The organism is Sphingobacterium faecium (genome assembly GCF_003054045.1).
Lineage (GTDB): Bacteria > Bacteroidota > Bacteroidia > Sphingobacteriales > Sphingobacteriaceae > Sphingobacterium > Sphingobacterium faecium.
Map to the genome: position 1 here is coordinate 1 of NZ_QBKH01000010.1, position 115,343 is coordinate 115,343.

Sequence of the window (115,343 nt, forward strand, 5' to 3'; positions counted from 1 at the left end):
AAACCCTTCTTTTTTCAGTGCTTCCCCTTTCGGATCAGCCGTTCCTCCCTTGCGGAGTGGTGCAAAGATAGGAACTTTTATCCTTCACTTCCTAATGTTTTTTTGCTTATTTCTGAATAATAAGGTTAACTAACTGTGACATTGTGTGATTGATTTGTAAGCAGCGTTCCCAGGGTATGCCTTATCCTGCAATATTGGGAAGATAATTGCAGATCAGTGAGGTTTTTGGCAACTGTTGTTTAGGCCTTGTTTACTGTTCATTTTTTTGACTTTACTGTATCTGCCTATTTGGTGCTGCAAAAAAAAAACGGTGTCCGACAGAAATAATAAAGACATCGAACTGTTTTTGAATCTTATCCGTCATCAGCAAGGGATAATCTTTTATTCACATTGGGCGGTAAGCAGGAAGATGCTCCGCGCCTGCTTTCCACTTTCATGATATGCCATCCAGCTGGGCAGACTGAAAATAGCAGCAGGATCAATCTGCTTGTATAAGCAAATCTCCCTATACGGGTCGAGCGTCCTTATTATGGTAGATCTTGGACTTCGACTGATTCATCGAAAATCTTTTGGCAGCAAATAGCCAACAATTAGGATCTGATACCACATAGATACCAATACACGGCAATAGAGCAGCAATTGATAACATCCTACATCACAAAAAAAGGGTTGCAGACAAAATCTGCAACCCTTTCAAGTATGATTAAAAAATTATTAATCTTCTTCTTTCGAAGCTAATAATTGATCGTATTCTTCACGTGAACCTACGATAATGTTACCATATTGACGAAGACCTGTACCTGAAGGAATTAAGTGACCCACAATTACATTCTCTTTCAATCCTAATAAATTATCACGTTTACCTGCTATAGCTGCTTCGTTCAAGACTTTTGTAGTCTCTTGGAAAGATGCTGCAGAGATAAATGATTTCGTACCTAATGAAGCTCTAGTGATACCTTGTAATAAAGGACTTGAAGTCGCAGGAATTGCGTCACGGACCTCTACTAATTTTAAATCACGACGTCTTAAGCTTGAGTTTTCTTCACGCAACTTACGTAAAGAAACAATTTGACCTGGACGTAAGTCATTGGAATCACCAGCCTCTACCACAACTTTTTTGTCGTAAAGCGAATCATTTTCTTCCATGAAGTCCCATTTGTTAACAGCCTCTTTCTCTAAGAAACGTGTATCTCCTGGATCTTCAATATTGACTTTTTGCATCATTTGGTGAACAATTGTTTCAAAGTGTTTATCATTGATTTTTACACCTTGAAGACGGTAAACCTCTTGAATACCATTTACGATATAATGCTGTACTGCTGATGGACCTTTGATTGATAAGATATCTGCTGGAGAGATCGAACCATCTGATAAAGGCATACCAGCTTTAATAAAGTCATTGTCCTGTACTAAGATATGTTTCGAAAGTGGAACAAGGTACTTTTTAATTTGGCCATCGCGTGATTCGATAGAAATCTCACGGTTACCACGTTTAACACCACCTAAAGTTACAACACCATCAATTTCAGTTACTACAGCTGGATTAGAAGGGTTACGTGCTTCGAATAATTCCGTTACACGAGGTAGACCCCCCGTAATATCGCGAGTTTTACCTGTAGAACGAGGAATCTTAACTAAGATACCACCTTCTTTTACAGTTACACCATCCGCTACAGAAACGTGAGCTCCTACTGGAATGTTGTACGTACGAATTACTTCACCTTTTTTGTCTAAGATCTTGATCGCAGGGTTTTTCGTTTTATCACGAGTTTCAATGATTACTTTCTCTTTGTGACCAGTTTGCTCATCTGACTCTTCGCGGAAAGTTACACCTTCTACAATCGCATCAAACTCCACTTTACCAGCAAACTCCGAGATAATAACAGCATTATATGGATCCCATGATACTAACTTATCACCTTTAGCAACCTTATTTCCTTCTTCAACGAACAATTGAGAACCGTAAGGGATATTTTGTTGGAATAATACTTTTTTAGTTTCATCCAAAATTTTGATCTCACCAGAACGACCCAATACTACTTGATGCGTACCATCTTCACCTTCTTGAGATACTGTACGTAAGTTTTCAAACTCAACTGTACCGGCATATTTAGAAGAAATCTGGGACTCAGCAGCAATGTTAGAAGCCGTACCACCGACGTGGAACGTACGAAGTGTCAACTGTGTACCTGGCTCACCAATTGATTGTGCTGCAATTACACCTACAGCTTCACCCAATTGAACACGTTTACCAGATGCCAAGTTACGACCGTAACAGCTAGCACATACACCACGTTTACATTCACATGTTAACACGGTACGAATCTCAACACCTTCAATACCAGAAGATTCAATGCGTTCAGCAATATCTTCTTCGATGTCTTGATTAGCCTCTACTAACAACTCACCTGTCTCTGGATCATATACATTGTACAACGATACACGACCTAAAATACGATCGTACAATGGTTCTACAACATCATCATTATCTTTTAATGCCGTTGTATAAATACCTCTTAAACCTCCACAGTCTTGATCAATAACGATCATATCTTGTGCAACGTCATGTAAACGACGAGTTAAGTAACCCGCATCCGCCGTTTTTAATGCCGTATCGGCAAGACCTTTACGTGCACCGTGGGTAGAGATAAAGTATTCTAATACTGAAAGACCTTCTTTAAAGTTTGATAAAATCGGGTTTTCAATAATTTCACCACCTGCTGAACCTGATTTTTGAGGTTTAGCCATCAAACCACGCATACCACACAACTGACGAATTTGCTCTTTCGAACCACGTGCACCAGAATCAAGCATCATATATACAGAGTTGAATCCTTGGTTGTCATTCGATAAGATATCCATTACGTGTGATGTCAACTTATTGTTGATACGTGTCCAAATATCGATGATTTGATTATAACGTTCGTTGTTGGTAATGAAACCCATGTTATAGTTATTCATTACTTCTTCAACTTCGTTTGTCGCTTGTTGAATTAAATCAGCTTTAGCATCAGGAATGTTCAAATCTTGCAAGTTGAACGATAGACCACCTTTAAAAGCTGTCTGGAAACCTAATTCTTTCATATCATCCAAAAACTGTGCAGCACGAGCCATACCCGTAGTTTTCACAATTTCTCCAATGATATTACGTAAAGATTTTTTCGTTAATAATTCGTTGATAAATCCCACTTCATGAGGAACAACTTGGTTGAATATAACACGACCAACTGTTGTATCTAATAAAGTATCAACGATACTACCATCTTTAGTTCTGATTTTAGTTTTTACCTTAATAAAAGCATGCAAATCAATTTTCTTCTCATTCAAAGCGATAATAACCTCTTCTGCAGAATAGAAAATCATATCTTCACCATGAACGATTTGTTCTGGAGTACTTTTTCGGCCTTTCGTGATATAATAAAGACCCAAAACCATATCCTGAGAAGGTACTGTTACAGGAGAACCATTTGCAGGGTTCAAAATATTGTGCGCTGCCAACATTAAAACTTGAGCTTCCAAAACTGCAGCATTACCTAAAGGTAAGTGGACTGCCATCTGGTCACCATCAAAATCGGCGTTGAATGCGGTACACACTAATGGGTGTAATTGAATAGCTTTACCCTCTACTAAAGTAGGTTGGAAAGCCTGAATACCCAATCTGTGTAACGTAGGTGCACGGTTTAATAATACCGGATGACCTTTCAACACGTTTTCTAATATATCCCAAACAACTGGATCTTTACGATCTACAATTTTCTTAGCTGATTTTACAGTTTTCACTATACCACGCTCGATCATCTTACGAATGATAAACGGTTTGTAAAGTTCTGCTGCCATATCCTTAGGTAAACCACACTCATGTAATTTCAAGTGAGGTCCAACGACGATTACCGAACGAGCCGAATAATCCACACGCTTACCTAATAAGTTTTGACGGAAACGACCTTGTTTACCTTTTAAGATATCAGATAATGATTTCAACGCACGGTTACCTTCAGTTTTCACTGCGTTAACTTTACGTGAGTTATCGAATAATGAATCGACAGCCTCTTGTAACATACGTTTTTCATTACGTAAAATTACTTCTGGAGCTTTAATTTCAATTAAACGTTTCAAACGGTTATTACGAATAATAACACGACGATATAAATCATTTAAATCTGAAGTCGCAAAACGACCACCATCTAAAGGAACTAATGGACGTAATTCTGGTGGAATAATAGGAACGATTTTTACGATCATCCATTCAGGACGATTTTCAATACGATCTCTTGAACCACGGAATGCCTCTACAACATGAAGACGTTTTAAAGCCTCATTTTTACGTTGCTGAGAAGTTTCGTTAGCCGCTTGGTGACGTAAATCATAAGATAATTTATCTAAATCAATACGTTTCAATAATTCTTCTAACGCTTCAGCACCCATTTTAGCAACGAACTTTTGAGGATCGTTGTCATCTAAATATTGGTTTTCTTTAGGTAATGTATCTAAAATATCTAAATATTCCTCTTCAGTCAAGAAGTCCATATAGTTGATACCATCATCCTCTTTAATACCAGCTTGAATAACTACATATCTTTCGTAGTAGATAATCATGTCCAGTTTTTTAGTAGGAAGACCTAATAAATAACCAATTTTATTTGGAAGAGAGCGGAAATACCAGATGTGTGCAACAGGAACCACCAATGAAATGTGTCCCATACGCTCACGACGTACTTTTTTCTCCGTAACTTCAACACCACAACGGTCACATACAATACCTTTATAACGGATACGTTTGTATTTACCACAGTGACATTCATAATCCTTTACAGGACCAAAGATACGCTCACAGAATAAACCATCACGTTCTGGTTTGTAGGTACGATAGTTAATCGTTTCCGGTTTTACAACTTCACCACTTGAACGCTCTAAGATTGTTTCTGGAGACGCCAAGCTTACAGTAATTGATGTAAAGTTGCTTTTAATTTTATTATCTTTTTTGTAAGACATACTTATTCAAAAGTTAAAGCTTTATGAAAAAGTTTTAGTGATCATAGCGATCACTAAAACTTCCTTTTTGCTTAATTAATCCAATGTGATATCTAAACCTAAACCACGTAACTCATGTACCAATACGTTAAACGATTCTGGTACCGATGGAGTTGGTAAATTGTTTCCTTTTACGATAGCCTCGTAAGTTTTCGCACGACCAACAACATCATCCGATTTCACAGTCAAGATTTCTTGTAGGATATTAGATGCACCGAATGCCTCTAATGCCCAAACCTCCATCTCACCAAAACGCTGACCACCGAATTGAGCTTTACCACCCAATGGTTGTTGTGTAATCAATGAGTATGGTCCGATAGAACGAGCGTGCATCTTATCATCAACCATGTGACCTAATTTCAACATATAGATCACACCAACTGTAGTTGGTTGGTCAAAACGCTCACCTGTTAAACCATTGTAAAGGTAAGTTCTACCTGAAGCAGGTAAACCAGCTTTAGCAACCCAGTCCTCTACCTCTTCTTTTTCGGCACCATCGAAAATAGGAGTTGCAAATTTAACACCTAATTTTTGACCAGCCCAACCTAAAACAGTTTCGTAAATCTGTCCTAAGTTCATACGAGAAGGTACACCCAGTGGGTTTAACACGATATCTACTGGTGTTCCATCATCTAAGAAAGGCATATCTTCATCACGTACAATACGTGCAACAATACCTTTATTACCGTGACGACCTGCCATCTTATCCCCTACTTTCAATTTACGTTTTTTAGCAACGTAAACTTTAGCCATTTGAACAATACCTGATGGTAACTCATCACCGACAGAAACTGCGAATTTATCACGTTTGAAAGCACCTAACTCTTCATTTAACTTGATGTTATAGAAGTGTAAAGAAGCTTTAATCATTTCATTCTTATCTTCGTCAGTTGTCCAACCTGTAGGGTTGATATTATTATAGTCTAATTCTGCTAAGATTTTTTGTGTAAACTTAGCCCCTTTAGCTACTAACAATTCTTTATAAACATTATAGATCCCTTGAGCAGTTTTACCATTCACAATTGTAAATAATTTTTCTACCAAGCGTTCTTTCAAAATCTTAACAGCTCTTTCATGTGCTGTTTCCAATTTCTCTAATGTTTTACGCTCAACTTCTTTAGACATTTTCTTAGCGCGTGCAAATAACTTCGTATCAATTACAACACCTTTCAATGAAGGAGAAGCTTTTAATGAAGCATCTTTAACGTCACCAGCTTTGTCACCAAAGATTGCACGTAATAATTTCTCTTCTGGAGAAGGATCTGACTCACCTTTAGGAGTGATTTTTCCGATCAAGATATCACCACCATTAACTTCAGCACCGATACGGATAATACCGTTTTCATCTAAGTCTTTGGTCGCTTCTTCCGAAACGTTAGGAATATCTGCCGTTAATTCTTCTTCACCACGTTTTGTATCACGAACTTCCAATTCAAACTCTTCAATATGAAGAGATGTAAACCAGTCTTCTTTTGCTACACGCTCAGAAATAACGATCGCATCCTCAAAGTTATATCCTTGCCAAGGCATGAATGCAACTTTTAAGTTACGACCTAATGCTAATTCACCATTTTCAGTTGCATAACCTTCACATAATACCTGACCCTTAGTCACACGTTGACCTTTACCTACAATAGGTTTTAAGTTCATACACGTATTCTGATTGGTTTTCTTGAATTTGATCAATCTATATGTTTTGACATCATCATCAAATGACACTAAACGGTCATCATCAGTGCGGTCATAACGAATTTTAATTTCATCTGCATCTACATATTCCACGACACCATTACCCTCTGCATTAATTAATGTACGGGAATCTTTCGCAACACGGGCTTCTAAGCCAGTACCCACGATAGGAGCTTGTGGACGTAAAATTGGAACAGCTTGACGCTGCATGTTTGATCCCATCAATGCACGGTTGGCATCATCATGTTCCAAGAAAGGAATTAATGAGGCCGCAATAGATGTAATTTGATTAGGAGCAACGTCCATATAATCCAAACGCGTAGGTTCGATTACCGGGAAGTCACCAAAATATCTTGCTTTTACTTTAGCATCTATAAAATTACCATTATCATCATACTGCGCATTTGCCTGACCGATTGTTTTCTCATCTTCGTCCTCAGCAGATAAATAATGAACAGGTTCTTCAACCACAACACGACCATCTTCTACACGACGGTAAGGAGTTTCGATAAAACCTAAATTATTAATCTTAGCGTGAACTGCTAATGAGGAAATCAAACCAATGTTTGGTCCCTCTGGAGTCTCGATTGTACACAAACGACCGTAGTGCGTATAGTGAACGTCACGAACCTCGAAACCTGCACGCTCACGAGAAAGACCACCTGGACCTAAAGCTGAAAGACGACGCTTGTGCGTGATCTCTGCAAGAGGGTTGGTTTGATCCATGAACTGTGATAACTGATTAGTACCAAAGAATGAATTAATCACAGACGATAACGTACGTGCATTAATTAAGTCAGTAGGTGTGAAAACCTCATTATCACGAATATTCATACGCTCACGAATGGTACGAGCCATACGAGAAAGACCTACTCCAAACTGTGCATATAACTGCTCACCTACTGTACGTACACGACGGTTAGATAAGTGGTCAATATCATCCACCTCAGCTTTAGAGTTGATTAAGTTAATCAAATACTTCACGATTGCGATGATATCTTCACGAGTCAATACCTTCGTTTCATCAGGAGTATTTAATTTCAATTTACGGTTAATGCGGTAGCGACCTACATCACCCAAATCATAACGTTTGTCCGAGAAGAATAAACGATCGATAATACCACGAGCAGTTTCCTCATCAGGTGGTTCAGCGTTACGCAATTGACGATAGATATGTTCTACCGCTTCTTTCTCAGAGTTAGACGTATCTTTTTGTAATGTGTTATATATAATTGAATAGTCAGCATTGTTTGAAGCATCTTCTTTTGCTAAAATAATAGATTTTACTCCAGCATCGATGATCAAATCAATGTGATCTTCTTCTAAAACAGTCTCACGTTCAAGGATAATTTCATTACGATCGATTGATACCACTTCACCAGTATCCTCATCAACGAAATCTTCAATCCATTTTTTCAATACCCTTGCCGCCAAACGACGACCCACGTATTTTTTTAGACCAGACTTACTTACTTTAATTTCATCGGCAAGATCAAATAATTCTAAGATATCCTTATCAGAATCATAACCGATAGCACGTAATAAAGTAGTAACTGGGAATTTTTTCTTACGGTCGATATAAGCATACATGACGTTGTTTACATCAGTTGCAAATTCAATCCAAGATCCTTTAAAAGGAATTACCCTTGCAGAATAAAGTTTAGTACCATTTGTGTGTCTACTTTGACCAAAGAAAACGCCAGGTGAACGGTGTAATTGAGATACGATTACGCGCTCCGCACCATTGATCACGAAAGTACCTTTCGGTGTCATATATGGGATAGTTCCCAAATATACGTCCTGCACAATAGTCTCGAAATCTTCGTGTTCTTCATCATTACATGATAACTTTAACTTTGCCTTTAAAGGAACGCTATAAGTTAACCCACGTTCGATACATTCTTGTATATCATAGCGAGGAGGATCAATGAAATAATCCAAAAACTCGAGAACAAAAATGTTTCTAGAATCAGAAATAGGGAAGTTTTCCGAGAATACCTTGAACAGCCCTTCCTGATGGCGGTTGTCAGAAGTAGTTTCTAGTTGAAAAAACTCCTTGAAAGATTGCAATTGCACATCTAAGAAATCTGGATATTCCAGAACTTTCCTGCTTGTCGCAAAATTTACTCTTTCTTGTTGAATATTATTGTTTGCCAAGGGGATATGAATTTTAGTTTTAAAAAAACTGAGCTTAACTATGCTGTCATTACTACATTTCGACTATGTTCAGCATACACATAGACTAGTAGTGAAATATCATAAATAGGAATAGACTCTAACGAAAATACGTCAGAGTCTAAACCTTTTGAGGGCTTGTTATGTAAGATTATTTAATCTCAACAACAGCTCCAGCTTCTTCTAATTGTTGTTTCAAAGCTTCTGCTTCATCTTTAGAAACACCAGTTTTGATTTCTTTAGGAGCTCCATCAACTAAATCTTTAGCTTCTTTCAAGCCTAGTCCAGCTAAATCTTTTACTAATTTAACTACAGCTAATTTAGCACCACCAGCTTCTTTCAAGATAACATCGAAAGATGTTTTCTCTTCAGCAGCAGCAGCACCTTCAGCTGGAGCAGCAGCAACTGCAACAGCAGCAGCAGCAGGCTCGATACCATACTCGTCTTTTAAGATATCAGCTAATTCTTTAACTTCTTTTACTGTTAAGTTTACTAACTGTTCAGCAAGTTGTTTTAAATCTGCCATTTTATTTTGAATTTTTGAATGTCGTTATGAAAAATTGTTATTAATAATAGAACGAATGTTTTATTTAAAAAGAGTATTCGTTAACCTCTTTGTTCTAAAGCTTTTACTAAACCTGAAATTGTATTTCCACCCGATTGAAGAGCTGAAATAACATTCTTAGCAGGAGATTCCAATGCAGCGATAACGTCAGCGATGAGCTCATTTTTAGATTTAAGACTCACTAATGCTTTCAACTGATTGTCACCTACAAATGCAGTTTCTTGGATATAAGCAGCTTTCAACAAAGGTTTATCACCTTCTTTACGTAAAGCTTGAATTAATTTCGCTGGAGCATTTGCGATCTCAGAGAACATCATTGTAGACGCACCTTTCAATGTACCTACGATCTCATCTGAATCGATACCAGCTTCGATTAATGCTTTTTTGATTAAAGTGTTTTTAACAGCTTTAATTTCAATATCACTTTCGAAACATTTGCGACGAATGCCATTCACTTTTTCTACCGATAAATTAGAAGTGTCAGTAATATAGAAATTACCGTAAGATTTAATCTGCTCGGCCAAAGCTTGAACAATTTCTTGTTTTTCTTCTTTTCTCATGATTAAATACCCGCTACTGATTTAGTTTCAATATGAATACCAGGACTCATAGTTGATGAAATGTGAATGCTTTTAAAGTATGTTCCTTTAGCTGCAGACGGTTTCAAACGAGAGATAGTTTGTAATACCTCTAATGCGTTTTCATAAATTTTGTCTGCATCGAACGACGCTTTACCAACTGAAGTATGGATGATACCAGTTTTATCAACTTTGAAATCAATCTTACCGCCTTTTACATCTGTTACTGCTTTACCTACTTCTGTAGTTACAGTACCAGTTTTAGGATTTGGCATTAAGTTTCTTGGACCTAAAATACGACCCAATTTACCTACTTTAGCCATCACACTAGGCATTGTAATAATGATATCAACGTCAGTCCAACCGCCTTCAATTTTACTGATATACTCATCTAAACCTACGAAATCAGCACCTGCTGCTTTAGCTTCTTCTTCCTTATCAGGAGTACATAAAACTAAAACACGTACAGTTTTACCAGTTCCGTGAGGTAAAGTTGCAATACCACGAACCATTTGATTTGCTTTACGAGGATCTACGCCTAAACGAACGTCGATATCCACAGAAGCATCGAATTTGGTCAATGAAATTTCTTTAACTAAAGCCGAAGCTTCTTTTAAAGAGTATGCTTTACCAGCTTCAATTTTGGATAGTGCCGCTTTTTGATTTTTTGTTAATCTAGCCACTTTTCTTAAATTGATTTCTTAATTAATTGTTCCAAGGAGCATTACCTGATACAGTAATACCCATACTACGTGCTGTCCCAGCTACCATTCTCATAGCAGCATCTAAAGTAAACGCGTTTAAATCTACCATTTTATCTTTAGCAATAACTTCTACTTGTTCCCAAGTAACTGAAGCTACTTTTTTACGGTTAGGCTCACCTGAACCGCTTTTTAAACCAGCAGTTTCTTTCAATTGAATAGCAACTGGTGGAGTTTTAATGATAAAATCAAAAGATTTATCGGCGTAAACTGTAATGACAACAGGCAATACTTTTCCTGGTTTGTCTTGCGTACGAGCATTGAACTGTTTACAGAAATCCATAATGTTCACACCCTTAGCACCTAAAGCAGGTCCTACTGGTGGAGATGGATTCGCAGCTCCGCCCTTAACTTGTAATTTTACTAACGCACTGACTTCTTTTGCCATCTTGTTTTGAATTAAATTATTAAATGTTTGTTAGTAAGTTGGAAGCAAATAACGTAACATTTATTATTTCACTTGGCTATTAACTTGCGTTTAACCACCAAATGAGGTGCAAAGATATGTATAATAAAAACTAAATACAAATATTTTTCAACATAAAAAGAGCAAAGGTTAAACTTTGCTCTTTTTATTATTCTTTTTCTACTTGCATGTAGTTTAATTCTAATGGTGTTTTTCTTCCAAAAACTTTCACCATCACGATTAATTTCTTTTTGTCTTCGTGAACTTCTTCGATCTCACCAGTAAAACCATTAAATGGACCATCATTCACCTTCACTGTTTCACCAACATAGTAAGGCACATTAATGGTCTCACCTTGTTCAGCCATCTCATCTACTTTACCTAAGATACGATTAACTTCTGCTTGACGTAACGGAATAGCATTACCTGCCTTATCTCCTAAAAATCCAATAACACTATTAACCCCCTTTATGATATGCTCCAATTCACCATCCAAAGCAGCCTCTAACAAAACGTATCCAGGATAATAGTTGCGCTCTTTAGCTACCTTTTTTCCATCACGCATCAAATAGTACTTTTCCATAGGAATCAACACTTGAGTAACCAAATGCTCAATCCCTAAACGACTCACTTCGGCATCAATATATTGTTTTACCTTCTTCTCCTTACCACTCACTGCACGAACTACGTACCATTTTAAACTTTGATCTGCCATAAATAATGTTTGATGAAATTAAGAAGCAATACCGTACAACAACTCCAATACGTTGCTTGAAGCTTTATCCATTATAAAAACCAATAATGCTATGATAACAGAAGCAACAAGTACGATCACAGCGGAGTTTTGTAACTGACCCCAAGTAGGCCAAGTGACCTTCTCTGTAATCTCGACATAAGAGTCTTTAAAAAAATCAAGTACTTTTGCCATTTTCAGTTTATTTATTAAGCACGGGAACAAGGATTCGAACCCTGATCAAAGGTTTTGGAGACCTCTATTCTACCGTTGAACTATTCCCGTGTATTTCTTATTTTGATGATGCAAATATAGTGTTTTAAACAATCTCCTGCAAATATTTTTAATCTTTTTTTATTGTTTTTTAATCAATATTTTAGATTGAAAAAATAAGCTAATCAGTATGAACTGATTAGCTTATTATATGGTGATTTTAGAATCTTTTCAGATTATAAAATTTCAGTTACCTGACCAGCACCTACAGTTCTACCACCTTCACGGATAGCGAAACGTAGACCTTTTTCCATAGCGATAGGAGAGATCAATTTAACAGTGATCGTAACGTTATCACCTGGCATTACCATTTCAGTACCTTCAGCTAGTGAAATCTCACCAGTTACATCTGTTGTACGGAAATAGAATTGAGGACGGTATTTGTTAAAGAATGGTGTGTGACGACCACCTTCAGCTTTTGATAAAACGTAAACCTCAGCTTTGAAATAATCGTGAGGAGTTACTGATCCTGGTTTACAGATAACCATACCACGTTTGATATCAGTTTTCTCAATACCACGTAACAATAAACCTACGTTATCACCAGCTTCACCGTAATCTAAAATTTTACGGAACATCTCAACACCAGTTACTGTAGATTTTAAGTTCTCAGCACCCATACCTAAGATTTCAACTGGATCTCCAGAGTTGATTACACCTCTTTCAATACGACCTGTAGCAACAGTACCACGACCTGTGATCGAGAATACATCCTCTACTGGCATTAAGAAAGGTAATTCAGTTAAACGTGGAGGGATTGGAATGTAGCTATCAACAGCATCCATTAATTCCATAATTTTAGCAACCCACTCAGGCTCACCATTAAGAGCGCCTAAAGCAGAACCTTTAATTACTGGAACATCATCTCCTGGATAATCGTAGAATGATAATAATTCACGAACTTCCATTTCAACTAAGTCTAATAATTCTTCATCATCTACTAAGTCAGTTTTGTTTAAGAAAACAACTAAAGCAGGGATACCTACTTGACGACCTAATAAGATGTGCTCACGTGTTTGAGGCATAGGACCATCAGTAGCAGCAACTACGATGATAGCGCCATCCATTTGAGCAGCACCAGTAACCATGTTTTTCACGTAATCGGCGTGACCTGGACAGTCAACGTGTGCATAGTGACGTAAAGCAGTTGAGTACTCAACGTGTGCAGTATTAATAGTGATACCACGCTCTTTTTCTTCAGGAGCAGAGTCAATTGAATCAAATGAACGAGCTTCTGATAAACCTGCGTCTGCTAATACTTTAGTAATAGCTGCAGTTGTAGTAGTTTTACCGTGGTCAACGTGACCGATTGTACCAATGTTTAAGTGTGGTTTACTACGGTCAAATTTCTCTTTTGCCATGTTTATGCGAATTAGTAATTATAAATATTTCTCTATTTGTTATACAATGTTGTACGAGCCAAAGATGGGATTTGAACCCACGACCTCTTCCTTACCAAGGAAGTGCTCTACCCCTGAGCTACTTCGGCTTTTCGAAAATTCCTTCTACAGATTAATGCCTCCACCTTTAGATATAATATTATCAAAGAAGACAGAGACTAAAAATCAATACTTAAAAATTTGAGCGGAAGACGAGGTTCGAACTCGCGACCTATAGCTTGGAAGGCTATCGCTCTACCAACTGAGCTACTTCCGCTTTGTTTGCGATTTTACTTTAGATCTTCATCTACTAACAGCTCGCAAACTGTTTGGTGTGGGGGGAGAAGGATTCGAACCTTCGAAACCGAAGTAACGGATTTACAGTCCGTCCCATTTGACCGCTCTGGAACCCCCCCATAACTATAAAGTTATGTTTGAGCCTCTTATCGGAATCGAACCAATGACCTACTGATTACAAGTCAGTTGCTCTACCAGCTGAGCTAAAGAGGCGTTTCTTTTTAAAAGCATTAATCTCTAAACTTCATTTCTTTTGTTTAGCGAGTGCAAATATCTATTTTAATTTCGATATGTGCAAGCTTTTTTTTTATTTTTTTTCACTCTTAAAAGAACTATCAAACTTTCCGAAGTAGCATCGCTATTTCCCCGTTTGCTGATGCAAAGATATACACTAAACCCACATTACAAAAATATTTTTTTAAAAAAAACATGTCTTTTTCACAACACTACTGATACGCAGATAAATAAATTTCAATGAAAATATGACATTTTATAATGTTCGCTCAAAATTTGATCTATCCAGTATCAAATTAGGATTGCTGATAGGTTCCAGACTGATAACAGTAGCACCATCATGAGTGCATAAAATAGACGACAATGAATAAATTTGTTTCCTATATGACGCAATTAAGATTGTAAATAAAACAAATTTATCTAAGTTTGGCCATGCAAAATCCAGATCAAAATAAAGTGATCAAAATACTAGTGTCGATACTATTCATTGTTTTTATCACAAATACGCACATCTTAAAAGCTCAAAATATACTAGAAAAAGTGACTAAAAAAGTCTTTTCGACCTCCAAAGATTCGACCAGGTCTGGGGTTTTTATGATTTTGCCCGCATTAGGTTATGCCCAAGAGACAGGTGCCGAATATGGAATTGCCAGCAATTATAACTTCTATTTCAATAAAAAAGATAGCAGTATCAGATCATCCAACATTTTATTGATGGGTACTTACACAACCAAAAAGCAATCAAATATCAAATTACAATCCGACATTTGGACGGACAATAATGATTACCATATTATTTCAGAACTTCGTTATCGCAATTGGCCATCTAATTTTTATGGTATAGGCATGGATACTAAAAAGATAGATGAAGACTTAATCAGTCAAAAATTGTTTCGTGCCAAATTAGAAGTAGAAAAAAGAATGACTTCTAATTACTATTCGGGAGTAAATATACAATATGATTATGTCCAGTTTCATGATAGAGAACCTGGTGGTATATTTGATCAAGCGACTGTCATTGGAAAAAATGGAGGCCAGCAGCTACTTTTGGGAATTTCTCAATTGTATGACAATCGGAACCATGTTTCTTACACGACTAAAGGTTATTATGCTAGAGCTAAATTAGCATATGCCCCCAAATTATGGACGAAAGAAGATTTTGAAGGTGCTAATTTTGATGCTGACATACGTGGTTTTTTTCCTATAAACAAAAAAATAACATTAGCAGCGCAGGCGATTTATAGAGCAACATTTGGAAAAACGATTCCTTACTATGCATATCGAGATCTCGGTGGTGACATGATGATGCGTGGCTATTATATTGGTCGTTACAAGGACAAAAACTATCTCGCATCGCAGGCTGAATTGCGGTATCGCTTACATCCCAGATTTGCTGTTGCAGGATTTACAGGAATAGGTTCCGTCTTTTCAAAAGAATATCAGGCGCGTTTTGTTCCTTCCTATGGAGGTGGGCTACGCTACTTCTTCAGTCTGGAGCATAATAGCAATATCCGTCTTGATTATGCTTATGGTGAACAGCGGCCTGGTGAAAAACGACAATCTGGATTTTATTTGTCACTTAGTGAAGCATTTTAAAAAAATATTTCCTGGTGTTTTGATCACCTTTTTTTCAAATAAGGTGATCGATCCTAATTTCACAACTGCCTTTCCTTTTAAAAACGAATGATAAAGTCTTCTTTCCTTTGCCCTTTTCTAAAAAAAACCAATCCAAGATGGAAAAGATCGATAGTCACGACAACCTTTGAATGCTGCTTTAAAAATCTCCAAGACTTTTCTTGATCTTTTGAAAGATGAGGGCTATCAACAATGATTATATCATCTTCTTGCATCTCAAATAGTATTTTTTGATAATCATCGACCGTATTGATATAATAAATTGCTCGCTGGGCCAAGATCGTACAGTTACGTTCAAATAACTTGACCAGATCGGGATCATTTGATTTATCGGATATTTTATAGGTGCCAAATGGAAACGTTCTTAGCAAACGCTCTACAAATAAATAGTTCTTCTCTTCCCTCTTCCCTGCCCTTTTATAGCATAACGGCACAGCATTCACCTCATCAACCGTAGGCTTTCGATAAAGAACTTCATCGACCAATTGATATACAAAAGGTGAATGAGTTCCATGGCGACTATGAGAAACTAAATAATGACGTAAAGATTTTAGATAATACTGCATGTAGAGGACAAATTTACATAGAGTAATACAAATTCCTATTAAATGAATACCAAATTCGGTATTAACATAGATTTAACTATCCTATTGTTTAGGGATAATAGGGGGTTAATAGGGCTTTACCCCTATTAACCCCCTATTAACCCCCTATTACCCCCCTACTATCCCCCTACTATCCCCCTATTATATCTCTGTTAAAGTAGAATTTGACACGAAGTTAGTAGGATCTTGATCAAGAAAATAACTAATGAATTTTTTTGCTTAAGCAGGTAGAATATAAGATACTCATGTATTCCTATTTCACATGGAACATTTTAGGATGGCCGATTAGAAAATGCAGAAGCACAAAGGCTAACCAGTGGAGAACTGTTAGCTATTAAAATAATATATTGTAAGGATGATCTAAAATTGCAAAATAAAGACACTTCCTTTTCCTTCTTCACTATTTACAAAGATCGTCCCTTTATGCAAAAGCATAATTTGCTTACTTAATGTTAATCCAACTCCTGTTCCAGTTTTTTTTGTTGTAAAGAAAGGTGTGAAAATCTGTTCTTGTAAATCCGCAGCTATACCAATACCATTATCCTCTATCCGTATCTGTATTTTACCATCCATCTCTATGGCAGAAAGACTGATATAGGCATCATCTTTTGATTTCACAGCATCGATCGCATTAAGCATCAAATTGATGATAACCTGTTCGATCAAATTAACATCTGCGTGCAACACTAATCTGGTATTCTTAAGTATAATATCAACATCTACATTCTTCTGAATGATGGTCGGTTCCAATAATTGATAGATATGTTCAAAAAGCTGAGCAACAGCAATAGGTGTAAGCAAAGGCTCATCTACCTTATTGATCATCCGATAGCTTTTCGCAAAATGTAACAGCCCTTGACTTCTTCTTTGAATTGTAGAAATACCGACTTTCAAATCTTCAATATCTTCCACACCTCTGAAGTGATTTAGTCTTCCATTTAGCGTTTCAGCGAGTGAACTTATGGGAGCAATCGAGTTCATGATTTCATGTGTCAATACCCTTAAAAGCTTTTGCCATGCTTTTGTTTCAGTTTCATCCATTGCTTCATTGATATTTTGATAAACGACAATTCGAAATACCGCATCTTGTGTTTCGAAGCTAGAACTTTGAATAAGCAACTTTATTTTTCCTTTATTCGATTGAACAGATTCCATCTGTTGCTGCCCAACATCCAAGCGCATCGTTTTTTCATAAAGCTCTTCATGCTTTTTTTTCAGGGCAGAGATATTACCTAAGTGCGGCATATGAAACAATTGCTTAAAAGCATCATTTACCCACATCACCTTACCCGTATCCAATTGATAAAAGATAATGGCAGAATTCAGCATATTAATCACCCGATCCAGATATTGATGCTGGATCTCCTTGTCCATACTAATCTCTTTATACGTATCGTTGATCTGATTAAAAGCGGTAAAAAGCTGTCCTTCTGTTGATTTCGGGCTTTTAACAACAAATCTACGTGTAAAATCATGATATTTTACCGCTTCAGAAAACTCGACCAGTTGCCTTGATAGATAATGTATTTGTTGATAAAAGCGGTAGGCAAAACCAAAAATTAACAAAAAAAGAAATACAGCGTACGTATACCATCCCTTAAATACTAAATAGGATGCTACAGTACATCCAACTAATAAAAAAAGAAGTTTAATTAAATTAATAAATCGATTACCTTTCATAGGTTAGATATCATATTTCTCCAATCTTCTATAAAGAGCTGCTCGAGTCAGTCCCAATTCTTTTGCAGCCTTGCTAATATTTCCATTAAATCGTTCAATAGCTGACTTGATCGCTTTTCGTTCTAGTTCCTCTAAATTTGTACCTGCAATATTTGTTTCAAGAGGACTTTCTTCGACTTGTTGTTCTATGGGCGAAAAAAAGATATCATTACCCCTAATACTTGACTGATCAGCCATAATTACTGCCCGCTCAATGCTATATTGCAATTCACGAACATTACCAGGAAAATGATAAGAAAATAATTTTTTTAAGGCATCGGATTCAAATCCGTCTATCCGTTTATTATATTTTTTAGCATAAACGGCTAAAAAATGCTCTGCCAAGAGTTGAATATCATCTCCCCTATGTCTTAAAGGAGGAACCTGAATTTCCACCGTATTAATACGGTAAATCAAATCTTTTCTAAACCTATTTTCATCGGCAAGCACTTTCAAGGCTACGTTTGTAGCTGTGATCAGACGGATATCAACAGGTATCATCTGATGCGATCCTAGCGGTGTCACATAACGATTCTGAAGTACAGTCAATAACTTGGATTGTTGATGCAAAGAAATATTACCGATTTCGTCCAAAAATAAGGTTCCGCCATTAGCCGTTTCAAACCTGCCCTGACGATCTTCTCTGGCATCAGTAAAAGCTCCTTTTTTATATCCGAACAATTCACTTTCAAATAAGCTTTCTGTCAATGAGCCTACATCAACCTTTACATATACATCATTGCAACGGAGAGAACGCTTTTGGATGGCTTGCGCTATCAGATCCTTTCCAGTACCATTCTCTCCTAAAATGAGAATATTAGCGTCAGTTGGTGCAATTTTTTCCAACTTATATTGCAACTCGTCCATGACGACCGACCGTCCGATCAAGTCAGGAGTACCATCGTTGGTGAGCAAGGAGTTTTTAACCTTTTTATCTCGATTTTTATTTTCTGTCAGTGTATTTTCTATGGTTGCCAATAATTGTTCATTGATCCAAGGCTTTACGACAAAATCTGAGGCTCCTTGTTTAAGTGATTTGACTGCTAAATCAACGGCTCCGTAAGCAGTGATCATGATGACTCGAATTGCTGGATATTTTTCCTTGATCTTGGACAACCAAAATAAACCCTCGTTACCGGTATTAATAGTGCTCTTAAAATTCATGTCCAACAAAACCACATCATAAGACATCTTATCCAAATGACTCATCAGATTTTCTGGATTCGATTCTACTTGCACATGGCTCACCTTTGGTTTGAGTAAAATCCGTGCGGCTGTTAATAAATCATGGTCATCATCGACGACTAAAACTGCGGCTTTTTTCATTAAAATAATTTGTTCTTTATGGGCAATGAGACTATCATGAGCAAATTATGACCATACTTTATTAGAGGAATGCCCATACCAGGTTTCATTTAGACACTAAGATAACTATAAATTTAACGCACCTGCATAATAATCATTGATATATTTTTGCAGCAGCCATTCATATTGTTTAACCAACAGTTGAATCTGACTGCTGTCCAATTTATTTTTGGCTGTTAAAAATAATACCGAATTACTATTCCCTGCTTCAAAGTGTACTTGTGCAATACGAAATGATTCGGAATAGCTCTGCTGTTGCTCTTGCAGCTGCACAATATTATTGCTGACGTTTTTTAAATTAAAAACTGCTTTAGCTGTTTCCTGACGTAAGTCATTTAAAGCTATATCTTTTTGAAATTTGGCCGTTTCCAAATCAAGCCTTGCCAATTTAACCTGATTATAAACTGCCAAATGATTAAAAATTGGAATGTTTAGATTTAAAGAAATTGATTTTCCAAGGTTATTATTAAATTGTTTCAAATATCCAAAATCAGCTGCATTCGAATAATTCGTTGATAAACCTGCATTTAATGAAAGTGATGGCCAATAACTTGCTTTCACTACTTTGATATTACGCTCAGCAGCTTTGATACGCCAATCCAATGCTGGAATGTTAGGCAAATTTTCACTTGCAGTATTAAATAATTGAGCAGCTGTTCGTAGTTCGGCATCCTGTTTAAATTCTAATGGCCTCAACTCACCCAAACTTGTTTCATCCAAATTCAGCAGATTTGCCAACTTTAGCCTGTTGAGATATAAGACCTGTTTATTATTGTCAATGGCGTTAATATCGTTTGCCAATTGACCCTTCAAATCAAAATAGTCTCCAGGATTAATTGCTCCTTCTTTATGTAAAACCTCTGCCCTCCGTACTTGCTCCCTCGTTACATCAGTTTGCAGTTCTGATTGTTTCAGCACATCTTGTGCGGTTAATATTTGGATAAATGCTTCGATTACATCCAATTTAAGAGTATTGATCTGCGAATCAAATTCCAATTTACTCGCGACTTTGGCATCGGCTTTCATCCGAACATCATGCAAAATTCGAAATCCATTAAATACGGGAACACTGACTCCAAGAGATGAACCTCCGGATGAATTATTTGTTGTTGTATATTGATTGATTGTCTTATCAAGATAACGTCCGGTACTAAAGCCATGATTTAAATTTGCGTTTACATCTGGCAATCGATTGGCTTTTGCCTGCTTCAAATTAATATCCGCCCGTTTTACATCTAATTCATTTTGCATTAAAGCAGGATTTGCCTTTACGGCTAGTTGGATACACTCATTCAACGAACGTTGTGGAACTTGTGCATGCACAAAAGTCAAGCTACAAAGAAAACACAAACTGTATATCAAGATTTGTTTCATATATCATATTTTCCAAATCTTTACCCACAGCCCATGCCAAACCAATAACACGCTAATTATCAATGAAATATCAATAAACATGAAGTATATATGTTCATCTTCGTACATTCAGGTGTTCGCTTTCGAACACCTGAATACAGATTTCAATCTCTTCATAAAAATATATTTTTTAACATCATAATTTACAAGTTGTACGTTGACGAACAATTAGTGTTCGATTACGAACACTAGACAAACCGATAAAACGAAATAACAAAATGAATATCAACACATTACATTTATGGCACATCTTTCATAGATAATAAGAAAATTGAAAAGCATTATGGATAGAGCTTTAGAAAAGAAGAAATGGAATAACAAACGCATATTAACCTTAGTTGGAATTACAGGTTTGGTCGGCCTTATCGCTGCAAGCTTTTATTTTACAAGTGGCAAAAGTAAGCTTAATGTAGAAGCAGACCGTATTTCCATCGTTGAGATTAAAAAAGACAACTTTCAGGAATTTATTCCAATTAATGGAACTGTTCTGCCCATCAGCAGCATTTACTTAGACGCATCTGTAGGGGGACGTATGGAAGAAAAATATGTAGAAGATGGTGCAATTTTAAAAAAGGGCGATCCCATTATGCGTCTATCCAATACCGATCAAGAGCTTAATCTGATTCAACAAGAAACTCAGGTTTTAAATTTATTAACACAATCACAAATTGCTCAAACCAATGCACAACAGGTTTCGATCAATAACCGCAATCAAATGGCTGATGTGGAACAAGCTTATAAAGAAGCTGAGCGTGTATATCAATTAAATCAAAAGCTATTAAATGAAAAAGCAATTGGTTCACAAGAATTTGAAAAATCCAAAAATGAATATAACTATCAAAAAGAACGTGTTAATTTAACCAAACAAATCCTAAGACAGGATGAGGTATCGACCAATCAAAAGGCACATCAAGATAAAGAGACTTATCAACGTACACAAAGTGCTTTGGAATTAATGAAGCGAAAAATTGGGGATTTGATTGTACGTTCCCCAGTAGATGGTCAATTAACATCATTTGATGCAGAAATTGGACAGAATAAAAATGCAGGTGAACGTCTGGGACAGATTGACGTACTGACAGGATTTAAAGTTCGTGCTGATATTGACGAACATTACATCAATCGTATATTTCCGGATCTACAAGGCGAGTTCACCATTGGTGATAAAGCATATAAATTAAAGATCAAAAAAGTATATACGCAAGTAACTAATGGTCGTTTTCAAGTCGATATGGAATTTGTCAATGAAGTACCTAAAGGTATTCGTAGAGGGCAGACTTTACAGATCAGATTAGCTTTGAGCGACGAAACCAAAGCGGTATTACTTGCAAAAGGAGGTTTTTATCAGCAGACTGGTGGTAACTGGATCTTCAAATTGGATAAAAATGCAACAACCGCTTACCGTGTTGACATTCAATTGGGAAGGCAAAATCCGGAATACTATGAAGTCATCAAAGGTTTACAACCTGGTGATAAAGTAATCGTTTCCAGCTATGAGACTTATGACAAGGTACAAGAATTGAATATAAAGAAATAGGAAACAGAAGATCGGAGAAACATTAAAAAATCCCTTCACAAATCAAATGATTTAAATTTAATATAAACTAAAGATATGAGCACAAAAAATATGATCAAAATCAGCAATCTCCAAAAGTACTACCGTACAGAAGAAGTTGAAACAGTGGCACTCAACAATTTGAATATCCACGTTAAGGAAGGTGAATTTGTTGCTGTCATGGGACCATCGGGATGTGGTAAATCCACACTGCTCAATATTATTGGGCTTCTGGATGACTTAGACGAAGGTAGCTATCTGTTTAATGACATCGAAGTGGCTAAGTTCAAAGAACGCGGGCGCTCGGATTTGCGCAAGCATAATATTGGTTTTGTATTCCAAAGTTTTAACCTTATTGATGAATTGACCGTATTTGAAAACGTAGAACTGCCTTTAGTATATACCAATGTTCCTGCAGCAGAGCGTAAACGTCGTGTTGAAGAGGTACTGGAGAAAGTACAGATCATGCACCGACGCAACCACTTTCCGCAACAACTCTCTGGAGGGCAACAACAACGTGTTGCTGTAGCTCGTGCTGTAGTTAATAACCCAAAACTGATACTTGCCGATGAGCCTACAGGTAACTTAGATTCCAACAATGGTAACGAGGTCATGCAATTATTAACAGAATTAAATGAAGCAGGAACAACCATCGTTATGGTAACACATAGTGAGCATGATGCCAAATTTTCTGACCGCGTAATCCGTATGCTCGATGGTCAGGTAATCATGGAGACATCTGCACTAAAACAAAATGGATAAAGTTGAAATCGGTTAATCAAGAGGGAAAAATATATATTACGGATCTATAGATAAGGCCGTTGCTACTGTGTAATCTGCATTACTTGATGGCAGGATAAAGTGCAATCACTAACCGTATAGGATAATTTGATTTAAAAACAACAAATAAAACTGCCTAGAGCCTTATGCTCTGGACAAAGTAAACCTAAATGTAATGAACAATTTTAAATTAATTTTTAGACAATTATGGCGTAACCGCCTCTTTACCTTACTTAATATCGTCGGATTATCTATCGGTATCAGTGCATGCTGGGTGATATTCCGTATTGTCAATTATGAATTTAGTTTTGATCAAAAACAACCTGATAAAGAATTAATTTACAAAGTCCATACGAGCTATCTTGAAAATAACAAAACGGATAATTTTGATGGAATTCCAGCCCCATTACCCGCATTTGTAAAGGAAAATTTATCTGATATGGCCTTATCTGTTCCTATTTTCAACCAATATTTTGAACGAGTTAGCCGACCAAATCAAGCTAATAATCCATTAATATTTGAAGATCAAAAAAATATTTTTGGTACTACTTCAGATTATTTCAAGTTAGCTGATTACAGGTGGCTACAGGGAAATAAAGACCATGTGTTTAAGCAACCTAATGAGGTGGTACTGACTGAATCAAGAGCAAAATTATACTTTCCAAAGCAGGAATTAGCAGATATTATGGGTAAAACCTTATCCTACGATAGTACCTTATTTACGGTTACTGGAATCGTGGAAGACTTAACTTACCCAAGTAGTTTTATTGGAAAAGAATTTATTCAAATTCCATCGAAGGATTGGAACAGTACCACTTGGACAAATTCAAATTCGGATTGGCAATTGTTTATTAAGATCAAATCGCACCAGGTGATCACACCGCTATTAAAGTCGATCAATGCTAAAGCCCATGAAATGACCCATGAGGAATTTAAAAAGTATGGTTTCAGCATGTCTGCAAATGTCATTCCGTTATCCGAATTACATTTTACATCATTCGCACAAAAAAGTACTGACAAAAAAACAATGTATGGTATTATTGGTATCGGCATTTTTTTATTGATCCTTGCCTGTATCAACTATATCAATCTAACAACAGCACAAGTCCCTCATCGAGCAAAAGAAATAGGTATCAGAAAAACATTGGGTGAAAGTCAAAAAAGAATAACCTTCATTTTTTTTCTGGAGACATTTATCATCGCCATATTGGCTCTCTTATTATCGTGGCCATTAGTTCAAATTATCCAAACCAGTTTAAGTTCTTACATTCCTAAAGAGATGTACAGTTTTGCTGACAACTTAACGGTACTCTTATTTATAGCTGGAACAACAATTTTGATCACTCTTATATCAAGTTGGTATCCTGCCCTCCTCATTAATAAAGTTAGAATATCAGAAGTCATTAAAATTACGGGGGGTAGTAAAGTAAATATGGGTGGCTTGTCCTTAAGAAAAGCGCTGATCGTATTTCAATTTGTGATTGCTCAGGTATTTGTTGTCTCCACGTTTATTATAGGAATGCAACTTAAACATTCGTTAAATAGTAAACTTGGGTTTAATAAGGACGCAATTATTACCATGCAACTGCCCTACAAAAGTTATCAAAATGCGGGTACGGATCCTTTCACTTATAAACATGCATTGACTGGGCTTTCGGCTATCAAACGTGTTTCATTAGGTCACCTTCCGATGAGTTCTGATCATTGGGGCAATTCAATCGTTGCAAAAAGTGATACCGGAGAAATACGGGTTGACCATCAGTTTAAGTTTATCGATGAAGATTATTTTAAATTATATGATATACGGATTCTAGCTGGTCGAGAGATCAAACTGGCGGATAGTACTTCAGGTATTGCTCTAAATCTAGTTGCTATTGAAAGACTAGGATTCAAATCTGCCTCTGATGCTATTGGTTCTTTTGTTAAGATTGACGACAAGGATAAACAAATCGTTACGGTGATCGATAATTTTCATAGCAAAAATATGCACAGTAAAATTGGTCCTTTAGAACTGAGACCTTCAAACAAAAAAGGTCAATTAAAAACGATTAGTGTCCAATTGCCAGAGCATCAAGAAAAATGGTCATCTGCATTGCAACAGATTGAAAAGGAATGGAAAAAATACTATCCAAATGCTCCGTTTAAATATGAATTTTACGATCAGCAGATCAAAAATCAATACGAAAATGATACGAAGTTTTCAAAAATAATCAATCTTTCTACTTCGATCACCATCTTATTAAGTTGCTTAGGCCTTATTGGATTAGTGACGATTACGACAGCCCAGCGTACAAAGGAAATCGGAATCCGTAAAGTATTGGGTAGCAAAATTTCGGGAATTGTCCAATTACTATCTAAGGAATATCTCAAATTAATCTTCATCTCTATTCTGATAGCTTCACCGATTGCGTGGTGGGCGATGCACCATTGGTTGAATGATTTTGCCTACAAAATTAATCTGAGCTGGTGGATGTTTGCCATTCCAGCAGTCATTACATTACTTATTGCATTTATCACCATGAGTTACCATTCCATCAAAGCAGCAAGAGCTAACCCTGTGGAAAGCTTAAGAGATGAATAAAGGTAAAAAGTGAGCGATTAGTATTAACCTCTTATATTATAACAGCCATGATCAAGAGCTACATCAAAATAGCAGTGCGAAACCTAAAGCGGAATATTGCTATTTCTTTAATTAATATCTGTGGATTAGCCTTAGGCATCGCCACCTGCTTACTGATCAGTCTTTATATTACCGATGAGCTCAGTTATGACCGCTTTAATAACCATGCCGACCGTATCGTACGTGTGGTATTTAAGGGCAAAGTAAAGGGAGGTGATCTCAAAGAAGCTCATGTTATGCCTCCTGTAGCATCTACCATGAAGGCTGAATTATCATCGGATGTAGAAGAAACTGCTCGCCTGCGAATCGGAGGCGCTCCACTCTTTATGGTGGGAGATAAAGTGTTCCACGACGAACATTTGGCCTACGTCGATGCCGCTTTCTTTCGCATATTTACATTACCGCTTTTAAAGGGTGATCATTTAACGGCTCTAACACAACCCAATACTGCCATCATTACTGAAGCAATGGCTAGAAAGTATTTCAATACCATTGATGTGATCGGAAGAGAGCTGCCGATCAAAGGAAATGAATCTATTCTAAAAATAACGGGTGTCATGCAAGATATACCCAAAAATTCTCATTTCAATTTTGATGTTTTCACTTCTATCGAAGCGCTCGAAGATGCAAAATCCACCTCGTGGATGACTTCTGAATATTATACATATGCCTTATTGAAAAAAGATGCTGCGATCAGACAGGTAGAAACCAAACTTGCTACTCTTTTTGATAAGCATGTCGGGCCACAGTTTATGGCGGGTTTCGGAATGAGTTATGAAGACTATAAAAAGACTGGAAATAAAATAGGACTTTACTTACAACCTTTAACCGACATTCATTTACATTCAGATTTCGTCTATGATTTAAGTCCTTCCGGAAATATCAAATATCTTTATATTTTTGGTGTTATTGGACTCTTTATGTTATTGATCGCTACGATCAATTTTATGAATCTATCTACTGCTAGCGGATCCAGAAGATTTAAGGAGGTTGGGGTAAGAAAAGTATTGGGAGCTGGAAAACAAAAACTCTTAGTCCAATTCTTCACGGAAGGTATTTTAATCACGTATATTGCTTTACTTTTAGCTGTTTGTATTGTTGTTGTTGCCCTCCCTTTATTCAATCACTTTTCGGGTAAATCTTTGGGGATAACACAGCTTTCCGCTTTCACCACCATTCCATTTTTAATTGGTTTTGGCCTACTGATTGGATTATTTTCCAGCAGTTACCCTACATTATACTTATCATCTTTCAACCCCTTATCGATATTAAGGAACAAGCTGAACCTTTCTGAAAAAGGATTGAGCTTAAGAAGTGGCTTAGTTGTCTTTCAATTTATGATTTCTGTTGGATTGATTTTCTGTACAGTGGTCGTCAGCCGTCAGTTGGATTACATGCGCCACATCAAATTGGGATACGATAAAGAAAATGTAATTATCGTCCAAAGCTGGCCTTTGGGGGCAAATGAAAAAGCATTTGCTGAGCGGCTTGCTCAAGATAGTCGCATCATGCACATCTCTCATTCCTCGTACCTACCTGCTGGAGCTACTAACAATAACAATTTCTTTATCTATCCGAAGGAAAATCCAAATCAGTGGGTGAAAACACTTCGCTATGACGTCGATGATCAATACATCCCTGCAATGGGCATGAAGATCAAAGAGGGACGTAATTTTTCAAAGGCATATGGCAACGACAGTCTTTCAGTAGTGATTAATGAGACAGCAGCTAAAAATCTGGGTTGGAAAGACAACATTCTAGGAAGGACATTGACCAATAAAGATAATAAGGTGCTGCAGGTTATTGGTGTGGTTGAGGATTTTCATTTCAAACCGTTACATGAAACTATAGCGCCTCTGGTGATGGTATTGAGTGATCAAGCGGGAAATTTGATTATCAAAACAAAAGCGACAAACATGGAAGAATTATTGGCAACAGTAAAAAAACATTACCAAGCATTTCCTTCAGATCTTCCTTTCGATTATTCTTTTCTTGATGAGCGATATAATCAGACGTATCAATCTGAACTTAAAACGGGTCAGCTCTTAACCATTTTTGCAACCCTGACCATTTTTGTGGCTTGTCTTGGATTATTGGGTTTAGCCATATTCACGACACACCAACGTAAAAAGGAAATTGGCATTAGAAAAGTAATTGGTGCCAGTGTTCCTGACATTGCACGCATGCTATCTTTCGAATTTATCCGACTGGTAGTCATCTCGATCATCATTGCCTCTCCTATTGCATGGTGGATGATGAATATGTGGTTGCAGGACTTTGCCTATCGCATTGATATCAAATGGTGGATGTTTGCGATTGCCGGAATTCTGGCTATTGTGATTGCGCTATTGACAGTCAGTTCACAGGCTATACGTGCGGCATTAGCCAACCCTGTTCATAGTTTAAAAGATGAGTAAAACCATTCAAAGTATATGTAGTCTGAAATAAACCACGACTCTAAATTATTAAAAATGATCAAGAACTATATAAAAATCGCTTGGAGAAATCTTTGGAAAAACAAAGGTTATTCTTCCATCAACATCATTGGCCTAGCAATAGGGTTAGCATGTTGCTTATTAATTGTATTATATATTCATGATGAGTTATCTTATGATAAATACCATGTAAACAAAGACCGGATTTATCGTGTGATCAATTCCTGGGAGGAAAAAGAACAAACCACACGCAATGATGTCTGGGGAGTTGCGCCAATAGGACCTGCTTTAAAAGCAGATTTCCCTGAAGTGAAAAATGTGGTTCAATTTTCTGGAGTGACATCCATTTCTTTAAAGAATAAAGAGAAGGTGTTTCAGGAAGAGCGTGTTTTTTTTATGGACTCAACGGCATTTGACGTTTTTAGCTGGAAAGTATTGGCTGGTAATCCAAAAACAGCCTTGACCGTTCCTTATACTGCTGTTCTAACAGCAAGTATGGCTAAAAAATACTTTGGCAATGAAAACCCGATTGGCAAAACATTGGAAGGGGGGCTTGCAGCAGGTCGTGCTAACCCAGGTCTATATAAGGTCACTGCGGTTATTGAAGATGTACCTTCCAATTCTCATTTTACTTTTGATGCTTTATTATCCATGAGTACCTTTAAACAAGCACGTTCAGATATTTTTGACTCTTGGGGGTATGTAGATTTTTATACGTATGTGCTGGTCTCTGATCAATTTAATCTGGCCAATTTCAATAAAAAAATTCCTCAATTTCTTAAAAAGCATGGTGCCTCTAAGGAGGATAAGTTTAACTTCTATCTCGAACCCATGCTAGATGCCTATATGCATTCAGCAGCAGGTAGACAGCCAGGTGTAACTGGCAGTGTACAGAATCTGTACATATTTGCTATCATAGGTCTATTTATACTTTTCATCGCCTGTGTCAATTTCATGAATTTGGCTACTTCCCGATCCATGGAAAGAGCAAAAGAGGTTGGTGTCCGCAAAGCGATTGGTGCTAACCATCGCAATTTGATCCTACAATTTATGTGTGAATCCCTAGCTTTAGTTTTTATCGCTGCACTGCTGGCATTGCTATTGGTTATTATACTTCTGCCGTCCATGGAGGCCTTTGCGGGTAAAAATTTTGCATGGAGCAGTCTATTCAATATGACTACACTTAGTATTTTCCTTGCCATTGTAACGATTACTGGTATTATTGCAGCAAGTTATCCTGCATTTATTTTAGCGCGTTTTAAACCTGTTGAAGTATTAAAGGGTACATTTAAAACTGCTGCTGGAGGACAATTTTTAAGAAAAGGATTAGTGGTTTTCCAATTCGGCTTGTCCATTGTGCTTATTGCCGGAACCTGTATTGTCTTTTCGCAATTGCATAATCTACAGCATACCAATCTGGGGTTTCAACAAGATCAGATGCTTGTCATTGATTACAATTTTGACAATGATGTCAACAAAAATTTAGAAGCGATTAAAAATAAGTTTAAAAGAGATAAGGACGTCATTGCGGTATCATCATCACGTAGTGTTCCAGGAGCATTTTTTCCTAATGCAGGTACAGAAATAGAATCTACTGAAGGAAAAATGACGATATTGAGTCCAGCTCTCTTTGAAGTAGATATCGATTTTATCCCAAATATGGGTATTGAAATGGTTGCAGGAAGAGCATATTCCCGAGATTTTCCTGCTGACAGTGCACACTCCTTAATTATTAATGAGGCTGCTGCTAAGTTATGGGGTTATAGCAATCCACAAGAGATTATCGGAAAACGTTTTACACAATGGGGCAAAGAGGGACAAGTGATTGGAGTTGTAAAAGACTTTAACTACCTCTCTCTACACAACAAAGTTGAAGCTCTTGCTTTACGCTTAGAACCTTGGAGTAGCAAATTTATAACGATCAAATTGCAACAAGGAAATCTTCCGGAAACTATTGCCCGTATCGAGAAAATCTGGACTGGTGTCGCTCCTCAAATTCCATTCAATTATACATTTTTGGATCAGAGTTTTAGACGTCAATATGAAGCGGATTATCGATTCCAAAGAATTTTCACCACCTTTTCAGGATTTGCTCTTTTTATAGCATGTTTGGGCCTATTGGGATTGGTAACGTATACCGCACAACAACGAACTAAAGAAATTGGCATCCGTAAAGTTTTAGGATCTAGTGTTTTTGGCATTATACAATTATTATCTATCGATTTTATTAAACTGGTTATTATAGCCATATGTATTGCGATACCTGTCGCCTATTGGGCGATGAACAAGTGGTTGAACAATTTTGCCTACCACATTGATATGCAATGGTGGATGTTTGCCATAGCGGGTGTGAGTGCCTTGGTCATTGCTTTTGTGACAGTCAGTTACCAAGCTTTAAAAGCGGCAAGAGCTAATCCTGTAAAAAGTTTGAGGGATCAGTAGTATACAGCTTAATATGTACGCATGTGAACGCTAAGTGTTCGGATGCGTACACTTACATAGATGCTAGCAATAACATAAAAACCTATAAATAAGTTTATTAAAATTATGGCTTAAGGATTGGCATTATAAATTTCGAAAACAAAAAACAAAAAATGCAAACTGTCGAAAACTATTATTATGATTTTTAAATATATCAAAGCTGGGTGGCGTAATCTGAAAAAAAGCAAGTTTTATACTGCTATCAATATATTAGGACTTTCGATCAGTATTGCAACTGCAATCCTGATTTTGCTATGGGTACAGGACGAAATTAGTTTTGACAGATTTCACAAAGATTATAAACAAATTTATAATGTTCATAACATTTGGAAAGGTGGTGATAAAGAGCAAATATCCAATAATACTCCGGGGCCAGTTGGATTTTATGCAAAAGATGTTCCTGCCATTGAGTCCTCGGTTAGAATAGCAGGTGAATATTCTGGGGTTATTAGTTTAAAGGATCAAAAAGATGTCTATAGTGGCCTTTCTATTGCCTATGCTGACAGCTCGTTTTTTAGGTTCTTTTCTTTTCCACTAATTCAATCCAGCAAGCCTAATGTATTGACTTATTTGGATGAAGTGACGATTAGCGAAACACTTCAGAAAAAACTTTTTAATGGACAGGATGCAATCGGTAAGACGCTTCTCTTAAGGAAAACTCCTTTCTTAGTAACAGGTGTGTTTCAGGATATGCCACAAAACTCATCTTTAAGATACGATGCTATCTTTCCTATGGCTTATTTGGCTAAGTCATTTACAGAAAATGGAGGTAATGGGGTATGGAAGACGATTGATGAGGACCTTGGAAATTACTACTTTGATACTTATTTAAAGTTACGTCCTGAAACAGATCCGGAACAAGCAATTGCGCAAATCAATAACAGATTTATTCAGGCACGTGATGGCAATACCAATACTACTTTTAAACTTGGATCATTTGCTGACAAACATTTAATTGCTCCTGATGGCAACAAATCGGCCTTACGCATGGTACAGATATTTGCTGTAGTAGCCTTGCTCCTACTTTTTATTGGCGCAATCAACTATGTAAATCTTTCCACTGCCAGAGCGATGGATCGCGCTAAAGAAGTCAGTATCCGAAAGATTGTGGGTGCAAGCCGTCAACAACTGTTTTTTCAATTTATGGCAGAAACTTTTCTGACATTTACCTTAGCCACTTTTGTGGCGGCGATCTGGGTTGGATTATCATTTTCGGCATATAACAGTATTTCTGGTAAATCAATGGTATTTGATATCCATAATTCAGCATTGTGGATTTTAATTGGATCTGCACTGCTGTTGACGGTATTATTGTCGAGCATATATCCTGCCATACAACTGTCATCCTTTAAACCCATATCGGCATTGAAAGGCCGATCGTCTAAACCAAAAAATAGTATTTTCAGAAAAGGTCTGGTTGTATTCCAATATACCACATCAATCATATTAATTATCTGCACCTTAGTTATTCAAAAGCAGATGAAATACATCCGCGAATTTAACCTAGGATATGATACTTCATATATTTTTACAGTGCCGCTTAATGAGGGTTCTATAGAAAATAAATCTACCGTAGAAACTAAACTTGCTGCGGATCCTGCTATTGTTTCTTACTCCATCAACGGTTTATACGACCCGATGAGTTATGGCAATTCTACCGGCGATATCGATTGGCCAAACCGTCCAAAAGATTACGCTCTTATTGTTGGCAGAGCTACTATCGACAAAAATTTTATTCCATTAATGGGTATGAAGTTCGTGGAGGGCGGCAACATCAAAGGTACTCCTGCAGACTCTTCGAGTTATATCATAAATGAAACTCTGGCAAAACAAATGGGGTTAAAAAAACCATATCTGGGCGCTCAAATGTCATTACATGAGGTACCTGGAACGGTAGTAGGTGTGGTCAAGGATTTCAATTTTAACAATCTAAAAACCCCAATCGGCCCAATGGTGTTTTGGACACACCGATTTGCAGGTACTCTATATGTGAAGACAACAGCTTTAAATGCACAAAAAGCAATTGAGAAAGTAAAAGCGATCTATGATAGTTACCCTTCGGAACAACCGTTCGAATACACATTTTTAGATAGCAAATTTGATCAGTTATATAAGTCTGATTTACGTACCGGTCTTCTTTTTAACATATTTGCTTCAATCGCTATTTTTGTTTCTTCTCTTGGACTCCTCGCTTTAGCGACAAATTCAGCACAAACTAAAGTCAAAGAAATTGGTATCCGAAAAGTTCTAGGAGCAAGTATTGCACAAATCGTTAAGCTATTGGGTAGAGAATTTGTGGTATTATTAGGTATTGCCATTCTAATAGCTGGGCCACTCGCATGGTATTTCTCAAACGAATGGTTGGCTAATTTCAGTTTCAAAACAGAATTGAGTCTCTGGATCTTTTTAGTTGGAGCAAGTATCGCTTTATTAATCGCAGGAATCACAATTGGCTATCAGGCTATCCGTGCTGCGAAGGTAAATGTGATCGATAGTTTACGTGATGAGTGATCATCATTTAATTAGTGGTGTTTAGGTGTTAAGTAAAGATCAAGGTCGTCGATTTCAGAAGTCGACGGCTTTGTCTGTTAAGTAAAAAGAATATTGTAGAACGATTGACAATCGAAAAAATTATGATAAAGAATTATATCAAAACAGCTTGGAGAAGTATTAAGAATCATCAATTTTTCAGCATTCTTAATATCATTGGATTAGCAATTGGTATCTGCACTGCCGTTTTATTATTTGCTTATGTTCAACAAGAATTGAGCTATGACTCTATGTTCAAAAAGGGGAAAAACATTTACCGTGTCTATATGCAGACTTCTCCAGAATATAATCAGGAAAAATGGATTGCTTTACCAAATGCCGTAGGTCCTGCTGTAAAAGAGGATTTATCGGGCGTACAACAAATGACACGTTTGGTGAAAAATGATTTTGGCGCCCCTGCTTCTATCCGCGCAGGAGATCATAATTTTATTGAGAAAAATTTATACCTAGCAGATTCTTCTCTTTTCTCCATGTTTGATTTTCAGTTTATTGAGGGAAATCAAGAGACGGTATTTCATCAACCTAAAAGTATTGCGATATCTCAATCTACCAAGGAAAAAATGTTTGGAAGCCAATCTGCTTTAAATCAAATGATTTGTGTAAATCAAAGAGATACATTTCAAGTGAGTGCTGTATATCTAGACTTGCCAAAAAATAGCACAATTGATTGTGAGATGATTTCTAATATCATGGACTCTTGGATGGGTAAAAATGTATATTGGAGTAACGCGAGTTATGAAACCTATATCCACTTGAAAGATGGTACAGATCCTCGTGATATTGCCCAACAGGCTACGAAGTTGATCGATAAGTATGTTGAAAAAGATAACCGTTTTTTTACAGCATTTTTTTTACAGCCCTTATCAAAAGTGCATCTATATTCATCAGATCTAAAAACTGGACCAACTACGCGTACTGGAGATATTCAAACGATCAGAACCCTCTCTGTCCTCGCTTTCTTGATTATTATAATTGCCTGTGTGAATTATATGAATTTAGCAACTGCTAAATCTCAAAAAAACAGTAAGGAAGTGGGCATCAATAAGGTTTTAGGGGCTAGTCGAAAACAAATCATCATTCGATTTTATATTGAAACCGCAACCATCAGCCTAATCGCAATGGCGATCGGAATATTTTTAGCCATTTTATTATTACCACTATTCAATGCCATCAGTCAAAACGATATTGCTATTTCTCAAATACTCAATTGGCAAAATGTAAGCCCTGTGTTTATAGCTTGGTTAAGTATTACCTTGATAGCTGGAAGTTATCCTGCTCTCTATCTTTCCCAAATTAAATCCATTACTTTAATGAAAAAAGGAGATAATAATGGGACAAAAAAAGTATTAACAAGACAGCTATTGGTTCTGTTTCAATTTGCGACATCTATTACCCTCATCATTGGCATCATCATTATGCTTTCGCAAATGAACTTTGTCAAAAATAAAGATTTGGGTTATCAGCCTCAAAGTGTGTTATCGATCCCTATTCGATCCATAAAAGGTTTGGATAAAATCAATGCACTTAGCCATGCGATAGGAAATATTCCTGCGACCAAATCTTCCACTTACGCACAATCCATTCCAGGTTATAATGAAAGTGGTAAGACCGTATATAAATTTCTAACGGACAAACAGGGCTTACCTACACAAACAGCCGTTACATTCGGACCAATTATTGAAACACTAGGCTTGCAGTTATTAGCTGGTTCAGATTTACCGAGTATTATCGGTAAACCAGATTCGACTTGTTACGTGTTGATCAATGAAGTAATTCTTCATTTTTTAGGATATCGAACACCTGAAGAAGCTATTGGGAAACCCATCATCACAGAAATGAGTGCTACAAATTCCATTATCAGAGGAGTTGTAAGAGATTTCAATTATTCAAATTTAAAATCATCAATAGGTGGCTACACCTATTACACGATGAATAAATCACCTGAATCTCCGAGAAATTTACTCATTCGATATCAAGCAGGAGATCTGCAGGCGTATTTGTTGGAACTCAAAAAAGCATATTCTTCTATTGCTCCAGAAGCTGCATTCGATTTCACTTTCTTAGATCAATATATCCAAAGTCAATATGAGCATGAAACACGTTCTTCTAAAGTTATGACCGTATTTTCCATGTTGACATTGTTTATTGCTTGTCTTGGTCTTTTAGGTTTAGCGGCATATACTGCAGAACTCCGGAGTAAGGAAATCGGAATACGGAAAGTACTAGGTGCAAGTACGATAGGAATTTTAAACTTGCTTTCATCAAGCTATCTAAAAATCATTTTATTGGCATTTTTAATTGCTAGTCCTATTGCTTATTATCTTTTTAATAATTGGCTTAATGATTTCATCTATCGTATTGAAATGCCTATATGGGCATTTGTAACCGCTTTATTTACGGTCATAATCATCGCACTGATGACCATTGGCTATCAAACATTAAAAGCTGCTTTTGGAAACCCCATTAAAAGTCTAAGGGACGAATAATTATCAGGTATCAAAAAGATTCCTACAATAAGACAATTGATTAAGAATTATGATAAAGCTATTTTTTAAAACTTCTCTACGCCATATAAAGCGTAATCCATGGAACGCAACAATCAATATCATCGGTCTTGCTCTAGGTTTTACGGTTGCTTTGGTCAGTACCCTCTGGATATTGAAGCAGTTTTCTTTTGATAAAAATTTTCAGAACTACGATACCATTTATCAAGTCATGGTCACCGGTACTTTCAATGACGAAATGTCTACCGGTCCATCGACCTCAATTCCATTGGCAAAATGGATCGAATCTGATTTTAAAGATGAAATGGAAAAAGTCACCTTATCAACAGGATTAGAAAGTACCATGTTCAAAGCAGGGGATAAAAAACTAAGTGCCAATGGATGCTATGCTTTAGGTAAATTTTCGGAGATCTTCAGTTTTCAAACTATTGAAGGTGAGGTCTCCACTCCTACTGACGCCAATACATTCATTATATCGCAATCATTAGCTTCTCGCTTATTTGGAAGCCAAAGTGCAATTGGAAAAATTGTTCAGCTCAATGGAAAGGAGCAATATCTCGTTAAAGGGGTATATGCAGACCTTCCTCATAATAGTACTTTTTACCAATTGGACTATATTTTACCGATTGCAGATTATTTAGTAAAAAACGAAGGGATTGCTGATGGATGGAACAATTGCTACTTTAATACTTATGTGCAGGTTTCTAATAGTAAGCTAATTCCTACTATTGAATCAAAATTGACTACGGTTTTCAAAACAAAACTCACCGATATCAATCCTGAAATACTATTGCATCCTATGGAGAAATGGCATTTGTACGAGTCTTTCAAAAATGGTAAAAATAATGGTGGACAGATTCAATACGTTTGGATGTTTGCTTTAATCAGCTGTTTGATCCTTTCATTGGCGTGTATCAATTTTATCAACCTCAGCACTGCCAGAAGTTTAAAAAGAGGTAAAGAGGTCGGAGTACTCAAATCATTTGGCGTCAATCGAAAACAATTAATTCAAGGTTTTTTAGTAGAATCTGTTTGCTCTGTTGGTATTTCTTTTGTGTTTTCGATTCTGTTCACACTCCTGCTATTACCATGGATTAATAAAGTGACACATGCACAACTCGAACTTCCATTAAGTTCGCCTTTATTTTACGCTATTTCGTTTGCGGGAATCTTTGTCATCGGATTATTAGCAGGCATCTACCCTTCTATATTTTTATCCTCTTTCAATCCGATCCTTGCTCTTAAAGGAAAACTACAACTTAGCAAAGGTAGATTTCAACCACGTAAAGTCATGGTGGTAATTCAATTTGCGATCTCCATTTTTATGATGATTGCCACTTATTTAGTTATACAGCAATTGTACCATGTCAAAGAAAGACCGATCGGCTATAATAATCAAAACCTAATCAATGTGATCAGTAGCAGTCCAGAAATCAGGAAAAATTTTGAAGTTCTCAAAAGAGACTTACAAAATAAAGGACTTATTCAAGATGCAACCCTTTCTTCCAATTTTGTCAATAGACTTGGGCTATCTGGTGGTGGGTTTACATGGGAAGGTAATGATCCTATTGAGGGCTCTATATTGGGAATATGCACAGTTGATGAAAGCTTTGGCAATACGGTAGGCTGGAATTTCTTAAAAGGGCGAAACTTTTCTAAAGATTTCAAAACAGATTCGTCTGGGGTTATTATTAATGAAGCCGCTGCAAAATTTATGGGTTTGACATCGTTGAATAGCAAAACATTAAGTAAACGCGGAAAGACTTATGAGATATTGGGTGTTATTGAAAACACCATTTCGGAATCTCCGTTTAAGTCGATCACGCCTACAGCGTATTTCTTGGATTTTCTTCCGAAGAACAAAATTACCATTCGCTTGAAAGATCATGAGCATCAAAGTCAAACACTTAAAGCTATTGGAGAAAAATTCATGGCAACGGATCCGAACCTTATATTTGAATATACTTTTACAGATCAAGCGTATGCCAAAGAATTTACGCAGATGGAAATGATTCGAAGTCTAACCAGTCTATTTACGGGTCTAGCAATCTTGATCTCATGCCTTGGGCTCTATGCTCTTGTTTCCTTTCTGACCGAACAGCGTGAAAAAGAAATCGGAATTCGCAAAGTATTGGGTGCTTCAGAAATTGGTCTGTGGAGACTCTTATCTACCGAATATATCTGGCTTACATTAATTGGTTTTCTCATAGCTGCACCATTAGCATACTTATTTATGGAGAAGTGGTTGGAAAATTATGTTTATCGTATTTCTATAAACTGGTCTATTTTTATCGTCACTGGGAGCATCGCTTTATTGATAACGCTAGTAACCGTAAGTTTTCAAGCAATCAAAGCTGCCTTGTCCAATCCTATAGATACACTAAGGAATGAATAAGAATATGCTTCACATGTACGCTTACGAACGCTAAGTGTTCGAAAGCGTACACTTACAGAAGACCAATACGCAGATTAAAACGCTGAAAAACAGCAATTTAAAACAATGGCTTAGGTATTGAACTTTAAAAACAAAAATAAGACAACAGCCTAAAGTACAATACCATGATACGGAACAATTTCAAAATCGCTTGGAGAAATCTACTGAAAAGTAAGGGATATGCAACCATTAACATTATCGGATTAGCTATTGGAATGGCAGCTGTTTTGATGATTGCTATTTGGATACAAAATCAATCACAATTTGACAATTTCTATAGTAACAAAGACAACTTATATCGTGTTTGGAATAAGTATGAAGATGTAGGTCAAATCGGCATGAGTAATATCACTTCAGGCCCGGCATCTGTTACTTTAAAAGCTGAATACCCTGAGGTAGAGCATGCGGCACGTGTGTATTGGAATGTGGATAGATTATTATCTTTTGATGAGAATAAAATTAAGTCTAAAGGCACGGAGGTTGATCCTTCTTTTATGGAGATGTTTGATTTTAAACTTTTAAAGGGTAATCGCAGTCAAGTTCTCTCTGGTCCACAAAACATCATCTTAACAGAAAGTCTCTCCAAGAAAATATTTGGCGATACGGATCCTTTAAATAAAACCCTTATACTGGACAATAAGGAACCTTATCAAGTATCTGGTATCATTGCAGATTTACCGAGTAATACCGATTTTGATTTTAACTATTTGATTCCCCTAACTAAGGCGGATAATTACTCTCCAAACTGGAATACAAGTACATTCATGACCTACATCCAACTTAAAGACGGTACAGATGTAGATGCTTTTAATAAAAAACTAAAAAATATCATTGCAAAAAAGACAAATAACGAGTTAAAAGGTTCCCTATTTTTATATCCGCTATCTAAAATGCACTTGTATTCAAAATTTGAACAGGGTGTACCAGTTGGTGGTAAAATTGATCAAGTTAAATTGGTGGCTGGTTTGGGATTTTTGATTCTATTGATCGCTTGCATCAATTTCGTTAATCTCAGCACTGCTCGTAGCCAAAAACGAGCCAAAGAAGTAGCGGTACGAAAAGTGGTGGGTGCGCAACGCAGTAGTTTAATTACCCAATTTTTGACGGAATCGGTGTTACTTTCAATTATTGCGGGAATGCTGTCGATCGGATTAACTTTCTTGGCACTCCCTTTTTTTAATAAAATCCTAGATAAACCGTTAATTTTCTCCATTACTGATCCAATGATCTGGATCTCATTAGTTGTATTTATCCTATTAACGGGAGTGTTTGCAGGTTTATACCCTGCATTTGTACTATCCTCATTTAAGCCTATAAAATCTCTAAAAGTATTTGGGAAATCTAAAAAACTGGCTTTAAATTTTCGGGAAGTATTAGTCGTATTCCAATTTGGAATTGCGCTTATCTTAATTATTGCAACCTTGATTGTCCGTAACCAGATTGAATATGCAGGAAAACGAGATATCGGTTATTCACCGTCGCAACTGATCGAAATTCCTATGGAAGGTGATATGACAAAAAATTATGAAGTCATTAAATCTGAATTGATCAATAAAAATATTGCGCATGCTGTAACCCGTACGGGCTGGTCGATAACTCGAAATGCTTCCAACTCAAGTGGTAATTTTTCATGGGAAGGGGCAACTCCTGAACAAGGAAAGAAAATCGTATTCAATATTGGTAAGGCAGAAAGTGATTTTGTTAAAACTCTTGGCTTAAAGGTACTGGAAGGTCGTGACATCGACTTTGAACGGTTGGCTTCCGATAGTCTATCGGTGCTGGTGAACGAGGCTGCTATCAAAGAAATGAAATTGAAAAATCCTATTGGTAGCATCCTGAAATGGGGAAGCAACACATTTACGATAGTAGGGGTCATTAATGATTACATTAATGATTCTCCCTATAGTCCTGTTACCCCTCTTCTCATTTACCCTGCTAAAGAGTGGATGTTAAATATGGTCGTTCGTACTAACCCATCTTTGCCAATAGAACATAACTTGAAACAAATGGAGGAGATACTCAAAAAATTTAATCCAGCGTATCCCTTTGAATATAATTTTGTTGATCAGCAATTTGCGATCAAGTTTAAAGAACAGCAGCAAACAGCTCAATTGGCACTTATATTTTCTGGATTGGCCATTTTTATATCTTGTCTCGGCTTATTTGGACTGGCATCTTATATCGCTGAATTAAGAACAAAAGAGATTGGTATCCGTAAAGTATTAGGTGCTTCTGTGACAGGTATAACAGCTATGCTATCGCGAGATTTTGTAAAACTCGTGCTGATAGCGATTCTGCTTGCTTCACCTATTGCTTGGTGGATCATGAGTAAATGGTTAGAAGATTTTTCTTACCGCATCGAAATTCAATGGTGGATCTTTGCCGTAGCTGGTATTGCGGCGTTAACGATTGCGATCTTAACGGTGAGTACACAAGCGATTAGAGCTGCAAATACAAATCCGATTAAAACATTGAGGGATGAGTAATCTAATCAAAAAATTCATCAACAAATCTGCATGGGCTAGTTTACAAAGTACAAGAATTTAAAAGCATAAAATAATGATCAAGAACCATATCAAAATAGCATGGCGTAATATTAGGAAGAATAAGGGCTTTTCATTACTCAATATGTCTGGGTTAACAATCGGAATAACCTGCTTCCTTCTATTAGCGACTTACATTTATCACGAAGTTAGTTATGAACGTTTTTTTTCACATGCTGACCGGCTTGCTTATTTTAGTTTATCTTACAAATCTCCAAATAGTCCTGAATTGGTTTCATCGGGAACAACGCCCACGGGATTACAACCTGCCCTACAATCGGAGTTTCCTGAGGTACAGCAAGCAAGTCGCTTATATGCTTACACTCAGGCGGGGTTAATTGATATTAATGACCAATCTTTGAAAGAAAATAAGCTGTATTATGCAGACCATAATTTGTTTGAAATATTGGATTACCAATTTATCGAAGGAAATAAAAAGCATGTACTCGAAGGTCCGAATCAAATTGTGCTTACAGAGAGTTTGGCGAAAAAATATTTCCCAAATGAATCAGCCATTAACAAAGCTTTGGTCATTGATAAAGTGAACTGGAAAGTGACTGGAATTATACAGGATTTACCAAGCAATACCCAATTAAAATTTTCTGCTATCTTATCAAATCAGGGATTAGCTCGGTACAAAGAATCATCTTGGACTTCAGCAAATGATATCACCATAGCCTTATTGGCCAATGAGATGAGCTTCCAATCGGTTCAACTTAAGCTGAATCATCTGGTCAAGAATAAGTTCACTGATGCTATTAAACAAGGTTATCAATTTGGTTTCCAAGTAGAAAAATTAACCGACATTCATTTGCACTCAAAAACATCAGGTACTGGAAATATACTCTATATTTATATATTAACAGCCTTAGGTATTGCGCTAATTGTCTTGACTTGCACTAATTTTACAAATTTAATTCTGGCACATGCCATAGAGCGTAAAAAAGAGATCGGTGTCAAGAAAGTGTTGGGAGCTGGCCGTCAAAACATTTTCTTCCAATTTTTATTGGAATGTAGTTTGATGATTTTGATTTCCTTATTACTGAGCATATTAGCAACTTTCCTTCTTTTACCTGTCTTCAGTCATTTTATGGGGGTGGATATCAGCTTTCCTATATGGAATAAACCTGTCGTTTATCTATCCTTATTAACATTCTTTATTTCTTTATCACTACTTGCTGGTGGCTGGCCAGCTTATTCAATTTCTAGTTTAAAACCGATTTCAATCTTTAAGAGTAAACTGAGTGAAAAGCAAACTGGGATATCGCTGAGTAAAATACTGATTGCTTTCCAATTTTGTATTTCTATATTTTTTATCATTTGTACTTTATTTGCAAGTAGACAAATGGAATTTATTCAATCTAAAAATACTGGATTGGATCGATCTGATATATTGGTGATTGATGGACGGGGATGGAAGGACAAAGAACGTCAGTTACTGAAAGACAAGTTGAGTCAGTTAAATAGTGTGAAAGGAATGACTGCTTCCTATGACAATCCTGTAAATATACAAGGCGGTTATAGCATCAGTGATGTGGAGGGGCAACCGACGGATTTTTCTATTAATGTAACGGCTATCCCGATTGAAAAAGACTTTGTATCGTTATTTAATATTAAATCAGTTGCTGGCTCGCCTCTTTCGGATACGGACATATTAAGAGCAAGAGATACCGTATCTCCTGAAAATAGTTTTATTATCAATACGTTAACGGCATCAGCGCTGGGCTGGAGCCCTAAAGAGGCTGTCGGTAAGAGAATAAATTTAAATGGTCGTAAAGGTTCTATTAAACAAGTTGTTGAAAGCTTCAATTTCACCTCACTGCATAATGAGATTAGCCCTGTTGTCCTCTTCCCCGAGTATGATTATTTTGGAAATATATTCATCAAGCTTAATGCACAAGTTCCGATGCAGGATGCTATCAATCAAGTAAAAACGATCGTGAAAGAAATTGATCCGAAAAACACCTATGAATATCACTTTCTTAATGATGACTATAATCAACTTTACCTCCAAGATCAACAGACTACCAAAGCGATGCAACTGTTTTCATTTATTACAATTACCATTGCGTGTATGGGCTTATTTGCTCTTTCCACTTATACGGTTCAACAACGGATCAAAGAGATCGGTATCCGTAAAGTATTGGGTGCGTCTGTATTAAAAATCGTTAAGTTATTAAGTTTTGATTTTCTAAAATTAGTCGTATTTGCTTTACTGATCAGTGTTCCTTTTGGTTGGTTGGCGATGCACAAATGGATGGATAACTTTGCTTATCATATTGAACTAGATTGGTGGGTATTTTTTCTTGCAGGAAGTGTGGCACTGACGATTGCTTTATTAACCATCAGCTACCAGACTGTACGCGCAGCAATTATCAATCCGGTTGAATGCTTACGAGATGAATAAAATAGTCATTTTTGAATAGACACCTCTTGATAAAATAACGATGATCAATAACTATATTAAAATCGCTTGGCGTAATTTGCTAAAAAATAAAGCCTTTTCAAGCATCAATATCATTGGATTGGCCATTGGTATGGCAGGGGCTTTACTGATCGCACTTTGGTTACAAAATATGCTGAGTATGGATCGCTTTCATAAGAAAGGTGATAGACTGTACGTGATCAGTAATCGGGATATGAATCAGGGACAGATGTGGGCTTGGGTGAATACACCAAAAATTATGGGGCCTACGTTGAAGAAAGATTTTCCAGATATTGAAAAATTCACGCGTTACGATCAATTTAATAATTTTCTAACGACCTATAACAATAAAAAAATCGTATCTCAAGTCGCATTTGTTGATCCTGGTTTTTTTGATATGTTTAGCTTTCCTATAGTCAAGGGTAATAAAAATAAATTGCTTCAAAATGCAAATTCCGTAGTTTTGACACAAAAGTTTGCTGAGACTTTATTTGGAAACTCTGATCCTGTGGGCAAAACCATCAAAATAGATTCTGTAAACTTAGTGACGGTGGATGCTGTATTGCAAGATCTACCCAATAACACGAGTATGCAATTTGACTATTTGCTGTCATGGGAATATGCTAAAAAAATTGGCTATACGGATGACAACTGGCAGAACAACTCCATCGAAACATATGTTCTGTTAAGGGAGACAACACCATTAGAAGCGTTTAACAATAAAATAAGGCTTGTTAGTCAAAATCATATTAATGTGGGCAATAATGAAATCAGGTCGACAAATGAGATCTTTGCATTCCCATATCAAGATGCCTATTTGTACAACAAAAGTGTTAATGGCACCTATACTGCTGGTCGTATTCAATTGGTCCATTTATTTACTTGGATTGGCTCATTTATCTTGTTGGTGGCCTGTATCAATTTCATGAACTTGAGTACTGCTCGTTCTGAGCGAAGGGCTAAAGAGGTAGGCGTTCGCAAGGTGGTAGGTGCTGATCGTAAAAGTCTCATTGCACAGTTTATTGTAGAAAGTGTCTTAATCAGTTTTGCCGCCATGATACTAGCAGTAGGTTGTATCATCTTGATTCTTCCGGCATTTAATAATTTAGTTGAGAAAAATCTTCATATTTCCCTACTTTCGGGCAGCAATTGGTTATTTTTAATTATTTTCACGATTATTACAGGAGTTTTGGCAGGTAGCTACCCTGCATTTTTCCTGTCCTCTTTTAAACCGCTAAAAACGTTAAAGGGAAAATTAAACTCTTATAAAAGGGGCTTAAGCGTACGCTCTATTCTGGTTATCTTGCAATTTTCAATTGCTATTATTCTGACAATAGCAACGATTATTATATTCCAACAGATTCAGCATACTAAAGATCGGGATCGGGGTTATGATGACAATGGGTTATTAGTGAGCAGTATTTCTGGAGAACTTGAAAAGAATTATTTAAATCTTCGTAACGAATTGCTGGCTAGCAATGCGGTTGTTTCTGTTTCTAAAAATATGTCGCCAGTGACTGATCGATATAGCAATGGCATGGGGTTTTCCTGGCCTGGAAGTAGCGAAAGCGATAAAAAAGTATCGTTCAATCGTTTCAGTACGGATGCTGATGCGGTTGAAAATTTAGGATTTACACTTTTATCAGGTAGAGATATTGATATTTATAAATATAAAACTGATAGTAATGCAATGTTATTGACAGAAACTGCTGTTAAAAGCATGCGATTACAAAATCCGATTGGTCAGGTTATCCATGGAGATAGAGAGGACTGGACTGTAGTAGGTGTAATCAAAGATTTCATCGTTGATTCACCATATGGTGAAACTTTACCGATGATTATTTTTGGTCCTAAATCTTGGTTTACAAATATCCACTACCGATTGAACCCAAACAATAGTACTGTTAATAATTTAAAAACGGTAGCGGATATCTTCAAAAAATTCAATCCGGATTACCCTTTTGAGTATAAGTTTATTGATAAAAATTTTGAAGCTAAATTTAAAGAGACGCAATCTATTGGTACTCTGTCCATGCTTTTTGCGGTATTGACCATCTTTATTTCTTGCTTGGGTTTATTTGCTTTGATTGCTTATATGGCAGAAACGCGTATGAAAGAAATTGCTGTCAGAAAGGTCTTGGGTGCATCTATTGGACAATTAACATCTTTGCTTTCTGTTGATTTTATTAAATTAGTGCTTATAGCCATCCTTATTGCATCGCCAATAGCATGGTGGGTGATGGATAATTGGTTACAGGATTATAATTATCGCATAGAAATTCAATGGCAGTATTTTGCTGCTGCTGGATTGATGGCTATTCTGATCAGTTTAGCCACAATAAGTTTTCAGACTATAAAGGCGGCACTTGCCAATCCTGTTGATAGTTTGAGAGATGAGTAGTTGTCTGAATATATTCTTTATAATTTAGAACAAATGATTAAATTATTTTTAAAGACTGCATTAAGGCAACTCATTAGACACCGCTATTACTCCATGTTGACAATTGTGGGTTTGGGATTAGCGATTGCTTGTGGTTTGTTCATTTATATTTATAATAGTTATCAACTTAGCTTCGACCAATTTCATAAACAAAAGGACCAAACCTACATGATCGTTTATGACTTAAAGCTTGAGCAAGTCGAACATAATAAAGGTGGATCTTTTGCGATGTATGATGCTATTTCGAAAGAAGTTCCTCAGGTGGAAAAAACTGCCTTATATATCGATAAAAAAGACTTCACTATAGGAATCGCTGATAAACGATTCAAAACAAATGGGAAGGCGGCTTTTGCTTCGTCAGATTACTTTAAGGTTTTGGATTTCCCCTGGATACTTGGAAATCCTGAAGACTTGGATGCTCCTCATACTGTAGCACTTACTGCATCTACTGCCAAACTTTATTTCGGAGAAGAAAATGCTATGGGAAAAACGATCCTGGTTGAAAGTGAGTTTCCGATGAAGGTGATCGGTATTATCGATGACAGTCAAGGTAATTCTGACTTTAGATCTAATATTTACTTCTCCCTAAAATCGATTGCTACGCTTTTTAAAATCGATAAAAGTGATGCTTTTTTTCATAACTGGGGCTATACGAATACGAACAACAATATTTTATTGACCTTAAGAAATAATGAAGATAAGGTACAAGTTGAAAAAACCATACATGAACTGGTGGCCAAGTATTTTGACAAAAGTGTACTGGAGTATTATTCTTATAAACTACTTCCGATTACAGACTTTCATTTTGATCAAGACTATGGCAAGGGTACGCAAAAATCTTTACTGCAGATATTATCGGTGATTGCCATCGGAATTAGTATCATGGCGTTTGTGAATTATAGCAATATTCTTTTTGCTCAACAGATGAACCGAAGTGTGGAAATGGGAATGAGAAAGATTTTGGGAAGTTCGAAAAAACAACTTTTCTTTCAATTCTTACTCGAAACTTCTCTGCTAACTTTTGGAGCTATTATCTTTGGCTTAGTCCTGCTCTTTATTTTTATCAATTGGAGTAATGAATATCTTTTTTCAAATGGACCTATAGCGATTCTTTCTCTCCGTTCATTCGTAGGCATTGTCGGACTGATTTGGATATGCACAGCTTTAGTAACAAGCATTTACCCTTTAATTTTTGTCAACAGGACACCTATTCAAGATGCGTTGAAAAAATTGGCAATGGGCCCATGGAGCTTGACCAGAAAATCTTTTATCGTGTTGCAAAATGTAATTGCGATGGTGCTCCTGATTGCAACTTTGGTTATCATTCTTCAGGTCAATTATCTAAAAAATACAGATCTGGGATTTAATCGGGAACAGGTGCTCCTCTTTCCGTTGAAAAAAGAAATGCTCGCCAACAAAGAAAAATTAAATCATTTTCTTTCTAAAAGAAGTGATGTTGCATCCTTTAGTTTTTGTGATAACCCACCAGCAAATGATAAAGTTTGGGGCGGAACTTTTCAATTTGACAATCAAGCAGATTGGGAAAAATGGCCAGCACGCTACGCTATAGCAGACTCGAGCTACATAAAAACATTCAATATAAAACTGGTCGCAGGTCATAATTTTAATGATGATCCAAAAAATCCGGAATTCCTGATCAATGAAAAAATGGCTCAGGACCTTGGTTATCCGGATCCTCATCAGATTTTAGGAAAGAGTCTTCATGCAGGAGGCTTAAATGAGGAAAATGTAGGAAAAATTGTTGGTGTCGTTGCTGACTTCAATACAAATTCTCTAAAAGAAGGTATTTCGCCGACCGTAGTCGGTTATCATGAAGAGCGTATAAAAAATGTTGCGATTAAATTTAATGGAAAAAACCCTCAGCAATTTATACATGAATTTGAGCAGCAGTGGAAAGATTGGTACCCGAATGAAATTTTTGAATATAGGTTTTACGATGAGCAAATCGCGAACTTATATGAAAAGGAAATACTTACTGAAAAACTGATCTGGATCGCAGCTGGGGTTTCTGTTGTCATTAGCGCTATAGGCTTTTTAGGGCTATTATCGATTTCTATACTCCAGAGAACCAAAGAAATTGGCATTAGAAAAGTGCTTGGTTCATCTATTGCCGGAATTATCCAATTACTAACACAGGACTTCCTTAAATGGATGGTCATATCTGGTATATTAGCTACGCCTATTGCTTTTTACGTGATGAACAGATGGCTTGAAGATTTTCCTTTCCGAATTACACTGACTTGGTGGATATTTGCTTCAGCGTTGATCTTTGGAATCATGATTACCTTAGTGGTCATCAGCTTTCAATCTTTTAAAGCCGCTAGAGCAAATCCCGTAGATAGTTTACGGGATGAGTAAAATAAGACTGCAGCATTATTATTTAAGTTGCAGGGTTAGGCTGAAGTTGACTTGTCACCATGATATTTATAAAAATATTAATAAAAGAAATTAATCAAAAGCATCAGTCTCTGATAAAAATATAACTATGCTAAAAAACAATATAAAAATCGCTTGGCGTAATATTATAAAGCGTAAATACGAAAGTTTAATCAATCTTGTGGGTTTGATTTGTAGTATTACTTTTGTCATACTTGTAGGTGCTTATGTCTGGGAAGTACATCAAGTTAACAGCCAACTACGCCATAAAGAACAGCAGTACCTACTACAAAGTAATTATAAAAAAGAAGGTTTTGGTATACCATTAACAAGTATTGGTGCTTTGCCAAAGGCTTTAAAAGAAGAATATCCTCAATTGGTGGCAAATTACTATCGAATCGATGGATTGACCTGTATTGTTTCCAATGGTCAGCAGATATTCGAAGAAGGTACAGTTGTTGGAGATCCTACCTTATTGGACATGTTCGGCTTGCAATTGTTTGAAGGAAATTCAACAACTGCATTAACAAAACCATTCACTGTAGTCATCACCGAAAAAGCCGCTAAAAAATATTTTGGAAAACTAAATGTTTTAGGTCAAACGTTGGAAATCAAAAACTTCAATGGCGATAAGCAGCCTTTCACGATCACAGGTGTAATTATAGAAAATACACAGAATTCCGTAATGCACTTAAATGATGCCATGAAATCCGATATCTTTCTACCTATAGCAAGTGAATCTTATTTTGGAAGGTCTATCGACAACTGGCACAATCCTTATATCGTTTCTTTTATCGAGCTTCAAAAAGGAATTACTCCTGATCAATTACATGCTCCTATTCAGGATCTCATAAAGCGGAATATGGATGCGGAATTTTCTTTAAACTATACCCCAGATCTAAAACCTTTAAAAAGCTACTTTTTAGATGACAACAACGGGGCTATCCGTAAAATGATTTCTACCTTACTTTGGATTGCAGGTTTCGTTTTACTAATGGCTGTCATCAATTTCATCAATATCACGATCAGTCAAAACTTCTCACGCCTTAAAGAGATGGGGGTGCGCAAAGTAATGGGTTCATCTCGTACACAGATTATAGCTCAATTACTTACTGAATATGTGATTACGCTAATTATTGCTGTTATATTGAGCCTTCCTTTGTATGTATTGTTAACTCCCGTGTTTGAAGGTATCTTTATGCGTGAACTACCGACATTGACAGCTCTTCCTGCTGCATTTTTTATTTTATTATTTCTATTTGCTTGTATGGTCGGCTTTTTTGCTGGGATCTATCCTGCAATAAAACTATCAAGCAATGGTATATTGGAGTCTATAAAAAATAAATTCACTCAAAATAACAATAAACAGGTTATTCGTCGGGTATTGATCTTTATACAATTTGCTGTGGCTATTATTATCTTAATGGCTACTATTATTATATCCAAACAGATCGATTTATTTTTACATGGCAACTCTGGGTATAATAAGGAATCGGTATTGACGGTACAGGTACCTCGTGATTGGAGTGAAGTAGGATTAAAGAAAATGGAGACTACTCGAAATGAGTTTGAGAGGCTTCCGCAAATCGAATCGCTAAGCCTTTCTTATGAAATCCCTGGATTCATTGGAGGGAATAACAGTACATTAATAAACAATAAAACAGAAAAAGAAGTCAATACTAAAGTGATCATGTCTGATGACCATTTTGCAAAAACGTATCAAATTCCAATATTAGCTGGAACATTTTTATCTAAAAACACGGCTGATCATCAGACTTCTTATATTGTGATCAATAGAAAGGCGATGCTTGCGTTGGGATTTAAACAACCTGACGAAGCTGTCGGACAAACGATTGGATTGGATGATGAACATCAATATGTCACGATTTCGGGTGTAACTGCAGATTTTATTCCCAACTCTATGCTGGAAGAAACCGCTCCTCTTGTATGGATAGATATAAACAAATCATTGCAGTTTCGTTATTTTAGTATCCGGTTGAAGGCTGGAAATTTGAGTTCTTCTATGTCAGCATTAGAACAAAAATGGAAAGAGTTACTCCCGGATGCTCCGTTTCAATATCAATTTACGGATGAACGTATTCAGAAATTGTACAAGACAGAACTCCAGTTACAGCGTGCCTCACAAGTCGCTTCCATCGCTGCTCTTTTAATTGTATCGTTGGGAATAATTGGTTTGATTACATTGTCCATAAATTTGCGTAATAAAGAAGTAGGTGTACGCAAAGTTCTGGGAGCTTCACTATCACATTTAATTTTACTTTTCTCAAAAGAATTTTACATGATTTTTGTTTTGGCTTTATTAGTGACGATACCTATTAGTTATATACTTATGCATATCTGGTTACAAAATTATAGCAGCCGAATCGAGATTGACTTACTCACGTATTTGCTTCCACTGGGTTTTTTAACTTTATTATTGGGCACATTGATCATAGGTATTATATATCGTGCTACACGATTTAATCCGATTGAAAAATTGAGGGATGAATAAAAAAGCCGTAGGATGCTAACTAAAATATACACCGATCAATTAACAGTCGGTGTATAAATGTTGTGCTTGTAAGGCTTAAGATTTTGAGATGACTTCGAGCCTGAATTTAAAAACAGTGCTCAATTCTCTATCTTTTCGTGAACTGTTATACCTGTAAATAAGCAAAGCCAGAAAAGTTCTTTTTACTTGAAATCCTTTGTTCCAAATGATATTCTTCCTTCTTATCTACATAATTTTGTAAAACAACTTTCAGATTTTTAGGAGCTATAGAGCTATCAATTGCATCTTGACATTTATATAATATTTCATACGCGAGTCTTTCTTGTGTAAAATATCCTTTCTCAAATAGCTTATCCATTAAATTCTTTAATTGTTCTATTTCATTAGCGGTTGAATTGCTAAAGCTATCAATATCATGTCTGGAGTCCATTAACAAAAAAATGGTTTTAAAAGCTTCTTTGTTTTCATCCAGCTGTTTGAGCTCATAAATCACACGATCACTACAAATAGTTTTAAACATCTTATAATTAAACTTTTGATGATCAACATCAACAGAATTAGGATAAACTACGCCAGCATTATAATCTAACACCTGTGTAAACACGAAGAGATCATGGGCATAGATACTCTTTATCTTGAAACTTTCTATTTTTTCAATAAAGTCATCTTCTTTTCCCATTAAAAATGAAACTTCTTCTGTAGATAGATTTTTTGCTGTCCGGAGTAGCATCATGCGGTATAAAATGATGATTTCAATTTCACTACACCGAATTTTGTACTCTTGAGTTGTTGGGGGAGATTGCTTCTTTTTCATAATTACAATTTATATAGATATTCTATACAAAAGAAAGGAATAACTAGCAATATTCAAAATGTTTGTATATATAATAACAACATTTAATATATTTAGCTATACACATGAATAGAAAAATAAATATACTGTATGACAAAACTTGGAGAAATTCTAGCAAAAAAATCTGTCAATAAATCAATGGTATCGCGCAAGACAGGATTAAGTAAAGCACGAATCAACGAACTCACCATGAATGATACGGCAAAATTAAGATTAGATGAAATGTATCTCATTGCGCTAGCAATTGATAGTGATCCGAATGAAATGATGCTTAGATTATGTGAAGATCTACGTTTAAAAGATACAATTTAACCGTATCGAAGCGATGGCCAGTACCTAAAGACAGATTTAAGTCCTACATGATTTTTGAGCTTAAATCATATAGCGGACTAAAACATTTGTACGATATTGAACGTAAACTGTTCGTTATCGTACAAGATTTAGCAGTTAAAAAAACATAAAAACTTAATATACAAATATTTGCACATTTGGCAATGCAATTGTTTTCATGATAATAGACTCCTTATTATCATGATATAATGGGCTACCTAGAAAAATACAATTGTTATGTTCAGAAATAATCTTAAAATCGCTTGGCGGAATATCACAAAGAATAAACTCTATTCCATCATCAAAATTGGTGGATTTGCGTTTAGCGTATCGATCTGTATTCTCATTGTTTTATATATTAAACATGAAACGAGCTATAACAAATTTTATCCAAATGTAGATCGGATCTATCGCATTGTATCACAAATTCCAAATGGGGACGATGTGATGAGGGGATTATCTTTGACAGCTCCTTCTGCTCAAGCCATAAAAGATGAAGTTCCAGCAGTAGAACAAACTGGTCGTATATTGCCTAATCCACTTTTTGGCGCGGGCGGGAATCAATTGACCCTAGGTTCTAAACCTGACAATTATTATGACGATGGATTTGTTTATATTGACCAGTCCATTTTAGAGATGTTTCCTTCACCAATTATCTATGGACAACTGGTGCATGCCTTGGATAATCCCAATACCATTGTCATTACAAAAAGTAAAGCGGCCAAATATTTCAAGGATAATCCAGTTGGTCAACAAATATACCTCAACAATGATAAATCGAAACCCTACACGATAACGGCTATCATTGATGATATTCCAAGGAATTCAACGCTGTATGGCTATACATTTTTTATGTCTTTAGCCGGTGAGCCTTTTTATCCTGGCGAACAAAATAATTGGATGGCCACAAACTATACGGTGTATGTGAAACTGAAAAAAAATAGCGATCCAGTACATACGCAAGATATCATTCAAAAGGTGTACATAGAAGGCCATCTCATACCAGAAACATTGAAAGCAGGTGGTACAATTAAACCTTTCATTTATCAGTTAAAAATGACTTTACAGCATGCATCTGATATCCATCTGTATTCTTCAGGTATTCGTGACGATAAAGTGTCTACGCTCAATCGAGGAGACATTAAAATGATATGGGCATTTGCATCTATTGCTGGTTTTATCTTACTGATCGCTTGCATCAATTTTGTCAACCTTTCCACTGCAAATGCGGCGACTAGGGCGAAAGAAATTGGAATTCGTAAAACCATAGGTTCTGACCGAAAATCCCTCATTCGCCAGTTTATGGTAGAAGCACTATGCTATAGCTTAATCTCCTTGATCATAGGACTTTTATTAGCTTGGATATTATTACCTTTATTTAACAACCTTGCGAACAAAAGTTTGGAGATTCCACTATTAAGCTGGTATTTTATACCAACACTGATCATTGCTTTCATATTTATTGGAAGCTTGGCGGGTATTTATCCTGCTCTTTATCTATCTGGCTTCAAACCCATTTCAGCATTAAAAAACAAACAGCAATCGAGTCCAAGAAGTTCTATGTTACGCAATGGTCTTGTCACTTTTCAGTTTGCGACCTCTATTATTCTTATCGTGAGTGCACTTGTTGCCAATCAACAGGTCAATTTTATTTTGAATAAAGATCTAGGATTCAGCAAAGATCAGGTCATCGTATTACGAGGAATCAGCACGTTATCCCAGGATTTGGGAAGTTTAAAAAATGAACTAAAATCTCTTCCTTCCGTTGCTGATGTTTCTATAGGAGATTACTCGCCTGTACCTATCGATGGTGTGAAACGAAATGGGAACTCCTTTTCACTTGATGATAAAAAAGATGTACAACTTCCTAGAGGTGCACAATTCTGGCTTGTTGACGATAGTTATTTATCCACATTTGAATTGCGGTTGTCTGAAGGACGCAATTTCAATCCCACATTAGCTTCTGATAGTTCTGCGACTATTGTGAACAAAACACTTGTGAAACAATTGGGAATTGCTCATCCTATTGGAACAAAAATCAATAATGGTCAGGTTTTGACGATCATAGGTGTAGTGGACGACTTTATATTTGAATCATTAAAGGAGGAATCTGGACCAGTCGCTTTAGCTCTTGGAAATAGCCCTTCTTTGTTATCCATAAAAGTTAAAGCTGGCCACATGGATCAATCTCTTGCTCAGATCACCAAAGTATGGGATAAATTTTCTCCCAATCAAAAAATCAATTATAGTTTTTTAGATGAAGGTTTTGAAAGTTTATATCAGGATGTTGAACGGACAAAAAATATTTTCACCAGCTTTGCCTTTATTGCTATTTTCATAGCATCACTCGGGTTATTTGGACTCGCTACTTATATCACTCAACAGCGTACAAAAGAGATCGGAATCCGCAAAGTGCTCGGAGCAAGTAGTATAAGTCTTTTGAAACTGCTTTCCAGCAACTTCATAAAATTAGTATTTATTGCTATCGTAATTGCAGTTCCTATTTCTTGGTGGTCTATGAATACTTGGTTACAAGACTTTAACTATCGAATAGAGATCAATTGGTTATATTTTATATTAGCGGGTTTGTCAGCTATTCTTATTGCTATCGGTACCATCAGCTTCCAGACTTTAAAGGTTATTCGTACCAATCCTGTAGATAGCCTGCGTGATGAATAAGGGTGTCTAAAATAAAAAAGAGTTTAATGTTTGTTTCAAATCTCTTGTAAAAAGAGACTAATATGTTTATGTTATGCCGGCTATTCAATCATGAATAGTCGGCATTTTTTATAAGACAGTGATCGGTATTAGAATGTAAAATTGAGACCAATTGCGATTGGCTTCTATCATATTCATGACCATAATGGATGGATAATAAGCAAAGTGATATACTATTAAATGGATTGACGTGAACTTTAAGGAGTAGGAAAGCTCTATTCATTTAGTCTATGGTAGACCATATGCTGACTTTAAACAGTTGTACGATACTGAACGAAAACTGTTCGCAATCGTACAACACCAATTGCTAATAAAACACATAACTGTTTGACAAATAACCATATAACACTTTGGCAACACGATTGTCTTCATAGGCATGAGGCATTATTATCTTGATATGATGCTCTTAATAAATAAATGTTATTGTTATGCTCACAAATAATCTTAAAATCGCTTGGCGGAATATCACAAAGAATAAACTGTACTCCAGCATCAAAATTGGTGGATTTGCTTTTGGTATTGCTATCTGTTTATTGATTGTTCTCTATATTAAACATGAAACTGGTTACAATAAGTTGTACCCTGCTATGGAGAGGGTTTATCGTCTTGTTGTTCAGGCACCAGAAGGTAATAAAATCAATCGATGGGTATCTCTTTCTGCTCCTGGTGCGGCCACATTAAAAGATGAAATTCCTGCTATAGAAAGTTCGGGACGTATGCTTCCTAATCCTCAATTCGGTGCAGGTAGCAATCAATTGACTATTAATAGTTTGCCTGAAAGTCATTATGATGATGGATTTGTTTATATCGATCAATCCATATTGGACATGTTTCCCTCTCCTATGCAATACGGTCAATTGCAACATGCGTTAGATAAACCGAATACCGTGGTTCTGACAAAAAGTAAGGCAATTAAATATTTTAAAGGAAATCCTATTGGACAACAGATCTATTTAAACAATGACAAATCCAAGAGTTACACCATCACAGGGGTTATCGATGATATCCCTAGCCATTCTACATTATCTGGTTATGGTTTTTTCATGTCACTGGCTGGTGAACCATTTTATCCAGGTGAACAGCAGAAATGGACGAGCAATAATTATACGATCTATATCAAATTGAAGCCTGAAACAAATGTCAGCCTCGCAGAGCAAGAAATTTTCAAAACTTACATCTCCGGACATTATATTCCTGAATTGATCAAAGCTGGAAGAAAAGTTGGTCCTATCGTGAATCAAATTAAAATCAAGCTTCAAAATGCGCTGGATATCCACCTATATTCAGCAGACATCGAAGATGATCGCGTATCAACATTGAATCGTGGTGATATTCGTATGGTATGGACTTTTGCTGCGGTAGCTTTTTTTATTTTGTTGATTGCAGGTATTAATTTTGTCAACTTATCAACTGCTAATGCAACAAATAGAGCAAAGGAAATAGGTATTCGTAAGACTATTGGTTCGAGCAGGAATAGTTTGATCAGTCAATTTATGATCGAAGCATTAAGCTATAGCTTTCTATCTTTACTCTTAGGTGTTCTTTTAGCAAATCTGCTATTACCACTTTTCAATAACATCGCTAATAAATCAATTCAGATGCCATGGTTCAACTGGTATTTCATTCCTTCATTGGTACTTGCTACTGTTATCATCGGTGTTGTAGCCGGTATTTATCCTGCGCTCTACCTTTCTGGTTTTAGACCTATCGCGGCATTAAAAAATAAATTAGTCGGTAACGTACGCAAACCCTCGCTGAGAAATGGTTTGGTCATTTTTCAATTTGCGACCTCCATTATTTTAATTATTGGAGCACTCATCAGTAATCAACAAATACAATATATCCTTCAAAAAGATCTGGGGTTTAGCAAAGTTCAGGTGATCGTCCTTCGTGGATTGAATGCTGTCGACGATAAATTAAGCCCACTTAAACGTGAACTTTACACCCTTCCTACTGTCAGCCATGTTTCTATTGGCGACTATTTGCCTGTTCCGATCGATGGAGCGAAGAGAAATGGTAATGCTTTTTGGTTGGATGGGAAGCGAGAACAAGACTTGGCAACACAGGGGCAATTCTGGAGAATAGATGAAGAGTATCTTGACACTTATGGAATTAAATTGATTGAAGGGCGTAATTTTAATCCGGAAATGGCTTCGGATAGTATGGGCATCATTGTCAATAAACAAATGATAGCAGAACTGGGCATAAAAAATCCGATTGGCTCAAAAATCACAAATGGGGAGACCTGGACGATTGTAGGTGTGGTCGATGATTTTATTTTTGAATCTTTAAAAGGTGAGGGCATTGCTCCTATCGGTTTGGTGTTGCGCGATAGCCCTTCTCTGTTGTCCATTAAAGTACAGCCTCAACACATGGACGAAACATTGGCTTCGATCACCAAGGTTTGGAATCAGTTTAGTCCAAACCAAAAGATCAATTACAGTTTTATGGATGAAGGTTTTGAAGCTTTATATCAAGATGTAAAACGGACAAAAAATATGTTCACCTGCTTTGCTGTAGTTGCTATTTTTATCGCTTCACTGGGTTTATTTGGTTTGGTAACCTATATTACTCAACAGCGGACTAAAGAAATAGGTATTAGAAAAGTGCTTGGAGCGAGCCATATGAGCTTGTTAAAATTACTGTCAGAGGATTTCATAAAACTGGTGTTTGTCGCCATTGTCATTGCCATACCAATCGCTTGGTGGGCAATGAACCAATGGCTTGCTGATTTTAATTACAGAATTAATATCAATTGGGTATATTTTATTGTTGCTGGAGGATCTGCCATTTTGATCGCCTTATTGACGATTAGTTTCCAAACAATAAAAGTGATCCGTACTAACCCAGTGGATAGCTTAAGAAATGAATAGTTAAGCGCAACTAATGGATCTTCTGTTGGACGGAGAGATGTTTTCAATTCGTAAAAACACGTTGTCCATAACTGAACGTTTACTGTTCGATATTGAACAGTAACAACAGGTATAGAAACAATAACATACTGATAATTAGATTGTAATTAAAATGGCAAAGCAATTGTATTCTTTTATTTATAGAATAAAGACGCAAATTTCATTTTTAATTATAAAAAAATAAGCGACATATGATCTTAAATGAAATCAAAATTGCATGGCGGAGCCTTTATAAGAACAAGGCTTTTTCCTTGTTAAATACATTTGGATTGATGTTAGGCTTTACTGGTTTTCTCTTATCCTATCAATATATTAATAGAGAAACAAGTTATGATAAATGGAATCCGAATTATGATCAAATCTATTTGGTTGGACTAACGGATAAAGGTGGTTTTTCGGATGAAACAAACGTCATGCTTGCTCCTTTACTAAAAGAAAGCCTACCAGAAATCGTAACCGCTGGTCGAAAAATCAATTATAATTTTGGGACTTATCCGCTATTTGGTGAAAATACGGTATTGGTTAAAAATGCTGCAGTGATAGATTCGGCAGCTGCACATATTTTTCAAGTAGAAAATAAGACGGGCAGCTTATACAGAAGTAAAATACAAAATGAAGCTACCTTAGTAAAGGAGACTGTTGCACAAAAAATATTCAAAAAAGGTGATCTAAATTTTGATACTCCCAAATCCATTCCTGTTTTAAGTTTACAGCTGGATCAACATGAATTTATTTATGGAATAAGTAAAGATAATGGTCTTTCTTTGATTGATCATGATCTACTTGTTATAAAGGAACCTGAGGATGTGTTTGCTGGCGAAAACCCTTTTTCATACCAAACATATATTCAGGTAAAAGATGGAACAAATATTCCTGAATTGGTTAAAAAAATCGATGCCCTCTACCAAGACAAAATCGCTTCAAAAGTACAACCTCCGACTTTGATGAAAGGTGAAATTTACTTAGATCCTTTATCTCATTTGCATTTAAGACCTAAAACGGGTAGCAATACCCCTTATCTGATGCTCTGGATAATCGGAAGTATATCCATTATTATCCTGATTTTAGCTTCAGCTAATTTTGCCAATATGATCATTGCACAGGCTGATCGAAGAATCAAAGAACTGGCATTAAAAAAGATTTTAGGGAGTTCTCGTTGGGCTATTATTCGTCAATTACTTTTAGAGGTGTTTATACTCACCTTTATCGCGGCTGCCTGTAGCTTTATGATCCTGAATATAACAGGAAATATATTACAAAAATGGTTTAATGACGACTTGAAACAATATATATTAAATCAGGATACGCTATTATATCTGTCCATCGGAATCGTGGGTACAACCTGTTTATCCGGTATTTATCCTGCCTTTGTTCTTTCGGGATTCAAATCTGTTCATTTGCTAAAAGGGAAACTTAATCACACTCAGGGCAAAAGTATGCTCCAAAGCAGTTTGTTGGTCTTTCAAATCAGTGTAGCATTACTTTTTATCAGCGGGATGATTGTCATACATAGTCAAATCAACTATATCCAAACCACGGATAAAGGATTCGAACCTGAGCAAGTCATCAATTTTAAGGGCTTGGGGATGTATTATGATAATAAATTGGATGGTACTTACCAAAACTTAAAGGAAAGGCTGGAGCAAAATCCCAGTATCTTATCAGTAGCTTCGGCTACAAATATACCTGGAGAGGCAGAGCTTCCACTAACAGTACAATTTAAACATAATCACAAGCAACTTGATCTGGAACATATCGGAATTGATAAAAATTATTTTAATACGTTGAATATAGCTATACTAAAAGGAGATATCCCTATTTCAATCAAACAACTTCTTCAGGACTCATCGTCACACTATGCTGTGATCAATGAATCCGCAGCAGCATCCTTAAATGTAGATCAACCTATCGGGGCTCAGATAGCAGGCTGTGATGTGAATTTTCAAATCGTCGCGGTAGTAAAAGATACAAAAGCCTACGGCTTTGAGAATAATGTTAAACCGACTGTCTACTCTTATAAAAATGAATGTGGAACAGTCAGACCTCAGGGCACATTAATGGTAAAAGCGATCAAAGGAAAAGTTGATCAGGCTATTGAGATCGTAAAAAAAGAATGGCAACAAAATCCATCGACAAAGTCACTGCCTCTTGAATATGCTTTTATGGATCAACAATATGCTTTGTTGTACAAAAAGCAAGAAGAAATGCAGACTGCTTTTAATAGCTTTACTTTTTTAGCGGTTATCATTGCCGCTCTTGGTCTTTTTAGTATGGCTGCTTGTCAAGTAACCGTACGTAAAAAGGAAATGAGTGTACGCAAAGTTTTAGGTGCTTCTGTCAAGACGATTTTCATACAGCTGAATAAGCCCTTTTTTCAACTTTTTGTTATTGGTGGATTAGTCTCTATTCCACTGACTTATTTGATCCTTAATAAATGGTTGGAAAATTTCGCTTACCGAATTGAACTGCAATGGTGGTACTTCACGATTGCCCTGGCAATTATTTTCATTATCATTTGTATTTCCATCGGCTACCAAACTATACGAGCAGCAAAAGCTAACCCGATAGATAGTCTAAGAAATGAATAGGGTATACATGATGTCATGTGTTGACCTAAGTACCGACTGAAATCGCGATAAAACAAGAACTTATTAGTAAGTATAAAAAATGCTTTTGGCATTGTTAACAATTAAAAATAACCAACGAAAAGATAGATAAAATGATACAGTTAAAGCACTTATTTAAATGGTATAATGTTGGAAGTACTCGTTCATTTGTACTTAAAGATGTGAGTCTAACTATTGAAGAAGGAGACTTTATTTCCATCATGGGACCATCGGGTTCTGGAAAATCAACGTTGTTGAACATCATCGGTATGCTCGATGCTCCAGATGAGGGAGAGTACTTCTTTCAAGGTGAAAATGTCTTGGATCTTAAACAGAAGAAAAGAACACAACTTTTTCAATCGCATATGGGATATGTCTTTCAATCTTATCATTTACTGGATGAGATGACCGTATATGAAAATATTGAAACACCACTAATCTATAAAAACAAATCTTCGTCTGAACGTAAATCTATCGTCAGCGATTTATTAGATCGTTTTAACATCGTAGGAAAAAAAGATTTATTTCCATCACAATTATCTGGGGGACAGCAACAAATTGTAGGAATTGCTAGAGCTTTGGCGGGTTCTCCTTCTCTCCTATTGGCTGATGAACCCACCGGTAATCTAAATTCCAAACAAGGGGAAGAAATCATGGAATTATTTCAACAGCTCAATGCCGAAGGGGTCACCATCATTCAGGTGACACACTCTGAAAAAAATGCCACTTATGGGAAAAGAACCATTCACATGCTGGATGGTCAATTAAAGTAATTTTTTAACCATATACCTAAATATATCCCTGCATATGCATCATTTGGCATATCGCAGGGATTTTTATTAAATTTGTATATGGAAGAAAAAGAATTACAGGCTTTGGTACACCTATTGGATGATCCGGATCAACTTATTGCTGAGGAAATTGAAAATAAGCTCTTAAGTTTAGGTCCTGATATCATTCCCTCTCTTGAAGAATATTGGGAATCGGCATTTGATCCTTATATCCAAGAGCGGTTAGAAAAAATTATCCACGCGATACAATTTGATCAAACGAAGAGTGAGCTTTTAGTTTGGAAAATGAGCAACTCATTTAACCTCCTAGAGGGCTTATTGATTATTAACAGCTACCAATACCCTTCTTACAATAATAATCTCATACGCATCACCATAGAGGAGCTAAAACGAGAGATATGGATGGAACTGCGCTATGAAATGACTCCTTATGAAAAAGTATCCTTGATGAATTATGTTTTATTTGAAAAATTTGGTCTTTCAGGAAATACAAATGACTATCATAATCCTCAAAATTCATTTATTGGAAGGGTATTGGAATCCAAAAAGGGAAATCCGTTAACACTTTCTTGTATTTATAGCATCGTTGCTCAAAAATTAGATATCCCGATTTTTGGCATTAACCTGCCTAAACATTTTATTCTATCTTATTTAGCTGAGAACCAAACTGAGGATCACTTATTATTTTATCTAAACGCTTTTAATAAGGGGCAAGTGATGCAGAAGGCTGATGTGATTTCATTTCTGAAACAGCTTAATCTTCCATTATCAAAAGAATTTATGATGCCTTGTGACAATGTAACGATACTAAAAAGAGTATTACGCAATCTTGTCACGGCTTATGAACAAAATGAAAGTGCCAGTAAGAAACAAGAAGTCGAAATACTCTTTAAACTCTTAGAAGATTAGTAGATTATAAATCTTCTCCTGGTCCTCTTGCATCCAATGATAAGGCAACGGGGGTCAATGTATATTGTTTGATCTTATTTGGAGCTACATTGCCTGTATCATTAATTAAGAAACGGGAAACAATTTTCGTATCTCCATCGGCTACATAAAGGTATTTTGCTCCATCGCGATTGTCTATCGCAACATCCAATGGTCTTACTAAACCAGTTGCGCTACCTGTAATAATACGTGTGGGTTCAATTGCACGATCACCTGTGGCCGATAATAACGAAGAAGCTTTTTCAAACAATAAGATCCGACCAACTTTTGCGTTTCCTTCAGTTCCTGCTGTATAACAGGCTACCGCCAATAAATCTTGGCGTGCCGAATAACTAAATCCTCTCACTTCACCCTGATTTGCGATCGTTAAAACCGCTTTTGGTGGAAATTGAGTTGCTGTTAAAACTGAATCTGCAGGAAGATTTTTTCTCAATATATCTCGAAATATGGCTATTCCTCTCTTCTCCCCTGTGACTGACATTAATAAATCGGCATTATCTTCGGTGTTCTTAAAAGCCATCGTCCAAGGAGTAAGTGTTCCTAAGGCTATTTCCTGAGATCTTTTAGCTTTTCCTCTGAAATTTCCAGGCTTTTGAAATAAGTAAATATGTGAAGGATTGGATCCAGCACCAAGATTAGACACGTACAGATTTTCAGAACCCTTATTATAATGATAAGCTAATCCCGTCACATTTCTCAATAAACCATTTGAAATTAAGCCTTTATAAGCAGGAGCTCCTGTCTTTGCATTTACAGACATGACTTGAATACTTGTATCATTTACCGAGCCAGCACCATTAGCACTGCTTTGAAAAATAAACTTTGCAATTGGGCTAAAGGATATTCCGGCACCACCTTTTATTCCTGAATTATAAGATAAAGCAGGTTCGAAAGTTAAAGTATCAGCACGATCAATGATATCAATATTATTGTAGGGAGGCCGAGATTCATCCAATTGAAATTCGGAAAAAGAAATATAAAGTCTGGAAACAGAAATCTTTGCTAAAGCTGGTTCATCGTCTTCTCGTACACAAGAAGTTAAACATGTTACAATCGCAAAAAAAAGCAGTGTGATATATAGTGGTAGTGATTTCATTTTTAATCTGATATAGGTACAAATTTACAAATATGATCGAATATAAAGATAAAAAAAGAGAGATTCAGTATGCGCGTATAAATTCTATTTCTCAAATATTTGTTAGTTCAGTACTTTTTGAGTAAAATTGCCAAACTTTTATCAGTAAAATAGCAATGGAAGAGAAGGAGTTCATCAGAGAAAAGTTAACATTACCTAATGAAGGCAAGAATTTGCTTTTGCATTCTTGCTGTGCGCCCTGTGCTGGTGAAGTAATGGAAGCTTTGATCAGCTCAGATATCAAATTTACGATCTATTTCTACAATCCCAATATTCATCCTCGTAAAGAGTATGATTTACGGAAAGAGGAAAATATTCGTTTTGCAGAAAAACATCATATTCCTTTTATCGATGCAGACTATGATGTAGATCATTGGTTTGATCTGGCAAAAGGAATGGAGAACGAACCTGAGAAAGGTATTCGTTGTACGATGTGTTTTGACATGCGCTTTGAGAAAACAGCAGAATATGCTGCTGCAAATGGATTTGATGTGATTTCAAGTTCACTTGGAATCTCCAGATGGAAAAACATGGATCAGATCAACGATTGTGGTGTGCGTGCTGCATCCCGTTACGAAGGGATGGATTACTGGACATTCAACTGGAGAAAGAAAGGCGGTGCCATTCGCATGTTAGAAATATCTAAAAAAGAACGGTTCTACATGCAAGAATACTGTGGCTGTGCTTACTCTTTACGAGACACCAATCGGTGGCGAATGGAAACTGGTAGAGAAAAAATAGAGTTAGGTAAAAATTATTATGAATAACCGCTTGCTGAAAGGCATATAAGTGAATTAAGATTGAAATATATTTTTAAAAAAAAGTTTCAATTCTAACTTATTTATATATACCTTTGCAGGCTCAAATGCAAGATTGTGAAACATCTAAAACAATACAGAATACCGTTTTCGGGGCTAAATGCAGGGAAGCACAATTTTGAGTTTGAAATAAATAAAAAGTTCTTTGATTGTTTTGAGCATTCCATTGTTAAAGATGGTCATCTAACAGCAAATGTCGAATTACAGAAGCAAGAAAATTTGCTTATTCTGAATTTCACAGTTGTTGGGGATATCCAATTGACATGCGATATTTGTTTAAGCGAGTTTCCATCGCCGATAACAGTGAAAGAACGGATATTAGTCAAATTCACAGCTGAGGACTGGACAGATAATACAGAAGAAGTATTGGTATTATCTAAAAGCGATCATGAGCTAGACCTGACTGAATTGCTATATGAGTATATCAATTTGGCAGTCCCTTTGTTTACGAAATGTAGTGATCAAGGAAGAAATATTACTTGTGATCCTGAAATGTTAGCACATATATCCATTGAGCAACCAAAGGAAGATCAAGCAGAAGAAGAAAACATTGACCCACGTTGGGCCGCATTAAGAAATATTAAAAATAACTAAAACAGAAATACGAGATGGCACATCCAAAGCGTAAGACTTCTAAATCAAGAAGAGACAAAAGAAGAACACATTATAAAGCAGACAGACCTAGCTTAAGCATTTGTAAAGAAACTGGTGCAGTTCATTTACCACACCGTGCATACACTGTAGATGGTAATTTGTACTACAACGGTAAATTGATCATTGAAAATACAGCTGTTGTCTAACTTAGATCTTTCAGAACATAAAACATCCCAAAACGAGTATAATTTTCAAATTATACTTTAATTTGGGATGTTTTTTGCGTATTATTGACTTGAAAAATAATCACGAATGAAGATTGGTTTAGATATTTTAGGTGGCGATTATGCCCCTAAAGCAACAATATTAGGTGCTATAGAAGCTCAACAACTCTTATCAGAAGATCAAAAACTTGTTCTTTTTGGTGATGAGCAAGAGACGAAGATACTTATTGAGAAAGCGGGGGGTAATCCTTCAGACTTTGAATATATACATGCACCCGAAAATATCAGTATGGGTGAACACCCTACTAAAGCGATTACACAAAAACCTAATTCTAGTATAGCCAAAGGCTTTGAATTACTAAAAAATGGGGAAATTGACTCTTTTGCTTCTGCCGGTAATACTGGTGCGATGCTTGTCGGATCAATTTTTAGTGTAAAAACAGTACCCGGCGTATTAAGACCTGCTATTACGACCATTGTCCCGAAGCTAAAATCTGGTTTTGGATTACTACTTGATGTCGGCGCTAATGCAGATTGTAAACCCGAAATGCTCAATCAATTTGCCATTTTGGGAAGCTTGTATTCGCAGCACATGTTTGGCATCCCTTCGCCAAAAGTGGGTTTATTAAACATCGGTGAAGAAGAAGAAAAAGGAAATATCCTAACCACAACCACCTATCCCCTCTTAAAAAATAACGATCGTATTAACTTCATCGGAAATGCCGAAGGCCGAGATCTGTTTTCAGATATTGCTGACGTATACGTTTGTGATGGTTTTACAGGGAATGTTGTTTTAAAGCTAGCAGAATCATTTTACGTAGTAACTTTGAAAAAGGGATTCAAAGATGAATTCTTCGATCGATTCAACTACGAGCAATATGGAGGTAGTCCTGTTTTAGGAGTTAATGCTCCTGTTATAATAGGCCATGGAATTTCGACTCCTCAGGCTATTAAAAATATGGTTTTACAATCTAGAGATATGATCCAGTCAGATTTTATTGACAAAATCAGATCTGCTTTTAATTAAATTATATGTCAAAAATTCATGCTGCAATTACGGCAGTGGGGGGATATGTACCTGATTATATCCTCACAAATAAAGAGCTGGAAACTATGGTTGAAACCAATGACGAGTGGATTGTATCTCGTACGGGTATCAAAGAACGTAGAATCTTAAAAGGAGAAGGTAAAGCGACTTCAGACCTTGCTGTACCTGCGGTACAACAATTATTGGAAAAAAGAGGAATAGCTGCTACAGATATTGATTTGATCATCTTCTGTACGAGTACTCCTGATATGCTTTTCCCAGCTACAGCCAATATCTTAGCAGATAAAATTGGAGCTAAAAATGCTTGGGGTTATGATCTACAGGCTGCTTGCTCTGGATTTCTTTTTGGATTGACAACAGGGGTTCAATTTATTGAATCGGGCAAACACAAAAAAGTATTGGTAGTCGGTGCTGATAAAATGTCATCAGTAGTGAACTACCAAGATCGTAATACTTGTATTTTATTTGGCGACGGCTGCGGTGTGGTTTTATTGGAGCCTAACACTGATGGAATGGGTATTCAGGATAGTATCTTGAAAACGGATGGTTCTGGTGGCCAATATTTAAATATTAAAGGTGGTGGTTCTTTGAACCCTGCATCGCATGCTACTGTAGACGCTGGTTTGCACTATGCTTATCAAGAAGGAAAAACCGTATTTAAATTTGCTGTTACCAACATGGCTAATGTAGCGGCCGAGATTATGGAGAAAAATAATCTCCAAGCGTCGGATATCGCTTATTTAGTACCGCATCAAGCTAATAAACGTATTATCGATGCAACGGCAGAACGTGCTGGTCTACCAGAAGAAAAAGTAATGATTAATATTCAAAAATATGGTAATACCACAAGTGCCACTATTCCTTTATGCTTATGGGAATGGGAAAATAAACTAAAAAAAGGGGATAACCTGATTTTGGCAGCTTTTGGCGGTGGATTTACTTGGGGATCTGTATACTTAAAATGGGCTTACTAAGTACAAATATTATTTTGTAGCTTTGAAGGCTGTTTTAAGATTTTTAATAATTAACACTAAAATATTTAACCTGCATAACTATGGGTATGGACATTAAACAAATTCAAGACTTGATTAAATTCGTTTCAAAATCAGGTGTGAATGAAGTAGCAATCGAAGAAAAAGATTTCAAAATTACGATAAAAACAAATCAGGAGCCTACATATGTAACAGCTTCGGTTCCAGTTGCAGCAGCACCAATGGCAGCGGCTCCTCAACCTGCAGCAGTTACTCCAGCAGCTGCTCCTGCGGCAGTTTCTGAGGACGCTAATTTTATCACTATCAAATCTCCAATGATCGGAACTTTTTACCGTTCTGCGGGACCAGGTAAACCATCATTTGTAAATGCTGGTGACGAAATCAATACCGGTAATGTATTGTGTATCATTGAAGCGATGAAATTATTCAATGAAATTGAATCTGAAGTTTCAGGTAAAATTGTTAAAATCTTGGTAGAAGATGCTCAACCAGTTGAGTTTGATCAACCATTATTCTTGGTAGATCCTAGATAAACAATCGCCAATATTTTTATTGTCGATCAACATGAGCGCACAGCAACTGTGCACTCATACCTCAAAACTTACAGAAAATACAATGTTTAAAAAAATATTAATAGCTAATAGAGGAGAAATCGCTTTACGTATCATCCGCACATGTCGCGAAATGGGTATCAAAAGTGTAGCCGTTTATTCAACAGCTGATAAGGATAGTTTACACGTTCGTTTTGCGGATGAAGCTGTTTGTATCGGTCCTCCTGCCAGTAAAGATTCTTACTTAAACATCCCAAATATTATCTCAGCTGCTGAGTTAACAAATGCAGATGCGATACATCCTGGATATGGTTTCTTAGCAGAAAACGCTCGGTTTTCGGCAATATGTGCACAATATGGTATCAAATTTATTGGTCCCACTGCTGAGCAGATTGAAAAGATGGGCGATAAATCTCAAGCAAAAGATACCATGAAACAAGCTGGCGTACCTACGGTACCTGGTTCAGATGGTCTTTTGAGCTCATTACAAGAAGGTATTAAACTTGCTAAAGAAATCGGATACCCGGTTATCATTAAAGCTACGGCTGGTGGTGGCGGTAAAGGTATGCGCATTATTTGGAAAGAAGAAGAATTTGAACATGCTTGGGATTCTGCACGTCAGGAATCAGCTGCTGCCTTCGGTAACGACGGTATGTATCTAGAGAAATATGTAGAAGAGCCAAGACATATTGAAATTCAAGTAGTAGGTGATCAATATGGTACTGTATGTCACTTATCTGAAAGAGATTGTTCTATTCAACGTCGTCACCAAAAATTATTGGAAGAAGCTCCTTCTCCTTTCATTACACCGGAATTACGTCAGAAAATGGGCGAAGCGGCAATCAAAGGCGCTAGGGCTGTTAACTATGAAGGTGCAGGTACAGTAGAGTTTTTAGTTGATAAAAACCGTAACTTTTACTTCATGGAAATGAATACACGTATTCAAGTGGAGCACCCAGTAACGGAGGAAGTCATTAATTTTGATTTAATCAAAGAACAGATCAAAGTTGCTGCTGGCATCCCGATTTCAGGAAAAAACTACGAGCCTACGATGCATGCTATCGAATGCCGTATCAATGCTGAAGATCCATTTAACAACTTCCGCCCATCACCAGGAAAGATAACTAATTTCCATTCACCTGGTGGTCATGGTGTACGTATCGATACGCATGTATATGCTGGTTACACAATTCCACCATATTATGACTCGATGATCGCTAAGGTAATCTGTGTGGCACAAACGCGTGAAGAAGCCATTTCAACAATGGAAAGAGCTTTAAGCGAATTTGTTATCGAAGGTATTAAAACAACAATACCTCTTCATTTACGCTTAATGCGTGATCCTAACTTCAGAGCAGGTAACTTTACAACCAAGTTTATGGAAAGTTTTGACCTTTCTGAAGATCATGTATAATAAAATTATCTTTACATAGATAAAAAATACCATTCTTTTCAATAAGAATGGTATTTTTGTTTACAAACAATTTTTATGAGTACTACAGAACGGAAAAGCCTAGTCGAATCTATAAAAGATAAAGGAAAAAATTTAGAAGCAGAAATGTCATTCTTTGATCATCTCGAAGTGTTGAGATGGCATTTGGTTCGTTCGGTGATTGCAATTTGTATTTTCGCAGGTTTATCTTTCACTTTCTATGATTTCGTTTTCAACGAAATCATCATGGGACCAAAGAAGTTGGATTTCTGGACATACAGAATGATGTGTATTGTTGGCAATAAGTTTAACATTGATGGATTCTGTGTAGAACACATTCCTTTCAATATTATTAACACGGAGTTAGCTGGACAGTTTATGTTGCAAATTAACTCTTGTTTGCTCATGTCTTTATTATTAGGATTTCCCTATATTTTGTTTGAAATCTGGCTTTTTATTAAACCTGCACTTACAGATATAGAACGAAGATCGGCTCGTGGTTTTGTCTTTTATGCAACCTTATTGTTTGTATTAGGGGTACTATTTGGCTACTACGTTGTCGTTCCTTTATCGGTCAATTTCTTAGCTAATATTTCGTTAAGTATTGAAATTACCAATCAGATTACCATTGACTCTTACCTGTCAACAATAGCAACTCTATCATTAGGTTGTGGTCTTGTGTTCTTATTACCGATATTGATCTTTATTCTATCAAAATTAGGTATTATGACTCCAGAGTTTATGCGCGCTAGTAGAAGATACGCAACAGTAATTATTCTGGTTGTTGCAGCGATCATCACGCCTACTGCTGATGTCATCACGATGTTGACCGTAGCTACCCCGATGTTTCTTCTATATGAAATCAGTATCTTAGTATCGGCTAAGGTGAAAAAACAAAAATTAGCACAAGAAAAAAATAATATATAATGAGTACTTTAAAAACAATTGCAATAGGAAGTGATCATGCAGGTTTTGAATACAAAACAGCTATCGTAGCATTATTAAAAGAATTAGGCTACGAGGTGAAAGATTTCGGACCCTACAACAGCGATTCGGTTGATTATCCAGATTACGCTCACCCTGTAGCAAATGAAGTTGAGAATCAAAAAGCAGAACTAGGTGTATTGATTTGCGGTAGTGCAAATGGTGTAGCTATTACTGCAAACAAACATCAGGGAATTCGTGCATCTATTGCTTGGTTGGAAGAAATTGCCGCTTTAGCACGTCAACATAATGACGCAAATGTGGTCTGTATACCGGCTCGATTTATTGATCTAGAACTTGCAAAATCTATTGTAAAAACATTCGTTACAACGGAATTTGAGGGTGGTAGACATGCAACTCGCGTTAATAAAATTGCCTGTGGTTGTTAATTTAACATAATTTAATAAGCGGAGAAAGGGTTTATATATACTTTTTCTCCGTTTTTTTTGTTCTATTTGTTCTAAATGAAAAAACAATGAAAAAATTATTCAGCTTAATTTGCCTTATTTCTTCTATTTATAGTTGCGCAGTGGCCCAAAATCCAGCTGCAAAGTATGCTAATTTGATTACTGAAGAATCGTCTAAAAAGCATCTTACGATCTTAGCATCGGTAGATTTTGAGGGTCGTGGCACAGGTCAGAAGGGTGGAAGATTGGCGACTGAGTATATTGCAAATGAATTTAAGAAATTAGGATTAAATGCACCGGTCGATGGTAAGTATTTTCAACCTGTGAGTTTACTAAAAAATAGTTATCAAGTTAAAAATTTCAAAATTGATGGTCGTCCTTTTGTGAATGGACAGGACCTATTGGCATTAGGTAACAACGAATTGAAATCAATCGACGATAGAGAAATTATTTTCATTGGTTATGGAATCGATGATCCTAAATATTCGGATATCAAAGGACTTGACCTAAAAGATAAGGTCGTGCTCCTACTTAATGACAAAGAGCCTGTCGATGAACAGGGAAAATCGATCATTACTGGAACATCCAAACTATCAGAATGGTCTACAGTCCGCAATAAAAAAATCAGAGAGATATTGAAACATAAGCCTAAATTAGTATTGGCCTATACGGAGGATCTCGGCACATGGTTAGAAAATGCAGGTGATCGAGCTACAGAAGGCCGTTTCAATTTAGCTCAGGATCAAGCTGCTCCTGAAACGAATCCAATGCCAATCGTAGTCAATATTACAGACCATGTAGCAAATTATATTCTGAATCAAGGAAAAACTAGTCTTGCAAATATCACTACCAAAATTAATCGCACTCAGAAACCACAATCTTTTGCTATCAAAGCAGTTATTAATACACAATTGGGTATCGTTACAGAACAATTCACAGATCCTAATGTATTGGGGCTTCTTGAGGGGTCAGACCTGAAAGATGAAATCATTGTGATCGGTGGACATTATGATCATGATGGTAAGAGTGCAAATGGTACAATTTTCCCAGGAGCAGATGACAATGCATCTGGTACAACTGCAGTTTTGGAATTGGCGAGAGCTTTTAGCCAAGCGAAAGCTGAAGGTAATGGACCTCGAAGAAGTATACTATTTATCACTTATGCAGCTGAAGAAAAGGGATTATTAGGTTCTAAATATTATACTGAAAATCCTATTTTCCCACTGAGTAATACGGTTACCTGTATCAATATTGATATGATCGGTCGTATTGATAATAAACATTTAAATGGGAATCACAACTATATACATGCTATTGGAGCAGATAAATTAAGTTCAGAATTGGCTGCTATCAATAAAGAAGCGAATGCTAAATCTAGCCAACTTGAACTGGACTTAATGTATGATGACCCTAAAGATCCTATGCGATTATATTATCGCTCGGATCATTATAATTTCGCAAAGAAAGGTATTCCTTCTATTTTTTACTTCTCTGGTTTACATCCTCATTATCACACTCCGGATGATACAGTAGATAAAATTGATTTCCCTATTATGGTTAAAAGAGAGAAGTTTATTTTTCAAACCGCATGGGATGTAGCAAATCGAGATATAAAACCTGCGGTAGATAGTAAAAAGGAATAATGTTAAAAATACGATAAGTTGAAAGTGGCTCCCCAGGAGGCCACTTTTTTTATGCCTGATATTATTTATGCACTATACTACCTTGTAGACATGAATGTATCAATCTTCACTACTAATTAACAAACCTTAAGCGAATTATTTGAATAATTGTATTTTGAAGATATAATCAATAAACCTTTCCATGTCATCCTTTCTTTCAAAGCTATTATGCCCAACTAATATCCGAATCAAAAATATCGACAACTTGTTAAAAGTAAGTTAATTGATAACCATTATATAAAAAATTAATTACCTTAGAGCGCAATAAACCAACCTTTATCCTAAAGATCAATTATGAAGCTATATTTATTAGCCTTGCTTTGCTTATGTTTCAATGATGCCTTTTCTCAACATTCTGGAGGTTTGAGTGGTACTGTTGTTGATCAACAAAATAAACCACTTGAAAAGGCTACAGTTTCTATCCTGATGCAACAGGATTCAGCTGTACTCTCCTACTCCTTGACCAATGAGAAAGGGGAATTCAACTTAGTTAAACTTCCGACAAATAAAAAATTGATTTTATACATCTCTCATGTAAACAGCAATAACCATCATCAAGATATTTTATTGGGTGCTGAAGAAAAAAAACAATTGGATACAATCAAACTTGGTGGGAAGCTTTTGGATGAAGTGGTTATTTCAATTGCCCCCCCTGTTCGAATGAATAAAGATACTCTTGAATATAATACTGATTTTTTTAAAACAAGACCTAATGCGAATGCTGAAGAACTTTTAAAACAGCTGCCTGGATTACAAATCAATATGGATGGTACTATTTATTATCAAGGTAAAGAAGTCTCACAGGTAAAAGTAAATGGAAAAGATTTTTTCGCGAGTGATCTACGCATAGCGACTCGTAACCTAGATGCTTCTCTTATTAAGACGGTACAAGTATATCGTGATAAAGGAGAATCAAAAAAAATAGTGGAGGATGAAGAAAAATTGCCGATAACGATCAATCTAAAATTTAAAAAGGATTTTCTTAAAGCAAGTTTCGGTAAATTATATGGCAGCGCCGGAACAAGAGATCGCTATGAAGCTGGTGGATTGTTCAATACTTTTAGGGATACCCTACAGCTGAGTTTTATCGGTTTCGGCAATAATATCAATCGCGAAAGTTTTGACTATAATGAACTTAATCAACATGGTGGGTTGGGTAGATCCGAAAATTATGGTTTTAACGATTTTGGTGGACGAAATTACAACGGTAAAGCAAATGATATGGCAGTAGGATTTAACCTGAATAATGATTGGGGCAAAAAAAGCAAACTGAATGTGATGTACATGTTGAAATATAAAAAAGAAGAAGGGCAAAATACCGGAACTCAAACTGCACTATTTGACAATGTAGAACAATTTAATGAAAATGAATATAATACATATAGCAATTCATTGTCACACAATATCAACACTCTTTTTAGACATAGGATAGACACTACAGCTTATTTTGAGTTTACCCCTAAGATTTCGCTCAAAAATAATGATGGAAATAGTGATAGTTGGATGCGAACTTATACAAAAAACAAAGCGCTAAACAATAGCATCAATAACAACAATACGAATCGATCTAATATTAATTATGATCATGGGTTTTATATTGAAAAACAGTTACATAAAAACCATATCATTTCAATAAGGAATAACATCAATATTAGTAATGATAAAGAAGAAGAAAAAGGAAATCAATGGACTCAAATTTTTCAAAATCCAAATCCTCGCTCTAGTTTATTTGAAAACAAAATCAAAAAAGAAAAATCAACCGGTACCAATACTTTTCTTGGATACAATAATAAAAGCATTGAAAAATTAAATTTTGATTTTTATATTTCGTTTAATACCTCTGAGAATGGTCCACAACAAAATGTATTCTATGATCGGGATAGTACAGGTACCATACATGGTGAACAGTTTGAGAACAGTTATCGGTTTAAATCGGAAGAATATGTATCAGGTATTAAATTCTTTTGGAAACCCTTAAAAAAAATAACCGTAAATTTTGGTACTGCTTACGCGATTAAAGACAATCACTTTAATTTATTTAAAATTAATGAACGGAGATCAACGTCCAATGGGTATTGGCTTCCCAATATTAATATTAGATTTCAGGATTTTGATCTATCTTGGTCAAAAGATCTAGAGTCACCAGCGACATCTAGGACACAGACTGTAATAGATACATTAAATCCGCTAATGACCCGATTACCTTCTTTTTTTTACGAAAATATTCTAAGGCAAAATGCGAGGTTCTCCTTTAATAAATATGCGCAAAAATACCAAGTAGGCATTCATATCAATGTAAATTATAAAGATAAAAGTGAAGGCTATAAAAGCTGGCGGGAAGTATCTAATGGGCATTATACAATCCAATCTTTTCAAGCTGGGTCGACCAGTAATCAAAGCCTATATCTATATGGCAGATATAATTTTAAATCAGGAAATGATTGGGTATTTTATATTTCCCAAAATAGTAGTTTATATACCTATCAGCAATACGCATCTATCAATAATGTGGACAATAAATTAACAAATCTGGGTATAAATCTAAATCAAGAATTTTCTATTAATTGGAAAAATCTAATCGGTTTTACGCCTAAATACACCTATAATTGGAGCAAATCTATGAACTCTGTTAAAAACAATCCAGATTTTATAGAAAGTGCATACAAAACACATCAGATCGGAGCAGGTTTAAATATAAATCCTATAAAAGGATTTTCTCTAGAAACTTCTTACTCTTTGGAAAATAGAGCGAGTGGTTTAAATGAACGAGAAAATTATCATATCTTAAATTCATCTTTTTATTATACACTAAAAAATAATTCTCAAATTAAACTAACGGGTTTTGACATCCTAAATCAGAATAGACAAAACTATTGGGGGATTAATGGAAATACAACCTATTTTCAAAATACGGTTACGCTGAGACAATACTTTTTATTGGGATATATTTATAAATTTAAAGTAACGAAATTGAAAAATTAAACAAACAGGCTTCTAAATTGTTGAAACTGTAGCAAATATATTAAATATGGCATTTGTAGATTACTATCAAGTACTTGGTATAGACAAAACCGCATCTACTGATGATGTGAAAAAGGCTTATCGAAAATTAGCGCGAAAATATCATCCTGATCTGAATCCAAACGATGAGGCTGCTAAACAAAAATTTCAGGAAATCAATGAAGCCAACGAGGTGCTTTCAGATAGTGAAAAGCGTAAAAAGTATGATCAATATGGAGAAAACTGGCAACGTGGTGAAGAGTATGAGAAAGCACAGCAACAGTACCGTCAATCGGGAGGTAATGCCTATGGCGGATCGCAAAGTTATTCAGGTAATTTTGACGATGGACAATTTTCTGATTTCTTTGAACAAATGTTTGGTAGCAGAGCTGGTGGTGGAAGAAGAAATAATTTCCGTGGTCAAGACCTGAATGCAGACTTAGAGTTGACACAACAACAAGCATACACCACGCATGCACAGACTTTTACCATTAATGGAAAAAACATCCGCATCACCATCCAAGCAGGTGTGGAAGATGGACAAAAAATAAAACTAAAAGGTCTTGGAAGTGAAGGTCTCAATGGCGGTCCTAAAGGCGACCTCTACATCACTTTTCACATTGCTCCCGATCCGAAGTTCAAGAGACAGGGAAATGACCTGTACACGTCTTTAGATATTGATTTATACACCGCTATTTTGGGAGGCGAAGCTATTCTGGATACTTATGGAGGTAAAGTAAAACTTAAAATACAGCCCGAAACACAAAATAATACTAAAGTAAGATTGAAAGGAAAAGGTTTTCCTATTTATAAGAAAGAAGGCGAATTTGGTGATTTATACGTCAGTATGAACATCCTTATCCCGAACAATTTAACAGACAAAGAAAAGGAACTATTCCAACAATTAGCTGATCTAAAAAAATAATCTCATGGAAAGGACCCTAATTAAATTATCTGATTACTGTCTTTCAAGGAAAGCTGAAATCACTTTTATTGATACCTTAAATGAATATGGTCTTCTGCACATTATTATTGAACAAGAAGAAAAATACATTGAAGAAGATCAACTTAAAGATTTGGAAAGATTTTCGAACTGGTATTATGATTTAGATGTGAATCCTGCTGGTATAGAAGTTGCCCATCATCTGATTCAAAAAGTAGAGGAGCTTCAAAATGAATTGTATCGATTAAAAAATCAACTTAAATCTTGGGATTCATAATTCCAAGATTTAAATTGTATTGGTCAATGCTTATCAGGGTCTGAATGATCATTTTTAACAACGATTTCCTTTCGCCAAATAACACGATGCTGCAGATCTGTTAGTTCTAATTGATAGATTCCTTTACAGACAACAAAAGAACCATATGATTGTCCTGGCTGTAGAAGTCTATAAATGATTAGTTTCTTTGTGCCATCGCCATTTTGGAAAAAGCCTTTCATCAATGTGTAATTTTCTCGTTGAATAAAATCAGCTGGGATTTTATAATCAAAATGCCCCCTACTACTATCATCAGGACAAAGAATCTCCGTGCGGCTAGGTGTAAAAATATAATGCTGCCTATACATGGAAGCATTTGAAATCGCAAGATCTTCTATTTGATCGAAATGATGGTCAAATTGCTCTGGAATTATGTAGATCAAACTTACGTATTCTTCTTTTCCTAATTCCTGCTTAAAGGGAATTATAGCATGATAGATAACTTGATTATTATATGTTGTTGTTTGATAATAATACATTCCCTCATCCGTCTTTTTTATTGAAAATCCATCTCTGGAAACTAATGCTTTTGTATTTTTAAAACGTTCGCTAGTTTTATTATTGATTAAGCTGATCAACCTAAATGCGGTATCACCTCTACTTTTTCCATTAAATAAAACACTATAGTGTGTAGCGTGGTAGCCAAGTTTGCTCATGATCTGCTTATCACCTTTCGAAAGATGAGCGGTCTGCAATCCAATTTTTGTGTTATTATCATAATTTAAGAAATGATTCCCCACATATACAGACATATTGCGGTCAACATTAACAAAGTATTCATCCCCCTCGACTATAAACCCTTTGGGCGTAAACTGATAGGATGATCGGCATGAAATCAAGACGATCACTGTAAATAATATAACAAGAATTTTCATGATATGTCAAAAATAAAGCTCCCTGGAAGGAGCCTTTAAGTTTATTGAATGATTGTATTTAATCGGATGGGCAATGTGTAAGCAACGCGCACAGTATGTCCGTTTTGAACACCAGGTCTCCATTTTTCAGGATAATTTTTAATGACATCAACTGCCGCCTGACCGGTTCCATACTTTAAATCCTTTTTAATTTCTACGTTGGAAAGGCTTCCATCCTTTTCAACAATAAAACTAACCTCTACTACACCGTTTATTCCGTTTTTCAATGCTTCGGCAGGATAGCTGTAATGAGCACCAATATATTTCATGAATTCTCCCATTCCCTGAGGGGGATTAGGTTTTACTTCAACAGCAGTAAATATGGTATTTGGTCCTGGGTTACTATCTTCTTGAACTGTTGATGAACTCTGCAAAACGATTTCCTGATTGCTACCATCTGATACTTGATCTTTAGTTACTTTAGGCGCAGGAAATTTGACATGATCGATTTTAATTGGAAGTGTAAATGCAACGCGTACAGGCTTTCCATTGTGAATTCCTGCTTTCCATTTTTTTCCATTTTTAACAACTGCTTCAGCTGCTAGAGCAGATCCAAATCCTAAGTCATTTTTTGCTTTAACATGGGCTACGCGACCATCTTTTTCAACAGTAAATCCTACTGAAATTGTACCTGTTATATGGTTATCGGTCATTTCTTTTGTATACTTGAAATTCTGACCAATGTATTTCATGTAAGCCTGCATACCTCCAACTGGCTGAGGTAAGACTTCAGGTCTAGCATAAATTTTATCCTCTTGTTCTAATTCTGGTATTTCAATAAGTGAACTTACGGCCTGTGACACTACTGGTAATTTTACATCTATGACTTTAATAAGTTCGGTCTTAGCATCGACTGTATTGTTTAAAACAAGTCCTGCAAAACCAATTATACCAGCAATTGGAACCATCAAAGTATATTTCCATTGATTGGATTTTTTTGATCTATTTTGAAATAACATCATAATTCTCTTTTTTAAAATGGACTCACTGGCAAACTCATGTGATAAGATATGAGTGGGCACGCGAAGTGCATTTGCGATTAATAATTCTGCATAAGATGTCTTATCTGCTGCAGCACAAAGTTGATCAGCAATACATTCATGCTGAAATTTCAATTCTTTGATATAAAAAAAGAGTACAGGATTGAACCAGTTAAAAATTCGGACGATCTCTATTAATAAAATATCATAGGAATGACCTTGCTGAACATGAACCAACTCATGACGATAAATGATGGTATTGTGCTTAGCTTCCTGACCGATATAAATAAAACTTAGAAAAGAAAATGATGTGTTTCCCTCTGATTGATTAAAGCGCTGATAAAGTCTTATTAATCGAATCAAAAAATACAGAACTGCAAGTGATATGGAAAACCAATATATGAGCTCAAAATTCCAGTTTAATTGCCAAAAATGATGCTGATGAACAATTTCGATTTCAGGAATACTCAATTCGGCCAATTCTAGCGAGATAGCAGGCATTAACTTAGTTTGATAAGCTAGATTGGATAAATCTATAAACCGTATCGCTGGTAAAGTAAAAGACAATACTACTGCACTCAATAAATAAACTCTATTTCCCTGAAAAAAAGTAAGTTTGCGCAAAAATATATGGTAAATGATATAGAATGCAATTAAACTTAAATTTGCTAAAATAAGGTAAGCGATCATAATATGGGATTTAATTGTTGAAAAACACTACATTTTCTTTTGCTTTGCAATCATCTCCAGTAACTCATTGACTTCACCAAGGTTTAACTTATTTTCTTCCAAAAAATAAGATAACATACTCGTGGCCGAGTTATCAAAATAATTATGCAATAGTTTCCCTGTAATTAGTTTTTTATATTCTTCTTTTGTAATCTTTGGGATATAACGATGACTTTTCCCAAAAGATTCGTGCTCCAGAAAACCCTTGGTTTCCAAAATGCGCACTATTGTCGAAACAGTATTATAAGCTGGCTTGGGTTCTGGTAAACGATCGATCACTTCTTTAACAAAGGCTCCATTCATTTCCCATAGCTCATGCATAATTTGCTCTTCAGCTTTTGTAAGTTCTTTAATTTCGTTCATAACTCTATTTATTAAAAAGGCACGTCTGCCAATAATCGATTATATAACAAGTATAAAACTAAAAACTTAGTTATCAAACTAAAAACTTAGTTACATATTATAATTTACTAATAATGAGAACAATAAAATTAATATAGATATATAATTGTAATAAATAATGGAATAAAGTATCCAGTTTATGGTTTGGCTAGATAACATATTTGAATCGAAATGTCAAATAATAATTCTAATCTATTATTTAACATCTCGATCCTTGAGTATCCTTCTTTAATTGTAAATGCTGTCGAGCGACTATTTAGAAATTAATGATTGGAAACCTTTATCTATTTAATCCCCACTCCATCGGCGATTATTTTTCTTTTCGGCTTGTTTCGCTTTTCGATCCAGTCGATCAAGAACTTTACGATATGGTATTTTCGTTTTCTTGCGTGCCTTAGTCGGTGTCAATGCTGTTTGGATAATATGAAAAAAGCGCTCTATAGCTAATTCTTTGTTTTTTAATTGTGAGCGATCGGTATCACACTCCAATTGGAATACAGACTCTTTATTAATTCGATTACTTAAAACACTGCTTATTAGAGTTTTTTCATCTTCATTTAGGCACATACTTTCCGAAATATGCCATTGTAACAGCACTTTAGAGGATACTTTATTAACATGTTGCCCGCCTGCTCCTCCTGAACGTGCAAATTTAAAGGTTAATTCTTTTAATAATAATTCCCTATTTATCATGTGTATTTCTTTCCAATTTATCTATTTTTTCAATGAGATCTTTGACAATATCCAGTTGAAACTGTTGCATTTCTATCAACTCTTGTTCTTTATGAATCAACAAATGATCTATTTTTTCATGTAAAGTACGAATTTCTAATTCAGCCTTAAGATTGATCATATAATCATTTTGTGCTCGTTTTCTATCTTTATCTTCTTGCCTGTTTTGACTCATCATAATAACTGGAGCTTGTAGCGCCGCTATACATGATAATAAGAGGTTGAGCAATATAAATGGATACGGATCGAAACCTTTGTCACTCAACCAATAAATATTCAACAGAATCCAGCACATCAAAAATGCCAAAAATGACAATATAAAAGTCCAACTACCGCCAAAATTAGCAACTTTATCAGCTATTCTCTCTCCAAAAGATTCATTTATTTCTTCCTGATCGATCGAAGCGCTGAGGACTTGATTATTACTTAAACTTTCCACTACTAACTGATCAAGCTGTTTCAATTCTCCCAATTCATTTTTTAAAATAGTCGAAATATATTTTTCTTTATATCCATCCAATTCATTGGAAGAGATTAACGATTCTTTTGAAAACTCGGGAAAGTCTTCTTTAACAAGATCAAAAATTGAGTTTCTCAATGTTGATCCCAGCATTTTACTGCTGATAGGAAAAGTTTTTCCTGATATACTACTGACAAAAGTCTTCATAATAAGTTTACTAAATACGGTACAAGATAATTTTTTTCATTCAATAAAGCATCAATAACAGAGCAGCGGACTAAAATTGTGCTTCAAAAAATTATTGCATTCGTGTGATAGGCTGTTTTACAAAATAATCTTTAATTTGCAGTAAATAAAAAAGCATTATGAAAATTGGGATTGTATGTTATCCAACATTCGGCGGTAGTGGCGTCGTAGCGACAGAACTTGGAAAGGCTTTGGCTACGCATGGACATCAAGTTCATTTCATCACATACCGGCAACCTGCTCGCCTGGACTTTTTTTCGGAAAATCTATTTTATCATGAAGTCGCTGTTTCACAATACCCACTTTTTGATTTTTTACCTTACGAATCGGCATTAGCAAGTAAACTTGTTGATGTTGTGCGTTTTGAAAAACTGGATGTCATTCATGTCCATTATGCTATTCCACATGCTTCAGCGGCTTTTATGGCTAAACAAATCTTGTTAACTTATGGCATTAACATCCCTGTTGTTACGACATTACATGGTACTGATATTACGTTAGTAGGTAAAGATAAAAGTTTTAGTCCCGTGGTTACGTTTTCAATCAATCAATCGGATGGGGTGACAACAGTATCACAAAGTTTAAAAGATCAGACACTTACTTTTTTTGATATTCAAAGAGATATTCAAGTCATTCCAAATTTTATTGATCTGGAAAGATTCAGTATAAAAGATCGTTCTCATTTCAAAAGAGCTATTGCTCCAGGCAATGAACGCATTTTGATCCATACTTCAAATTTTAGAAAAGTAAAAAACACAGGTGATGTTATTCGGATTTTTCAAAAAGTAAATGAACATATTCCGAGCAAGCTGCTTATGGTAGGTGATGGTCCTGAACGGACTAATGCAGAGGAACTGTGTCGTGATCTTGGTGTCTGTCAAGATGTTCGCTTTTTAGGTAAGCAAGATGCTGTCGAGGAAATCTTATCGGTGTCGGATCTCTTTTTAATGCCTTCAAGTTCTGAAAGTTTTGGTCTTGCAGCTCTGGAAGCAATGGCATGTAAAGTTCCGGTTATTTCTACCAATACGGGTGGATTACCAGAGCTTAACGTAAATGGTGAAACAGGTTTTTTAAGTGATATCGGTGATGTCGATGAGATGGCAAAAAATGCGATCTATATCTTAGAAGACAATGATCGTTTAGAAAAATTTAAAGATGCAGCATTAGCACGTGCCAAAACATTTCAGCTCAGTAATATCATGCCACAATATGAAGATTATTATAGGGAAGTGATAGAAAAAGTTAAAAATTCCTAATAAATATGACTTTCGTCCTTATCGGATGAAAAAAAAATTTTATCTTTGGCCTTTGGAGAATTTCCAAAAAAACAATTATGAAATACAAACGTATCCTATTAAAACTTAGCGGCGAATCCTTAATGGGAGATCAAAGCTATGGCATTGACATCAAGAGAGTTGCACAATATGCAAAAGATATCAAAGAGTTACATACTCAAGGTTTAGAAATTGCTATTGTTATTGGTGGAGGTAATATCTATAGAGGTTTAAGTGCCGAACAATCAGGTATGGACCGCGTACAAGCGGATTATATGGGCATGCTAGCAACTGTCATCAATAGTATGGCACTGCAAGATGGTCTTGAAAAAGTAGGTTTAAAAACTCGTTTGTTGACAGCGATCAAGATGGAACAGATCTGCGAGCCTTTTATTCGTAGAAGAGCTGTGCGCCATTTGGAAAAGGGACGTATTGTCATCTTTGGAGCGGGAACAGGTAATCCATATTTTACAACAGATACTGCTGCTTCACTTCGTGCTATTGAAATTAATGCAGATGCAGTTTTAAAAGGTACACGTGTGGATGGTATTTATACCGCAGACCCAGAGAAAGATCCTTCTGCTACACGTTTTGATGAAATTTCATTTACAGAAGTTTATCAAAGAGGTTTAAACGTAATGGACATGACAGCTTTTACATTGTGTCAAGAAAATAACTTACCGATTATTGTGTTCGACATGAATAAGCCTGGTAACTTGTCAAAATTAGCAAACGGGGAACCTGTAGGTACAATCGTACGCTAATCATAAAAACAGAAAAAAACGATATTAAGATATGAATGAATTGATTTCACTTGAATTGGACGATTGTAAGGAGAGTATGTCCAAAGCTGTTTCTTTTACAGAATCAGAATTAACAAAAATTCGTGCCGGAAAAGCTTCGCCCGCTATGTTAGATGGTATTTCTGTAGATTACTACGGATCTCCAACTCCATTGTCTCAAGTTAGTAATATTAATACAACTGACGCACGTACAATTGTTATCCAACCATGGGAAAAACAATTGATCAATGCAATTGAAAAAGCCATTACTGATGCTAATCTTGGTGTAAATCCACAAAATGATGGTATTGTCATCCGTTTGGTAATTCCTGCTTTGACAGAAGAAAGAAGACGTGATCTTGTTAGAAAGGCAAAAGAAGAAACTGAAAAAGGTCGTGTTGTCGTTCGTAATATCCGTAAAGAGACAAATGAGTCTTTGAAAAAGTTGAAAAATGACGGAGCTTCTGAAGACGAGATCAAAGTTGGTGAAGCTGAAGTTCAGAAATTGACAGACTTATTTATTGCAAAAGTGGATAAATTAGCTGAATTAAAAGAAAAAGATATCATGACGGTATAATTTTCTTAAAAAATAAAACAAAAAATGGGGATGTAGAAGATACATTCCCATTTTTTGTTTATAATAATGGTTTTCTTTAAAATTAGTTGTAACTTAATCCTTAAACTAAACGACAAACAAATTAAACAGTATGAATAATTCACGCCGTCAATTTATCAAAAAAGCTGGTCTTGGACTTTCTGCAGCATATTTCCTACCACAATTGCTCTCATGTGAAAATAAAAAAATGGGTATTGATTCTCCTTTTACCAACCTAGGGGTCCAGCTTTATTCCATTCGTGATCTGATGGCTGCAAATCCAACGGATTCCTTACAACAGGTTGCAAAGATTGGCTATAAACACGTAGAGACATATGGAATAGATCCTGTTACAAAATCTTTTTGGGGTCTAGATTACAAGGCATTAAAAAAAGTCTTAGATGATAATGGATTAAAGTCGCACAGTGGCCATTACGACATGTCTAAGTACTTCAGTCGTAATCATCAGGATAAAGAGGATCTTAATATCTACTTTGATGCGGCAAAAGAACTAGGTCAAGAGTATGTCATAGCTCCAGTATCTCCAATGTTTGACATTTCTGCTTTGAAGAAAGATGATTATCTATACATAGCAGAGCAATTGAATAAGGCTGGTGAAGAGGCTAAAAAACATGGATTGAAAGTTGCCTTCCATAATCATTTTTGGGAATTTAGGGATTTAGGTAATGGCACCAGAGGTGAGGAAGTTCTACTAGCATTTACTGAGCCTGATTTGGTTGATTTTGAACTGGATTTATATTGGGCTGAAAAAGCGGGAATGAATCCAGTCAGTTTGTTTGAGAAATTCCCTAACCGATTCAAATTGTGGCATATCAAAGATATGGATAAAGGGTTTACTAAAACAATTGTCGGTCCTGAATTTGATAAATTAGACTTTGGTGCGATCTCAAAAGAAGTGAAATATACAGAGGTTGGTACTGGTCATATTGACTTCATCGCTATCGCTCAGGCGAAAGCAAAAGCAGGTTTAAAATATGCTTTTGTAGAACAAGATGACATTTATATACCTAACAAGTTTGAGAGTTTAAAAAAGAGCTACGATTACGTACAGGAGCATTTAGGAAAAATATCATAACAAAATAAAAAGGGGCTTAGCCCCTTTTTATTTTGTTATGATAACGACTATTAGAAGTTCATTTTTTCGACTTCTTCAGCTGTTTCAATTACTTTTTCTGCCAAATCAGCTTTAAAAGCAATGATATTTTTTTCAATTTGTTTATCTTGAGTCCCAAGGATCTGAGCGGCTAGAATACCTGCATTTTTAGCCGCATTTAAAGCAACTGTAGCGACAGGAATACCATTGGGCATCTGCAATATTGACAGGACCGAATCCCAGCCATCAATCGAATTGGATGACTTTACAGGAACTCCGATAACAGGTAAATGCGTAATGGAGGCTACCATACCTGGTAAATGGGCTGCGCCACCTGCTCCAGCAATAATAACCTTTAAACCTCTTTTTGACGCATCTTGTGCATAATCAAACATTCTCTGAGGAGTACGGTGGGCAGAAACAATAGTCACCTCAAAAGGTACTCCTAATGTCTTTAATACATCTACCGCATCTTGCATAACAGGTAAGTCTGATTTACTTCCCATAATAATTCCAACTAGGGCTTGGTTCACTGTTGACATATATTTTAAGCTTTTACTTTCAAAATTTCTTGTACTTTTCTGGCATTACTGATCGCTAATTCTCGATCGTCATTGATGATGCATACGTGTCCCATCTTTCGGAAAGGTTTTGTAAATTTCTTTCCATACAAATGTACATACACTCCCTCCATGGCTAAAATCTCTTCAACACCTTCGTATTTTGCTAAGCCCTCATAGCCTTCCTCTCCTAAAAGATTAATCATCACTGCATTGGAACGACAGCGGGTATCTCCTAGAGGTAAATTAAAGATCGCCCTTAGGTGTTGAGCAAATTGGGATACATAATTACCTTCAATCGTCTGATGTCCACTATTGTGTGTACGAGGGGCTAGTTCATTGACTAATATCTCCCCATCTTTTGTCAAGAACATTTCAACGGCTAATAATCCAACTATCTGTAGATCATTAGCAATCTTCTTAGCTAACTCTTCTGCTCGTTGCTGAATATCAAAACCATAAGTAGATGGTGCAATCAGAAATTCAACTAGATTAGCCTCTGGATTGAATTCCATCTCCACCATAGGAAAAGTCGCTACATCACCATTATCATTTCTTGCAACAATAACAGCAATTTCTTTCTCAAAATCTACCCATTCTTCTATTAAAGATGGTTCATCAAAAGCAGTTTCTAAATCCGCTAACGAATTAATTTTCTTTACTCCTTTACCGTCATAACCATCTTTGCGAAGCTTCTGAATATACGGTATACTTAAATTAGCATTAGTCAGATGTTCTTTAGTAGAAATCAGCTGAAATAATGAAGTCGGGATGTCATTTTGTTTAAAGAATTGTTTTTGTAACCCTTTATCTTGTATCAATCTGATGATACGTGATTGTGGATAAACGAGAACGCCCTCTTCTTCTAATTTTTCCAACGCATCCACATTGACCTTTTCAATCTCGATAGTAATCATATCAAGATCTTTTCCAAAATTGTATACGGTTTCAAAATCGCTCAAAGAGCCACACTCAAAACGATTGCATAATTTACGGCAAGGAGCATTCTTATCTGGATCAAGGATATGAACATTAACATTATAATTAATGGCCTCTTGAATCAACATTCGGCCCAATTGACCACCGCCAAGAACACCTAATTGCAAATCACCATAAAAATCTTTTCCCATGTCTATTTTTCTATATCTATTCTATTTTAAGCTTTCTGATTGAACAACTGCTCTCCCAGTAAACTTTCTTTTTCAATTTTCTTTTGTAATTCTAAAAAAGCACCAATCAATGCTTCGGGCCTAGGAGGACATCCTTGCACGTATACATCGACGGGTATAACGCGGTCAACACCTTTCACAACATGATAACCATGTTGCCAATAAGGTCCTCCACAATTTGAGCATGATCCCATGGAGATCACATATTTTGGCTCCGGCATCTGCTCATACAGCTTGCGAATACGATCTGCCATTTTGAACGTTACTGTACCCGCTATAATCATCACATCTGACTGCCTTGGAGAAGGTCGAGGAAATACACCTAAACGATCCAAATCATAATTTGCAGCCATGGCTCCCATCATCTCAATAGCGCAACAGGCTATTCCAAAACTGATTGGCCACATTGATGACAATCTTGCCCAATTGAGCAGGTCATCTAATTTGGCAACGATCACACCATTATTCTGTATTTGACTATCTAAACTCATGATGTTGCTCCTGGTTTTTTAAATCTGGGTTTAAAAGCTACTTTTGGTGACGTTGATACAGAATCAGTCTTTACTATACTCGTATCTTCGCGTAGATCTTCTCTATGATTTCGTAACTCATAAGTTGCTTGGTTCAACCTATCATAAGCTGCACTTGGAATATGCACATTCACTTGAGGTCGTTGATGAATTGGCTTTACCCACTCTAAGTCTCCCTTTACCCAAACAAAGATCAATCCTATGATCAGTATTCCGACAAATAATGCCATTTCAATCAATGTAAACCAACCCCATCTCCCATCGGCGGTGATATATTCAGCTTGTCCAAAGACAGTGGCCCAAGGGAAAATAAAAATTAGTTCTACATCAAAAAGTAAAAATATGAGTGCAATAACATAAAACCTAGGATTAAATTGAATCCAAGAAGAGCCTACAGCATCTTCACCACATTCATATGTACTCAATTTTTGGGGTGTAGGTTTTTTCACAGACAGTGTTCTTGCTGCCATAATGGTCATCGCAACTAAAAATATCCCTACCAAAATTATGATAAGTATCTTTCCGTATTCCGATAATTGCCCGGGGTCATCCATTGTGTTACAAAGTTAAAAAATAATTCTATTACAATTAGAACTAAGTCTAAAATACAAAAAATAAATACGAATGATGAAAGCATAAAACTATAATCTAATCTTTTTATCGTTTATACATCCATCCTCATAAGATCTTATAATGGCAATAAAGACTATTTTAGAATTTTAATAAATCATATTCTAAAAAAATACCCTAAAAATTGTCAATTTTTAGGGTACAATGGATCTATCAATACGTTGTATCTTATTTACCCGGCATTTTAGGCATGTTTTTCATGAGTTTTGCTGCCATTGCTGGATTTGACATTTGTTTCATCACTTTGCGCATATCACCAAATTGCTTCATCAATTTATTTACTTCATTGATATCAGTACCTGATCCTTTTGCGATACGAATGCGTCTTTTTTGATCAATAGCATCCGGATTTTCTCTTTCAAATGGTGTCATGGAATCAATAATAGCTTCAATCGGTCTGAATGCATTATCATCCACTTCAATGTCTTTCATCGCTTTACCCACACCTGGGATCATCCCCATCAAATCTTTCATGTTACCCATTTTTTTGATTTGTTGGATCTGTGATTTAAAGTCATTAAAGTCAAATTTATTTTTGCGGATTTTCTTTTGAAGTTCGGCTGCCTGCTTTTCATCAAATTGTTGCTGAGCACGTTCTACCAAAGATACCACATCACCCATACCTAATATACGGGAAGCCATACGCTCTGGATAAAATACATCCAATGCATCCATCTTCTCGCCAGTACCGATAAATTTAATTGGTTTGTTGACAACAGACTTAATTGACAATGCAGCACCACCACGGGTATCACCATCTAATTTTGTCAAAACAACTCCAGTGAAATCTAATCGATCATTGAAAGTTTTTGCAGTATTAACAGCATCTTGACCTGTCATCGAATCGACAACAAAAAGAATTTCATGCGGTTGTGTAGCTTCTTTTACAGCGGTAATCTCCACCATCAAAGGCTCGTCAATCGCCAAACGCCCTGCAGTATCAATAATAACTACATTGTGCCCACTTCTTTTTGCTTCTTCAACACCTGCCTTTGCAATCGCAATAGGATCTGTTGAATTGCGATCTACATATACAGGAACACCAACTTGGCCAGCTAATACTTCCAATTGATCTATTGCTGCCGGACGATAAACATCACCAGCTACCAGTAATGGTTTTTTTCCTTTTTTATCTTTTAGATGTAGCGCTAACTTTCCTGAGAATGTTGTTTTACCAGCTCCATTTAAACCCGCAATTAGTATAACAGTAGGATTTTTAGAAACTTCTAATTCGGTAACAGTACCCCCCATTAATGCGGTCAACTCATCATTCATGATCTTAGTCAACAATTGACCTGGCGAAATACTTGTTAGTACGTTCTCTCCTAAAGCTTTTTGCTTAACGTCATCAGTAAATGTTTTTGCAGTTTTATAATTCACATCGGCATCCAATAATGCCTTACGAATTTCTTTCATCGTTTCTGCAACGTTGATCTCGGTAATACTACCTTGGCCTTTTAAAACCTTAAAGGCTCTATCTAATTTATCCTGTAAGTTCTGAAACATGATAATTGTAAGTCTATGCTAATATAAAAAGCAAAGTTAAAAAAATTGTCGGAAGCTGAAGCATATAGAATTCAATTCCAAGCGTTAAACATAAAAAAAAGCGAACATTTATAAAAACATCCGCTTTTTTATGCTTTAAATATACTTAAAGCAATTAATCTCTTCTTCCAAATAATAAGGAAGCATAATATAATAGGGTAACTAATGCACTTAAAGCCGCAACTACGTAGGTCATTGCTGCCCATTTTAATGCATCTTTTACACCATCATCTTCTGTTGCACTATAGGTTACACCATTGTTGCTCAACCAAGCTTTTGCACGATTTGATGCATCAAACTCTACAGGTAATGTCACAAAGCTAAAAATAGTTGTAATAGCCAATGCGGCAACACCTACTGCTAACACAATATAATTTTGTGAAAATGCCATCAAAATAACACCAAGCATCAACACCCAAGATGTTAATTTCGATGCGAAACTCACCATGGGCACCATCGCAGATCTAAGTCCTAGCCATTTATACGCCGTTGCATGCTGCACAGCATGACCACACTCATGTGCAGCTACTGCCGCAGCTGCTATACTTCTACCACTGTACACTTCTGGACTTAAATTTACCGTTTTATCGGCTGGATTGTAGTGATCACCTAAACGATCAGGAATGGAAACCACTTGTACATCATATATCCCATTGTCCGCCAACATTTTTTGCGCAATCTCTCCACCTGTTAATCCACTTGTCAATGGAATTTCAGAATATTTTTTAAACTTATTTTTAAATCGGGTTTGTACGATCAGGCTCACTACCATGATCCCTATAAATAAAATCCAATACATAATATTTTCTTTGTTTTAGTAAATGCTATATCAAAATACATTCCACCTTGCCATAACAGACAAAATTTCACACACTAATGTACTAAAATCCTCCATTAATCCATAATTGAACAATAAGTGAAACAAAAATATGACATTATTACAGATAAAGTCAAAATAAAATGGGATGAACTTCTGCAGTCCATCCCATTTTATTAATTATTATTTTTCAATATATCTTATCCGATCTGTAACATTAAACTTTGCCCTTCTATCATTTTTCTTAGGTTTGCTAATGCATATCGCATGCGACCTAAAGCCGTGTTAATACTTACCTCGGTTATATCTGCAATATCTTTAAAACTCATATCACAAAAATGTCTCATAATTAAAACTTCTTTTTGATCATCAGGGAGTTTTTGAATCATTTTCTTCAAATCAATATCCCTTTGCTCTTTGAGCATTTTAGATTCTACATTTTCATCACTGAAGTCTAACACATCGAAAATATCAAACCCCTCTGTATTGACAATATTTGGAGCTCTTTTCTCTTTTCTGAAATGATCAATGATCATATTGTGTGCAATACGCATCACCCAAGGCAAAAACTTACCCTCGTCATTATACTTACCGCCTTTTAATGTGTTGATTACTTTTATAAAAGTTTCTTGAAAAATATCTTCTGCAAGATATTCATCTTTTACTTTCATATAAATGGAGGTATATATTTTAGATTTGTAACGTTCTAACAAAGCTGCTAACGCTGTTTCTTTACCATCTAAATATATATGGATTAATTCTTGATCCGTTTTTTTATTTAAAACACTCATACTTCACCTATTTTTAGCAGTTACCAAATTAATTTAACTAAAACCTGTTCAAAAAAGTAAATGTATTCCGTATAGTAAGATATTTATGAAGTGATCAATTTTTGTATACTCAAAACAAGAGAAAATTATCGAGTAATCAAATTATTACAATGTTATTTAAGACTTTTTAACATTTGAACAAAAAAAGTGCCTTAATTCAAATCTAAGGCACTTTTTTATTTTTCAATATGTTATATTTTATTTGTAAAGTGGGAATGCAGCCATCAACTCTTTTACTTTAGAATGGATTTTAGCAAGTTCTGAATCATTAGAAGCATTTACAATTGCCGCATCAATTAATTCTCCAATTTGAAGAATCTCTGTTTCTTTAATACCACGTGTCGTGATCGCAGCAGTACCGAAACGAACACCTGAAGTAACGAATGGAGAACGGGAGTCAAATGGAACCATATTTTTGTTTGTTGTAATACCCGCTTTTCCTAAAACAGCTTCGGCTTCTTTACCGGAAATATCTTTATTGCGTAGGTCAACTAACATCAAATGGTTATCTGTTCCACCGGAAATTATCTTATAATCTCTTTCAACAAAGAATTGTGCTAGAGTAGCTGCATTTTTCTTAACTTGAACAATGTATTCCATATATTCGTCAGAAAGCGCTTCACCGTAAGCAATCGCTTTAGCAGCAATAGTATGCTCTAAAGGTCCGCCTTGTGTACCAGGGAAAACAGCAAGATCCAACAATTGTGTAATTGTACGAGTTTCGCCTTTTGGTGTTTTTACTCCCCAAGTATTTTCAAAATCTTTGCCAACCATAATCATACCACCACGAGGTCCGCGAAGTGTTTTATGGGTAGTTGTGGTTACGATATGGCAGTGAGGAAGTGGATCATTTAACAATCCTCTTGCGATAAGTCCTGCTGGATGAGAAATATCGGCTAAAACTAAAGCACCAATTTCATCAGCAACTTTACGGATACGTGCATAGTCCCAATCACGAGAATAAGCTGAAGCACCACAGATAATCATTTTCGGTTTTTCACGAAGTGCCGTTTCTTCTAATTGTTCATAATCAATTAGTCCTGTATCTTCTTTTACACCATAAAACAAAGGTTGGTAAATTTTACCTGAAAGATTTGCTGGAGAACCGTGTGTCAAGTGACCACCATGCGATAAATCAAGACCTAAGATTTTGTCTCCGGGCTTGATCGTTGCTAAAAATACAGCGGCATTTGCTTGTGCTCCTGAATGCGGCTGTACGTTTACCCATTCAGCACCAAATAATTGTTTTGCACGATTAATGGCAATAGTTTCGATTTCATCGACTACCTCGCAACCACCATAGTAACGTTTTCCCGGTAAGCCTTCAGCATATTTATTTGTCAAAACTGAACCTGCAGCTTCCATAACTTGTTTTGAAACGAAGTTTTCTGATGCAATTAATTCGATACCTTCTTCTTGGCGTTTAAGCTCATCAGCTATCAAATTGAAAATGGCTTGATCTCTTTCCATTGTTTTAATCTAGTATAAAATATGAATATTATGATTTTAGTCTACAAAGATAGTATAATACTTAAAAAAGGCTTCACAAAATGCCCTTTATTATTACAAAATATCACAAAAACAGCCTATTTATTAAAATATCATAAAATCAATATTCATAATTCGTAACGAACGTAAGGAAGATATCTGTGACTCCAATTGAAGAAGGTAAATATCTAAGCTTTCTAAATAAGGATCCTCACCCCTCGAAGCCGTATCCTAAAAATTAAATAATGCCTTAAGCCCTGTCTTACAAAAGTTAAGAACATGAACAAATACTGTGTTTAATCAATGTCATAAATTTGAAGCTGTCCTATTTTCTATTTAAATTATGTAATTTTGTTTAAGTTGGTTAAAATATTATCACGATGAGTACAGAGACTATAACAGAAAAAGCTCCCTTAACCTTAACTGAAGGAGCGATAAAGGAACTAAAAAAACTGAAAGATCAGCAAGAAATTTCAGATGATTTTGGATTACGTATTGGTGTTGAAGGTGGTGGTTGTTCTGGGATGAGCTATATTTTAGGATTCGACCAGAAAAAAGAGGGTGATAGCGAATACAGTATTGCAGGAATTAGAGTTTTTATGAATAAAGCACATGGCTTATATCTAGCGGGTATGGAAGTTGATTTTAGAAACGGTCTAGATGCACGTGGATTTACATTTAACAATCCCAATGCCTCCAGTACATGTGGCTGCGGAAGCTCCTTCTCTGCATAAGAATTTAAGATATAATCCAAAGCCCAATATTCTCTGGATATTGGGCTTTGTTGGTTTTAGAAAACCGTATCATCTGATCTATGCCAAAAGCTAAAATTTATTTTTTTGGCTAAAAACTACCTCAAACACGCTTAAAAGAGAAATATATATACCTTAAAGCCGTTCATTTTTTAACTTTCAGCTTTCAGCTTAATTGATTAAATTAGCGACCTTTAGAAAAAGAATACGAGACACCGATGTATAAAGAATATAAGCAGCTTAATTTGCCGGAAATAGGCAAAGAAATATTGACCCGTTGGGAACAGGAAAAAATATTCGAAAAAAGTATCACAAACCGTCCAGGAAACAAACCATACACTTTTTATGAAGGTCCTCCTTCAGCTAACGGTATGCCTGGTATTCACCATGTAATGGGTCGTACAATTAAGGATATTTTCTGCCGTTACAAAACTCTAAAAGGATTTCAAGTAAAACGTAAGGGCGGATGGGATACTCATGGGCTTCCAATCGAACTTGCTGTCGAAAAGAAACTAGGCATCACCAAGGAAGACATCGGTAAAAAAATAACAGTAGAAGAATATAATGATGCATGTCGTACAGAGGTGATGAAATATACTGATGTATGGAATGATCTGACTACTAAAATGGGTTACTGGGTAGATCTTGAAAACCCATATGTCACATACGAAAATGAGTATATCGAAACACTATGGTACTTGTTAAAAGAATTTTATAAAAAAGGTCTTTTATATAAGGGTTACACCATACAACCTTACTCTCCAGCAGCAGGAACTGGATTAAGTTCACATGAATTGAATCAGCCTGGTACTTATAAAGATGTAAAGGATACCACCATTGTTGCCCAATTTCGATTAATCAACAGTCAATTGCATCCCGCAATCGCTGCGCTGGTTGAAGATGTAGATGAAGATGTTGCGTTCATTGCATGGACCACCACCCCTTGGACACTTCCGTCCAATACCGCTTTGGTTGTAGGTAAAAAAATCAACTATGTAAAGATTAAAACTTTCAATCAATATACAGGCGCACCAGTTTCGGTTATCCTGGCAAAAGATTTAATTGCAAAACACTTCAAATCTGAGGGCAAAGAAGCTTCGTTTCAAGATTATAAATTGGGTGATAAGGTTATCCCTTGGGAAGTGGCCGCAACTATTACAGGTGAGGAGCTTGTTGGTTTACGCTATGAACAATTGATGCCTTATATTACTTCGGATGAATTGCAAGAAAAAGCTTTCCGTGTAATCCCTGGTGATTTCGTCACAACAGAAGATGGTACGGGAATCGTACACGCTGCTCCGACTTATGGTGCAGATGACTTTAGAGTTGCTAAAGAACAAGGTGTACCCGGCATTTTACTCAAAGATGAAAATGGTAAAGAAGTTCCGACGGTAGATCGTACAGGTCGATTTGTGAAAGAAATCACAGACTTTGCTGGTCGCTTTGTGAAAGAAGAATATTATTCAGATGCTGAGCGTGCTGATAAAGATTTCCGTCCTACTGATGTACTCATTGCGATCAAATTAAAAGAAGATAACAAGGCTTTTGATGTCAAAAAATACGAGCATACTTACCCCCACTGCTGGCGTACGGACAAACCTGTTTTGTACTATCCTTTGGATAGCTGGTTTATTAAATCGACAGCAGTTAAGAATGACTTAGTTGCGCTCAATAAAACGATTAATTGGAAACCTGAAGCTACTGGTACTGGACGCTTTGGTAATTGGTTGGAAAATCTAGTTGACTGGAATCTATCACGCTCACGTTACTGGGGGACTCCACTTCCAATCTGGCGTTCCGAAGATGAAAATGAAGAAATATGTGTAGGTTCAATGCCTGAATTAAAATCTTTATTAGAGGCTTCTTTAATATCAGATGTTTTATCAGAAAAAGAAAAAGAAACAAACAAATCATATTTAGATAAATTCGGTACGGAGCAACTTGACTTACACCGTCCATATGTAGACGATATCATCTTGGTATCCGATGCTGGTCAAAAATTATTCCGTGAACCAGACTTAATCGATGTTTGGTTTGATTCTGGTGCTATGCCTTATGCACAATGGGGTCTGGATTATGAAAAATTAGCAAATGGAGAAGCGCTACCTTTCAAAGATGGATATAAAGAAGCATTTCCTGCAGATTTCATTGCTGAAGGTGTGGATCAAACACGTGGTTGGTTCTTCACACTTCATGCGATATCCACGATGCTTCAAAAATCTGTTGCTTTTAAGAATGTGGTATCTAATGGTTTGGTTTTAGACAAAAACGGTAATAAAATGTCTAAACGCCTTGGTAATGGTATTGATCCATTTGCAACGTTAGATAAGTATAGCGCCGATGCAACTCGTTGGTACATGATCAGTAATGCATCTCCATGGGACAATCTAAAGTTTAACGAAGAAGGATTGGACGAGGTACGTCGCAAGTTTTTTGGGACTTTATATAACACGTATGCTTTCTTTGCTTTATATGCAAATATCGATAAATTCAGTTATACAGAAGCAGATATCGCGCTGGAGAATCGTCCTGAAATCGATCGTTGGGTCATTTCATTATTGAATAGTTTAACTAAAGAGGTAGATGAATATTATGCAGAATTCGAACCTACAAAAGCTGCTCGTGCCATTCAAAATTTTGTTGATGAGCACTTAAGTAATTGGTATGTTCGTCTTTGCCGCCGTCGTTTTTGGAAAGGCGAATATTCAGAGGATAAAATATCGGCATACCAGACCTTATTTACTTGTCTGGATACCATTGCCAAGTTGATGTCTCCGATCTCTCCTTTCTTTTCAGATCAATTGTATTTAGATCTGAATAATGCAACAGAAAAAGAAACGTTTGAATCTGTACATTTAGCTAATTTCCCTACATATCAAGAGCATTTGGTTGATAAGGACTTGGAAGAACGGATGTCCCTTGCTCAAGATATCTCATCATTGACTTTGTCACTGCGCAAAAAAGTAGGCATTAATGTAAGACAACCCTTAAATAAAATATTACTTCCAGTATTGGATAATAGTTTTCAAGAGCGTGTAGAAAAGGTAAAAGATTTGATACTTTCTGAGACTAATATCAAAGATATTCAATTCATTACGGATACTACGGGTATCATTAAGAAAAAAATAAAGCCAAATTTCAAAGCTCTTGGCTCGAAAGTTGGTAAAGACATGAAGTTAGTATCTGCAAAGATCAATGCACTTTCTATGGAAGAGGTGGCGAAATTGGAAAGCAATGGCGAAATTATGTTAGCCGAAACGCCGTATGTGATCCAATTAGCTGACGTAGAAATTATAGCAGAAGATGTTGCTGGATGGCAGGTCGCTAATTTAGCTAAATTAACCGTAGCGCTAGATATCCATATTTCTGAAGAATTAAAACAAGAAGGATTGTCACGAGAGTTGGTTAACCGTATACAAAACCTAAGAAAAGACAAGGGTTTTGAGGTTACTGACCGTATCCATGTTTTAGTTAGTAAAGATGCTGATATTGAGCAAGCCACGAATAAAAATTTATCTTATATTTGTACCGAAATTCTAGCTGATTCATTGAGATTTGAAGAATCACTAACCACTGGAGATAACATTGATATCGATGGTAAGGAATTGAATGTTTTAATCGAAAAAATTTAAATTATGGCAACTAATAACGAAAAGACACGCTATAGCGATTCAGAGCTACAAGAATTTAAAAGCATTATTTTAGAAAAATTAAGAATAGCGAAAGAAGAACTTTCGGCGTTGACTGCCTCGCTAAATAACAGTGATGCAAATGGTACTGATGATACTGCTGGCACATATAAAACATTGGAAGATGGTTCTGCTACGTTAGAAAAAGAACAAACCAACCAATTAGCAGCCCGTCAACGGAAATTTATAGACAATCTAGATGCAGCATTAGTGCGTATTGAAAACAAAACATATGGCATCTGCAGAGAGACCGGAAAATTGATTCAAAAGGAAAGATTGAAAGCTGTTCCGCATACGACATTAAGTATCGAAGCTAAAAACAAGCAGTATTAATATTATTTAAATACAAAAAGATAATGGTCTTTACTATCGGTAAAGACCATTTTTACAACTATGAAAGGCTATACTAAACCTGTAATTTTAATAATTCTAGTTCTTTTAATTGACCAAATATCAAAACTGTGGGTTAAATTAAATATGACCATCGGTCAAAGCTATGAAGTGATTGGTAAATTTGTACAAATTCATTTTATAGAAAACAATGGGATGGCCTATGGAATGGAATTTGGTGGCGAATTTGGAAAGCTCATGCTTACTCTTTTCCGTATTATTGCTGTTGGAGCAATCGGTTATGGCCTGCATTACATGGTTAAGAGGAAATATAATAGAGGATTCATTCTCAATATTGCTTTAATATTTGCTGGAGCACTTGGGAATATCATCGACTCTACTTTCTATGGCTTAATCTTTAGTGAAAGTACTTGGTATGATAAGGCAACTTTATTCCCTTCCGAAGGTGGTTATGCTACGATTTTTCACGGAAAAGTAGTCGATATGCTTTATTTTCCACTTATTGAGGGAACTTTTCCCTCTTGGTTACCAGTTTGGGGTGGTCAGGAATTTCTATTCTTTCGACCTGTCTTTAACATAGCTGATTCAGCTATATCTGTAGGTGTAATCCTAATCCTTCTTTTTCAAAAGAAATATTTTAAAGAAGAAAAGGAAGAGAAAACAAGTATCCATAGTGAAATTGTAGAAGATTAGAATGACTTCTTAAAGTCTTGAAAATTCAAGGCTTTTTTTATTCAATAACAATAGTTAAGACAATGAAATTAGAAATGAAATGGGCAATATTGGCGCTTCTAACTATTTTTAGTTTACCCAGCATTGCTCAATATAGCAATCCAGATTTAGTTAAAAAACATATTCATTACCTTGCAAGTGATAAAATGAAAGGTCGCGGAACAGGCAGTAAAGAAGTGTTTAAAGCTGCTGATTATATTGAAAAATATTTTAAAAAACTTAAACTTCAACCGTTAGGTGAGAGCGGATTTCGTCAATCGTTTGAAGCTAAGGTATGGAAAGTCAAGGTAAGTGATAGTATTCGTAAGGCAGATAACATCATCGCATTTTTAGATAATGGTGCACCTCTGACTATTGTTATTGGCGCTCACTATGACCATTTGGGAACAGGTCATCAAGGAAGTTCAAAAGATTCTTTAGGTGTTGGTAAAATACATAACGGAGCTGATGATAATGCTTCGGGAGTAGCTGGATTATTGGAGTTAGCGCGTTATTACAGTACAAATCATATAAAGGAAAGTCATAACTTTCTATTTATTGCATTCGGCGCAGAAGAATTGGGTTTAATTGGATCCAAATATTTTACTGAACACCCTACACTACCTTTAGATAAGATAACAGGAATGTTGAATATGGATATGATAGGAAGATTAAATCCAGAACAGGGGGTTGCTGTAATCGGATTTGGTACAAGTAAAAAGTGGCCAGAAATATTCGAAGGCATTACTCCAAAAATTAAATTCTATACTGGTCATGATGGAAATGGTGGCTCGGATCAGACTTCTTTCTACAAAAAAAATATTCCTGTTTTGTTTTTCCACACTGGTGGTCATCCAGATTACCATATGCCAACAGATGACCCGGATAAAATCAATTACAACGGACTTAATGGTATTATTGATTTCGAAGTCATGGTTATCAACAATATGTTAAAACAAAGTGGAAAACTAGAATTCCAATTCACAAATTAATGATGGTTGCCAACAAAGTGTTAATAACAGGTTCTAATGGTTTTTTAGGACAAAAGCTAATTGATCTCCTTATTAAAGACAATAAGTACGATATTTATGCAATTTCTATGCATGAAAATGATAATCCAAATAAGGAAAACTATCATTTTCAACAACTGGATTTAATGAATTCGGAACTTCTAAATAACTACCTATTAGAATTTAAACCTAATTATATTATTCATACTGCAGCTATCACAAGTGTTGAAGCATGTGAGGCTGATCAGGCTCTTTGCCAAAAGATGAATGTTGATGTTGTGGAGCAACTAGCTCAGTACTGCAAGCAAACAAATGCTTTTTTAGTACAGTTATCCACAGACTTTGTTTTTGATGGAAAAAATGGTCCTTATAAAGAAGAGGATTTGACTTATCCATTGAGTGAATATGGAAAGAGCAAGTTGCGTTCTGAACAAGTTATCCACAACACTGGATGTGCTTATGCTATTTTAAGAACAATACTGGTATATGGAATCAATGCAAACCCAAAACGTTCTAATCTAGTGCTTTGGGCAAAAGAAAAACTATCTAATAAAGAATCAATAAATGTAGTAAAAGATCAGTGGCGTATGCCAACTTTTGTTGATGACTTGGCAGAGGCGTGTATTTTAGCTATTGAAAAACGTGTAACTGGGATTTTCCACATTAGCGGAGAAGAAATGTTTACAATTGCAGAAGCAGTTTACCAAATTGCAGATTTTTGGAAACTGGATAAATCATTAATTTCTGAAGTAACAGCTGCAGAAATTAATCAATCGGAAAATCGTCCTCAAAAAACTGGTTTTATACTATCAAAAGCAAAATCAATCTTAGGTTATGAACCGACTCCCTTCAAAGTTAGTTTAGAAATAATTGATCAACAATACGGAATCTTCCGTTAATAATAAAAAAGAGATGAAGGATAAATGTGCAAAAGAATCGACTACGGTAATGAATGAATTGGTATTGCCAAATGATACCAATACATTTGGAAATTTGATGGGCGGTAGATTGTTATATTGGATGGATATCTGTTCGGCTATGGCTGCTCAGAAACATTGCAATAGTCCAGTGGTGACGGTATCTGTTGATAACGTCTCATTCAAAAGATCCATTCGATTAGGAGAAGTGGTTACCATCGAAGCTAAAGTTACACGTGCTTTTAATACTTCAATAGAAGTGAGAATGGAAGTGTTTGCTCAGAACTTACCCTTGGGTACTAAAGAGAAATCAAATGAAGCATACTACACCTTTGTTGCTATAGATGGACATGCGAAACCGCAACCTATTCCAAAAGTTATTCCTGAGACTGAATTGGAACACAGACTATATGACGAAGCGATGAGGCGCCGTGAATTGCGCTTAATCTTAAGTGGAAAGCTAGACCCTAGTAAAGCTACAGAATTGAAAAACCTAGTCAATCTATTTGACCATAAAGGTTAATTGAAAAAGCCTCAAATTTATCATTTGAGGCTTTTTCAATCTGATATGATTAGGAGTCACTATTACTCACTACCTAATGCAACTATACGATCAAACTCTTCTGCTTTTAACGGCATGACTGATAATCTTCCTTGACGAACTAAAGCAACATCTTGAAGAAATTCATCAGCTTTTATCTGTTCAAGAGTTACCGATTTTTTGAATGTTTCGACTGGAGCTAAATCGACAACGACCCATTTGGGATCTTCGGTGGTAGGATCTTGATAATATTCTTTTACAACTTTTGCTATACCTACTACTTCTTTGCCCTCATTGCTATGGTAGAATAAAACGAGATCACCTTCTTTCATTGCTTTGAGATTATTACGCGCCTGGTAATTACGTACACCATCCCAAAATGTTTGACCATCTTTGTTAAATTGTTCCCAGCTATATTTGAAGGGCTCTGATTTGACCAAAAAGTAATTCATATCAAAAAATTAGTTTTGCTGCTCCAATACTTCCATTTTATCTGCAAAATGTGCACAATAGTCACGTAAATCAGCAATGACTTTCTCTGCCATAGGATCTCCTCCAGAAGAACGAAGAAATGAATCGCCTAATGTCTGTAATGTTTCATAAAAAAAACGTTTCATTTCATCATAAGGCATATCTTTTGTCCACAAATCGATACGCATTGAATTTTTATATGCTGAATCCCATAATGCTAAAAACATGGCTTTTGCAGGTAATTCATCAGAAGATTCACCATCATTAGAAGACCAAGTAATTGTATTTGGAACATTGGTTTCGTCCAATTCAATCTGTAATTTTATTTCTGCTTTTTTCATTATAATATAATTTTTTTTAATAATGAGTGTGTGCTGATAGTTGTATTTATGAGCTCTTTTCACTCGGTTTTAAAGCCTATGAAGCTACTAAAAGCATATCCTTTTTATAAATGCTATTTAAAAAGTTTACGTTATTTTTATGATCAATGTCAATATCGCTACTAATACAATAAAAGCGAACTCATAAAGCCAAAGTTTTTTATCTTGTTTCATAATAATACGAAAGAAGATATCCACCAATAAAAGTACGACAAGTAAGCTGATTAGTGCTGTTACAGATAGCAATGGATTTTTATCATCCATATCTTCTACAAAATACCATGCTATCAGGCATGCCGAAACAATATTAATGGGCGTCAGTCTCACTATTTTGTTCTATAATTTCTTTTAGTCGAAGTTTTAGGACCTTTTTTATTAGACTTAAAACCTGAAGCTCGTTGTGACGCTTTTGCTTCTTTCTGTTTTATCACAAATTTCTTTTCATGAAAAGCTCCTTTAAAGTCTGGATCATCTTTTCGCTTTTGATTATCAATTTCTTTAGCAATAATCTGACGTTCGAAATACGGAGTTTCTTCTACAAAGACTTCATCTGGTAATGGTGCAACATCTACAGATTGACGCATTAATTTTTCAATTTTTCTGAAGTAGTGTTTTTCTGCATCATTACAAAAAGTAATAGCATCTCCAGAATTAAATGCACGTCCGGTACGTCCGATACGATGTACATAATCTTCTGTAACAATTGGTACTTCAAAATTAATCACATGGGATACATTGGTTACATCTAAACCACGAGCAGCTACATCTGTTGCTACTAAGATCCTAATATTTCCTTCTTTAAAAGCATTAATGGAGTTGATACGTGTATTCTGACCTTTATTGGCATGTATAACGCGTACTTGATCTTTTCCATATTTACGTTCTAAAAAAGCAAAAACATTATCAGCAACGGTTCTAGTTTTACAAAAAACAATCAGACGATGAAAAGACTCATCATCTTTCAATAAATGCTGTAGTAAATTTAACTTCGTCTTTTGGTTAGGAACAAAATACACCCTTTGACTGACAGTCGAGGCTGGTGTTGCTTGTTCAGAGACTTCCACAATAGTAGGGAAAGCTAAAAAATCACCAGCAATTTTACGAACCAGTTCACTCATTGTTGCCGAAAACAATAGATTTTGTCTTTTTCGGGGTACAACTTCTAAAATACGGTGAAGTTTAGAAATGAATCCCATATCCATCATTTTGTCGGCTTCATCCATTACTAGGAATTTCAACGATTTTACATTGATATGTCCCTCCAAGTATAAGTCTAAAAATCGACCTGGAGTAGCGACAATAATATCGACTCCTTTTTGTAGGTTTTCAATTTGCGTTTTAGGCCCCAAGCCACCGTATAATACTACAGTACGTAAATCTAGATATTTAGAAAATGTTTGGATATTTTCCTCGATTTGCATCGCGAGTTCGCGTGTTGGAGATAAAATCAATGCACGTGCATCTTGACCTTGTGCATACTTTAATTTCATTAATATAGGTAAGACAAATGCAGCAGTCTTACCAGTGCCTGTTTGTGCTACTCCCATGATATCTTGACCAGCAAGAATTGGTGTAATCGTTTTTTCTTGTATTTCTGTTGGAACCGAATAACCTGCTTCTTCAATTGCGTTCAAAAGCTGCTTATTCAATTTAAAATTTTCAAATGTTTGCTGCATTTTACAAAGGTAATGAAAAGCATTCACTTGCTTATCTTATGCTTTAAATGATTCTCAGATTGACGTAAAATTGACATAACTGTTTCATTATTATTTAAAAGTAGTTGTGAATAAAGCCACATTTTGAATTAAAGCAGAATTAAACCACCTTTGTAGTAAATAACTAAACTTTTTTATCAAGTTTGTATGAAAAAATTATGGATCTTTTTGCTGCTTATTACAGCAAGTTTGACCACATTTGCTGATGAAGGAATGTGGTTCTTAATGCACTTGAAGCGTCTGAATGAGGCTGATATGCAAAAGAAAGGATTGAAATTGACTGCTGAAGAAATTTATAGCATCAACAATTCTAGTTTAAAAGACGCAATCGTACAGTTCAATGGTGGTTGTACTGCGGAAATCGTTTCTGATCAGGGCTTAGTATTCACAAACCACCACTGTGGTTATGGAGCTATCGCCGAACTTTCGACTCCTGAGAATGACCATTTAACGAATGGATTTTGGGCGAAAACAAAATCAGAAGAGTTAAAACCAAAGTCGCTATTCGTTCGTTTCTTTGTACGCATGGATGACGTTTCAAAAAGAATTTTATCGTTAGTAAATGATAAGATGTCTGAGTCTGAACGTCAAAAAACCATCAATCAAGAAATTGCTAAAATCGAAAAAGAGAACAGCGAAAACGGTAAGTACATCGTTAATGTAAAATCATTTTACAATGGAAACGAATATTACTATTTCGTTTATCAAGATTTTAACGATGTTCGTTTGGTAGGTACTCCACCAAATAGTATTGGTAAATTTGGTGGTGACACGGACAACTGGGAATGGCCACGTCACACAGGTGATTTTTCTATTTTCCGTGTTTATGGTGACAAAAATGGTAATCCAGCAGAATATGCTCAGGACAACGTTCCTTTGAAACCAAAGCATTTTCTACCGATCAGCTTAAAAGGTTTTAAAGAGGGTGACTTTGCTATGATTTTAGGTTATCCAGGCCGTACCAATCGTTGGATGCCTGCTGGCGGAATCGATCAGAACGTAAAATTTGCTTACCCTGCATGGGTGGAAGCTTCTAAGACAGGGATGGATGCCATGAAAAAATACATGGACAAAGACCAAGCTGTTAAAATCAATTATGCTTCTAAATATTCTCAAGTAGCAAACTACTGGAAAAATCGTCAAGGAATGATCGATGCTTTAACTTTACATAAAACTGCCATTACTAAAGCGCGGGATGAAGCAAAATTCAATAAATGGGCTAATAAAAAAGAAAATAAAGCACAATATGGTGACGTTATTGCGACGATCAATGCTTATTATGCCTCAACTAATGAGAAGGCACGTCACGACAACTATTTAAGTGGTATGCTCCGCTCAAGTACGTTGGCAGCATTGCCATACTCTATTGGAAATGGTCTAGATATGTATGTGAAGTCAAATGAGGCAAAACGTAAAGAATTGCTTCCGAGACTACAAGCAGCTATTGCGTCTGGTTATGAGAAAATGCACTTACCTCTTGAGGAAGATGTTTTAATCGACGAACTAAACTTATATGCAAAAAAAGGTGGTAACATCGCTCCTTACATTTCAGAATTGGCAAGTAAAAACAATAATGATCTAACGTCGTATGTTCGTGAGGCAATCAAAAACAGTATTTTTGCTTCTGAGGAGCGTCTGAACAACTTCTTAAGTAACCCTACAGCTATTGCATTAGATAATGACCCTTTATATAAGTTATCTTCAGCTTTATTAAATAAATACCGCGAATCGTCGACTGCGGATAAAGATGCTGCTGATAAATTTGAGGCAGCACACCGTAAGTATGTAGCTGGTGTATTGGCATCAAATCCAAAAGGTAAATTTTATCCAGACGCAAACAGCACGTTACGTTTAACATATGGTTCTATCAAATCATTACCAGCAGATAAACGTAATGACGCGGCAGAGAACTACTATACGACTTTAAAAGGTACAATCGCAAAGTATAAAAAAGGAGACGAAGAATTTGATTTACCGCAGCGATTGATAGATCTACAGAATAGTAAAGATTATGGTCGCTATGCAGATAAAGCTGGACATCTTCCCGTTAACTTCCTAAGTGACAATGACATTACAGGTGGGAATTCAGGTTCTCCAGTAATAAATGGAAATGGTGAATTAATTGGCTTGGCTTTTGATGGTAATATCGAAGCAATGGCAGGTGACGTCATTTTTGACCACAAATTGCAACGCACGATATCTGTTGATATTCGATATGTTCTTTTTGTTATTGACAAATTTGCTGGAGCGACCAATATCATAAATGAATTAAAAATTGTAGAATAATAATATTTTACAATTTTTAACAGATTTTTTTCAGAAAAAATATTTTCTATTAAATTGGTTTTTGTATATTTATTGTGTTAATTAGAGTAATAAACAGGACCATAAAACTAAAATTATAATTATTAAAATGGAAAACTACGTAAAATTAAAAGAGTTAGTAGCATCGATCGAAGCAGATGCAGACAAATTTTTCAACAATGGTAACTCTGCTGCTGGTACTCGTGTACGCAAAGGATTACAGGACATTAAAACATTAGCACAAGAAATTCGTAACGAAGTTACTGCTAAGAAAAATGATGGTAAATAATTATTATTTACTTTATTAAAATAAAAGGCGCTTTAATAGCGCCTTTTATTTTAATAGCCTTTTTCAACATAAACAAAGCCCTCAAATAGTTACATTTGAGGGCTTTGTTTAGACAGGTAATGCTAGTCTTTCAATTATAAAGTAGCTAATTGCATGATGTATTTTACGGTCTCTTTATTCAACCATTGTGATATAGTCTCTGTAAATTGATCGACCATCTGTTTCCGTGTCATGGATTTAGTCTTCTTATTTTCAAAAACCTTTTTATCCATAACAATCGTATTGCTTAGTTCGACTTGAGTAGCAAAATAAGACACGTGCTGGCTTGGAACCACTAATCCCAAGATCATACCTGGTAAACCGTTTATAGACTCAGGTCCCCCACTAACTGGAATTTCATTGGCATAAAATCCGATGACATAAGTAGAATCAGAGGTAAAACCATTAGCTCTACGGCAGGTATAGCCAGCTATTTCACGGTACTCGTCTGTGATACGCCATTTTACTGTTTTCACAGAATCTTGGATGATGATTTTATCGCCCATCACATCATTAAATCGTTTATAGTCTTTAGTAGCCAAATTTGAAAGCGTTTGTGCATCAAAATCAAGAGCAAACATCATAATCAATTGCTTGACTTTCATATCCAATTCTTGTCCAACGACAGGTTGAAAAAGGGTTTCGTTGCCATTAAACTTTAACGTCTTTTTCAAAACTACATTTTCTGGTATTGTTGGAAGCATACGTTCAAATTGATCCTTTGAATTTCCGTCAGCTTTAGCAATAAATTGTTTGTTTACAATATTCTTCATATACATCGTCTTATCAAAAGATATCGAACCAACCTTAGAAAAAAGTGCATACTGCGCTTTTGCAAACGTACTGCAGCATAATAATATAAAAAGAATGCTATAATTAAGTATTTTCATGTGTCTCATCTTATAAAAACATTTTAGTAAAATCCCATGATAACTTCAACATATAATAACGTCTGATAGTATCATATCTTCTTTGTGTAAATACAGAGTTTGCAGCTGATCTGCTAAAGCCTTTATTTTGATTTAAGACATCATTAACTGTAAAGTCTAAAATTAAAGATTCATTTTTCAAGAATTTTTTACTAATTCCTGGATGTACCAAAAATTGCTCAAATTTCTGATCAAATGCTTGTGTGGCTGCTTCATATGTATAATCGTAATTCGTATATACTTTTAGTGTTTTAGTGAAAAAGTATTCAACACTACCAGAAGAGCCGAATACAAATCCGTTACTATTTGAATTTTGCTGCAAATTAGACTCCATTACACGATATTGTGGACTTAGATTTATATTAAAGTTCAATCCTGTTTTTGTGTCACGTGTAAACGTGTAAGTAAAGTTATAATTGGTTGTATTCACTTTATTAAGCTCACCATTGAAGAAATTATAATTTTCAGAAAGTGACCATGACAACTGTGGAGAGTTACTTAATCCCAGTTTCTTATTGAGTTTGAAATAATAACCAGACCAGAAATTTGTCGAAATATTTGTTTTCCCCGTTATATTATTCCATTCGTAAGTATTGATACCGTTTGAAGTTGTGATATTTTGTGAAATTGGATCTTTTACAAGGTTTAAATTACCTCCAACATATGCGTAACTTCCTGTCAATAATTTAAACGTATTATATCCTAAATTAAAATTGTGACTGAATGCTGGTTTCAAATTTTCATTACCAAGATAACGGTTCAATTGATCTGAATTATCTAGTATAGGTTGAATCTGATTTAAAGAAGGTAATTGATTGCGACCATTATAATTGAACCACATGTTTTTACCTTTGGTAAAAGAGTAACCTCCACTTAAAGATGGATTATAGGTGAAGAAACTTCTTGAGAAAGATGCTTTGGTATTGTTATTTTGTTGCTGTAGATCATCATTGTTAAAACTATTGGTAAAGTTAAACCTTAACTTCTCTGTGGTATACCCTAAAGCCACCTTGTAATTGCTACTTGTTCTATCAAAATCATAATCATTACTGAAACGTTCGTCAAGGTCATCATAATCTCCCGATCCTTTATTAAAAGATTCAACCAGAGAAGAACTTTTATTACTTTCAATACCGGCACCAATAGATAAATTTAAAACTTTAGACAAGGGTTCTGTATAAGTTAATGAAGCACGGTTATTGGTAACATTTTGTAATCTATTTTTACGTTGATCTGTGATAGAGTCTGTATCGAATTCATATTTATGTACCGTAGAAAAGAGCGATCCACCACCCGAAGTTTCATCTTTTCTGATCTCTCCGTTAAATGTCAACGACCTTCCTTTTTTCTTAAATTTATGGGTAAATAAAGCGCTTAAATTAAATGCTTTTACCGTATTGTCAGCAACTTCCCTTGTCTTTTCGGTTATAACTGAATCTAATTCTGCAGAAAACTGATAGGCTTCTCGTTTATTATCAGACCATAAATTCTTTTGCGAGGCTCCTCCACGAATAGTCAACGTATTCAAAGAGTCAAAGTTCAGGTCATATTTTAGGTTTACCCGATGTTGATCATTTTCTGTATCCACAGTTTTTACGGTACGGCTATTGATAAGACCACTCATCAAGGTCTCATCTTGACCGTCACTACTGATCCGCCCATACTTATAATTGATATTAACATTATGCTTGTTTTTATCAAATTTGTCCGAAAAATTAATACCCGAATTGATCGCTCTCGGAATACCAACAACTCCTTGTCCTGAGAAAGGATCAGTAAAGTTTGACCATGAAACAGATCCATCATCACCATAACTCACACCCGAGTCACCACCATACTTGTCTGCATCTTGCCAATTCATCGTAGTGGTACCGTTATTACCAAAAAGACCATAGGCTGATATTTTTTGTGAACCTTTAAATTTATTGACCATGATCTGCCCCATGTAATAATCATCGGTGCCCACTCCTAGCAATGCTTTTCCGAACATACCATTTTTAGCCCCATCTTTCAATTTAACATTAATGGTTTGTTCACGCTGACCATCATCCACTCCTGTTCGCTCTGCTTGATCTGATTTCTTCTCATAAACTTGTACTTTATCGACCATATCAGAACGCAAATTGCGCGTTACCAAAGTAGGATCATCTCCAAAGAATTCCTCTCCATCCACTAATACTTTTTTAACGGTCTTTCCTTGAGCAGTGATCTTGCCCGAAGCATCAACCGTGATACCAGGCAATACCTTCAACAAGTCTTCAACTTTAGCATTTTTTTCAACTTTAAAGCTACCTGCATCATATTCTGTTGTATCCCCCTTTATAGTGATTGGAATACGACCTGTCACAATAACTTCCTGTAAAAGTTGGGCAGTGCTTGTCAAACCAACTTTTAAAGCTGAATAGTCTTGATTTGGCAATATTGAGGTATAATAATCGCCATATTTTGGATAACTTACAATCAGTACACTCTCACTTTGAGTAGGTGTATTTAAAGAAAAGTTACCATTCTCATCAGATCTTGTAAAATCTAGAAGAATAGAGTCTTTGGCACTCAAGAGCATAATTGTTGCATTTGACAACTTCTGCTGATCTTTGGAATCGCTAATTTTACCATGAATTTTGCTCTGAGCAAAGCAGAAGCTCACAAGCATAGGTAAAAGCAATAACAAATGGAAAATTGTTTTTCTTTTCATCTAAAAAACTATTATTATCACGTTGGTTAATAAAACTGTTCAAATATATTGTATTGTTATAGCTATTAGATGGGCTTTCAATGGAAATGTTACAACAATTTTAATCTTTTTTTTAAATCTTTTAATAATGATCTTAAAACCATAATTATCAAAGTGAAATTATAATGTTTTACCTATTTTTGCTATAAATACATTCATACTATGCAAACTATACAAGAATATGTTGAGGCCAACAAACAACGATTTTTAGATGAGTTGTTTGATTTATTGCGTCTCCCGTCAGTAAGCGCTGATCCAAAATTCAAAGGAGATGTTGAAAAGACTGCGGAATTTGTCGCACAAAAACTAAAGGAAGCTGGCGCAGATCATGTAGAAATCTGTCAAACTGCTGGTAATCCTATTGTATACGGAGAAAAGATCGTTGACCCTGCACTTCCTACAGTATTGACTTATGGACATTATGATGTGCAACCTGCAGATCCATATGAATTGTGGGATACTCCGCCATTTGAACCAACTATTCGTGATGGCAAAATCTACGCTCGCGGTTCTGCTGATGACAAAGGACAATTTTATATGCATGTAAAGGCATTTGAATACATGATGAAAAATAACGCACTTGCTTGCAATATTAAATTCATGATTGAGGGTGAAGAAGAAGTTGGATCTGTTAATTTAGGAACTTTTGTCAAAGAAAATACGGAAAAATTAAAAGCTGATGTCATTGTTATCTCCGACACCTCTATGATTAGTCTAGAAACTCCATCTTTAGAGACCGGACTAAGAGGACTATCCTATGTTGAAGTAGAAGTAACTGGTCCAAATAGAGATTTACACTCAGGCGTATACGGTGGCGCGGTTGCAAATCCTGCTACAGTATTAGCAAAATTAATCGCATCATTACATGATGAGAATAATCATATTGCAATTCCTGGATTTTACGATGATGTGATAGAACTATCTCAGGAAGAACGTAACGAATTGAATAAAGCTCCATTTGAAATCGAAGAGTACAAAAAAGATCTAGGTGTAGAATCATTATGGGGTGAAGAAGGGTATTCTACCATCGAACGTACGGGTACACGTCCGACATTAGAAGTAAATGGTATATGGGGTGGTTATATTGGAGAGGGTGCAAAAACTGTACTTCCTTCTAAAGCATTTGCTAAAATCTCCATGCGCTTGGTGCCAAATCAAAATTCACAACGTATCACAGATTTATTCAAAAAACATTTTGAAGCAATTGCTCCAAAATATGTTCGTGTAGAAGTTAAACCTCATCATGGCGGTGAACCTGTAGTAACTCCTACAGACAGTGTAGCCTATAAAGCTGCCGAAAAAGCACTTACTGAAACATTTGGAGTAAAACCTATTCCAACTCGTGGTGGTGGTTCTATTCCTATTGTTGCTTTATTTGAAGAAGTCTTAGGTTTAAAAACAGTCTTATTAGGTTTCGGATTAAACAGTGACAACTTACACTCTCCTAATGAAAAATACGGTATTGAGAATTATTTGAAAGGTATTTCAACGATTCCCCTATTTCATAAATACTATGCTGAATTAAGTAAGTAAAAACTTACCAAAATATACGAAAGGGGGATATATAATCCCCCTTTTATAATATATTAGGCCTAAATTAAGACACCTTACTATTTGATGATTATATTCTTAAAGAAACTGCACCGCTACTTTTACTTCACAAGTGTTTTTATCATTTTCTGCTTTCTTTTCCCTTTAATATGGTTGTATGCAAGAAATCCAATAAAGAATTATACTAAAATAGCTTTTCTTAGGAGATGGATGAGTTTACTCGGTTCCTACTTTACAGGTATTTTCTATCGCGTCAAGTTTGAGGAAAAAATAGACTGGTCTAAGCCATATATCCTCTGTGCTAATCATACTTCGGTTCTAGACATTACAGCGATGACCTATATTTCACCAAGAGCGATCACTTTTATTGGAAAAGCTGAATTATTAAAGAATCCTGTGACAAGAATTTTCTTCAAAACCATTGATATACCGGTCGATCGTAAAAGTAAAATGTCGTCTTTTAGATCATTCAAAAAGGCTAATGAGATGTTAAAAGAGGGAAAGACGCTAGCCATATTTCCGGAGGGAAAAATTGATGAACAATACCCTCCAACAATACATCCATTTAAATCAGGTGCATTCCGTATGGCAATCGAAAATAATATTCCGATCATACCTATTGTGATTGAAAATGCCTGGGAGATCTTATGGGATGATGGTCATCAATTAGGTTCCCACCCTGGTATAGTAAAAATACAAGTATTTGCGCCAATAAATACACTGCAATACAATGAAAAGAATGCTTCAGACTTAGAAGATTACGTTTATAATAAAATGCTATTACATTGGAAATTGCAGAATAAATTGTAATTTAATCACCAAATTAAAAAACGTTCGTTATGGCTTCCTCAACATTAATTGAAATTCAAGAAATTGCCCGACAGTATACAATAGGAACAGAAACTATACATGCATTAACATCTGTTTCTTTAAATATAAAGAAAGGGGAGTTTGTTGCATTAATGGGACCATCCGGATCTGGAAAATCAACATTAATGAATATTTTAGGCTGTTTGGACACACCTAATCATGGTGCATATATTCTAAATGGTATTAATGTTAGTGAAATGTCTGATGATGAATTGGCTGAAGTCCGAAATAAAGAAATCGGTTTTGTTTTTCAAACTTTCAATTTATTACCTAAGAGTACAGCATTGGAGAATGTTGCTCTTCCTTTGATCTATGCCGGTATTAAACAAAGTGTACGAGAGGAAAAAGCTACTCAAGCTTTAAATAGTGTTGGCCTAGGCAATCGAATAGACCACCGTCCCAACGAACTTTCGGGTGGTCAACGGCAGCGTGTGGCAGTTGCACGTGCGTTGATAAACAACCCTTCTATCATACTCGCTGATGAACCTACAGGAAATTTGGATACCAAGACTTCTATTGAAATCATGGGACTTTTAGAAGAAATTCATTCGAAAGGAAATACGATTATCTTGGTGACGCATGAAGAGGATATCGCCCAACATGCACATCGAATAGTCCGTATGAGAGATGGTTTAATAGAGGCTGATTATCCTAATACAGATATCAAATCAGTTTCTCCTCGATTATCCGCTTTAGAAGAAAAAGGTGACGATTTTGAAAATATTTAATATATTGACGATTACTTCACGATATTTTTTCAAACTGAATATCAACACATTAATGTCTTTCATAAAAAATAAATAACAAATAACTTGCTAAAGACAAATTAAATTATATTTTTGCGAAAATTGAAAACTTAATCTGTTTTTATTATGTATTGGACATTAGAGTTAGCTTCGCATTTAGAAGATGCCCCTTGGCCGGCAACAAAAGATGAATTAATCGACTATGGTATTCGTTCTGGTGCTCCTGTTGAAGTAATCGAAAATTTACAAGATTTAGAGGACGACGGCGAGCCTTATGAAAATATAGAAGAAATTTGGCCAGATTATCCTACTAAGGATGATTTCTTCTTTAATGAGGACGAGTATTAATAAAAAATGCCTTACAATGATTTGTAAGGCATTTTTTATATCTATTAATCCTTTTCACCATATGAGAGTCTTAGCTATTATGATGACATACCTAAAAAGTATATGTTTGCTCCTATTATTAATAGCACCAAAGATTAATTTTGGTCAAGAAAATGAAGCTGCTGAGACTAATGTAGTTCTTATAAAGAAATTTATCGCTGCACTATATAATCCATCTACTGCCACTGATGTCATATTGAGTCAATATGTAACGATAAACAAGGAGTTAACAGATGAATATTTTGAATATCTCGAAGCAAGTTTGAATGAAGTGAGACTCAATATACAAATGAAAGACAGCAATCAAATACAATATATCAACTATTATCAACTTCCGAAGAAGGAAACAAGGGACATCGATCTAGAAGGAAAAAATGCAAATCATATTTACTTCCTAAAAGTAAAGGATAGGCTGGTTGTATCACTTTACTTAGATTCCGGGAAAATTGGATCTTTTACGTTAGTGTCAAAAGGCAATAATTTAGCTCATTTTGTGACATATTAAAAATAATTCGCTAAATCACTTGTTTTTTTTAAAATAATCAACCATATTTGCTATAACAATAACAAAATGAATATAAAGGTATTAAATAAGTCTTGGTGGTGGCATAACAGTTAAACTGTTGTGGCAAAAAACTATTGCTTAGATTTATCTATACATCAAAATAGTAGGCTTGCCTTTTTAGGTAAGCCTTTTTTTATTTTAATAGCAGCATGAAAAAAATATTAGCGCATTTATTCGAATATAAATCATTCAGCAGAAAAGAGGCTTATGACATCCTGATCAATATTACGGAGGGAAAATATGATAGTCATCAAATCGCAGCATTCATGACCGCATATGGCATGCGAAGTATCCGCGTGGAAGAACTAGGTGGATTTAGAGATGCCATGTACGATCTATGCCTAAAACTGGATTTTAACGGTTATGATCTAATCGATTTATGCGGTACAGGAGGCGATGGAAAGAATACCTTTAACATTTCTACTTTAGCTTCTTTTATTGTAGCTGGGGCAGGTTATCATGTCGCTAAACACGGTAATATCGGTGTTTCTTCGGGTTGTGGGTCTTCCAATGTCATGGAGTATTTAGGTTATCAATTTACAAATGATAAGGGCGAACTATCCAGACAACTTGAAGAAGCAAATATTTGCTTTCTACATGCACCATTATTTCATCCTGCAATGAAAACAGTTGCCCCTATTCGAAAGGCATTGGGAGTGAAAACTTTTTTTAATATGTTGGGCCCTTTAACAAATCCTGCAAATCCAAAATTTCAATCAGTAGGTGTCTTCAGTCTCGAGTTAGCCAGATTGTATGGCTATCTTTATCAGGAGTCAGCGAAACAATATTCTATTATACATGCACTTGATGGCTATGATGAAATATCTTTAACAGGTGATTTTAAAGTCATCACCAACTCAGGTGAACAATATTACAGTATCCCACAATTAGGATTTGATATTGTTCCACCAGCATCATTAGCCAGTGGAGAGACCATCAATGAGGCCGCAGATACATTTTTAACCATTATCAGCAATAAGGGTAATGATATTCAAAACAATGTCGTCCTTACAAACGCTGCATTTGCAATTAAAACATTTGATCCTGAGAAGACCTTTGCTGACTGTTTTTATGAAGCTGAAGAATCATTACAAAGTGGAAGAGCATTAAATAGTTTCAAAAAACTTATAACTAAATAACATGAGCTTAAAAATTAAAGTTTGTGGTATGAAAGATCTTGACAATATGCTTGATCTGATTAAATTACCGATAGACTATATGGGTTTGATTTTCTATGAGAAATCAAAAAGATATGTCAGCAGCCTAGATGCCCATTTTATAAAATCCATTCAAGGAATAAAAAAAATAGGGGTTTTTGTTAATGCGACTGAACAAGAAATTTTAGAAAAAATAGATACTTTCGGATTAACTGGAATACAACTTCATGGACATGAAGATCCAAATTTTTGTTTACAATTTAAATCCCGAGGTATCGTGGTCATCAAGTCTTTTGGCATTGATGAAAGTTTTGACTGGCAATCATTGGTGAAATACGATGACGCGGTTGATTATTTTTTATTTGATACCAAGAGCGTCAATCACGGTGGGACGGGAATACAATTTGATTGGAGTTTATTAAAAAACTACAAGCTAGAAAAACCATACTTTTTGAGTGGAGGCTTGAGTGCTGAAAATGTCATAACAGCAAGCCAATTTCCTGATCATCGTTTATATGGTCTCGATTTAAATTCTAAATTTGAATTTAAATCAGGGATAAAAAATGTAGAATTATTAGAACAGACATTGAAAAACATCAGTTATGAGCAAATACCAGGTTAATGAAAAAGGATACTATGGGCAATTTGGAGGTGCTTACATTCCAGAGATGCTATATCCAAATGTAGAAGAACTGCGTGAGCAATATTTAGATATCATTCAAGAACCGAGTTTTCAGCAAGAATTTAATCAGCTTTTGAGAGATTATGTTGGGAGACCATCACCACTATACTATGCGAGCCGTCTTTCAGAGAAATATGGCAGTAACATCTACTTAAAAAGAGAAGATCTCAATCATACTGGTGCACATAAAATAAACAATACCATTGGTCAGATCTTACTAGCACAACGACTAGGTAAGAAAAGAATTATTGCTGAAACAGGTGCTGGACAACATGGAGTGGCAACTGCTACGGTATGTGCTTTAAAAGGTTTACAATGTGTCGTGTATATGGGAGCGATCGATATTGAACGACAAGCACCAAATGTTGCTCGCATGAAAATGATGGGAGCTGAAGTTATTCCAGCAGAGTCGGGAAGCAAAACATTAAAAGACGCTACTAATGAAGCTCTTAGAGATTGGATAAATAATCCTGTTGACACACATTACATTATTGGTTCTGTAGTAGGTCCACACCCCTATCCTGATATGGTTGCGCGCTTTCAATCCATCATATCGGAAGAAACAAAAAAGCAGTTGTTTGAAAAAACGGGCCAGTACAATCCTGATTATGCAATAGCATGTGTAGGAGGAGGCTCCAACGCAGCAGGCATGTTTTACCATTTCGTAGATGAAGAATCCGTAAAACTAATCGCTGTAGAAGCCGCAGGATTAGGTGTTGATTCTGGCGATTCTGCTGCAACAACAGCGCTAGGAAAAGAAGGTGTATTACATGGAAGCCGGTCAATTCTGATGCAGACCCCAGATGGACAAGTTATAGAACCATATTCCATATCTGCGGGTTTGGATTATCCAGGAATTGGTCCACAGCATGCTTGGTTATTTAAATCTGGTCGAGGCAAGTATGTAAGCGTAACCGATAAAGAAGCAATGGAAGCTG

Annotated in this window: 88 protein-coding genes and 5 tRNA genes (1 of these 93 running past the window's edge); 54 read left to right on the top strand and 39 right to left on the bottom strand. The window is 35.8% G+C overall.

Going from position 1 to position 115,343, the window contains the following annotated elements:
• Positions 1-714: 714 nt before the first annotated feature.
• The 14 genes from rpoC to C8N37_RS20935 form a co-directional block, all read right to left on the bottom strand.
• Positions 715-4,992: a DNA-directed RNA polymerase subunit beta' gene (gene rpoC, locus C8N37_RS20870; protein WP_108160751.1), complete on the bottom strand. Its 4,278-nt coding sequence runs from the start codon at positions 4,990-4,992 to the stop codon at positions 715-717.
• A 75-nt stretch (positions 4,993-5,067) separates the two neighbouring features.
• Complete coding sequence (rpoB, locus tag C8N37_RS20875; protein WP_045752387.1) at positions 5,068-8,877, bottom strand: DNA-directed RNA polymerase subunit beta; 3,810 nt, start codon at positions 8,875-8,877, stop codon at positions 5,068-5,070.
• Positions 8,878-9,046: 169 nt separating this feature from the next.
• Entirely contained in the window at positions 9,047-9,421 is a 375-nt protein-coding gene (rplL, locus tag C8N37_RS20880; RefSeq protein WP_045752388.1) for a 50S ribosomal protein L7/L12, read from the bottom strand.
• Between the two features lie 80 nt (positions 9,422-9,501).
• Positions 9,502-10,020: a 50S ribosomal protein L10 gene (gene rplJ, locus C8N37_RS20885; RefSeq protein WP_045752389.1), complete on the bottom strand. Its 519-nt coding sequence runs from the start codon at positions 10,018-10,020 to the stop codon at positions 9,502-9,504.
• Positions 10,021-10,022: 2 nt separating this feature from the next.
• Positions 10,023-10,721, bottom strand: coding sequence for a 50S ribosomal protein L1 (rplA, locus tag C8N37_RS20890; protein WP_045752390.1), 699 nt, complete (start codon positions 10,719-10,721; stop codon positions 10,023-10,025).
• Positions 10,722-10,743: 22 nt separating this feature from the next.
• On the bottom strand, positions 10,744-11,187 hold the full coding sequence (rplK, locus tag C8N37_RS20895; RefSeq protein WP_045752391.1) for a 50S ribosomal protein L11: 444 nt from the start codon (positions 11,185-11,187) through the stop codon (positions 10,744-10,746).
• 187 nt (positions 11,188-11,374) lie between these two features.
• Complete coding sequence (gene nusG / locus C8N37_RS20900) at positions 11,375-11,920, bottom strand: transcription termination/antitermination protein NusG (protein ID WP_045752392.1); 546 nt, start codon at positions 11,918-11,920, stop codon at positions 11,375-11,377.
• 18 nt (positions 11,921-11,938) lie between these two features.
• Entirely contained in the window at positions 11,939-12,133 is a 195-nt protein-coding gene (gene secE / locus C8N37_RS20905) for a preprotein translocase subunit SecE (RefSeq protein WP_045752393.1), read from the bottom strand.
• A 19-nt stretch (positions 12,134-12,152) separates the two neighbouring features.
• Positions 12,153-12,223 (bottom strand) — tRNA-Trp (locus tag C8N37_RS20910).
• Between the two features lie 164 nt (positions 12,224-12,387).
• A complete protein-coding gene (gene tuf, locus C8N37_RS20915) occupies positions 12,388-13,572 on the bottom strand; it encodes an elongation factor Tu (protein WP_108160752.1) in 1,185 nt (394 codons plus the stop codon).
• A 56-nt stretch (positions 13,573-13,628) separates the two neighbouring features.
• Positions 13,629-13,700 (bottom strand) — tRNA-Thr (locus tag C8N37_RS20920).
• Positions 13,701-13,794: 94 nt separating this feature from the next.
• Positions 13,795-13,867 (bottom strand) — tRNA-Gly (locus tag C8N37_RS20925).
• Positions 13,868-13,925: 58 nt separating this feature from the next.
• A tRNA-Tyr gene (locus C8N37_RS20930) sits at positions 13,926-14,006 on the bottom strand.
• 21 nt (positions 14,007-14,027) lie between these two features.
• Positions 14,028-14,100: transfer RNA gene (locus tag C8N37_RS20935), tRNA-Thr, on the bottom strand.
• A 453-nt stretch (positions 14,101-14,553) separates the two neighbouring features.
• On the opposite strand from C8N37_RS20935, the gene C8N37_RS20940 reads away from it, so the two are divergent.
• Positions 14,554-15,717 (top strand): BamA/TamA family outer membrane protein, encoded by a 1,164-nt coding sequence (locus C8N37_RS20940; RefSeq protein ID WP_108160753.1) that lies wholly within the window; start codon positions 14,554-14,556, stop codon positions 15,715-15,717.
• A gap of 77 nt (positions 15,718-15,794) precedes the next feature.
• On the opposite strand, the gene C8N37_RS22990 is transcribed toward C8N37_RS20940, so the two are convergent.
• The 4 genes from C8N37_RS22990 to C8N37_RS20960 all read right to left on the bottom strand — a co-directional run bounded on the left by C8N37_RS22990 (position 15,795) and on the right by C8N37_RS20960 (position 20,819).
• Positions 15,795-16,322 carry a hypothetical protein gene (locus tag C8N37_RS22990; RefSeq protein ID WP_186812867.1) on the bottom strand — a complete coding sequence of 176 codons (528 nt, stop codon included), beginning with the start codon at positions 16,320-16,322 and terminating at the stop codon, positions 15,795-15,797.
• 399 nt (positions 16,323-16,721) lie between these two features.
• On the bottom strand, positions 16,722-18,041 hold the full coding sequence (locus tag C8N37_RS20950; RefSeq protein ID WP_108160754.1) for a sensor histidine kinase: 1,320 nt from the start codon (positions 18,039-18,041) through the stop codon (positions 16,722-16,724).
• A gap of 3 nt (positions 18,042-18,044) precedes the next feature.
• Positions 18,045-19,406, bottom strand: a complete 1,362-nt coding sequence (locus C8N37_RS20955; protein WP_108160755.1) for a sigma-54-dependent transcriptional regulator — start codon at positions 19,404-19,406, stop codon at positions 18,045-18,047.
• Between the two features lie 105 nt (positions 19,407-19,511).
• Positions 19,512-20,819 carry a TolC family protein gene (locus C8N37_RS20960; RefSeq protein ID WP_108160756.1) on the bottom strand — a complete coding sequence of 436 codons (1,308 nt, stop codon included), beginning with the start codon at positions 20,817-20,819 and terminating at the stop codon, positions 19,512-19,514.
• A 322-nt stretch (positions 20,820-21,141) separates the two neighbouring features.
• Between C8N37_RS20960 and C8N37_RS20965 the strand changes: the two genes are divergently transcribed.
• The 13 genes from C8N37_RS20965 (at position 21,142) to C8N37_RS21025 (ending at position 50,534) form a co-directional block, all read left to right on the top strand.
• Positions 21,142-22,395: an efflux RND transporter periplasmic adaptor subunit gene (locus C8N37_RS20965; protein WP_108160757.1), complete on the top strand. Its 1,254-nt coding sequence runs from the start codon at positions 21,142-21,144 to the stop codon at positions 22,393-22,395.
• Between the two features lie 90 nt (positions 22,396-22,485).
• Complete coding sequence (locus tag C8N37_RS20970; RefSeq protein WP_045755530.1) at positions 22,486-23,175, top strand: ABC transporter ATP-binding protein; 690 nt, start codon at positions 22,486-22,488, stop codon at positions 23,173-23,175.
• A gap of 193 nt (positions 23,176-23,368) precedes the next feature.
• Positions 23,369-25,774: an ABC transporter permease gene (locus tag C8N37_RS20975; protein ID WP_108160758.1), complete on the top strand. Its 2,406-nt coding sequence runs from the start codon at positions 23,369-23,371 to the stop codon at positions 25,772-25,774.
• Between the two features lie 47 nt (positions 25,775-25,821).
• Positions 25,822-28,230, top strand: coding sequence for an ABC transporter permease (locus tag C8N37_RS20980; protein WP_108160759.1), 2,409 nt, complete (start codon positions 25,822-25,824; stop codon positions 28,228-28,230).
• A gap of 54 nt (positions 28,231-28,284) precedes the next feature.
• Positions 28,285-30,690, top strand: coding sequence for an ABC transporter permease (locus C8N37_RS20985; RefSeq protein ID WP_108160760.1), 2,406 nt, complete (start codon positions 28,285-28,287; stop codon positions 30,688-30,690).
• Between the two features lie 177 nt (positions 30,691-30,867).
• Positions 30,868-33,240, top strand: a complete 2,373-nt coding sequence (locus C8N37_RS20990) for an ABC transporter permease (protein WP_108160761.1) — start codon at positions 30,868-30,870, stop codon at positions 33,238-33,240.
• Positions 33,241-33,362: 122 nt separating this feature from the next.
• Positions 33,363-35,765 (top strand): ABC transporter permease, encoded by a 2,403-nt coding sequence (locus tag C8N37_RS20995; RefSeq protein WP_108160762.1) that lies wholly within the window; start codon positions 33,363-33,365, stop codon positions 35,763-35,765.
• A gap of 49 nt (positions 35,766-35,814) precedes the next feature.
• Positions 35,815-38,178, top strand: coding sequence for an ABC transporter permease (locus tag C8N37_RS21000; RefSeq protein ID WP_108160763.1), 2,364 nt, complete (start codon positions 35,815-35,817; stop codon positions 38,176-38,178).
• 164 nt (positions 38,179-38,342) lie between these two features.
• Entirely contained in the window at positions 38,343-40,703 is a 2,361-nt protein-coding gene (locus C8N37_RS21005) for an ABC transporter permease (protein ID WP_108160764.1), read from the top strand.
• 73 nt (positions 40,704-40,776) lie between these two features.
• Complete coding sequence (locus C8N37_RS21010) at positions 40,777-43,167, top strand: ABC transporter permease (protein WP_108160765.1); 2,391 nt, start codon at positions 40,777-40,779, stop codon at positions 43,165-43,167.
• Positions 43,168-43,207: 40 nt separating this feature from the next.
• On the top strand, positions 43,208-45,586 hold the full coding sequence (locus C8N37_RS21015) for an ABC transporter permease (RefSeq protein WP_108160766.1): 2,379 nt from the start codon (positions 43,208-43,210) through the stop codon (positions 45,584-45,586).
• A gap of 33 nt (positions 45,587-45,619) precedes the next feature.
• Positions 45,620-48,004, top strand: a complete 2,385-nt coding sequence (locus C8N37_RS21020; RefSeq protein WP_108160767.1) for an ABC transporter permease — start codon at positions 45,620-45,622, stop codon at positions 48,002-48,004.
• Between the two features lie 127 nt (positions 48,005-48,131).
• Positions 48,132-50,534 (top strand): ABC transporter permease, encoded by a 2,403-nt coding sequence (locus C8N37_RS21025; protein ID WP_108160768.1) that lies wholly within the window; start codon positions 48,132-48,134, stop codon positions 50,532-50,534.
• Between the two features lie 145 nt (positions 50,535-50,679).
• Here C8N37_RS21025 and C8N37_RS21030 read toward each other — a convergent pair whose 3' ends face one another.
• Positions 50,680-51,348, bottom strand: a complete 669-nt coding sequence (locus C8N37_RS21030) for a hypothetical protein (RefSeq protein ID WP_094772111.1) — start codon at positions 51,346-51,348, stop codon at positions 50,680-50,682.
• Between the two features lie 129 nt (positions 51,349-51,477).
• Between C8N37_RS21030 and C8N37_RS21035 the strand changes: the two genes are divergently transcribed.
• The 6 genes from C8N37_RS21035 (at position 51,478) to C8N37_RS21060 (ending at position 61,653) form a co-directional block, all read left to right on the top strand.
• A complete protein-coding gene (locus C8N37_RS21035) occupies positions 51,478-51,699 on the top strand; it encodes a helix-turn-helix domain-containing protein (protein WP_108160769.1) in 222 nt (73 codons plus the stop codon).
• 255 nt (positions 51,700-51,954) lie between these two features.
• On the top strand, positions 51,955-54,396 hold the full coding sequence (locus C8N37_RS21040) for an ABC transporter permease (RefSeq protein WP_108160770.1): 2,442 nt from the start codon (positions 51,955-51,957) through the stop codon (positions 54,394-54,396).
• Positions 54,397-54,863: 467 nt separating this feature from the next.
• Positions 54,864-57,308: an ABC transporter permease gene (locus tag C8N37_RS21045; RefSeq protein WP_108160771.1), complete on the top strand. Its 2,445-nt coding sequence runs from the start codon at positions 54,864-54,866 to the stop codon at positions 57,306-57,308.
• Positions 57,309-57,538: 230 nt separating this feature from the next.
• Positions 57,539-59,935, top strand: coding sequence for an FtsX-like permease family protein (locus C8N37_RS21050; protein WP_108160772.1), 2,397 nt, complete (start codon positions 57,539-57,541; stop codon positions 59,933-59,935).
• 131 nt (positions 59,936-60,066) lie between these two features.
• Entirely contained in the window at positions 60,067-60,726 is a 660-nt protein-coding gene (locus tag C8N37_RS21055; RefSeq protein ID WP_108160773.1) for an ABC transporter ATP-binding protein, read from the top strand.
• A 78-nt stretch (positions 60,727-60,804) separates the two neighbouring features.
• Positions 60,805-61,653, top strand: coding sequence for a transglutaminase-like domain-containing protein (locus C8N37_RS21060; RefSeq protein WP_108160774.1), 849 nt, complete (start codon positions 60,805-60,807; stop codon positions 61,651-61,653).
• 4 nt (positions 61,654-61,657) lie between these two features.
• Here the strand turns inward: C8N37_RS21060 and C8N37_RS21065 are convergent, their stop codons facing one another.
• A complete protein-coding gene (locus tag C8N37_RS21065) occupies positions 61,658-62,788 on the bottom strand; it encodes a hypothetical protein (RefSeq protein WP_108160775.1) in 1,131 nt (376 codons plus the stop codon).
• 155 nt (positions 62,789-62,943) lie between these two features.
• Between C8N37_RS21065 and C8N37_RS21070 the strand changes: the two genes are divergently transcribed.
• The 13 genes from C8N37_RS21070 to C8N37_RS21130 all read left to right on the top strand — a co-directional run bounded on the left by C8N37_RS21070 (position 62,944) and on the right by C8N37_RS21130 (position 75,779).
• Positions 62,944-63,594: an epoxyqueuosine reductase QueH gene (locus tag C8N37_RS21070; RefSeq protein WP_045755113.1), complete on the top strand. Its 651-nt coding sequence runs from the start codon at positions 62,944-62,946 to the stop codon at positions 63,592-63,594.
• Positions 63,595-63,702: 108 nt separating this feature from the next.
• Positions 63,703-64,239: a YceD family protein gene (locus tag C8N37_RS21075; protein ID WP_108160776.1), complete on the top strand. Its 537-nt coding sequence runs from the start codon at positions 63,703-63,705 to the stop codon at positions 64,237-64,239.
• 14 nt (positions 64,240-64,253) lie between these two features.
• A complete protein-coding gene (gene rpmF / locus C8N37_RS21080; protein WP_021192035.1) occupies positions 64,254-64,445 on the top strand; it encodes a 50S ribosomal protein L32 in 192 nt (63 codons plus the stop codon).
• Between the two features lie 106 nt (positions 64,446-64,551).
• Entirely contained in the window at positions 64,552-65,490 is a 939-nt protein-coding gene (gene plsX / locus C8N37_RS21085) for a phosphate acyltransferase PlsX (protein WP_108160777.1), read from the top strand.
• A gap of 5 nt (positions 65,491-65,495) precedes the next feature.
• Entirely contained in the window at positions 65,496-66,485 is a 990-nt protein-coding gene (locus C8N37_RS21090; RefSeq protein ID WP_108160778.1) for a beta-ketoacyl-ACP synthase III, read from the top strand.
• A gap of 80 nt (positions 66,486-66,565) precedes the next feature.
• On the top strand, positions 66,566-67,036 hold the full coding sequence (accB, locus tag C8N37_RS21095; RefSeq protein WP_108160779.1) for an acetyl-CoA carboxylase biotin carboxyl carrier protein: 471 nt from the start codon (positions 66,566-66,568) through the stop codon (positions 67,034-67,036).
• Between the two features lie 82 nt (positions 67,037-67,118).
• A complete protein-coding gene (gene accC, locus C8N37_RS21100) occupies positions 67,119-68,468 on the top strand; it encodes an acetyl-CoA carboxylase biotin carboxylase subunit (protein WP_108160814.1) in 1,350 nt (449 codons plus the stop codon).
• A gap of 75 nt (positions 68,469-68,543) precedes the next feature.
• Complete coding sequence (gene tatC / locus C8N37_RS21105) at positions 68,544-69,413, top strand: twin-arginine translocase subunit TatC (protein WP_108160780.1); 870 nt, start codon at positions 68,544-68,546, stop codon at positions 69,411-69,413.
• The gene (gene rpiB / locus C8N37_RS21110; protein ID WP_108160781.1) at positions 69,413-69,859 is read left to right on the top strand and encodes a ribose 5-phosphate isomerase B; all 447 of its coding nucleotides are present in this window, start codon (positions 69,413-69,415) and stop codon (positions 69,857-69,859) included. The genes tatC and rpiB overlap by 1 nt, the downstream gene beginning before the upstream one ends.
• Positions 69,860-69,945: 86 nt before the next feature.
• Positions 69,946-71,520: a M28 family peptidase gene (locus tag C8N37_RS21115; RefSeq protein WP_108160782.1), complete on the top strand. Its 1,575-nt coding sequence runs from the start codon at positions 69,946-69,948 to the stop codon at positions 71,518-71,520.
• A gap of 333 nt (positions 71,521-71,853) precedes the next feature.
• Positions 71,854-74,541: a peptidase associated domain and porin domain-containing protein gene (locus C8N37_RS21120; RefSeq protein WP_108160783.1), complete on the top strand. Its 2,688-nt coding sequence runs from the start codon at positions 71,854-71,856 to the stop codon at positions 74,539-74,541.
• A gap of 46 nt (positions 74,542-74,587) precedes the next feature.
• Positions 74,588-75,484 (top strand): DnaJ C-terminal domain-containing protein, encoded by an 897-nt coding sequence (locus C8N37_RS21125; RefSeq protein WP_108160784.1) that lies wholly within the window; start codon positions 74,588-74,590, stop codon positions 75,482-75,484.
• Positions 75,485-75,488: 4 nt separating this feature from the next.
• Complete coding sequence (locus C8N37_RS21130; RefSeq protein ID WP_108160785.1) at positions 75,489-75,779, top strand: chaperone modulator CbpM; 291 nt, start codon at positions 75,489-75,491, stop codon at positions 75,777-75,779.
• A 23-nt stretch (positions 75,780-75,802) separates the two neighbouring features.
• Here C8N37_RS21130 and C8N37_RS21135 read toward each other — a convergent pair whose 3' ends face one another.
• The 5 genes from C8N37_RS21135 to C8N37_RS21155 form a co-directional block, all read right to left on the bottom strand.
• Positions 75,803-76,693, bottom strand: a complete 891-nt coding sequence (locus C8N37_RS21135) for a hypothetical protein (RefSeq protein ID WP_108160786.1) — start codon at positions 76,691-76,693, stop codon at positions 75,803-75,805.
• A 41-nt stretch (positions 76,694-76,734) separates the two neighbouring features.
• On the bottom strand, positions 76,735-78,402 hold the full coding sequence (locus tag C8N37_RS21140; protein ID WP_108160787.1) for a TonB family protein: 1,668 nt from the start codon (positions 78,400-78,402) through the stop codon (positions 76,735-76,737).
• 27 nt (positions 78,403-78,429) lie between these two features.
• Positions 78,430-78,804 carry a BlaI/MecI/CopY family transcriptional regulator gene (locus C8N37_RS21145; RefSeq protein ID WP_108160788.1) on the bottom strand — a complete coding sequence of 125 codons (375 nt, stop codon included), beginning with the start codon at positions 78,802-78,804 and terminating at the stop codon, positions 78,430-78,432.
• 327 nt (positions 78,805-79,131) lie between these two features.
• Positions 79,132-79,536: an alternative ribosome rescue aminoacyl-tRNA hydrolase ArfB gene (gene arfB, locus C8N37_RS21150; protein WP_108160789.1), complete on the bottom strand. Its 405-nt coding sequence runs from the start codon at positions 79,534-79,536 to the stop codon at positions 79,132-79,134.
• Complete coding sequence (locus C8N37_RS21155) at positions 79,526-80,242, bottom strand: DUF1003 domain-containing protein (RefSeq protein WP_108160790.1); 717 nt, start codon at positions 80,240-80,242, stop codon at positions 79,526-79,528. The genes arfB and C8N37_RS21155 overlap by 11 nt, the downstream gene beginning before the upstream one ends.
• 158 nt (positions 80,243-80,400) lie before the next feature.
• Here C8N37_RS21155 and bshA point away from each other — a divergent pair, with 158 nt between their 5' ends.
• From bshA to C8N37_RS21175, 4 genes are all read left to right on the top strand, one after another.
• On the top strand, positions 80,401-81,537 hold the full coding sequence (gene bshA / locus C8N37_RS21160) for an N-acetyl-alpha-D-glucosaminyl L-malate synthase BshA (RefSeq protein WP_108160791.1): 1,137 nt from the start codon (positions 80,401-80,403) through the stop codon (positions 81,535-81,537).
• A gap of 77 nt (positions 81,538-81,614) precedes the next feature.
• Entirely contained in the window at positions 81,615-82,319 is a 705-nt protein-coding gene (gene pyrH / locus C8N37_RS21165) for a UMP kinase (RefSeq protein ID WP_021189335.1), read from the top strand.
• A gap of 31 nt (positions 82,320-82,350) precedes the next feature.
• Positions 82,351-82,914 (top strand): ribosome recycling factor, encoded by a 564-nt coding sequence (frr, locus tag C8N37_RS21170; protein ID WP_045753624.1) that lies wholly within the window; start codon positions 82,351-82,353, stop codon positions 82,912-82,914.
• A 130-nt stretch (positions 82,915-83,044) separates the two neighbouring features.
• Positions 83,045-84,028, top strand: a complete 984-nt coding sequence (locus C8N37_RS21175; protein ID WP_108160792.1) for a sugar phosphate isomerase/epimerase family protein — start codon at positions 83,045-83,047, stop codon at positions 84,026-84,028.
• Between the two features lie 50 nt (positions 84,029-84,078).
• Here the strand turns inward: C8N37_RS21175 and purE are convergent, their stop codons facing one another.
• The 8 genes from purE to C8N37_RS21215 form a co-directional block, all read right to left on the bottom strand.
• Positions 84,079-84,588, bottom strand: coding sequence for a 5-(carboxyamino)imidazole ribonucleotide mutase (gene purE / locus C8N37_RS21180; RefSeq protein WP_108160793.1), 510 nt, complete (start codon positions 84,586-84,588; stop codon positions 84,079-84,081).
• Between the two features lie 5 nt (positions 84,589-84,593).
• On the bottom strand, positions 84,594-85,736 hold the full coding sequence (locus C8N37_RS21185) for a 5-(carboxyamino)imidazole ribonucleotide synthase (protein WP_108160794.1): 1,143 nt from the start codon (positions 85,734-85,736) through the stop codon (positions 84,594-84,596).
• Positions 85,737-85,762: 26 nt separating this feature from the next.
• Positions 85,763-86,266 (bottom strand): NADH-quinone oxidoreductase subunit B, encoded by a 504-nt coding sequence (locus tag C8N37_RS21190; RefSeq protein WP_108160795.1) that lies wholly within the window; start codon positions 86,264-86,266, stop codon positions 85,763-85,765.
• Complete coding sequence (locus C8N37_RS21195) at positions 86,263-86,775, bottom strand: NADH-quinone oxidoreductase subunit A (RefSeq protein WP_244914497.1); 513 nt, start codon at positions 86,773-86,775, stop codon at positions 86,263-86,265. Before C8N37_RS21195 ends, C8N37_RS21190 begins: the two co-directional genes overlap by 4 nt.
• 328 nt (positions 86,776-87,103) lie before the next feature.
• On the bottom strand, positions 87,104-88,441 hold the full coding sequence (gene ffh / locus C8N37_RS21200) for a signal recognition particle protein (RefSeq protein ID WP_108160797.1): 1,338 nt from the start codon (positions 88,439-88,441) through the stop codon (positions 87,104-87,106).
• Between the two features lie 154 nt (positions 88,442-88,595).
• On the bottom strand, positions 88,596-89,279 hold the full coding sequence (locus C8N37_RS21205) for a zinc metallopeptidase (RefSeq protein WP_108160798.1): 684 nt from the start codon (positions 89,277-89,279) through the stop codon (positions 88,596-88,598).
• A gap of 218 nt (positions 89,280-89,497) precedes the next feature.
• On the bottom strand, positions 89,498-90,088 hold the full coding sequence (locus tag C8N37_RS21210; RefSeq protein ID WP_045753617.1) for an RNA polymerase sigma factor: 591 nt from the start codon (positions 90,086-90,088) through the stop codon (positions 89,498-89,500).
• Positions 90,089-90,325: 237 nt separating this feature from the next.
• A complete protein-coding gene (locus C8N37_RS21215) occupies positions 90,326-91,597 on the bottom strand; it encodes a serine hydroxymethyltransferase (RefSeq protein WP_108160799.1) in 1,272 nt (423 codons plus the stop codon).
• A 398-nt stretch (positions 91,598-91,995) separates the two neighbouring features.
• Between C8N37_RS21215 and C8N37_RS21220 the strand changes: the two genes are divergently transcribed.
• The 7 genes from C8N37_RS21220 to C8N37_RS21250 all read left to right on the top strand — a co-directional run bounded on the left by C8N37_RS21220 (position 91,996) and on the right by C8N37_RS21250 (position 99,568).
• Positions 91,996-92,349 carry a HesB/IscA family protein gene (locus C8N37_RS21220; protein WP_045753615.1) on the top strand — a complete coding sequence of 118 codons (354 nt, stop codon included), beginning with the start codon at positions 91,996-91,998 and terminating at the stop codon, positions 92,347-92,349.
• Between the two features lie 236 nt (positions 92,350-92,585).
• Positions 92,586-95,999, top strand: coding sequence for an isoleucine--tRNA ligase (gene ileS / locus C8N37_RS21225; RefSeq protein WP_108160800.1), 3,414 nt, complete (start codon positions 92,586-92,588; stop codon positions 95,997-95,999).
• Between the two features lie 3 nt (positions 96,000-96,002).
• The gene (locus C8N37_RS21230; RefSeq protein ID WP_045753613.1) at positions 96,003-96,389 is read left to right on the top strand and encodes a TraR/DksA family transcriptional regulator; all 387 of its coding nucleotides are present in this window, start codon (positions 96,003-96,005) and stop codon (positions 96,387-96,389) included.
• Positions 96,390-96,449: 60 nt separating this feature from the next.
• Positions 96,450-97,100, top strand: coding sequence for a lipoprotein signal peptidase (locus C8N37_RS21235; RefSeq protein ID WP_108160801.1), 651 nt, complete (start codon positions 96,450-96,452; stop codon positions 97,098-97,100).
• Between the two features lie 62 nt (positions 97,101-97,162).
• Positions 97,163-98,110 (top strand): M20/M25/M40 family metallo-hydrolase, encoded by a 948-nt coding sequence (locus C8N37_RS21240; protein ID WP_108160802.1) that lies wholly within the window; start codon positions 97,163-97,165, stop codon positions 98,108-98,110.
• The gene (locus tag C8N37_RS21245) at positions 98,110-99,027 is read left to right on the top strand and encodes an SDR family oxidoreductase (protein ID WP_244914498.1); all 918 of its coding nucleotides are present in this window, start codon (positions 98,110-98,112) and stop codon (positions 99,025-99,027) included. The genes C8N37_RS21240 and C8N37_RS21245 overlap by 1 nt, the downstream gene beginning before the upstream one ends.
• Before the next feature lie 13 nt (positions 99,028-99,040).
• The gene (locus C8N37_RS21250; RefSeq protein WP_108160815.1) at positions 99,041-99,568 is read left to right on the top strand and encodes an acyl-CoA thioesterase; all 528 of its coding nucleotides are present in this window, start codon (positions 99,041-99,043) and stop codon (positions 99,566-99,568) included.
• Between the two features lie 62 nt (positions 99,569-99,630).
• On the opposite strand, the gene C8N37_RS21255 is transcribed toward C8N37_RS21250, so the two are convergent.
• The 4 genes from C8N37_RS21255 to C8N37_RS21265 all read right to left on the bottom strand — a co-directional run bounded on the left by C8N37_RS21255 (position 99,631) and on the right by C8N37_RS21265 (position 102,113).
• Positions 99,631-100,038, bottom strand: coding sequence for an EVE domain-containing protein (locus tag C8N37_RS21255; protein ID WP_021188830.1), 408 nt, complete (start codon positions 100,036-100,038; stop codon positions 99,631-99,633).
• Between the two features lie 9 nt (positions 100,039-100,047).
• Positions 100,048-100,398: a gliding motility protein GldC gene (gene gldC / locus C8N37_RS21260; RefSeq protein ID WP_045753610.1), complete on the bottom strand. Its 351-nt coding sequence runs from the start codon at positions 100,396-100,398 to the stop codon at positions 100,048-100,050.
• A gap of 126 nt (positions 100,399-100,524) precedes the next feature.
• The gene (locus C8N37_RS22685; RefSeq protein WP_146171115.1) at positions 100,525-100,764 is read right to left on the bottom strand and encodes a hypothetical protein; all 240 of its coding nucleotides are present in this window, start codon (positions 100,762-100,764) and stop codon (positions 100,525-100,527) included.
• A complete protein-coding gene (locus C8N37_RS21265; protein ID WP_108160804.1) occupies positions 100,764-102,113 on the bottom strand; it encodes a DEAD/DEAH box helicase in 1,350 nt (449 codons plus the stop codon). Before C8N37_RS21265 ends, C8N37_RS22685 begins: the two co-directional genes overlap by 1 nt.
• Before the next feature lie 186 nt (positions 102,114-102,299).
• Between C8N37_RS21265 and C8N37_RS21270 the strand changes: the two genes are divergently transcribed.
• Together C8N37_RS21270 and C8N37_RS21275 are read left to right on the top strand one after the other, a co-directional pair.
• On the top strand, positions 102,300-104,438 hold the full coding sequence (locus C8N37_RS21270; protein ID WP_108160805.1) for a S46 family peptidase: 2,139 nt from the start codon (positions 102,300-102,302) through the stop codon (positions 104,436-104,438).
• 127 nt (positions 104,439-104,565) lie between these two features.
• A complete protein-coding gene (locus C8N37_RS21275) occupies positions 104,566-104,745 on the top strand; it encodes a hypothetical protein (protein WP_045753606.1) in 180 nt (59 codons plus the stop codon).
• A 134-nt stretch (positions 104,746-104,879) separates the two neighbouring features.
• Here the strand turns inward: C8N37_RS21275 and C8N37_RS21280 are convergent, their stop codons facing one another.
• Complete coding sequence (locus C8N37_RS21280; protein WP_045755421.1) at positions 104,880-105,674, bottom strand: GLPGLI family protein; 795 nt, start codon at positions 105,672-105,674, stop codon at positions 104,880-104,882.
• A 10-nt stretch (positions 105,675-105,684) separates the two neighbouring features.
• Complete coding sequence (locus C8N37_RS21285) at positions 105,685-108,408, bottom strand: outer membrane beta-barrel protein (RefSeq protein ID WP_108160806.1); 2,724 nt, start codon at positions 108,406-108,408, stop codon at positions 105,685-105,687.
• A 201-nt stretch (positions 108,409-108,609) separates the two neighbouring features.
• On the opposite strand from C8N37_RS21285, the gene C8N37_RS21290 reads away from it, so the two are divergent.
• The 8 genes from C8N37_RS21290 to trpB all read left to right on the top strand — a co-directional run.
• Complete coding sequence (locus tag C8N37_RS21290) at positions 108,610-109,980, top strand: dipeptidase (protein WP_108160807.1); 1,371 nt, start codon at positions 108,610-108,612, stop codon at positions 109,978-109,980.
• Between the two features lie 228 nt (positions 109,981-110,208).
• Entirely contained in the window at positions 110,209-110,808 is a 600-nt protein-coding gene (locus C8N37_RS21295) for a lysophospholipid acyltransferase family protein (RefSeq protein ID WP_228115782.1), read from the top strand.
• 29 nt (positions 110,809-110,837) lie between these two features.
• Positions 110,838-111,596, top strand: coding sequence for an ABC transporter ATP-binding protein (locus tag C8N37_RS21300; RefSeq protein WP_045755420.1), 759 nt, complete (start codon positions 110,838-110,840; stop codon positions 111,594-111,596).
• Between the two features lie 144 nt (positions 111,597-111,740).
• On the top strand, positions 111,741-111,962 hold the full coding sequence (locus tag C8N37_RS21305) for a DUF2795 domain-containing protein (RefSeq protein WP_021188822.1): 222 nt from the start codon (positions 111,741-111,743) through the stop codon (positions 111,960-111,962).
• A gap of 106 nt (positions 111,963-112,068) precedes the next feature.
• On the top strand, positions 112,069-112,506 hold the full coding sequence (locus C8N37_RS21310) for a hypothetical protein (protein ID WP_146171116.1): 438 nt from the start codon (positions 112,069-112,071) through the stop codon (positions 112,504-112,506).
• Positions 112,507-112,715: 209 nt separating this feature from the next.
• Entirely contained in the window at positions 112,716-113,705 is a 990-nt protein-coding gene (gene trpD, locus C8N37_RS21315) for an anthranilate phosphoribosyltransferase (protein WP_108160810.1), read from the top strand.
• A 1-nt stretch (position 113,706) separates the two neighbouring features.
• Positions 113,707-114,345, top strand: coding sequence for a phosphoribosylanthranilate isomerase (locus tag C8N37_RS21320; RefSeq protein ID WP_108160811.1), 639 nt, complete (start codon positions 113,707-113,709; stop codon positions 114,343-114,345).
• Positions 114,326-115,343, top strand: the 5' portion of a protein-coding gene (trpB, locus tag C8N37_RS21325; protein WP_108160812.1) for a tryptophan synthase subunit beta. Its footprint extends 167 nt past the window's final position; the window shows 1,018 of its 1,185 coding nt (coding positions 1-1,018); the start codon lies at positions 114,326-114,328; its stop codon lies off the right edge, out of view. The genes C8N37_RS21320 and trpB overlap by 20 nt, the downstream gene beginning before the upstream one ends.

Coding starts and splice junctions, on each gene's coding strand:
- rpoC (WP_108160751.1), bottom strand. CDS start 4,992: ATGTCTTACAAAAAAGATAATAAAATTAAAAGCAACTTTACATCAATT.
- rplL (WP_045752388.1), bottom strand. CDS start 9,421: ATGGCAGATTTAAAACAACTTGCTGAACAGTTAGTAAACTTAACAGTA.
- rplJ (WP_045752389.1), bottom strand. CDS start 10,020: ATGAGAAAAGAAGAAAAACAAGAAATTGTTCAAGCTTTGGCCGAGCAG.
- rplK (WP_045752391.1), bottom strand. CDS start 11,187: ATGGCAAAAGAAGTCAGTGCGTTAGTAAAATTACAAGTTAAGGGCGGA.
- nusG (WP_045752392.1), bottom strand. CDS start 11,920: ATGGCAGATCAAAGTTTAAAATGGTACGTAGTTCGTGCAGTGAGTGGT.
- secE (WP_045752393.1), bottom strand. CDS start 12,133: ATGGCAAAAGTACTTGATTTTTTTAAAGACTCTTATGTCGAGATTACA.
- tuf (WP_108160752.1), bottom strand. CDS start 13,572: ATGGCAAAAGAGAAATTTGACCGTAGTAAACCACACTTAAACATTGGT.
- C8N37_RS20940 (WP_108160753.1), top strand. CDS start 14,554: ATGCAAAATCCAGATCAAAATAAAGTGATCAAAATACTAGTGTCGATA.
- C8N37_RS22990 (WP_186812867.1), bottom strand. CDS start 16,322: ATGCAGTATTATCTAAAATCTTTACGTCATTATTTAGTTTCTCATAGT.
- C8N37_RS20950 (WP_108160754.1), bottom strand. CDS start 18,041: ATGAAAGGTAATCGATTTATTAATTTAATTAAACTTCTTTTTTTATTA.
- C8N37_RS20955 (WP_108160755.1), bottom strand. CDS start 19,406: ATGAAAAAAGCCGCAGTTTTAGTCGTCGATGATGACCATGATTTATTA.
- C8N37_RS20960 (WP_108160756.1), bottom strand. CDS start 20,819: ATGAAACAAATCTTGATATACAGTTTGTGTTTTCTTTGTAGCTTGACT.
- C8N37_RS20965 (WP_108160757.1), top strand. CDS start 21,142: ATGGATAGAGCTTTAGAAAAGAAGAAATGGAATAACAAACGCATATTA.
- C8N37_RS20970 (WP_045755530.1), top strand. CDS start 22,486: ATGATCAAAATCAGCAATCTCCAAAAGTACTACCGTACAGAAGAAGTT.
- C8N37_RS20975 (WP_108160758.1), top strand. CDS start 23,369: ATGAACAATTTTAAATTAATTTTTAGACAATTATGGCGTAACCGCCTC.
- C8N37_RS20980 (WP_108160759.1), top strand. CDS start 25,822: ATGATCAAGAGCTACATCAAAATAGCAGTGCGAAACCTAAAGCGGAAT.
- C8N37_RS20985 (WP_108160760.1), top strand. CDS start 28,285: ATGATCAAGAACTATATAAAAATCGCTTGGAGAAATCTTTGGAAAAAC.
- C8N37_RS20990 (WP_108160761.1), top strand. CDS start 30,868: ATGATTTTTAAATATATCAAAGCTGGGTGGCGTAATCTGAAAAAAAGC.
- C8N37_RS20995 (WP_108160762.1), top strand. CDS start 33,363: ATGATAAAGAATTATATCAAAACAGCTTGGAGAAGTATTAAGAATCAT.
- C8N37_RS21000 (WP_108160763.1), top strand. CDS start 35,815: ATGATAAAGCTATTTTTTAAAACTTCTCTACGCCATATAAAGCGTAAT.
- C8N37_RS21005 (WP_108160764.1), top strand. CDS start 38,343: ATGATACGGAACAATTTCAAAATCGCTTGGAGAAATCTACTGAAAAGT.
- C8N37_RS21010 (WP_108160765.1), top strand. CDS start 40,777: ATGATCAAGAACCATATCAAAATAGCATGGCGTAATATTAGGAAGAAT.
- C8N37_RS21015 (WP_108160766.1), top strand. CDS start 43,208: ATGATCAATAACTATATTAAAATCGCTTGGCGTAATTTGCTAAAAAAT.
- C8N37_RS21020 (WP_108160767.1), top strand. CDS start 45,620: ATGATTAAATTATTTTTAAAGACTGCATTAAGGCAACTCATTAGACAC.
- C8N37_RS21025 (WP_108160768.1), top strand. CDS start 48,132: ATGCTAAAAAACAATATAAAAATCGCTTGGCGTAATATTATAAAGCGT.
- C8N37_RS21030 (WP_094772111.1), bottom strand. CDS start 51,348: ATGAAAAAGAAGCAATCTCCCCCAACAACTCAAGAGTACAAAATTCGG.
- C8N37_RS21035 (WP_108160769.1), top strand. CDS start 51,478: ATGACAAAACTTGGAGAAATTCTAGCAAAAAAATCTGTCAATAAATCA.
- C8N37_RS21040 (WP_108160770.1), top strand. CDS start 51,955: ATGTTCAGAAATAATCTTAAAATCGCTTGGCGGAATATCACAAAGAAT.
- C8N37_RS21045 (WP_108160771.1), top strand. CDS start 54,864: ATGCTCACAAATAATCTTAAAATCGCTTGGCGGAATATCACAAAGAAT.
- C8N37_RS21050 (WP_108160772.1), top strand. CDS start 57,539: ATGATCTTAAATGAAATCAAAATTGCATGGCGGAGCCTTTATAAGAAC.
- C8N37_RS21055 (WP_108160773.1), top strand. CDS start 60,067: ATGATACAGTTAAAGCACTTATTTAAATGGTATAATGTTGGAAGTACT.
- C8N37_RS21060 (WP_108160774.1), top strand. CDS start 60,805: ATGGAAGAAAAAGAATTACAGGCTTTGGTACACCTATTGGATGATCCG.
- C8N37_RS21065 (WP_108160775.1), bottom strand. CDS start 62,788: ATGAAATCACTACCACTATATATCACACTGCTTTTTTTTGCGATTGTA.
- C8N37_RS21070 (WP_045755113.1), top strand. CDS start 62,944: ATGGAAGAGAAGGAGTTCATCAGAGAAAAGTTAACATTACCTAATGAA.
- rpmF (WP_021192035.1), top strand. CDS start 64,254: ATGGCACATCCAAAGCGTAAGACTTCTAAATCAAGAAGAGACAAAAGA.
- plsX (WP_108160777.1), top strand. CDS start 64,552: ATGAAGATTGGTTTAGATATTTTAGGTGGCGATTATGCCCCTAAAGCA.
- C8N37_RS21090 (WP_108160778.1), top strand. CDS start 65,496: ATGTCAAAAATTCATGCTGCAATTACGGCAGTGGGGGGATATGTACCT.
- accB (WP_108160779.1), top strand. CDS start 66,566: ATGGGTATGGACATTAAACAAATTCAAGACTTGATTAAATTCGTTTCA.
- accC (WP_108160814.1), top strand. CDS start 67,119: ATGTTTAAAAAAATATTAATAGCTAATAGAGGAGAAATCGCTTTACGT.
- tatC (WP_108160780.1), top strand. CDS start 68,544: ATGAGTACTACAGAACGGAAAAGCCTAGTCGAATCTATAAAAGATAAA.
- rpiB (WP_108160781.1), top strand. CDS start 69,413: ATGAGTACTTTAAAAACAATTGCAATAGGAAGTGATCATGCAGGTTTT.
- C8N37_RS21115 (WP_108160782.1), top strand. CDS start 69,946: ATGAAAAAATTATTCAGCTTAATTTGCCTTATTTCTTCTATTTATAGT.
- C8N37_RS21120 (WP_108160783.1), top strand. CDS start 71,854: ATGAAGCTATATTTATTAGCCTTGCTTTGCTTATGTTTCAATGATGCC.
- C8N37_RS21125 (WP_108160784.1), top strand. CDS start 74,588: ATGGCATTTGTAGATTACTATCAAGTACTTGGTATAGACAAAACCGCA.
- C8N37_RS21130 (WP_108160785.1), top strand. CDS start 75,489: ATGGAAAGGACCCTAATTAAATTATCTGATTACTGTCTTTCAAGGAAA.
- C8N37_RS21135 (WP_108160786.1), bottom strand. CDS start 76,693: ATGAAAATTCTTGTTATATTATTTACAGTGATCGTCTTGATTTCATGC.
- C8N37_RS21140 (WP_108160787.1), bottom strand. CDS start 78,402: ATGATCGCTTACCTTATTTTAGCAAATTTAAGTTTAATTGCATTCTAT.
- C8N37_RS21145 (WP_108160788.1), bottom strand. CDS start 78,804: ATGAACGAAATTAAAGAACTTACAAAAGCTGAAGAGCAAATTATGCAT.
- arfB (WP_108160789.1), bottom strand. CDS start 79,536: ATGATAAATAGGGAATTATTATTAAAAGAATTAACCTTTAAATTTGCA.
- C8N37_RS21155 (WP_108160790.1), bottom strand. CDS start 80,242: ATGAAGACTTTTGTCAGTAGTATATCAGGAAAAACTTTTCCTATCAGC.
- bshA (WP_108160791.1), top strand. CDS start 80,401: ATGAAAATTGGGATTGTATGTTATCCAACATTCGGCGGTAGTGGCGTC.
- pyrH (WP_021189335.1), top strand. CDS start 81,615: ATGAAATACAAACGTATCCTATTAAAACTTAGCGGCGAATCCTTAATG.
- frr (WP_045753624.1), top strand. CDS start 82,351: ATGAATGAATTGATTTCACTTGAATTGGACGATTGTAAGGAGAGTATG.
- C8N37_RS21175 (WP_108160792.1), top strand. CDS start 83,045: ATGAATAATTCACGCCGTCAATTTATCAAAAAAGCTGGTCTTGGACTT.
- purE (WP_108160793.1), bottom strand. CDS start 84,588: ATGTCAACAGTGAACCAAGCCCTAGTTGGAATTATTATGGGAAGTAAA.
- C8N37_RS21185 (WP_108160794.1), bottom strand. CDS start 85,736: ATGGGAAAAGATTTTTATGGTGATTTGCAATTAGGTGTTCTTGGCGGT.
- C8N37_RS21190 (WP_108160795.1), bottom strand. CDS start 86,266: ATGAGTTTAGATAGTCAAATACAGAATAATGGTGTGATCGTTGCCAAA.
- C8N37_RS21195 (WP_244914497.1), bottom strand. CDS start 86,775: ATGGCAGCAAGAACACTGTCTGTGAAAAAACCTACACCCCAAAAATTG.
- ffh (WP_108160797.1), bottom strand. CDS start 88,441: ATGTTTCAGAACTTACAGGATAAATTAGATAGAGCCTTTAAGGTTTTA.
- C8N37_RS21205 (WP_108160798.1), bottom strand. CDS start 89,279: ATGTATTGGATTTTATTTATAGGGATCATGGTAGTGAGCCTGATCGTA.
- C8N37_RS21210 (WP_045753617.1), bottom strand. CDS start 90,088: ATGAGTGTTTTAAATAAAAAAACGGATCAAGAATTAATCCATATATAT.
- C8N37_RS21215 (WP_108160799.1), bottom strand. CDS start 91,597: ATGGAAAGAGATCAAGCCATTTTCAATTTGATAGCTGATGAGCTTAAA.
- C8N37_RS21220 (WP_045753615.1), top strand. CDS start 91,996: ATGAGTACAGAGACTATAACAGAAAAAGCTCCCTTAACCTTAACTGAA.
- ileS (WP_108160800.1), top strand. CDS start 92,586: ATGTATAAAGAATATAAGCAGCTTAATTTGCCGGAAATAGGCAAAGAA.
- C8N37_RS21230 (WP_045753613.1), top strand. CDS start 96,003: ATGGCAACTAATAACGAAAAGACACGCTATAGCGATTCAGAGCTACAA.
- C8N37_RS21235 (WP_108160801.1), top strand. CDS start 96,450: ATGAAAGGCTATACTAAACCTGTAATTTTAATAATTCTAGTTCTTTTA.
- C8N37_RS21240 (WP_108160802.1), top strand. CDS start 97,163: ATGAAATTAGAAATGAAATGGGCAATATTGGCGCTTCTAACTATTTTT.
- C8N37_RS21245 (WP_244914498.1), top strand. CDS start 98,110: ATGATGGTTGCCAACAAAGTGTTAATAACAGGTTCTAATGGTTTTTTA.
- C8N37_RS21250 (WP_108160815.1), top strand. CDS start 99,041: ATGAAGGATAAATGTGCAAAAGAATCGACTACGGTAATGAATGAATTG.
- C8N37_RS21255 (WP_021188830.1), bottom strand. CDS start 100,038: ATGAATTACTTTTTGGTCAAATCAGAGCCCTTCAAATATAGCTGGGAA.
- gldC (WP_045753610.1), bottom strand. CDS start 100,398: ATGAAAAAAGCAGAAATAAAATTACAGATTGAATTGGACGAAACCAAT.
- C8N37_RS21265 (WP_108160804.1), bottom strand. CDS start 102,113: ATGCAGCAAACATTTGAAAATTTTAAATTGAATAAGCAGCTTTTGAAC.
- C8N37_RS21270 (WP_108160805.1), top strand. CDS start 102,300: ATGAAAAAATTATGGATCTTTTTGCTGCTTATTACAGCAAGTTTGACC.
- C8N37_RS21275 (WP_045753606.1), top strand. CDS start 104,566: ATGGAAAACTACGTAAAATTAAAAGAGTTAGTAGCATCGATCGAAGCA.
- C8N37_RS21280 (WP_045755421.1), bottom strand. CDS start 105,674: ATGAAAATACTTAATTATAGCATTCTTTTTATATTATTATGCTGCAGT.
- C8N37_RS21285 (WP_108160806.1), bottom strand. CDS start 108,408: ATGAAAAGAAAAACAATTTTCCATTTGTTATTGCTTTTACCTATGCTT.
- C8N37_RS21290 (WP_108160807.1), top strand. CDS start 108,610: ATGCAAACTATACAAGAATATGTTGAGGCCAACAAACAACGATTTTTA.
- C8N37_RS21295 (WP_228115782.1), top strand. CDS start 110,209: ATGAGTTTACTCGGTTCCTACTTTACAGGTATTTTCTATCGCGTCAAG.
- C8N37_RS21300 (WP_045755420.1), top strand. CDS start 110,838: ATGGCTTCCTCAACATTAATTGAAATTCAAGAAATTGCCCGACAGTAT.
- C8N37_RS21305 (WP_021188822.1), top strand. CDS start 111,741: ATGTATTGGACATTAGAGTTAGCTTCGCATTTAGAAGATGCCCCTTGG.
- trpD (WP_108160810.1), top strand. CDS start 112,716: ATGAAAAAAATATTAGCGCATTTATTCGAATATAAATCATTCAGCAGA.
- C8N37_RS21320 (WP_108160811.1), top strand. CDS start 113,707: ATGAGCTTAAAAATTAAAGTTTGTGGTATGAAAGATCTTGACAATATG.